The organism is Belnapia sp., assembly GCF_059504005.1.
Map to the genome: position 1 here is coordinate 1 of NZ_JCACHU010000140.1, position 91,900 is coordinate 91,900.

Annotated in this window: 96 protein-coding genes and 2 tRNA genes; 48 read left to right on the top strand and 50 right to left on the bottom strand. The window is 71.8% G+C overall.

All coding sequences use genetic code 11. The features are described from left to right. Positions 1-144: 144 nt before the first annotated feature. The 5 genes from AC5JJ1_RS19470 to AC5JJ1_RS19490 form a co-directional block, all read right to left on the bottom strand. A complete protein-coding gene (locus tag AC5JJ1_RS19470) occupies positions 145-543 on the bottom strand; it encodes a PRC-barrel domain-containing protein (protein ID WP_495786771.1) in 399 nt (132 codons plus the stop codon). A 177-nt stretch (positions 544-720) separates the two neighbouring features. Then, complete coding sequence (dnaJ, locus tag AC5JJ1_RS19475) at positions 721-1,869, bottom strand: molecular chaperone DnaJ (RefSeq protein WP_495786772.1); 1,149 nt, start codon at positions 1,867-1,869, stop codon at positions 721-723. 124 nt (positions 1,870-1,993) lie between these two features. Next, positions 1,994-3,922, bottom strand: coding sequence for a molecular chaperone DnaK (gene dnaK / locus AC5JJ1_RS19480; protein WP_495786773.1), 1,929 nt, complete (start codon positions 3,920-3,922; stop codon positions 1,994-1,996). Between the two features lie 193 nt (positions 3,923-4,115). Next, positions 4,116-4,721 carry a nucleotide exchange factor GrpE gene (locus AC5JJ1_RS19485; protein ID WP_495786774.1) on the bottom strand — a complete coding sequence of 202 codons (606 nt, stop codon included), beginning with the start codon at positions 4,719-4,721 and terminating at the stop codon, positions 4,116-4,118. 88 nt (positions 4,722-4,809) lie between these two features. Next, entirely contained in the window at positions 4,810-5,439 is a 630-nt protein-coding gene (locus tag AC5JJ1_RS19490) for a glutathione S-transferase family protein (protein WP_495786775.1), read from the bottom strand. Positions 5,440-5,720: 281 nt separating this feature from the next. Between AC5JJ1_RS19490 and AC5JJ1_RS19495 the strand changes: the two genes are divergently transcribed. Further along, positions 5,721-7,487: a nucleoside hydrolase-like domain-containing protein gene (locus AC5JJ1_RS19495; RefSeq protein ID WP_495786776.1), complete on the top strand. Its 1,767-nt coding sequence runs from the start codon at positions 5,721-5,723 to the stop codon at positions 7,485-7,487. A 33-nt stretch (positions 7,488-7,520) separates the two neighbouring features. On the opposite strand, the gene AC5JJ1_RS19500 is transcribed toward AC5JJ1_RS19495, so the two are convergent. Then, a complete protein-coding gene (locus AC5JJ1_RS19500; protein ID WP_495786777.1) occupies positions 7,521-8,474 on the bottom strand; it encodes a tripartite tricarboxylate transporter substrate binding protein in 954 nt (317 codons plus the stop codon). 75 nt (positions 8,475-8,549) lie between these two features. Beyond that, positions 8,550-9,218, bottom strand: coding sequence for an alpha/beta hydrolase (locus AC5JJ1_RS19505; RefSeq protein ID WP_495786778.1), 669 nt, complete (start codon positions 9,216-9,218; stop codon positions 8,550-8,552). A gap of 410 nt (positions 9,219-9,628) precedes the next feature. On the opposite strand from AC5JJ1_RS19505, the gene AC5JJ1_RS19510 reads away from it, so the two are divergent. From AC5JJ1_RS19510 to AC5JJ1_RS19540, 7 genes are read left to right on the top strand one after another with little or no spacing between them, the layout of a single operon-like run. Next, positions 9,629-10,111 (top strand): Rrf2 family transcriptional regulator, encoded by a 483-nt coding sequence (locus AC5JJ1_RS19510; protein WP_495786779.1) that lies wholly within the window; start codon positions 9,629-9,631, stop codon positions 10,109-10,111. Then, entirely contained in the window at positions 10,108-11,184 is a 1,077-nt protein-coding gene (locus AC5JJ1_RS19515) for a cysteine desulfurase family protein (protein WP_495786780.1), read from the top strand. The genes AC5JJ1_RS19510 and AC5JJ1_RS19515 overlap by 4 nt, the downstream gene beginning before the upstream one ends. A gap of 17 nt (positions 11,185-11,201) precedes the next feature. Further along, the gene (locus AC5JJ1_RS19520; RefSeq protein WP_495786781.1) at positions 11,202-12,377 is read left to right on the top strand and encodes a cysteine desulfurase family protein; all 1,176 of its coding nucleotides are present in this window, start codon (positions 11,202-11,204) and stop codon (positions 12,375-12,377) included. After that, a complete protein-coding gene (locus AC5JJ1_RS19525; protein ID WP_495786782.1) occupies positions 12,378-12,707 on the top strand; it encodes a ferredoxin family 2Fe-2S iron-sulfur cluster binding protein in 330 nt (109 codons plus the stop codon). Beyond that, complete coding sequence (locus AC5JJ1_RS19530) at positions 12,694-13,395, top strand: TenA family protein (protein WP_495786783.1); 702 nt, start codon at positions 12,694-12,696, stop codon at positions 13,393-13,395. The genes AC5JJ1_RS19525 and AC5JJ1_RS19530 overlap by 14 nt, the downstream gene beginning before the upstream one ends. Then, positions 13,395-14,474, top strand: coding sequence for a tRNA 2-thiouridine(34) synthase MnmA (mnmA, locus tag AC5JJ1_RS19535; RefSeq protein ID WP_495786784.1), 1,080 nt, complete (start codon positions 13,395-13,397; stop codon positions 14,472-14,474). Before AC5JJ1_RS19530 ends, mnmA begins: the two co-directional genes overlap by 1 nt. Continuing rightward, positions 14,471-14,824 (top strand): hypothetical protein, encoded by a 354-nt coding sequence (locus AC5JJ1_RS19540; protein WP_495786785.1) that lies wholly within the window; start codon positions 14,471-14,473, stop codon positions 14,822-14,824. The genes mnmA and AC5JJ1_RS19540 overlap by 4 nt, the downstream gene beginning before the upstream one ends. Before the next feature lie 76 nt (positions 14,825-14,900). On the opposite strand, the gene AC5JJ1_RS19545 is transcribed toward AC5JJ1_RS19540, so the two are convergent. Continuing rightward, positions 14,901-15,095, bottom strand: coding sequence for a DUF2934 domain-containing protein (locus tag AC5JJ1_RS19545; RefSeq protein ID WP_495786786.1), 195 nt, complete (start codon positions 15,093-15,095; stop codon positions 14,901-14,903). Between the two features lie 163 nt (positions 15,096-15,258). On the opposite strand from AC5JJ1_RS19545, the gene AC5JJ1_RS19550 reads away from it, so the two are divergent. From AC5JJ1_RS19550 to AC5JJ1_RS19570, 5 genes are read left to right on the top strand one after another with little or no spacing between them, the layout of a single operon-like run. Continuing rightward, the gene (locus tag AC5JJ1_RS19550; RefSeq protein ID WP_495786787.1) at positions 15,259-16,626 is read left to right on the top strand and encodes a radical SAM protein; all 1,368 of its coding nucleotides are present in this window, start codon (positions 15,259-15,261) and stop codon (positions 16,624-16,626) included. Then, entirely contained in the window at positions 16,623-17,393 is a 771-nt protein-coding gene (locus AC5JJ1_RS19555) for a DUF547 domain-containing protein (protein WP_495786788.1), read from the top strand. The genes AC5JJ1_RS19550 and AC5JJ1_RS19555 overlap by 4 nt, the downstream gene beginning before the upstream one ends. 2 nt (positions 17,394-17,395) lie before the next feature. After that, positions 17,396-17,788, top strand: coding sequence for a MauE/DoxX family redox-associated membrane protein (locus AC5JJ1_RS19560; protein WP_495786789.1), 393 nt, complete (start codon positions 17,396-17,398; stop codon positions 17,786-17,788). Then, complete coding sequence (locus tag AC5JJ1_RS19565) at positions 17,785-18,282, top strand: chalcone isomerase family protein (protein ID WP_495786790.1); 498 nt, start codon at positions 17,785-17,787, stop codon at positions 18,280-18,282. Before AC5JJ1_RS19560 ends, AC5JJ1_RS19565 begins: the two co-directional genes overlap by 4 nt. Next, complete coding sequence (locus tag AC5JJ1_RS19570; protein ID WP_495786791.1) at positions 18,279-18,557, top strand: hypothetical protein; 279 nt, start codon at positions 18,279-18,281, stop codon at positions 18,555-18,557. Before AC5JJ1_RS19565 ends, AC5JJ1_RS19570 begins: the two co-directional genes overlap by 4 nt. Before the next feature lie 51 nt (positions 18,558-18,608). Here AC5JJ1_RS19570 and AC5JJ1_RS19575 read toward each other — a convergent pair whose 3' ends face one another. Together AC5JJ1_RS19575 and AC5JJ1_RS19580 are read right to left on the bottom strand one after the other, a co-directional pair. Continuing rightward, the gene (locus AC5JJ1_RS19575) at positions 18,609-19,790 is read right to left on the bottom strand and encodes an acyl-CoA dehydrogenase family protein (protein ID WP_495786792.1); all 1,182 of its coding nucleotides are present in this window, start codon (positions 19,788-19,790) and stop codon (positions 18,609-18,611) included. A 72-nt stretch (positions 19,791-19,862) separates the two neighbouring features. Next, the gene (locus AC5JJ1_RS19580) at positions 19,863-20,756 is read right to left on the bottom strand and encodes a LysR substrate-binding domain-containing protein (protein ID WP_495786793.1); all 894 of its coding nucleotides are present in this window, start codon (positions 20,754-20,756) and stop codon (positions 19,863-19,865) included. 209 nt (positions 20,757-20,965) lie between these two features. Here AC5JJ1_RS19580 and katG point away from each other — a divergent pair, with 209 nt between their 5' ends. Beyond that, positions 20,966-23,200, top strand: a complete 2,235-nt coding sequence (katG, locus tag AC5JJ1_RS19585) for a catalase/peroxidase HPI (protein WP_495786794.1) — start codon at positions 20,966-20,968, stop codon at positions 23,198-23,200. Positions 23,201-23,243: 43 nt separating this feature from the next. Here katG and AC5JJ1_RS19590 read toward each other — a convergent pair whose 3' ends face one another. From AC5JJ1_RS19590 to AC5JJ1_RS19605, 4 genes are read right to left on the bottom strand one after another with little or no spacing between them, the layout of a single operon-like run. Beyond that, positions 23,244-24,170 (bottom strand): ABC transporter ATP-binding protein, encoded by a 927-nt coding sequence (locus AC5JJ1_RS19590; RefSeq protein ID WP_495786795.1) that lies wholly within the window; start codon positions 24,168-24,170, stop codon positions 23,244-23,246. Then, positions 24,167-24,793: an ABC transporter permease gene (locus tag AC5JJ1_RS19595; RefSeq protein ID WP_495786796.1), complete on the bottom strand. Its 627-nt coding sequence runs from the start codon at positions 24,791-24,793 to the stop codon at positions 24,167-24,169. Before AC5JJ1_RS19595 ends, AC5JJ1_RS19590 begins: the two co-directional genes overlap by 4 nt. Then, positions 24,793-25,410, bottom strand: a complete 618-nt coding sequence (locus AC5JJ1_RS19600; RefSeq protein ID WP_495786797.1) for an ABC transporter permease — start codon at positions 25,408-25,410, stop codon at positions 24,793-24,795. The genes AC5JJ1_RS19595 and AC5JJ1_RS19600 overlap by 1 nt, the downstream gene beginning before the upstream one ends. Next, positions 25,410-26,285: a glycine betaine ABC transporter substrate-binding protein gene (locus AC5JJ1_RS19605; protein ID WP_495786798.1), complete on the bottom strand. Its 876-nt coding sequence runs from the start codon at positions 26,283-26,285 to the stop codon at positions 25,410-25,412. The genes AC5JJ1_RS19600 and AC5JJ1_RS19605 overlap by 1 nt, the downstream gene beginning before the upstream one ends. 91 nt (positions 26,286-26,376) lie before the next feature. Here AC5JJ1_RS19605 and AC5JJ1_RS19610 point away from each other — a divergent pair, with 91 nt between their 5' ends. Genes AC5JJ1_RS19610 through AC5JJ1_RS19625 form a run of 4 tightly spaced genes read left to right on the top strand, consistent with a single transcriptional unit; the run spans position 26,377 to position 29,946 of the window. After that, a complete protein-coding gene (locus tag AC5JJ1_RS19610) occupies positions 26,377-27,162 on the top strand; it encodes a class II glutamine amidotransferase (protein WP_495786799.1) in 786 nt (261 codons plus the stop codon). Continuing rightward, positions 27,159-27,989 (top strand): uroporphyrinogen-III synthase, encoded by an 831-nt coding sequence (locus tag AC5JJ1_RS19615; protein WP_495786800.1) that lies wholly within the window; start codon positions 27,159-27,161, stop codon positions 27,987-27,989. The genes AC5JJ1_RS19610 and AC5JJ1_RS19615 overlap by 4 nt, the downstream gene beginning before the upstream one ends. A gap of 45 nt (positions 27,990-28,034) precedes the next feature. Beyond that, positions 28,035-28,943 carry an allantoinase PuuE gene (gene puuE, locus AC5JJ1_RS19620; protein WP_495786801.1) on the top strand — a complete coding sequence of 303 codons (909 nt, stop codon included), beginning with the start codon at positions 28,035-28,037 and terminating at the stop codon, positions 28,941-28,943. Between the two features lie 19 nt (positions 28,944-28,962). Beyond that, entirely contained in the window at positions 28,963-29,946 is a 984-nt protein-coding gene (locus AC5JJ1_RS19625) for a tripartite tricarboxylate transporter substrate-binding protein (protein ID WP_495786802.1), read from the top strand. On the opposite strand, the gene AC5JJ1_RS19630 is transcribed toward AC5JJ1_RS19625, so the two are convergent. Beyond that, complete coding sequence (locus AC5JJ1_RS19630) at positions 29,943-30,221, bottom strand: cupin domain-containing protein (RefSeq protein WP_495786803.1); 279 nt, start codon at positions 30,219-30,221, stop codon at positions 29,943-29,945. The two genes, AC5JJ1_RS19625 and AC5JJ1_RS19630, sit on opposite strands and share 4 nt — an antisense overlap. A gap of 10 nt (positions 30,222-30,231) precedes the next feature. After that, positions 30,232-31,200, bottom strand: coding sequence for a hydroxyacid dehydrogenase (locus tag AC5JJ1_RS19635; protein ID WP_495786804.1), 969 nt, complete (start codon positions 31,198-31,200; stop codon positions 30,232-30,234). Positions 31,201-31,481: 281 nt separating this feature from the next. Between AC5JJ1_RS19635 and AC5JJ1_RS19640 the strand changes: the two genes are divergently transcribed. Then, the gene (locus AC5JJ1_RS19640; protein ID WP_495786805.1) at positions 31,482-33,071 is read left to right on the top strand and encodes a 2-isopropylmalate synthase; all 1,590 of its coding nucleotides are present in this window, start codon (positions 31,482-31,484) and stop codon (positions 33,069-33,071) included. A gap of 77 nt (positions 33,072-33,148) precedes the next feature. Here the strand turns inward: AC5JJ1_RS19640 and AC5JJ1_RS19645 are convergent, their stop codons facing one another. The 3 genes from AC5JJ1_RS19645 to AC5JJ1_RS19655 form a co-directional block, all read right to left on the bottom strand. Next, positions 33,149-33,349 carry a NepR family anti-sigma factor gene (locus tag AC5JJ1_RS19645; RefSeq protein WP_495786862.1) on the bottom strand — a complete coding sequence of 67 codons (201 nt, stop codon included), beginning with the start codon at positions 33,347-33,349 and terminating at the stop codon, positions 33,149-33,151. A gap of 72 nt (positions 33,350-33,421) precedes the next feature. After that, on the bottom strand, positions 33,422-34,030 hold the full coding sequence (locus tag AC5JJ1_RS19650) for a sigma-70 family RNA polymerase sigma factor (protein ID WP_495786806.1): 609 nt from the start codon (positions 34,028-34,030) through the stop codon (positions 33,422-33,424). Positions 34,031-34,103: 73 nt separating this feature from the next. Then, entirely contained in the window at positions 34,104-34,619 is a 516-nt protein-coding gene (locus AC5JJ1_RS19655; protein ID WP_495786807.1) for a sigma-70 family RNA polymerase sigma factor, read from the bottom strand. Between the two features lie 69 nt (positions 34,620-34,688). Between AC5JJ1_RS19655 and AC5JJ1_RS19660 the strand changes: the two genes are divergently transcribed. The 4 genes from AC5JJ1_RS19660 (at position 34,689) to AC5JJ1_RS19675 (ending at position 38,186) form a co-directional block, all read left to right on the top strand. Then, positions 34,689-35,435, top strand: a complete 747-nt coding sequence (locus tag AC5JJ1_RS19660; protein WP_495786808.1) for a response regulator — start codon at positions 34,689-34,691, stop codon at positions 35,433-35,435. A 77-nt stretch (positions 35,436-35,512) separates the two neighbouring features. Further along, a complete protein-coding gene (locus AC5JJ1_RS19665; protein ID WP_495786809.1) occupies positions 35,513-35,677 on the top strand; it encodes a DUF1328 domain-containing protein in 165 nt (54 codons plus the stop codon). Beyond that, positions 35,674-36,345, top strand: a complete 672-nt coding sequence (locus AC5JJ1_RS19670; protein ID WP_495786810.1) for a hypothetical protein — start codon at positions 35,674-35,676, stop codon at positions 36,343-36,345. Before AC5JJ1_RS19665 ends, AC5JJ1_RS19670 begins: the two co-directional genes overlap by 4 nt. 2 nt (positions 36,346-36,347) lie before the next feature. Beyond that, positions 36,348-38,186, top strand: coding sequence for an ABC transporter ATP-binding protein/permease (locus AC5JJ1_RS19675; RefSeq protein WP_495786811.1), 1,839 nt, complete (start codon positions 36,348-36,350; stop codon positions 38,184-38,186). 192 nt (positions 38,187-38,378) lie between these two features. On the opposite strand, the gene AC5JJ1_RS19680 is transcribed toward AC5JJ1_RS19675, so the two are convergent. Then, positions 38,379-38,615 carry a YMGG-like glycine zipper-containing protein gene (locus tag AC5JJ1_RS19680; RefSeq protein WP_495786812.1) on the bottom strand — a complete coding sequence of 79 codons (237 nt, stop codon included), beginning with the start codon at positions 38,613-38,615 and terminating at the stop codon, positions 38,379-38,381. Between the two features lie 222 nt (positions 38,616-38,837). Here AC5JJ1_RS19680 and AC5JJ1_RS19685 point away from each other — a divergent pair, with 222 nt between their 5' ends. The 7 genes from AC5JJ1_RS19685 (at position 38,838) to AC5JJ1_RS19715 (ending at position 45,193) form a co-directional block, all read left to right on the top strand. Next, a complete protein-coding gene (locus AC5JJ1_RS19685) occupies positions 38,838-39,881 on the top strand; it encodes a rod shape-determining protein (RefSeq protein ID WP_495786813.1) in 1,044 nt (347 codons plus the stop codon). Between the two features lie 57 nt (positions 39,882-39,938). Beyond that, positions 39,939-40,802 carry a rod shape-determining protein MreC gene (gene mreC, locus AC5JJ1_RS19690; protein WP_495786814.1) on the top strand — a complete coding sequence of 288 codons (864 nt, stop codon included), beginning with the start codon at positions 39,939-39,941 and terminating at the stop codon, positions 40,800-40,802. Between the two features lie 6 nt (positions 40,803-40,808). Further along, complete coding sequence (mreD, locus tag AC5JJ1_RS19695) at positions 40,809-41,342, top strand: rod shape-determining protein MreD (protein ID WP_495786815.1); 534 nt, start codon at positions 40,809-40,811, stop codon at positions 41,340-41,342. Positions 41,343-41,433: 91 nt separating this feature from the next. After that, a complete protein-coding gene (gene mrdA / locus AC5JJ1_RS19700; RefSeq protein ID WP_495786863.1) occupies positions 41,434-43,284 on the top strand; it encodes a penicillin-binding protein 2 in 1,851 nt (616 codons plus the stop codon). Beyond that, positions 43,281-44,432, top strand: a complete 1,152-nt coding sequence (gene rodA, locus AC5JJ1_RS19705; protein ID WP_495786816.1) for a rod shape-determining protein RodA — start codon at positions 43,281-43,283, stop codon at positions 44,430-44,432. The genes mrdA and rodA overlap by 4 nt, the downstream gene beginning before the upstream one ends. A gap of 55 nt (positions 44,433-44,487) precedes the next feature. Continuing rightward, positions 44,488-44,563, top strand: a tRNA-Lys gene (locus AC5JJ1_RS19710). A gap of 453 nt (positions 44,564-45,016) precedes the next feature. After that, positions 45,017-45,193: a hypothetical protein gene (locus AC5JJ1_RS19715; RefSeq protein ID WP_495786817.1), complete on the top strand. Its 177-nt coding sequence runs from the start codon at positions 45,017-45,019 to the stop codon at positions 45,191-45,193. 237 nt (positions 45,194-45,430) lie between these two features. Here AC5JJ1_RS19715 and AC5JJ1_RS19720 read toward each other — a convergent pair whose 3' ends face one another. Beyond that, the gene (locus AC5JJ1_RS19720; protein ID WP_495786818.1) at positions 45,431-46,018 is read right to left on the bottom strand and encodes an alpha/beta fold hydrolase; all 588 of its coding nucleotides are present in this window, start codon (positions 46,016-46,018) and stop codon (positions 45,431-45,433) included. On the opposite strand from AC5JJ1_RS19720, the gene AC5JJ1_RS19725 reads away from it, so the two are divergent. Then, on the top strand, positions 45,950-46,486 hold the full coding sequence (locus AC5JJ1_RS19725; protein ID WP_495786819.1) for a LysR substrate-binding domain-containing protein: 537 nt from the start codon (positions 45,950-45,952) through the stop codon (positions 46,484-46,486). The two genes, AC5JJ1_RS19720 and AC5JJ1_RS19725, sit on opposite strands and share 69 nt — an antisense overlap. Positions 46,487-46,498: 12 nt before the next feature. Here AC5JJ1_RS19725 and AC5JJ1_RS19730 read toward each other — a convergent pair whose 3' ends face one another. The 4 genes from AC5JJ1_RS19730 to AC5JJ1_RS19745 are packed head-to-tail and all read right to left on the bottom strand — an operon-like array spanning position 46,499 to position 49,448. Next, positions 46,499-47,461 (bottom strand): Bug family tripartite tricarboxylate transporter substrate binding protein, encoded by a 963-nt coding sequence (locus AC5JJ1_RS19730; protein WP_495786820.1) that lies wholly within the window; start codon positions 47,459-47,461, stop codon positions 46,499-46,501. Continuing rightward, positions 47,458-48,825 carry an acetyl-CoA carboxylase biotin carboxylase subunit gene (locus tag AC5JJ1_RS19735; RefSeq protein WP_495786821.1) on the bottom strand — a complete coding sequence of 456 codons (1,368 nt, stop codon included), beginning with the start codon at positions 48,823-48,825 and terminating at the stop codon, positions 47,458-47,460. The genes AC5JJ1_RS19730 and AC5JJ1_RS19735 overlap by 4 nt, the downstream gene beginning before the upstream one ends. A 1-nt stretch (position 48,826) precedes the next feature. Beyond that, complete coding sequence (locus tag AC5JJ1_RS19740; RefSeq protein ID WP_495786822.1) at positions 48,827-49,048, bottom strand: biotin/lipoyl-binding carrier protein; 222 nt, start codon at positions 49,046-49,048, stop codon at positions 48,827-48,829. A 40-nt stretch (positions 49,049-49,088) separates the two neighbouring features. After that, a complete protein-coding gene (locus AC5JJ1_RS19745) occupies positions 49,089-49,448 on the bottom strand; it encodes a DUF427 domain-containing protein (RefSeq protein WP_495786823.1) in 360 nt (119 codons plus the stop codon). Positions 49,449-49,674: 226 nt separating this feature from the next. On the opposite strand from AC5JJ1_RS19745, the gene AC5JJ1_RS19750 reads away from it, so the two are divergent. Further along, entirely contained in the window at positions 49,675-50,286 is a 612-nt protein-coding gene (locus AC5JJ1_RS19750) for an isochorismatase family protein (protein WP_495786824.1), read from the top strand. Positions 50,287-50,317: 31 nt separating this feature from the next. On the opposite strand, the gene dut is transcribed toward AC5JJ1_RS19750, so the two are convergent. Then, positions 50,318-50,785: a dUTP diphosphatase gene (gene dut / locus AC5JJ1_RS19755; RefSeq protein ID WP_495786825.1), complete on the bottom strand. Its 468-nt coding sequence runs from the start codon at positions 50,783-50,785 to the stop codon at positions 50,318-50,320. A gap of 128 nt (positions 50,786-50,913) precedes the next feature. Between dut and AC5JJ1_RS19760 the strand changes: the two genes are divergently transcribed. Together AC5JJ1_RS19760 and AC5JJ1_RS19765 are read left to right on the top strand one after the other, a co-directional pair. Next, entirely contained in the window at positions 50,914-51,375 is a 462-nt protein-coding gene (locus tag AC5JJ1_RS19760; RefSeq protein ID WP_495786826.1) for an Hpt domain-containing protein, read from the top strand. Next, complete coding sequence (locus AC5JJ1_RS19765) at positions 51,372-52,796, top strand: sigma-54-dependent transcriptional regulator (RefSeq protein WP_495786827.1); 1,425 nt, start codon at positions 51,372-51,374, stop codon at positions 52,794-52,796. Before AC5JJ1_RS19760 ends, AC5JJ1_RS19765 begins: the two co-directional genes overlap by 4 nt. 2 nt (positions 52,797-52,798) lie before the next feature. Here AC5JJ1_RS19765 and AC5JJ1_RS19770 read toward each other — a convergent pair whose 3' ends face one another. Continuing rightward, entirely contained in the window at positions 52,799-53,671 is an 873-nt protein-coding gene (locus tag AC5JJ1_RS19770; RefSeq protein ID WP_495786828.1) for a LysR substrate-binding domain-containing protein, read from the bottom strand. Between the two features lie 107 nt (positions 53,672-53,778). On the opposite strand from AC5JJ1_RS19770, the gene AC5JJ1_RS19775 reads away from it, so the two are divergent. After that, positions 53,779-54,399, top strand: a complete 621-nt coding sequence (locus AC5JJ1_RS19775) for a pyridoxamine 5'-phosphate oxidase family protein (RefSeq protein ID WP_495786829.1) — start codon at positions 53,779-53,781, stop codon at positions 54,397-54,399. A gap of 4 nt (positions 54,400-54,403) precedes the next feature. Here the strand turns inward: AC5JJ1_RS19775 and AC5JJ1_RS19780 are convergent, their stop codons facing one another. From AC5JJ1_RS19780 to AC5JJ1_RS19790, 3 genes are all read right to left on the bottom strand, one after another. Beyond that, complete coding sequence (locus AC5JJ1_RS19780; protein WP_495786830.1) at positions 54,404-55,393, bottom strand: MORN repeat-containing protein; 990 nt, start codon at positions 55,391-55,393, stop codon at positions 54,404-54,406. Further along, complete coding sequence (locus AC5JJ1_RS19785; protein ID WP_495786831.1) at positions 55,390-57,189, bottom strand: serine/threonine-protein kinase; 1,800 nt, start codon at positions 57,187-57,189, stop codon at positions 55,390-55,392. The genes AC5JJ1_RS19780 and AC5JJ1_RS19785 overlap by 4 nt, the downstream gene beginning before the upstream one ends. A 193-nt stretch (positions 57,190-57,382) precedes the next feature. Further along, positions 57,383-57,568: a hypothetical protein gene (locus tag AC5JJ1_RS19790; protein ID WP_495786832.1), complete on the bottom strand. Its 186-nt coding sequence runs from the start codon at positions 57,566-57,568 to the stop codon at positions 57,383-57,385. On the opposite strand from AC5JJ1_RS19790, the gene AC5JJ1_RS19795 reads away from it, so the two are divergent. Then, positions 57,567-58,613: a glycosyltransferase gene (locus AC5JJ1_RS19795; RefSeq protein ID WP_495786833.1), complete on the top strand. Its 1,047-nt coding sequence runs from the start codon at positions 57,567-57,569 to the stop codon at positions 58,611-58,613. The two genes, AC5JJ1_RS19790 and AC5JJ1_RS19795, sit on opposite strands and share 2 nt — an antisense overlap. A 6-nt stretch (positions 58,614-58,619) precedes the next feature. On the opposite strand, the gene AC5JJ1_RS19800 is transcribed toward AC5JJ1_RS19795, so the two are convergent. The 12 genes from AC5JJ1_RS19800 to AC5JJ1_RS19855 all read right to left on the bottom strand — a co-directional run bounded on the left by AC5JJ1_RS19800 (position 58,620) and on the right by AC5JJ1_RS19855 (position 71,251). Next, positions 58,620-59,711 (bottom strand): glycosyltransferase family 2 protein, encoded by a 1,092-nt coding sequence (locus AC5JJ1_RS19800; RefSeq protein ID WP_495786834.1) that lies wholly within the window; start codon positions 59,709-59,711, stop codon positions 58,620-58,622. Further along, positions 59,698-60,402 carry a GNAT family N-acetyltransferase gene (locus tag AC5JJ1_RS19805; protein WP_495786835.1) on the bottom strand — a complete coding sequence of 235 codons (705 nt, stop codon included), beginning with the start codon at positions 60,400-60,402 and terminating at the stop codon, positions 59,698-59,700. The genes AC5JJ1_RS19800 and AC5JJ1_RS19805 overlap by 14 nt, the downstream gene beginning before the upstream one ends. Then, complete coding sequence (locus AC5JJ1_RS19810) at positions 60,402-61,571, bottom strand: acyltransferase family protein (RefSeq protein WP_495786836.1); 1,170 nt, start codon at positions 61,569-61,571, stop codon at positions 60,402-60,404. Before AC5JJ1_RS19810 ends, AC5JJ1_RS19805 begins: the two co-directional genes overlap by 1 nt. Before the next feature lie 24 nt (positions 61,572-61,595). Beyond that, complete coding sequence (locus tag AC5JJ1_RS19815; RefSeq protein WP_495786837.1) at positions 61,596-63,263, bottom strand: serine aminopeptidase domain-containing protein; 1,668 nt, start codon at positions 63,261-63,263, stop codon at positions 61,596-61,598. 23 nt (positions 63,264-63,286) lie between these two features. Then, on the bottom strand, positions 63,287-64,225 hold the full coding sequence (locus AC5JJ1_RS19820) for an amino acid--[acyl-carrier-protein] ligase (protein WP_495786838.1): 939 nt from the start codon (positions 64,223-64,225) through the stop codon (positions 63,287-63,289). Further along, a complete protein-coding gene (locus AC5JJ1_RS19825; RefSeq protein WP_495786839.1) occupies positions 64,222-64,530 on the bottom strand; it encodes an acyl carrier protein in 309 nt (102 codons plus the stop codon). Before AC5JJ1_RS19825 ends, AC5JJ1_RS19820 begins: the two co-directional genes overlap by 4 nt. A 196-nt stretch (positions 64,531-64,726) precedes the next feature. Next, positions 64,727-65,779: a hypothetical protein gene (locus AC5JJ1_RS19830; protein ID WP_495786840.1), complete on the bottom strand. Its 1,053-nt coding sequence runs from the start codon at positions 65,777-65,779 to the stop codon at positions 64,727-64,729. 4 nt (positions 65,780-65,783) lie between these two features. Further along, positions 65,784-66,032 (bottom strand): acyl carrier protein, encoded by a 249-nt coding sequence (locus AC5JJ1_RS19835; protein ID WP_495786841.1) that lies wholly within the window; start codon positions 66,030-66,032, stop codon positions 65,784-65,786. Further along, positions 66,002-67,942, bottom strand: a complete 1,941-nt coding sequence (locus tag AC5JJ1_RS19840; protein WP_495786842.1) for an HAD-IIIC family phosphatase — start codon at positions 67,940-67,942, stop codon at positions 66,002-66,004. Before AC5JJ1_RS19840 ends, AC5JJ1_RS19835 begins: the two co-directional genes overlap by 31 nt. A gap of 7 nt (positions 67,943-67,949) precedes the next feature. Next, positions 67,950-69,563 carry an MBOAT family O-acyltransferase gene (locus AC5JJ1_RS19845; RefSeq protein WP_495786843.1) on the bottom strand — a complete coding sequence of 538 codons (1,614 nt, stop codon included), beginning with the start codon at positions 69,561-69,563 and terminating at the stop codon, positions 67,950-67,952. Positions 69,564-69,722: 159 nt separating this feature from the next. Beyond that, positions 69,723-70,703: a hypothetical protein gene (locus AC5JJ1_RS19850; protein ID WP_495786844.1), complete on the bottom strand. Its 981-nt coding sequence runs from the start codon at positions 70,701-70,703 to the stop codon at positions 69,723-69,725. 32 nt (positions 70,704-70,735) lie between these two features. Beyond that, on the bottom strand, positions 70,736-71,251 hold the full coding sequence (locus tag AC5JJ1_RS19855) for an adenine phosphoribosyltransferase (RefSeq protein ID WP_495786864.1): 516 nt from the start codon (positions 71,249-71,251) through the stop codon (positions 70,736-70,738). Between the two features lie 154 nt (positions 71,252-71,405). On the opposite strand from AC5JJ1_RS19855, the gene AC5JJ1_RS19860 reads away from it, so the two are divergent. Beyond that, the gene (locus tag AC5JJ1_RS19860) at positions 71,406-71,594 is read left to right on the top strand and encodes a DUF2842 domain-containing protein (protein WP_495786845.1); all 189 of its coding nucleotides are present in this window, start codon (positions 71,406-71,408) and stop codon (positions 71,592-71,594) included. Positions 71,595-71,642: 48 nt separating this feature from the next. Here AC5JJ1_RS19860 and AC5JJ1_RS19865 read toward each other — a convergent pair. Next, positions 71,643-71,719: transfer RNA gene (locus tag AC5JJ1_RS19865), tRNA-Pro, on the bottom strand. 64 nt (positions 71,720-71,783) lie between these two features. Next, positions 71,784-72,368: an LOG family protein gene (locus AC5JJ1_RS19870; RefSeq protein ID WP_495786846.1), complete on the bottom strand. Its 585-nt coding sequence runs from the start codon at positions 72,366-72,368 to the stop codon at positions 71,784-71,786. 138 nt (positions 72,369-72,506) lie between these two features. Here AC5JJ1_RS19870 and AC5JJ1_RS19875 point away from each other — a divergent pair, with 138 nt between their 5' ends. From AC5JJ1_RS19875 to AC5JJ1_RS19910, 8 genes are all read left to right on the top strand, one after another. After that, positions 72,507-72,941 carry a cytochrome c gene (locus tag AC5JJ1_RS19875; RefSeq protein WP_495786847.1) on the top strand — a complete coding sequence of 145 codons (435 nt, stop codon included), beginning with the start codon at positions 72,507-72,509 and terminating at the stop codon, positions 72,939-72,941. Between the two features lie 133 nt (positions 72,942-73,074). Continuing rightward, positions 73,075-74,430, top strand: coding sequence for a diaminopimelate decarboxylase (lysA, locus tag AC5JJ1_RS19880; RefSeq protein WP_495786848.1), 1,356 nt, complete (start codon positions 73,075-73,077; stop codon positions 74,428-74,430). Positions 74,431-74,453: 23 nt separating this feature from the next. Further along, positions 74,454-77,003: a DUF4175 domain-containing protein gene (locus AC5JJ1_RS19885; RefSeq protein WP_495786865.1), complete on the top strand. Its 2,550-nt coding sequence runs from the start codon at positions 74,454-74,456 to the stop codon at positions 77,001-77,003. 4 nt (positions 77,004-77,007) lie between these two features. Next, the gene (locus tag AC5JJ1_RS19890) at positions 77,008-77,478 is read left to right on the top strand and encodes a nuclear transport factor 2 family protein (protein ID WP_495786849.1); all 471 of its coding nucleotides are present in this window, start codon (positions 77,008-77,010) and stop codon (positions 77,476-77,478) included. Between the two features lie 10 nt (positions 77,479-77,488). Further along, on the top strand, positions 77,489-78,445 hold the full coding sequence (locus AC5JJ1_RS19895) for a cation diffusion facilitator family transporter (RefSeq protein WP_495786850.1): 957 nt from the start codon (positions 77,489-77,491) through the stop codon (positions 78,443-78,445). A 176-nt stretch (positions 78,446-78,621) separates the two neighbouring features. After that, complete coding sequence (locus AC5JJ1_RS19900) at positions 78,622-79,791, top strand: zinc-dependent alcohol dehydrogenase (protein ID WP_495786851.1); 1,170 nt, start codon at positions 78,622-78,624, stop codon at positions 79,789-79,791. Next, positions 79,788-80,318 carry a hypothetical protein gene (locus AC5JJ1_RS19905; RefSeq protein WP_495786852.1) on the top strand — a complete coding sequence of 177 codons (531 nt, stop codon included), beginning with the start codon at positions 79,788-79,790 and terminating at the stop codon, positions 80,316-80,318. The genes AC5JJ1_RS19900 and AC5JJ1_RS19905 overlap by 4 nt, the downstream gene beginning before the upstream one ends. Positions 80,319-80,395: 77 nt before the next feature. Beyond that, positions 80,396-80,650: a hypothetical protein gene (locus tag AC5JJ1_RS19910; RefSeq protein ID WP_495786853.1), complete on the top strand. Its 255-nt coding sequence runs from the start codon at positions 80,396-80,398 to the stop codon at positions 80,648-80,650. 44 nt (positions 80,651-80,694) lie between these two features. Here AC5JJ1_RS19910 and AC5JJ1_RS19915 read toward each other — a convergent pair whose 3' ends face one another. From AC5JJ1_RS19915 to AC5JJ1_RS19930, 4 genes are all read right to left on the bottom strand, one after another. After that, positions 80,695-81,111, bottom strand: a complete 417-nt coding sequence (locus AC5JJ1_RS19915; RefSeq protein ID WP_495746706.1) for a tellurite resistance TerB family protein — start codon at positions 81,109-81,111, stop codon at positions 80,695-80,697. 61 nt (positions 81,112-81,172) lie between these two features. Next, a complete protein-coding gene (locus tag AC5JJ1_RS19920) occupies positions 81,173-83,965 on the bottom strand; it encodes an ATP-dependent DNA helicase (protein WP_495786854.1) in 2,793 nt (930 codons plus the stop codon). Between the two features lie 81 nt (positions 83,966-84,046). Continuing rightward, complete coding sequence (gene cuyA / locus AC5JJ1_RS19925) at positions 84,047-85,063, bottom strand: D-cysteate sulfo-lyase (RefSeq protein WP_495786855.1); 1,017 nt, start codon at positions 85,061-85,063, stop codon at positions 84,047-84,049. Between the two features lie 81 nt (positions 85,064-85,144). Next, a complete protein-coding gene (locus AC5JJ1_RS19930) occupies positions 85,145-86,287 on the bottom strand; it encodes an aspartate-semialdehyde dehydrogenase (RefSeq protein WP_495786856.1) in 1,143 nt (380 codons plus the stop codon). 9 nt (positions 86,288-86,296) lie between these two features. On the opposite strand from AC5JJ1_RS19930, the gene AC5JJ1_RS19935 reads away from it, so the two are divergent. Continuing rightward, a complete protein-coding gene (locus tag AC5JJ1_RS19935; protein ID WP_495786857.1) occupies positions 86,297-87,865 on the top strand; it encodes a lysine--tRNA ligase in 1,569 nt (522 codons plus the stop codon). 8 nt (positions 87,866-87,873) lie between these two features. Next, complete coding sequence (locus AC5JJ1_RS19940) at positions 87,874-89,790, top strand: lysylphosphatidylglycerol synthase domain-containing protein (protein WP_495786858.1); 1,917 nt, start codon at positions 87,874-87,876, stop codon at positions 89,788-89,790. 3 nt (positions 89,791-89,793) lie between these two features. On the opposite strand, the gene AC5JJ1_RS19945 is transcribed toward AC5JJ1_RS19940, so the two are convergent. Beyond that, on the bottom strand, positions 89,794-90,438 hold the full coding sequence (locus AC5JJ1_RS19945; RefSeq protein ID WP_495786859.1) for a S24 family peptidase: 645 nt from the start codon (positions 90,436-90,438) through the stop codon (positions 89,794-89,796). A gap of 183 nt (positions 90,439-90,621) precedes the next feature. On the opposite strand from AC5JJ1_RS19945, the gene AC5JJ1_RS19950 reads away from it, so the two are divergent. After that, positions 90,622-91,533, top strand: coding sequence for a hypothetical protein (locus AC5JJ1_RS19950; protein WP_495786860.1), 912 nt, complete (start codon positions 90,622-90,624; stop codon positions 91,531-91,533). Here AC5JJ1_RS19950 and AC5JJ1_RS19955 read toward each other — a convergent pair. After that, positions 91,501-91,900 (bottom strand): integrase core domain-containing protein (locus AC5JJ1_RS19955; protein ID WP_495786861.1); only part of this gene is annotated, 400 nt, incomplete at its 5' end. The genes AC5JJ1_RS19950 and AC5JJ1_RS19955 overlap by 33 nt on opposite strands.

Below are 91,900 nucleotides of genomic sequence, written 5' to 3' on the forward strand. Positions count from 1 at the left end.
GGCCGTCTCCGACGCAGACATGCAGCGCCTGCTCCTCACCAGGCATACCACCTGCTCACAATGGAACTACACACTGTCACCACGACCCCAAACCGAGACCACGGCGAATTAAATCCCTGCCGTGCCCTAGGTCAGTGGGCTAGGTCAGGGGACCTCGGACCAGTAGGGGCGGACGCCGTAATAGTCGGAGACGCGCTGGCCCCATTGGCGATCGGCCCAGTCGACCTCCTCGGTCGTGGCGTAGCTCGGCGCGCCCTCAAGCTGCTCGCGGTCGAGATCGACCACATAGCCGCCGAGATCGACGTCGTAACGCAGCATGGACCAGGGAAGGGGATGGTAGCGCTCGCCGATGCCGAGGAAGCCGCCAAAGGCCATCACCGCATAGGCGACCCGGCCGGACCGCTTGTCGAGCATCACGTCCTCGACGGTGCCGAGCCGCTCGCCGCGCCGGTTGAAGACCGGCGTGCCGCCGACCTTGCCGGCGGCGATGAGCTGGGCGGTTTCCTCGATGGCCACACCAGGGGCCACGGGGCTGGCGGCCATCAGGCAACTCCTGTGTCGGGAAAGGGGGGGCGGGCGGCGGTGCGTTGGGACCAATCGCGCACCGCCGCCTGCCTGGACCGCCGTTGGGGGGAAGTGCAGCGGTCGGGTTGTAGAACGTGGCGAATCGGGCCGGGTTCCCGCAGCCGAATCGTTCGCCAGGCGCCAATCACTGAGCCGTTATCTGGCCAATCCGTCCCAGAAATCCTTCACCTTGGCGAAGAATCCCTCGCTTTCGGGGCTGGTGCGGCCGCCCTTGGCGGCCTCGGCCTCGAATTCCTCGAGCAATTCGCGCTGGCGCTTGCTGAGATTCTGCGGCGTCTCGACCGAGACCTGGACATACATGTCGCCCCGCGCCGCGCTGCGCAGGACGGAGAAGCCCTTGCCGCGCAGGCGGAACTGGTCCCCCGCCTGGGTGCCGGCCGGGATGGTGACGCGCTGGCGCGAGCCATCCACCGCCGGCACCTCCACCGCGCCACCGAGCGCCGCCTGCGTCATCCGGAGCGGTACGCGGACGAAGATGTTGGCGCCGTCGCGCTGGAAAAGCGGGTGCTGGCGGATGCCGACATCGACATAGAGGTCGCCCGCCGGCGCGCCGCGCAGCCCGGCCTCGCCCTCGCCGCCGAGGCGGATGCGGGTGCCGTCCTCCACCCCGGCCGGAATGGAGACGTTGAGGGTGCGGTCGCGCTGCACCCGGCCCGCGCCCTGGCAGACCTTGCAGGGGTTCTTGATGATCCGGCCCTGGCCGCCGCAGGTGGGGCAGGTGCGCTCGATCAGGAAGAAGCCCTGCTGGGCGCGGACCTTGCCGGCGCCCTGGCAGGTCGGGCAGGTCTGGGCCGCGGTGGAGCCGGCCTCGGCGCCGGAGCCGTTGCAGGCCTCGCAGGAGACGCTGCTGGGCACCCGCACCGTCGACTTGGTGCCGGCGAAGGCCTCTTCCAGGCTGATCTCGACCGTGGTGCGGAGGTCGGCGCCGCGGCCGGAGGCCTGACGCTGCCGCCCGCGGCCGCCGCCGCCGAAGCGGCCGAACATCTCCTCGAAGATGTCCTCGAAGCCGGCGCCGAAGGGGTTGCCGCCTCCGCCGCCCCCGCCCGGGCCGCCGCCGCCCTCGAAGGCGGCATGGCCGAAGCGGTCATAGGCCGCCCGCTTCTCGGCGTCCTTCAGGACGTCATAGGCCTCGTTCAGCTCCTTGAACTTGGCCTCGGCCTCCTTGTCACCCTGGTTGCGGTCAGGGTGGTAGGCCATCGCCAGCTTGCGATAGGCCTTCTTGAGCTCGTCCTCGCTCGCCTCGCGCGAGACGCCGAGCACTTCGTAAAAATCCCGCTTCGCCATGGCCGGGGCGACATCCCCTGAGGAAGGTGCAGCGAAAAGGGCCCGGAGGAGCTAGTCCCCGGGCCCGAACTCCGACGAACCCGGCCCCCAGGGACGTCCCTTGGGGGCCGGGCGCTGTCCGGGCTTAGCCGGACTTCTTCTTGGTGGGGTCGACTTCCTCGAAATCGGCATCCACCACCTTGTCGGAGCCGCCGCCGGAGGCCCCGGCGCCAGGCTGGTCGCCGCCGCCCTGCTGCTGCTCGGAGGCCTGCTGCGCCTTGTAGAGCGCCTCGCCGACCTTCATCGTCGCCTGGGACAGCGCCTCGGAGGCGGAGCGGATGGCCTCCAGCTCGCCGCCCTCGAGGGCGGTGCGGGCCGTGGCGATCGCGCTCTCGACCTCGCCCTTCTCGGACGGGCCGACCTTGTCGCCATTCTCCTTCAGCGTCTTGTCGGCGCTGTGGATCAGGGCTTCCAGGTTGTTCCGGGCCTCAACGGTCTCGCGGCGCTTCTTGTCGGCCTCGGCATTCGCCTCGGCATCCTTCACCATCCGCTCGATGTCGTTGTCGGACAGGCCGGAGCGGGCCTGGATCTTGATCTGCTGCTCCTTGCCGGTGGCCTTGTCCTTCGCCGAGACGGAGACGATGCCGTTGGCGTCGATGTCGAAGGTCACCTCCACCTGCGGCACGCCGCGCGGCGCCGGCGGGATGCCCTGCAGGTCGAAATTGCCGAGCAGCTTGTTGTCGGCCGCCATCTCCCGCTCGCCCTGGAAGACCTTGATCGTCACCGCCGTCTGGTTGTCGTCGGCGGTCGAGAAGACCTGGGACTTCTTGGTCGGGATCGTCGTGTTGCGGTCGATCAGCCGGGTGAACACGCCGCCCAGCGTCTCGATGCCGAGGCTCAGCGGGGTCACGTCGAGCAGCAGGACGTCCTTCACCTCGCCCTTCAGCACGCCGCCCTGGATCGCGGCACCGATGGCGACGACCTCGTCCGGGTTGACGTTGCGGGCCGGCTCCTTGCCGAAGAACTGCTTCACCGCCTCGATGACCTTGGGCATGCGGGTCATGCCGCCGACCAGGATCACCTCGTCGATCTCGCCGGCGGAGAGGCCGGCATCCTTCAGCGCCTGCTTGCAGGGCTCCATGGTGCGGGCGATGAGGTCATCGACCAGCGCCTCGAGCTTCGAGCGGGTCAGCGTCATCACCAGGTGCTTCGGCCCGGAGGCGTCGGCGGTGATGAAGGGCAGGTTCACCTCGGTCTGCTTGGCGGAGGAGAGCTCGATCTTCGCCTTCTCGGCGGCCTCCTTCAGCCGCTGCAGGGCGAGCTTGTCGCCGCGCAGGTCGATGCCCTGCTCCTTGCGGAACTCATCGGCCAGGTAGTCGATGATGCGGGCATCGAAATCCTCGCCGCCGAGGAAGGTGTCGCCGTTGGTGGACTTCACCTCGAAGACGCCGTCGCCGATCTCGAGCACGGAGACGTCGAAGGTGCCGCCGCCGAGGTCGTAGACCGCGATGGTGCCGCCCTTCTTCTGGTCCATGCCGTAGGCGAGCGCGGCCGCCGTCGGCTCGTTAATGATGCGCAGCACCTCGAGGCCCGCGATGGCGCCAGCCTCCTTGGTGGCCTGCCGCTGGGCGTCGTTGAAGTAGGCGGGGACGGTGATGACGGCCTGCGTCACCTTCTCGCCGAGATAGGCCTCGGCCGTCTCCTTCATCTTGGTCAGCACATTGGCGCTGATCTGCTGCGGCGCGTACTTCTGGCCCTCGACCTCGACCCAGGCATCGCCGTTGTCGGCGCGGGCGATCTTGTAGGGGACGAGGTTGATGTCCTTGTTGACGATCGGGTCGTCGAAGCGGCGGCCGATGAGGCGCTTCACCGCATAGAGCGTGTTGTTCGGGTTGGTCACCGCCTGGCGCTTGGCGCTCTGACCCACCAGCCGCTCGCCGTTCTTGGCGAAGGCGACCATGGAGGGGGTGGTGCGCGCACCCTCGGCGTTCTCGATGACCCGCGTTTCCTTGCCTTCCATGATGGCGACGCAGGAATTCGTGGTCCCGAGATCGATGCCGATAACCTTGCTCATCCGTACTTCTCCTTTGCGGCGGGCGAGGGCGGCCCTGGCATGGCACCGCACCCGTCCCCATGAACTCGTCCTGCCCGAGCCGGGCCCAGGCGATCTTCGGATGGGAATATTGCCGGAATGCTGCCGGCAACGCTCCCGATGTATTGGCGCCCCAGGGGCAGAACAAGGCCCCCGGTCGCCCTGTGGCTAAATTTTAGGCGGCCGAGGCGTTGGCGGAGCCGCCTGCCGCAACCACGACCATGGCGGGCTTCAGCAGCCTTCCGTTCAGCGTCCAGGCCGGGGTCCAGGCCTGGATGACGGTGCCGGGGGCGACGCCCTCGGGCGCCGGCTGCTCGGCCATCGCCTGGTGCAGCGCCGGGTCGAAGGGCTGCCCCTGGGCCTCCTGCCGCTGGATGCCATGGCGCTCCAGCATGCCGACGAAGCTGCGCTCGACGCCCTCGAAGCCCTCGCGGAGCTTCGCCAGCAGCGGGTCCTCGTCGCCGCGCGGGGCGGGCAGGGCCTCGAGGCCGCGGCGGAGGTTCTGCGCGGCCTCCACCACGTCGCCGGCAAACTTCTGGATGGCGTAGTTGCGGGCATCCGCCACCTCGCGCTGGGTGCGGGCGCGGAGGTTCTGCGTCTCCGCCTCGGCGCGCAGCCAGCGGTCGCGGAACTGGGCGACCTCGGCCTCCAGCGCCGCGATGCGCTCGGCGAAGCTGTTCGGCGGGGACTGGTCGGGGCTCGCCTCGGCGTCGGTCGGTTGGGCCGCGGCTTGCGCATCCGCCGGCGCGGTGCCCGGCGGCAGGTCGGTTGGATCGCTCATGCCTGTCTTTACGAAAGGAGGAAAACCGTCGCGCGTCAGGTAGTCGCTGCGGGGGGCGAGGGCAACCGGGTCCGGACGGTTTGCCGCCTCAAGGGGCGTAGGCATAGGCGCCGCCGCGCTCCAGCGCCCGGCGATAGGCGGGGCGGGCCTGGAGCTGGCGGAGCAGGCCGAAGAGGGCGGGGCGGGCGGCATCCAGCCCGCCGCGGGCGGTCGCCACCTCGAGCGGGAAGCTCATCATCACGTCGGCGGCGGTGAAGCCGGGGCCGGCGAAATGCCCCTCCCTCGCCACCTCCGCCTCCAGGTAGTCGAGCATGGCGGCGAGATTGGCCTCGATGCGGGAGAGGACGGGGGCGGCCGCCTCGCCGACGCGCGTCAGGTAGAGCTTCACCAGCAGCGGCGTCATCGCCGAGCCCTCGGCGAAGTGCAGCCAGTAGCGGAAGCGGCGATGCGCCGGCGTGCCCGGCGCCGGGGCGAGGCGGCCGGCGCCATGGCGCTCCAGCACGTATTCGACGATGGCGCCGGTCTCGGCGACCACCTCGCCATCCTCGACCAGCACGGGCGACTTGCCGAGCGGGTGGACGGCGCGGAGCGCCGGCGGGGCGAGCATGGTCTGCGGGTCCCGCTCGTAGCGGACGACCTCATAGGGGAGGTCCAGCTCCTCCAGCAGCCAGAGCACGCGCTGGGAGCGGGAGTTGTTCAGGTGATGGACCTGGATCATCGGCGGGCCTCCGGTCGGAGGCGGCCAGTTTGGGCGAGGCCGGGCCGGATGGGCAGGGGCTTCCGGGGCCGATCGCGCCGCCGGGGCCGTGGCGGCGCCGCCATCTCAACCGAAAGTATATTATCTGCCGTTAAGATTCCCGTCATGCGAATGACAGACAGGACATGTGACTCACGCAATCGCGAAGTCGGACCTCCATGAGCCGCCCGGCGGCCTGCGCCCCGTCCCGGCGGGATGGCGGGCGGGACCGCCGGGACGGCAGGCAGAAGGCAGACAGATCCATGGCTCTCCCGAGGCTGTTCATCTCGACCGACATGCAGATGATCACCGGCATCAACACCATCGACGGCGACAAGGACGACGTGCAGTCGATGGTCCATGCCCTGATGTACCAGGACAAATTCGACCTGGTCGGCATCTCCTCCAGCGTCTCGCGCTGGCAGCCGGGCAAGAACGACGTGAAGTTCATCCACCATGTCATCGACAAGTATGCCGACAACCAGGACGAGCTCGCCCGGCACGGCAGCGGCTTCAAGACGGCGGCCGAGCTGCACGCGAACACCTACCAGGGCACCAAGGCGCTGGCGGGTTGGTCCGGCATCGTGGCGCAGACCGATGCCTCCCGCGCCATCGTCCGCGAGGCGCGCGAGGCCGCGGCGGCGGGGACCGACCTCTATGTCGTCACCTGGGGCGGGGTCGGCGACGTGGCGCGGGCGCTGCACGACGCGCCGGACATCGCGGCCAGCCTGCGCCTCATCTCGGTGGCCGGCCAGGTCCAGGAGCCGAATGCCTACAGCTACATCAAGTCGCAATTCGCTGGGAAGGGCGACCTCTGGTGGATCGACGAGTTCTCGACCGCCTTCGGGGTCTACGCCATGCCCGACAACCGGTACCCGACCGGCAATGGCTGGGCGGCGACCAATGCCAAGGGCCACGGCACGCTCGGGGACTTCTTCTACGAGAACACCTTCGACATCCGCGGCACTTACGGGGACATAAACCTGGTGAAGATGGGCGACTCCGGCAGCATCTTCTATCTCATCGACAATGCCGACAACAACGACCCGACGGCGGAGAGCTGGGGCGGCGAGTTCCGCAAGGTCGGCAACCAGTACTGGACGGACCGCACGGACCAGGACCTCGGCTTCGCCGGCAGCGGCGGCGCGCGGACGATCTACGAGGACCGCGCTGCCTGGCAGGGCGACTTCGCCGCGCGCTTCGACTGGCTGAAGTCCTCGGCGCCGGCGCCCGGGCAGCCGCCATTGCCGCTGCCGATGATCCCGCCGCCCATCACCATCGGCAGCGGCAGCGACGCGCTGGCGCTGAGGATCAGCCAGGATGCCTGGAACGGCAGCGCGCAGTACACCGTCAAGGTCGACGGCCAGCAGATCGGCGGGGTGCTGACGGCCAGCGCCTCGCATGACACGGGGCTGTCCGGACTGGTCACCCTGCGCGGCGACTGGGCTGCCGGTCCCCACAAGGTCACCGTCACCTTCCTCAACGATGCCTGGGGCGGCAGCGCCGGCACGGACCGCAACCTCCATGTCGACGGCGTCAGCTACAACGGCAAGGTGGTCGCCCAGGGGGCGGTCCTCCTCAACAGGAACGGCGCGGCGGACTTCGCCTTCACCGACACCGGCGGCGCGACGCCCGGCGGCGTGGTGAAGACCATCGGCAGCGGTGCGGACGCGCTGGTGCTGAAGATCAGCCAGAATGCCTGGAACGGCAGCGCGCAATACGCCGTCAAGGTCGACGGCAAGGCGATCGGCGGCACGCTGACGGCGGGCGCGCTGCACGGGACGGGCGCGGAGGACGCCATCACCCTGCGGGGCGACTGGGGCCTCGGCCAGCACAAGGTCACCGTCACCTTCCTCAACGATGCCTATGGCGGCAGCGCGGGCACCGACCGCAACCTGCATGTCGACGGCATCAGCTACAACGGCGCCGAGCTCGCCCGGGGCACGGCGCTGCTGAACCGGAACGGGGCGGTGGACTTCGCCTTCACCGATACCGGCAGCGCGCCGGCGGCGGACCTGCTCTTCGCCTGAGCGGAGGGGGAGGGGCGGCCAGCCCCTCTCCGGTCACTCCTTCCAGGGATGGGCGGACCAGAGGGCCTGGTACTTTCCGCGGAGCGCGGTGAGCTCGGCGAGATAGGCCTCCGGCCCGAGGAAGCGGAGCGGCAGGGCCTGCTGGATGGCGCTGGCCTGGAACTCCGGGTCCTGCACCACGCGGTCCACGGCCTGCGACAGGCGCTCCAGCACCGCGGGTGGCAGGCCGGCGGGGGCGGCGAGGCCCCGCATGGAGCCCTCGACCACGTCGAAGCCGGCCTCGCGGAAGGTCGGGATCTCGGGCGCCACCTCGGTGCGGCGGTCGCCCATCTGGGCCAGCAGGCGGAGCAGGCCCTGACGGCTCTCCTGCACCCCCTCGGCGACGTTCATCGAGGCGATGTCGATGGTCTTGCCGATCAGCGCCTGCTTCACCTGGGCGCTGCCGGCATAGGGGATGTGGAGCAGGCGGATGCCTGCCTGGCGCTCGAAGGCGAGGACGGCCAGGTGGTCGTCGGAGCCGATGCCGGTGCTGCCGTAGCTGATGCTCTCCGGCCGGGCGCGGGCAGCGGCGATGACATCGGCGAGGCTGCGGTAGGGGCTGTCGGTCAGGACGTAGAAGGCGCCCGGGTCGTCCACGATGTTGGCGATCAGGGTGAAGTCCTCCAGCCGGAAGCGGGCGCGGCGCTCGATCGGCAGGGTGACGATGTGCGGCGTGTTGATGAAGCCGATGGTGAGCCCGTCCGGCTTGGCGCGTGCCAGCTCGCCGAAGCCGATCTCGCCGCCGGCGCCGGGGCGGTTGTTGACGACGACGGGCTGGCCGAGGTCGCGCTCCAGGAAGCGGGCGATGGTGCGGGCCGCGAGGTCCGTGCCGCCGCCCGGGGCGAAGGCGACGATCATGGCGAGCGGCCGGTCGGGCCAGTCCGCGGCCCGGGCCGGGCGGGCGAGGAGCAGGGCGGGGGTGGCGAGCAGCGTGCGGCGCTTGGGCATCGGGAATCCCCGAATTGACGAAGGCCGGAGGAGTGTCCCCCCCGGCCTTCGGTCCTGCAACCTCCGATACCGCGATCAGTCGGCGGCGAGCGCCATCCGGCTGCGGTTCATGCGGCTGTTCACATGGTCTTCCGCCATGTCCACCACCCGCTCGGTCTCCTCGGGCGTGAAGACATGGCCGGCGCCCGGCATCACGCGGTAGTCGATGGTGATGCCGCGCTGGGTGTTCAGCTTGTCGACCAGCTTTTTCACCGAGCTCTCCGGCACCAGCTCATCCGCCGCGCCGTGCAGAATGAGGCCGTTGCACGGGCAGGGGGCGAGGAAGCCGAAGTCGTAGTGGCTGGCCGGCGCGCTGATGGAGACGAAGCCGCCCATCTCCGGCCGGCGCATCAGCAGCTGCATGCCGACATAGGCGCCGAAGGAATAGCCGGCGACCCAGAGGCTGTGCGAGTTCGGGTTCACCGCCTGCAGGAAGTCGAGCGCGGAGGCGGCGTCGGAGATCTCGCCGATCCCGCCGTCGTAGCGGCCCTGGCTGCGGCCGACCCCGCGGAAGTTGAAGCGCAGGGTCGAGAAGCCCATGGCCTGGAAGCGCTGGTAGAGCGCGTGGATCACCCGGTTGTTCATCGTCCCGCCATGCAGCGGGTGCGGGTGAAGCAGCAGCGCAACGGGCGCATTGGGCTGCTTCGAGTGGTGGTAGCGGCCTTCGAGCCGGCCGTCAGGGCCGGCGAACATGACCTCAGGCATCGTCCCGTGGGTCCAATTCCGGTTGTGCCCTGCGCGTCTGGGCTGCCGACGGAAGGTTGCCCCGCCCCGCCGACAGGCCAAGCGCGCACGGACGCTTGATGGGGAAGTCCTTGCCGGCTTGACGGAGCCGGCCCCGATCCACGCCCCGCCCGGCCTCATGGTTGACCGGGTTGGTCGGACAAAATAGCCTGATCGATGCGACGCTCCCGAAGGGGACGTGTTTCATCGCAGCAGCTATGTCTCCGGTTCATGGATCGGCAACCCCCCGGACAGTCTCCCGGATCCGGGGGTGGCGGGAATATAGGGATGCGGTTCCGCGATTCATAACGAAATCAAGGCGCGATCCCCATATTCCCGCGACGGCGCCGGGGGACGGGCCGAGCCGGTGCCCGCAAAAAGGGGATTGGGGCATGCGACTTTCCACTCGTGGTCGCTATGCGGTGATGGCAATGGTCGAGTTGGCGGCGCGGCAGGAGGGCTGCGAAGGCGCTGGAAGGCTTGGGAATCCGGCCTCGCGGCCGGTCTCGCTGGCGGACCTCGCCGGGGCGCAGCTGCTCTCGGTGGCCTATCTCGAACAGTTGTTCGGCCATCTGCGCCGGGCCGGGCTTGTCGCCTCGGCACGCGGGCCGGGGGGCGGGTATCGCCTGGCCCGGCCGGCGGAGGAGATCGCCGTCGCCGCCATCGTCGATGCGGTGGACGAGCCGTTGCGGGCGACCCGCTGCGAGGAGGGCTCGCCCGGTTGCCTCGCCGGGCAGAGATGCCTGACGCATGACCTGTGGCAGGAGCTCGGCGAGCAGATCCGGCTCTTCCTCGGGCATGTGACGCTGGCGGATGTGGTCGCCGGGCGGATCGCCGGGCGGGCCAATGTGCCGAGGGTACAGGCCGCCGAATGAGCCTCTACCTCGATGCGAATGCGACCGAGCCGTTGCGGCCGGCGGCGCGGGCGGCGGTGCTTGCCGCGCTGGATGCCGGGGGCAACCCGTCCGCCGTGCATGGCACCGGGCGGGCAGCCCGGCGGCGGCTGGAGGAGGCGCGGGAGGCCGTCGCGGCGCGGTTCGGCGCCAGGCCAGCGGATGTCGTCTTCACCGCGGGCGGGACGGAGGCGAATGCGCTCGCCATCCATGGGCTGGGGCGCGGGCGGCGGGTGCTGGCCGGGGCGACGGAGCACCCGGCGGTGCTGGCGGCGGCCGGACCCGGGGCGGAGGCCGTGCCGGTGCTCGGCAGCGGGCAGGCCGACCTCGCCGCGCTGGAGCGGATGCTGGCCGAGGGACCGCCGGCGCTGGTCTGCCTGATGGCGGCGAACAACGAGACGGGCGTCCTTCACCCCACCGCCGAGGCGGCAGCACTCTGCCGCGCGCATGGGGCGCTGCTGCACATGGATGCGGTGCAGGCGGCGGGGCGCATCGCCCTGCCCGAGGGGGCGGATAGCTGGGCGGTCTCCGGCCACAAGCTCGGCGGGCCGCCGGGGGCGGGGGCGCTGCTGCTGCGGCCGGGGCTCGAGCTGCCGGCGCTGATCGCGGGCGGCGGGCAGGAGCGCGGGCGGCGCGGCGGGACGGAGCCGCTGCCGGCCATCGCCGGGATGGCGGCGGCGGAGCCGGCGCCGGGCGAGGCCGGGCGGCTCGCCGCGCTCAGGGACCGGATCGAGGCGGGGGTGGTGGGCGAGGCCGTCATCGCCGGCGCCGGGGCGCCGCGGCTGTCGAACACCACCTGCATCATCCTGCCGGGCATCGCGGCGGAGACGCAGGTGATCGCGCTCGACCTCGCCGGGGTCCGCGTCTCGGCCGGCGCGGCCTGCTCCTCGGGCAAGGTGGCGCGGAGCCCGGTGCTCGCCGCGATGGGCTTCGGCGCGCTGGCCGGTTGCGGCATCCGCGTCTCGCTGCCCTGGAATGCGCCGGAGAATGCGGCGGAGCGCTTCCTCGAGGCGTGGTCTGCCATGCGCCGGCGCCTCTCCCAATCCGCCGCCTGAAGCCCCACCATGGGGTGATGCGCCCGAACCGCCCCGTCTATCTCGACAACCACGCCACCACCCCGCTCGACCCGCGGGTCCTGGCCGCCATGCGGCCCTGGTGGGAGGAGAATTTCGCCAACCCCCACAGCGTCGAGCACGCCATGGGGCGGGCGGCGGAGGAGGCTGTCGAGGCCGCGCGGGCCGAGATCGCCGGGTCGATCGGGGCTGAGGCGCGGGAGATCGTGCTGACCTCGGGGGCGACGGAGGCGAACAACCTCGCCATCAAGGGGGCGGCGCGCTTCGCCCGCAGCCAGGGGGACGAGCGGCGGCGGGTCGTGACCCTCGTCACCGAGCACAAATGCGTCCTCGAGAGCGTGCGGGACCTGGCGGAGGAGGGGTTCGAGCCGGTGCTGCTGCCGGTCGGGCCGGATGGGCTGGTCGACCTGGATGCCCTGCGCGAGGTGGTGGAGGGCGGGACGCTGCTCGTCTCCGTCATGGCGGTGAACAACGAGATCGGCGTGGTGCAGGACCTCGAGGCGATCAGCCGCATCGTGAAGGCGGCCGGCGCGCTCTTCCATACCGATGCGGCGCAGGCGGTAGGGCGCATCCCGCTCGATGTCGAGGAGATCGGGGCGGACCTGCTCTCCATCTCCGGGCACAAGATCTACGGGCCGAAGGGCGTCGGCGCGCTTTATGTAAGGCGGCGGCCACGCGTCCGCCTCGCCCCGCTCTTCTCCGGCGGCGGGCAGGAGCGGGGGCTGCGCTCGGGGACCCTGCCGGCGCCGCTGGTGGTCGGCCTCGGCGAGGCGGCCCGCGTCGCGGGGATCGAGGCGATGCTGGATGCCGGGCGGATCGCCGGGCAGCGGGACCGCTTCCTCGCGGCGCTCAGGGCCGAGGTGCCGGAGGTCCGGGTGAACGGGCACCCCGAGCGGCGGGTGGCGGGCAACCTCAACCTCACCTTCCCCGGCGGGGTCGATGCCCAGGCGCTGATGGCAGCGGCGCCGGAGCTCTGCGTCTCGACCGGCTCGGCCTGTTCCTCGGCGGCGGTGGAGCCATCTTACGTGCTCCGCGCCATCGGGATTCCGGAGGCGGAGGCACGCGCCACCTTGCGGATCGGGATCGGTCGCTTTACCTCGCCCGCGGATGTGGACCGGGCCGCAGCATCCCTCGCCGCGGGCTGGCGTGCGGCCGTTTCGGGAGCAAGCAGGTAGATGCCGAAGATGACCTTCGTCGAGCGGGACGGCACCAGGCGGGAGGTCGATGCCCCGCTCGGCCTCTCGGTGCTCGAGATCGCTCATAAGCATGGCGTCGACATCGAGGGCGCCTGCGAGGGCTCGCTCGCCTGCTCGACCTGCCATGTCATCGTCGACGGCTCCTGGTTCACGAAGCTCGCTGAGCCGACCGAGGACGAGGAGGACATGCTGGACCTCGCCTTCGACCTGCAGGAGACGAGCCGGCTCGGCTGCCAGCTCATCATGACCGAGGCGCTGGACGGGCTGGTGGTGACGCTGCCCTCCGGCACGCGGAATGCCGGTGGCTGATATCCCCTGGGATGGTTTCGGGGCCGAGGGCGGGCTGTTCCGGCGGTTGCGGGAGGCCTGCGCGGGCGACTGGGCATCCTATACCTGGCATCCCTTCGTCCAGGGGCTGTCGGACGGGACGCTGCCGCTGGCGGCCTTCCGCCGCTACCTGATCCAGGACTACCTCTTCCTCATCCATTTCGCGCGCGCCAAGGCGCTGGCGGTGTTCAAGGCCGAGAGCATCGAGGCGATGCGGGACAAGACGGCGGCGATCGCCGCCATCCTCGCCGAGACGCAGCTCCATCTCGGCTATTGCGCGGAATGGGGCCTCTCCGAGGCGGAGGTGCGCGGCACGGCCGAGAGCGCCGAGACGGTCAGCTACACCCGCTACGTCATCGACCGCGGGCTGGCGGGGGACATCCTCGACTTGGAGGTGGCGCTCGCCCCCTGCACGGTGGGGTATGGGGAGGTCGCGCTGCGCATCCTCGCCGATCCGCGCCGGCGGCGGGAGGGCAACCCCTACCAGAGCTGGATCGACGCCTATGCCGCGCCGGACTACCAGGCGATGGCGCGGGCGGCGGCCCTCAGGATCGACGCGCTGGGCGAGAGCCATGGCGGCCCGGCGCGCTTTCCCATCCTCTCGGCGACCTTCGCCGAGGCGGCGCGGCTGGAGGCGCGGTTCTGGCAGCAGGGGCTGGACGCGGCCTGATGCGCATCCTGGTCGCCATGTCGGGCGGGGTCGACAGCAGCGTCGTCGCCGGGCTGCTGAAGGCGGAGGGGCACGAGGTCATCGGCGCCACCCTCCAGCTCTACGACCATGGGGCGGCGACCTCCCGCAAGGGGGCGTGCTGCGCCGGCCAGGACATCCACGATGCCCGGCGCGTGGCGGACCGGCTCGACATCCCGCACTACGTGCTCGACCGGGAGAGCCGCTTCCGCGCGGCGGTGGTGCAGGACTTCGCCGACAGCTACGCCCGCGGCGAGACGCCCATCCCCTGCGTGCGCTGCAACCAGACGGTGAAGTTCGAGGACCTGGTCGGCCTCGCCCGCGACCTCGGCGCGGAGGCGCTGGCGACGGGGCATTACGCGCGGCGCGTCGAGGGCCCGGCGGGGGCGGAGCTGCACCGGGCGGCCGATCCGGCGCGGGACCAGAGCTACTTTCTCTTCGCCACCACCCGGGCGCAGCTGGAATTCTGCCGCTTCCCGCTCGGCGGGATGCCGGACAAGGCGGCCGTCCGGGCGGAGGCGGCGCGGCTCGGCCTGGCGGTGGCCGAGAAGCCGGACAGCCAGGACATCTGCTTCGTGCCGGAGGGCCGCTACTCGGATGTCGTCGCCCAATTCCGCCCCGATGCGGCGGAGGCGGGGGAGATCGTCCATCTCGACGGGCGCGTGCTCGGGCGGCATGCGGGCATCGCGCGCTACACGGTCGGCCAGGGGCGCGGGCTGGGGCAGGCCTCCCGCGACGGGGAGCAGCCGCTCTATGTCGCGGCGGTGGAGCCGGGGCGGCGGCGCGTCGTCGTCGGGCCGCGGGCCGCGCTGCCGCAGGCCGAGGTCACGGTGGCCGAGGTCAATTGGCTGAGCGCCCCGCCGGAGGGGCCCGTCGCCTGCCAGGTGAAGCTCCGCGCCCGGGAGGTGCCGCAGCCGGCCCTCGCGCGTTGGAATGCGGCGGCAGGCGTGCTGCGCGTCACCCCGGAGGTGCCGGCCATCGCCGCGCCGGGCCAGGCCTGCGTGCTCTATGACGGGGAGCGGGTGCTGGGCGGCGGCTTCATCCAGAGGGAGGCAGCATGACCCGTCCGCCGCGTCCGAGGAAGGCGCCCGTGAAGCCGAGGGGTGGCGCCAAGGGCCAGGGGCGTCAGGTAGCGCAGCTCGAGGCGGAGCTGGCCGAGCTCCGCGCCAGGCTCGCCAAGGCGGAAGCGAGCCTCCGGGAGTTCGACAAGGGCGGCGTCGAGGCCTATGCGGCGCGGCGCATCGCGGCGCTGGAGGAGGGCCAGCAGGTCGCGCGCGGCCAGGCCGTGGAGGCGGCCGTCGCCAAGGCGCGGGCCGAGGGCGAGCTCAGGACGCTCCGGGATGCCATCGGCAAGGTGCCGGGCGTCCATGGCTGGCTGCTGCGCAGGGCCGTGAGGAAGGCGGGGCTGTAGGCTGGCGCACAGGCCGGTCGGATGGATCAGCCGATCGGGGTCATGGGCGCGACCGACCGTCGGGCCGGAGCGCGTCCTAATCCCGCTCCGGCAGGGGCGCGGCCCCGGTCTCGCCGGCGAATTCCTGCGGGGCGCGGTCGGCGAGGGCCAGTTCCTCGCGGGCGCGATGCCAGAATTCCTCGGCGCGGCCCTCGGGGCGGCCGGCTTCCTCCCAAAGCGCATGGGCCCTGTGGCGGATCGCCTCCTCCGGGCTGGTGTCTTCCTCGGGCATGCCCACCTCCTGCACGATGCGGTTCCAGCGCCCGGCGGGTGGCGGGGTGGCAGCGGTGCCGCAAAAATGCGGGCAGGCTGCATCCGCGCCCCGGCCTCGGCCGTAACGCCGCTGTCGGTCGGCGGGGCGGGGGCGGATCATGGCGTGCAGCGGCATCATGAGCGTGGCTGAGATCGCGGCGGCGGCGCCCTATCCCCTGCCGCCGGCCGGAGCCAGCCCGATGCGCCTCGCCCGCGAGCGAATGGAGGCGACCGGCCAGTGGCATCCGCGCCAGTCCATGGGGCGGCGCTGGACCATCGGCTGCGTCGCGCTCGAGATCACCCAGCGCTGCAACCTCGATTGCAGCCTCTGCTACCTCTCCGACCATTCCGAGGCGGTGAAGGACATCCCCGTCGAGGCCGTCTTCGAGCGGATCGACACCATCCGGGCCCATTACGGGCCGGATACGGATGTGCAGGTCACCGGCGGCGACCCGACGCTCCGGCGGCGGGACGAGCTGGTGGCGATCGTCCGGCGCATCGCCGAGCGCGGGATGCGGCCGAGCCTCTTCACCAACGGCATCAAGGCGACGCGGGACCTGCTGGCGGAGCTCAGCGAGGCCGGGCTGGTCGACGTCGCCTTCCATGTCGACATGACGCAGGAGCGGCCGGGCTATGCCGACGAGGTGGCGCTCAACGCCGTCCGCGCCGAATACATCGGGCGGGCGCGGGGGCTGCCGCTCTCGGTCTTCTTCAACACCACGGTCTTCGACGGGAATTTCCACGAGATTCCGGCGGTGGTGGAGTTCTTCGTCCGGCATGCGGATGTGGTGCGGCTGGCGAGCTTCCAGCTCCAGGCGGATACCGGGCGCGGGACGCTGCGGCGCCGGCAGCAGCCGATCGACATCGGCACCGTCTCGGCGCAGATCCGGGCCGGGGCCGGGGCGGAAATCAATTTCGACACGCCGATCGCCGGTCATGCCGAGTGCAACCGCTATGCGATGACGCTGGTCGCCAATGGGCAGGTGCACGACCTCTACGGCGAGGGGCGGCCGCTGGCGACCATCCTCGAGGCGACGGCGGGCATCCAGTTCGACCGGAAGCACAAGGGCCGGGCGGTGGCGGCGCTGGCGCGGGGCTTCGCACGGCGGCCGGGGGCGGCGCTGGCGCTGCTGCCCTGGGCGGCGCGGCGGCTCTGGGGGATGCGGCGGGACCTCGTCGCGGCACGCGGGCGGGTCCACAAACTGTCCTTCTTCCTGCACAACTTCATGGATGCCGAGGCGCTGGACTGCGAGCGGATCGGCGCCTGCGTCTTCATGGTGGCGACCGGGGACGGGCCGATCTCCATGTGCCTGCACAACGCCAAGCGCGACGCCTTCATCCTCAAGCCCGTCCCGTTGCGGGACGGCGCCTTCTGGGACCCGCTGACCGGCGCGGCGCGCGAGGCGCCGGGCGAGGCGGCGGCGCCGGTGCTGACGCGGAAGAATGCCCGCGGCCGGCGGCGGCTGGAGATCGACCATCGCCGCGTGGCGAAGCAGGGGGCGATGCCGTGAGCGCCGTTCCGCGGCGGGCGCTGCTCGGCCTGGTGCTGGCGGCGCCGGCGGTCGCGCAGCCGCGGCTGGTCGGCTACCCGGCCTGGCTCGATCCCTGGGAGGCGGTGCTGCGCCGGCGGGTGGATGCCCAGGGGCGGGTGGATTTCGCCGGGATCGCGGCGGAGCCGGGGCCGCTGCGGGCCGTGGTGGCGGAAGTCGAGGCGGCGGGGCCGGGCAACCAGCCCTCCGCCTTCCCGACGCCGGCGGATGTGCTGGCCTGGCACCTCAATGCCTATAACGCGACGGCGATGCTCGGCATCGTCAAGCGGGGCGTGCCGGAGGAGCTTGGGCTCTTCGGGCGCTACCAGTTCTTCGCCAATACCGCCATCCGCATCGCCGGGGCGCCGACGACGCTGAAATCCTACGAGGACGACGTGATCCGAAGGCTCGGCGAGCCGCGGGTGCATTTCGCGCTGAACTGCATGGTGCGGGGCTGCCCGCGCCTGCCGCGCGAGGCCTTCCGCGCGGCGCGGCTGGAGGCGCAGCTGGCCGCCGCGGCGCGGGAGTTCTGCGAGAGCACCTACCAGGTCAGGCCGGAGCCGGCGCAGCGGCGGGTCTCGGTCTCGCAGATCTTCGACTTCTTCACCGGCGACTTCGTCCCCGGCCATGCGCCGAGCCTCATCGCCTACATCAATTCCTGGCGGCGGGAGCCGATCCCGGCGGACTGGTCGCTGCGCTTCTTTGACTACGACTGGCGGATCAACCGCCAGCCGGGCGGCACGGGATAGGCATGGCGCTGCTCGCCTGGCTGCTGGCCGCGCTGCATGCCGCGACGGGGGTCGGCAAGCTGCTCGACCTGCCGGGCTTCGTCGCGGTGCTGGGCGAGTACCGGCTGCTGCCGGCGGCGCTGCTCTGGCCGGCGGCGGTGGGGGTGACGGGGCTGGAGCTCGGCATCGCGCTCGGGCTGGCGCTGCGGCGCTGGCGCCGGCTGGCGGCGCTGGCGGCGGCGGGGCTCGCGGCCTTCAACGGGGCGGTGCTGGTGCTGACGCTGTGGCGGGGCATCGCGCTCGCCAATTGCGGCTGCTTCGGCGTCTTCCTGGCGCGGCCGCTGGGCTGGACCTCCCCGCTCGAGGACCTGGCGCTGGTGCTGCTCGCCCTGCTCGTCGCCCGGCGGCCGGCATGAGGCGGCGGGCGCTGCTGCTGGCGGCCTTCGCCGATGCCGAATTCCCGGCCTCGATCGAGGCGGGCGGGCGGCGGCTGGTGCTGAACGGCACCGGGCGGCGGCTCTATTCCTGGCTGCGCATCGAGGTCTACCGGGCGGCACTCTACCTGGAACGGCCGAGCGGGGAGGCGGAGGCGATCCTCGCCGCCGCCGGGCCGCGGCTGGTGGAGGTGCATTACCGGCGGGCGGTGCCGCTGGAGAGCGTCGTCGCGGCCTGGGAGGCGAGCCTCGGCGAGACCCTGCCGGGGGCGTTCCGGGCCTGGCTGCGGCCGGTCGCGGTGGGGGATGTGGAGCGGCAGCTCTTCCTCGCCGACGGCGTGGTGCTGGAGGGGCTGGGGCGGCCGGCGGCGCGGGTCGGCGGGGCAGGGTTCGCGCGGCGGCTGCTCGACTGCTGGATCGGCCAGGCGATGCCGGACGAGGCCTTGCGGCGCGGGCTGCTCGGGCTCGGCGGATGAGGCTGCGGCGGCTGGTGGCGGCCCTCGGCTTCCTGCTCGGCGCGGTCGGGGTGGCGGCGGCGGTCGGGGGCGAGGGGCCGGCACCGCCCTGGCTGCTTCGCCTCTTCGCCGGCTGGTGCGTGGGCACACCCTATTGGTGGTGGCTGGAATACCGGCTGCTGCGGCCGGAGGGGGAGGAGGCGCGGCGGCATTTCGCCACGGAGCAGGCGCTGTCGCGCTGGGTCTGGCTCGGCTTCACCCTGGCGATGGCGGTGCCGATGCTGCTGCGGCGGTGACGGGCCGGGCGCCGGGGGCGGCAGCCTGGCCCCCGGCCCGTCACCCGGGCCTCACCCCTTCAGCATGCGGCGGGCGATGGCCATGCGGTGGACCTCGCTCGGCCCCTCATAGATGCGCTGGACGCGGACCTGGCTGGCCATCAGCTGCAGCGGCAGCTCCTTCGTCATGCCCATGGCGCCGAAGGTCTGCATGGCGTTGTCCAGCACCTCCTGCGCCATCTCGGTGGCGTAGACCTTCAGCATCGAGGCCTCGGTGCGGACATCCTCGCCGGCGGACATCTTGGCGGCGGCGTCGCGGACCATGAGGCGGGTGATGTGGATTTTGGTCGCGGCGTCCGCGACCCACCACTGGATGGCCTGGCGGTCGGCGAGGCGGACGCCGAAGGTGGTGCGGTTGTTCGCCTGCTCGCAGAGCATCTCGAGGGCGCGGCGGGCCATGCCGGTGCAGCGGGCGCCCATCTGCAGGCGGCGGACATTGAGGCGGAGCTGCATGGGCGCATAGCCCTGGCCGAGCGCGCCGAGGATCTGGCGGGCGGGCACGCGGCAATCCTCGAAGACCAGCTCATAGGTCCGCCGGCCGCCGATCATCGGGATCTCGCGCTCGATGATGAAGCCGGGCGTGCCGCGCTCGACGATGAAGGCGGTGACGCCCTCCTGGCGCTTCCCCTCGCCGGTGCGGGCCATGACGATGACGAAGTCGGCGCGCGGCACGCCGCTCACCCAGATCTTGCGGCCGTTGATGACCCAGTCCTCGCCGTCCTGCACGGCGCGGGTGGTCATCCCCGCCGGGTCGCCGCCGGCGCCGGGCTCGGAGATGGCGATGGAGGAGCGCATCTCGCCGCGGGCATAGGGGTCGAGATACTTCGTCCGCTGCTCGGGGTTGGCGACGGCGAGCAGCATGTGGAGGTTCGGGCTGTCGGGCGGGAAGATGAAGGGGGTGACGGTGCGGCCCATCTCCTCCTCGACCGCCATCAGCGCGGAGATGGGCAGGTCGGCGCCGCCGAACTCCTCCGGCACGTCGAGGCCGTAGAGGCCGAGCTCCCGGGCCTTGGCGAGCAGCGGGCCCTCCTCCTCCGGCGTCAGGCCGTACCTGCCGCCTTCCGACTCGCGCTTGAGCACGGCGGGCTCGAGCGGCATCAGGTCGCGCTCGACGAAGCGGGCGACGAGGTCGCGCACCATGCGGTGCTCCTCGGCCAGCGCCGGGATGGCGAAGCCGTCGGTGGTGAGGGCCATGGGTTTCTCTCCCGCGGGATCGGTTTGCGGCGAAGGCTAGACCCGTGCAGCGGGGGTGCCCATCCCCTGCCGCTAGATGGGGCCTGCCGCGAAGCCGCGCAGGCGGTCGCCGATCACCCGGCCGACGGCCTCGGCCGCGGCGCGGCGCGGGAAGCTCGCGCGCCAGACGAGCCGCACGGTCCGCCCGGTGCGCTCCCGGAGCGGCCGGAGGACGATGCCCATGTCCTGCGCCGTGCCGGCGGCGAGGCCCGGGATCAGCGTCGTGCCGTAGCCGGCGGCGACCATGCTGAGCAGCGTCGAGAGGCTCGCCGCGCGCAGCGTGCCGCCGAGAGCGCCGCTTTGGCCGCAGGCGGCGAGCGCCTGGTCGCGCAGGCAATGCCCGTCGGCCAGCACCAAGACGTCCTGGGCGAGGTCGGTCTCGGCCACGACCTCCCGGGCGGCCAGCGGGTGCTCGGGCGGCAGGGCGGCGAGGAAGGGTTCGTCGAAGAGCGGCTGGCTCGCGAACTCCGTTCCGTCCACCTCGGTCGCCAGCAGCGCCGCATCCAGCTCATGGGCGCGCAGCCGGTCGAGCAAGGTCAGGGTCTGGTCCTCCCAGGGCTCCAGCAGGAGGGTGGGCAGCGCCTCGTGCAGCGGGGCGAAGATAAGGGGGAGCAGGTAGGGCGCGAGCGTCGGGATGATACCGAGGCGGAGCTTGCCCGCCAGCGGGTCGCAGAGGTCGCGGGCGGCGGCGAGGATGGCATCCACCTCCGCCACCGCGGCGCGGACATGGCCGATCAGCCGCTCGCAGGCGCTGGTCGGGACCACCGCCTTGCGGTCGCGCTCGAACAGGGCGACGCCGAGCTGCTCCTCGAGCTTGCGGAGCTGCACGGAGAGCGTCGGCTGGCTGACGCCGCAGGCCTGGGCGGCGCGGCCGAAATGCCCGTATTCGGCGACCGCCAGCAGGTAGCGGAAATCCCGGAGGTTCATGCGGGGATTATGGGTGGCACGATAGCCGTTGCCTATCAGGACAGTTGAAAATTTCCGCTTACCTCTATCCGCATAACACGGCTAGCGTGGGTCGAGGCCGACAGGCCGAGAGGGAGGGAGACGCCGGGTCAAGGCCCGATCACGCAAGCCTTGGCCTGGCCGCCGCGACGCGGCCCGCACCCGTCAACGAATTGGCAGCGGAGAGACACATGGACGGCAATCAGAGCCCCGGCGCCGGTCAGTGCCCGGTGGTGCATGGCAGCGCGCCGCGGCACACCTCCTTCGGCGGCCGGTCGAACCGCGACTGGTGGCCCAATGCGCTGAACGTCAGGATCCTGCACCAGCACTCCAACCTCGCCAATCCGCTTGGCGAGGCCTTCGACTATGCGAAGGAGTTCGAGACGCTCGACCTCGAGGCGCTGAAGCAGGACCTCTTCGCGCTGATGCGCACCTCGCAGGACTGGTGGCCGGCCGATTACGGGCATTACGGCCCGCTTTTCATCCGCATGGCCTGGCACAGCGCGGGCACCTACCGCACCGGCGATGGCCGCGGCGGCGCCGGCGGGGGCACGCTGCGCTTCGCCCCGCTCAACAGCTGGCCGGACAACGGCAACCTCGACAAGGCAGTGCGGCTGCTCTGGCCGATCAAGAAGAAGTACGGCCGCAAGATCTCCTGGGCCGACCTCATCGTCTTCGCCGGCAACTGCGCGATCGAGTCGATGGGGCTGAAGCCCTTCGGCTTCGCCGGCGGGCGCATCGACCTGTGGGAGCCGCCGGAGGACATCTACTGGGGCGCCGAGGATAGCTGGCTCGGCGACAAGCGCTACACCGGCGACCGCGAGCTGGAGGCGCCGCTGGCCGCGGTGCAGATGGGCCTCATCTACGTCAACCCGGAGGGGCCGAACGGCAAGCCGGACCCGGCGGCCTCGGCGCGCGACATCCGCGAGACCTTCGCGCGCATGGCGATGAATGACGAGGAGACGGTCGCGCTCATCGCCGGCGGCCATACCTTCGGCAAGTGCCATGGCGCGGGCAGCCCGCAGGAGCATGTCGGGCGCGAGCCGGAGGGGTCCGACATCGAGGAGATGGGCCTCGGCTGGAAGAGCAGGTTCGGCAAGGGCCATGGCGTCCATGCCATCACCAGCGGCCTCGAGGGCGCCTGGACCACCAACCCGATCCAGTGGGACAACGGCTACTTCGACAACCTCTTCAAGTACGAGTGGGAGCTGACGAAGAGCCCGGCCGGCGCCTGGCAGTGGACGCCGACGGACCCGGCGGCGAAGACCACCGTGCCGGACGCGCATGACCCGGAGAAGCGCCACGCGCCGATGATGGCGACGACCGACATCGCGCTGCGCACCGATCCCAAGTATCTCGAGATCTCGAAGCGCTTCCACGAGAACCCGGACCAGCTGGCGGATGCCTTCGCCCGCGCCTGGTTCAAGCTGACGCATCGCGACATGGGGCCGGTCTCCCGCTATCTCGGCCCGCTCGTGCCGCAGGAGGTGCTGCTCTGGCAGGACCCGGTCCCGCCCGTCGCGCATCCGCTGATCGAGGCGGAGGACATCAAGGCGCTGAAGGCCAAGCTGCTTGCCTCGGGCCTATCGATCTCCGATCTCGCCGGGACGGCCTGGGCCTCGGCCTCGACCTTCCGCGGCTCCGACAAGCGCGGCGGGGCGAATGGGGCGCGCATCCGCCTCGCGCCGCAGAAGGATTGGGAGGTCAACGAGCCGCAGCGCCTCGCCGGCGTGCTGGCGAAGCTTGAGGGTATCCAGAAGGAGTTCAATGCCTCGCAGGCCGGCGGCAAGCAGGTCTCGCTCGCCGACCTGATCGTCCTCGGCGGCTGCGCCGCGGTGGAGGAGGCGGCGCGGAAGGCCGGTGCCGAGGTGGAGGTTCCCTTCACGCCCGGCCGGACCGATGCCTCGGCCGAGCAGACGGATGCGGAGTCCTTCGAGGTGCTGGAGCCGGTGGCGGATGGGTTCCGCAACTACCTCAAGCGCGACTACAAGGCCTCGCCGGAGGAGCTGCTGATCGACCGGGCGCAGCAGCTGATGCTGACCGCGCCGGAGATGGCGGTGCTGCTGGGCGGGCTCCGCGCGCTCAACATCAACCATGAGGGAGCGAAGCACGGCGTCTTCACCGACCGGCCGGAGACGCTGACCAACGACTTCTTCGTCAACCTGCTCGACATGGGCACGGCCTGGCAGCCTTCGGCGGAGAACGGCGTCTATGAGGGGCGGGACCGGGCGACGGGCCAGCCGCGCTGGACGGCGACGCGGGTCGACCTGATCTTCGGGTCGAACACGCAGCTCCGCGCGGTGGCGGAGGCCTATGCCTGCGACGACTCGCAGCCGGCTTTCCTCAGGGACTTCGTGAAAACCTGGACCAAGGTGATGAACCTCGACCGGTTCGACCTGGTGCAGAAGGCGTTGCAGAACGCCTGAACCGAGTTCGTGCCGTGGCCCGCAACAGGCCGCGGCACGGTGCTCAGCCCTGGCCGGCGAAGGCCAGGAGGTCGGCGAGGGTGATGGAGCCGCCGCCAGGAAGCGGAGCGGCGGCAGCGCCCTCCGCGAGCATGCGGGCGAGGGCGTCACGGAGCGTGGCGCCCTCGGGCAGGGCGGGGCCGGGCGCCGGTTCCGCCCGCGCCGGCAGCGATGACAGCGGAAAGAGCGCAAGGCGCAGCAGCATGCGGTCGGCGCCGAGGAATTCGGCGGCGAAGTCATCGGACGGGTGCGCCAGCATCTCCGCGGCCGGCGCGTGCTGGACGAGGCGACCGTCGCGCAGCAAGGCCACGGCGTCGCCGAGGCGGACGGCCTCCGCCACGTCATGCGTCACCAGCAGCACGGTCTTGCGGAGCTGCTGGAGCAGGCGCAGCACCTCCTCCTGCAGCTTGCCGCGCTGGACGGGATCGACGGCGCCGAAGGGCTCGTCCATCAGCAGCACGGGCGGGTCGCCGGCGAGCGCCCGGGCGACGCCGACGCGCTGGCGCTCGCCGCCCGACAGCTCATGCGGGCGGCGGGCGGCGAAGCGGGCCGGGTCGAGGCCGACCATGGCGAGCACCTCCTCCACCCGGGCGCGGATGCGGGCGCGGTCCCAGCCAAGCAGCGTCGGCACGGTGGCGATGTTCGCCGCTACGTCCCAATGCGGGAAGAGTCCGACCTCCTGGATGACATAGCCGATGCGGCGGCGGAGCGTGACGGCGTCCATGGCGCGGGCATCCTCGCCGCCGATGCGGATGGTGCCGGCGCTCGGCTCCACCAGGCGGTTGACCATGCGCAGCAGCGTCGTCTTGCCGGAGCCGGAGGGGCCGATCAGGGCGCAGCTCGTGCCTTCGGGGACGGCAAGCGAGACATTCTCCACCGAGGCGCGGTCGGCGCCGGGCCAGCGCTTGCTGAGGCCCTCGATCTCGATCATGCGCCGCGGACCCGCGCGGCGAGGTGGCGTTCCAGCATGCCGAGCGCGGCCTCCGTGCCAAGGGCGAGCAGGGCGATGGCGATGGCGCCGACCAGCATCCGCCCGGTATCGAGCAGGGCGAGGCCCTGGGTGACGAGGTCGCCGAGCCCGCCGCCGCCGATGAAGGTGGCGAGCGCCGCGGCCGAGACCACCTGCACCGCGGCGACGCGCAGCCCCGAGAAGATCAGCGGCGCGGCGAGCGGCAGCTCTACGCGCATCGCCCGCTGCGGGCCGGTCATGCCGAGGCCGCGCGCGGCATCCAGCGCGGCGGGATCGGCGCCCCGGATGCCGATCACCGTGTTCACCAGGACGGGCGGCAGGGCGAGGAGGGCGAGGGCCACCACCGAGGGGGTGAAGCCGACGCCGAGCAGCGGCAGCAGCGCGGCGAGCACGGCGAGGCTCGGGATGGTGCGCAGCGCGCCGGCGAGCATGATGGCGCCTTCGGCGAGGCGCGGACGGTGGGCGACGGCGATGCCGAACGGCAAGGCCAGCGCCACGCCGATGGCGAGGCCGGTAAGCGAGAGGAGCAGGTGGTCGCCGACCGCGGCGAGGAAGAGGCCGGGATGGGTGCTGAGCCACTCCATCAGCGGCTCGCCGGTAGGCGGCGCTGCACGGCGCCGAGGCCAGCATCGATCAGCAGCGCCATGAGGGTGACGAGTCCGGCGCCGACCAGGATCTTCTCCGTATGGCCCTGGTCGAGGCCGCTGAGGATCAGCGTGCCGAGGCCGCCGGCGCTGATATAGGCGGCGACCGTCGCGGCCGAGACGAGGGTGACCGAGGCGACGCGGAGGCCGCCCAGCAAGGCCGGCAGGGCGAGAGGCAGCTCCACCCGGAACAGGCGCTGCCGGCGGCTGAGGCCCATGCCCTCCGCCGCGTCGAGTACGGCGGGCGGCACCGAGGCCAGGCCGGCGACGAGCGCGCGCAGCAGCACGGGCACCGCATAGGTGACGAGGGCGAGCAGCGCGGGCGCGAAGCCGAGGCCGAGCACCGGCACCAGCAGGGCGAAGAGGGCCAGCGTCGGCAGCGAGTAGAGCACCGAGGCGGTGCCGAGCAGGCCGGTGCGGAGGCCGGGGCGGCGGGCGACCAGCAGGCCGAGAGGGAGGGCGATCAGCAGCGCGAGGGCGAGGGAGGCGGCGACCAGCTCGGCGTGAGCCAGCAGGGCGGCGCCGATCGCATCGAGGTTGCGGCCCGTCCAGCGCATCAGGCGAGCCCGTGCTCGTGGAGGAAGCGGGCGGCGACCTCGCGCGGCTCCTCGCCGTCCTGGTCGACCTGGCGGTTCAGCTCCTGCATCACGCCATTGTCGAGCGTCGCGCCGATGGCCAGCAGCGGCCGGACGAGGCCGGGGACGTCCCGCAGCGCCTGCTGCCGGACCACGGCGGCGAGCTGGTAGGGCGGCCAGAGATGCCGGTCGTCGCGGAGGGTGGTGAAGCCGTAGGTGGCGATCTGCCAGTCCGTCGCATAGGCGTTCACCACATCGGCCTGGCCGTGGTTCAGCGCGGCATAGCGGAGGCCGAGGGCGGCGAATTGGCGGAAGCGGCGGAACTCCATGCCATAGACGCGGCGGAGGCCGGGAAGCCCGTCGGCGCGGTCGGCGAATTCATTGCCGGCAGCCAGCGTCAGGCGCGGGGCGGCGCGGGCGAGGTCGGAGAGGGTGGCGAGGCCGTAGCGCCGCGCCGTCTCCGGCAGGACCAGCAGGGCATTGCCGTTGTCGATGCCCGAGGGATCGAGCCAGTCGAGGCCGAGCGGTGCATAGCCGGCGCGGACCTTGGCCAGCACCTCGGCCGCATCGCCCTCTGGCGGCTGCTTGAGGACGACGCCCAGGCCGGTGCCGGTGTATTCCGGGTAGAGGTCGATCTCGCCCGCGAGCAGCGCCTGGTGGGCAATGGCCGTGCCGCCCAGGTTGACGCGGCGCTGCACCGTGGCGCCGGCGCGTTCCAGCCCCTGGGCGAAAAGCTCGGCGACGACCAGCTGCTCGGTGAAATTCTTCGACCCGACGCGCAACAGGGGCGCCGCCCGGGCGGGGGCGGGCGCGGCCAGGGGCGCGGCCAGGGCGGCGAGGAACGGGCGTCTCCGCATCCGGTGAGCCTAGACCGGCGGAACGAACGGGCCAAATGCCCGCTCAGGCAGCGTGGAGGGTCAGGCTGGCGAGATGTGTGAACTTCTTGGGATGAGCGCCAATGTCCCCACCGATATCTGCTTCAGCTTCGCCGGACTGATGCAGCGCGGCGGCAGGACCGGGCCGCATGCGGATGGCTGGGGGATCGCCTTCTACGAAGGCAAGGGCGCGCGGGCCTTCCATGACCCCCGGCCCTCGGCGGACTCGGAGGTGGCGCGCTTCGTCCGCGACCACCCGATCAAGAGCTGCACCGTCCTCTCGCATATCCGCCGGGCCAACCGGGGGCGGGTGGCGCTGGAGAACACCCACCCCTTCCAGCGGGAGCTCTGGGGGCGGCTCTGGACCTTCGCGCATAACGGGCAGCTCGCCGGGGTGAAGCGCTGGCCGCTCCGGCACTACCACCCGGTCGGGACGACCGACAGCGAGCACGCCTTCTGCTGGATGCTCGACCGGCTGCGGGAGACCTTTCCGGCCTCGCCGCCCGGGCATCGGCTGGCGGCGGCGATCGAGGCGCTGTCGGGGCGCCTGGCGGCGACGGGCGTCTTCAACATGCTGCTGAGCGACGGGCGCTGGCTCTACTGCTTCTGCGGCAAGCGCATGGCCTGGCTGACGCGGCGGGCGCCCTTCGGCCCGGCGACGCTGATCGACGAGGACCTCAGCGCCGACTTCGCCAAGGAGACCACGCCGCGCGACGTGGTGACGGTGGTGGCGACGCGGCCCTTGACCCGGGACGAGGCCTGGACGGTGATGGAGCCGGGGCAATACGTCGTCTTCCGCCGCGGCGAGCGGTGGATGCACCGGCGGGTATCGGTCCCGGAGCTGGAGCTGGCGGCATGAGCGAGACGGTGGGCGGGGCCATGGCCGGGCTCCGGGTGGTGGTGCCGGAGACGCGGGAGCTGGAGGTGCTGGCGCGGATGCTGGAGCGCCAGGGTGCGCAGGCGATCCGCTGCCCGCTGGTCGCCATCGTCGACGCGCCCGACCCGGCGCCGATCGAGGCCTGGCTGCGGCGCTTCATCGCCACGCCGCCGGACGACCTGATCCTGCTGACCGGGGAAGGGCTGGGGCGGCTGCTCGGCGTGGCGGAGCGGGCGGGGATCGAGGGCGAGTTCCGCGCGGCGCTGGCCGGTGCCAGGCGCATCTGCCGTGGGCCGAAGCCGAGCCAGAAGCTCAGGAGCATCGGCCTCGGGCCGGACCTGGCGCCGGAGCCGGCGACGACGGCGGGGATCATCGCGGGCCTGCGGGCGCTCGACCTGCACGGGCGGCGGGTGGCGGTGCAGCTCTATCCCGACAACCCGAATGCGCCGCTGCTCGACTTCCTCCGCGAGGCGGGGGCGGAGGCGGACCCCGTTCTCCCTTACGCCTATGCGACGCGGGCGGAGGACGAGCGGGTGCTGGAGGCGATGGGCGAGATGGCGGCCGGGCGGGTCGACCTCGTCGTCTTCACCAGCACGCCGCAGGTGCGGCGGCTGGTGAGCCTGGCCGAGGAGGCGGGGCGGCAGGCGGTGCTGGCCGAGGCGCTCCGGCGGACGCGGATCGCGGCCGTCGGGCCCGTGGTCGCCGAGGCGGTGAGGACAGCGGGCGGCGAGGTGGCGGTGATGCCCGAGGAAAATTTCCACATGAAGCCGATGGTGAATGCCATCCTGCAGGGGCTCGGCCGGGCCTAGCCGCGGGGATTGCGGGGCGGGGGCGGCGCGGGCCACACTCCCGGTATGATCCTCGCCGGCGACACCGAGCATCCCCGCGACTTCCACGGCTACGGGCCCAACCCGCCCGATCCGCTCTGGCCGGGCGGGGCGCGGCTCGCCCTCTCCTTCGTGCTGAATTACGAGGAGGGCGCCGAGAACAGCGTGCTCAACGGCGATGCGGGAAGCGAGCTCTACCTGCACGAGGTGCCGGGCGGCACGCCGCGGGCGGAGCGGGACCTCTCGACCGAGAGCCAGTTCGACTACGGCGCGCGGGCGGGGCTGTGGCGCATCCTGCGGCTGTTCGGGGAGCGCAAGCTGCCGCTGACGATCTATGCGGTCGGGCGCGCGCTGGAGCTGCACCCGGAGGCGGGCCAGGCCTTCGCCGAGGCGGGGCATGAGGTGGCGAGCCATGGCTGGCGCTGGATCGACTATCGCGGCGTGCCGGAACAGGTGGAGCGCGACCACATCACCCGCTGCGTCGAGGTGATCGAGCGGACCACGGGCAGCAGGCCGGTCGGCTGGTATACGGGGAGGATCAGCCCGCGGACGCGACGGCTGGTCGCGGAGCATGGCGGCTTCCTCTACGACAGCGACTCCTACGCGGACGACCTGCCCTACTACGTGCGGGCGGCGGGGAAGCCGCTTCTCGTCGTGCCCTATACGCTCGACAACAACGACATGAAATTCGCGGTGCCGCCGGGCTTCTCGGCGAATGACGGATTCACCCAGCACCTGACCGACAGCTTCGACCTGCTGCGGCGGGAGGGCGGGCGGATGATGTCGGTCGGGCTGCATTGCCGGCTGGCCGGGCGGCCGGCGCGCGCCGCGGCGCTCGAGCGCTTCCTCGACCATGTTGCGCGGCATCCCGATGTCTGGGTCTGCCGCCGTGCCGAGATCGCCCGGCACTGGCTGGCGCAGCACCCGCCCCAATAGGCCAACAAAGGAAACCTCCATGACGCTGCATCGCCGGTCTGCCCTCGGGCTGGGGTTCGCTGCCCTGGCCATGCCCGCCCTCGCCCAGCCGGCGCGGCCGATGGCGCGGATCGTCGTCGGCTTCCCGGCGGGCGGCAGCGCCGACACCACGGCGCGGCTGATCGCCGAGCGGCTGCGCGGGCCCTATGCGCAGAACGTCATCGTCGAGAACCGCGTCGGCGCCGCCGGGCGGCTGGCGGTCGAGGCGGTGAAGGCGGCGGAGCCGGATGGCAATACCATCCTGCTGACGGCGGCGAGCATGCTGGTCATCTTCCCGCATCTCTACCGCCCGGCAACGCTGCGCTACGACCCCTTCACCGACCTCATGCCGGTGACGCCGGCCGGGGAGTTCCCCTTCGGCATGGGCGTCGGGCCGATGGCGAACAGCGTCGGCACGCTGGCGGCCTTCAAGGACTGGGGCGCGGGCAAGACCGACATCCCCTATAGCAGTGCGGCGGCGGGCAGCATGCTGCACTTCCTCGGCGTGCAGGTGGCGAAGGCGACCGGGCTGTCCATGACGCATATTCCCTACCGGGGCAGCGCGCCGGCGATCCAGGACCTGCTCGGCGGGCGGCTGGCGGCGAGCTACCACCCGATGGTCGACCTGGCGCCGCATGCGGCGACGCCGGGCGGGCCGGTGCGGCTGGCCGGCGTCTCCTCCGAGCAGCGGCTGCCGCGCTTCCCGGATGTGCCGACCTTCGCCGAGCAGGGCTATCCGCAGCTCACCGGGAGCGAGTGGTTCGGGCTCTTCCTGCCGGCGAAGACGCCGGCGGCGGTGCAGGAGGCCTTGCACCGCACGGCCGTGGAGGCGATCGGCACGCCCGATTACCGCGAGGCCATCGCCAGGCTGGAGATGCGGCCCTATCCGCTCTCCATCGCCGACTTCACCCGGCGCTTCCGGGCCGACTACGAGAAATGGGGGCCGATCATCGCCGAGAGCGGGTTCCGGCCGGAGGAAACCTAGGCCGACTTGTGCCGGCGCCCGGCGATGAACCGGGCGCCCTCGGGCCCGGCCAGCTCGGCATGCCGGTGCCCGGCCGGGACGCTGAAGACATCGCCCGGGCCGTAGGTCGTCGCCTGGCCGTCGCGGGTGAGGGTGAAGGCGCCACCGGTGATCAGCAGCTTGGCGTCGAAGGGGTGGCTGTGCTCCGGCACGGCCTTGCCGGGCGGCAGGTCGCGGTCGAGGACTTCGTTGAAGCCCTCCATGCGCAGGATGTCGGCGAAGTCCCTGGCGTCCATCTGTCGGTTCCTACCGGGCGATCTCGCCATTCACCATGAAGGCGGGGTCGCGCTTGCCGTCCAGCACGTCGAGGATGTTGCGAGCCGCCTGGCGGCCCATGCGGGCCAGGCCCTCCTCCGTGCTCGCCGCATTATGCGGGCTGACGACGACATTGGGCAGCGCATAGAGCGGGTTGGTGGCGTTGGAGGGCTCCACCTCCAGCACGTCGAGCCCGGCGCCCTGCAGGCGGCCGGCCTCGAGCGCGGCGACCAGGGCAGCCTCCTCCACGATCGGGCCGCGGGCGGTGTTCACCAGGATGGCGCCCGGCTTCAGCGCGGCGAAGGCGGCCGCATTCATCAGGTGGTGGGTGGCCGGCGAGAGGGGACAGTGCAGCGTCACCACATCCGCCGCGGCGAGGCCGGCCTGGAGGTCGCGGATGGGGGTGAAGCCGTCGGCGGCGATGCGGGCCGGGTGGAAGCCAGGGTCCATCACCATCACCTTCATCTGGAAGGCGCGGCAATAGTTGGCGACGCGGCTGCCGATGCGGCCATAGCCGACGACGAGGACGGAGCGGCCGGCGAGGTCGACCATCCCCGGCCCGCCCTTCGCCCACCAGCCGCCGGCCTTGACGATCTGGTCGTTGTCGAGGGCGCGGCGGGCGACGGCCAGCATCAGCATCATCGCATGCTCGGCGACGCTGAGGTCGTTGGTGCCGTTCACCACCATCACCGGGATGTCCCGCTCGGTGCAGGCGGCGATGTCGACCGTGTCGAAGCCGACGCCGTAGCGGGAGACGACCTTCAGCCGTGGTGCGGCGGCCAGCGCCGCGCGGTCCACCCGCTCCAGCCAGCATAGCACGGCGTCGGCGGAGGAGAGGTGCTGGTGGAACTGCTCCACCGGCGGGTCCTGCAGGGTGACGATGTCGAGGTCGCTCCGCTCCGCCAGCACGGCCTGGCCGGCAGGGTGCAGGGCGCGGCAAAGCAGGATGCGGTGCGGCATGTGGTCGGTCCTCCCCCGGATTGTGGTGGGATGGTGAAACCATCGGCGCCCGGCGCCAAGGCCCCTTGCCGCCCGGGCGGCACGCGGCTAGGTTGCGGGCTGCATGACCCTGCACGCGCCCCTTTCCGGCCTGACGAGCGGCTCCGCCGCCGGCCGCGCGTGCCCGCTTCTCGGCCTCCTCCTTCGACTTACCCGCCCCTGGGCGTGACGCTCGGCTGACGGCCGGCTTCGCTCAGGGGGGACTGAGCGAGAGGCTGCGCGAGCACGAAGGAACCGAGTCCATGGCTATCACCCATCCCAGCTTCGGCACGCTGGACGACAACCGCATCATCTTCTTCGACACCACCCTGCGCGACGGCGAGCAGTCGCCCGGCTTCTCGATGAACCTCGAGGAGAAGCTGCGCATGGCGGAGGCGCTGGCCGAGCTCGGCGTCGATGTCATCGAGGCAGGCTTCGCCATCGCCTCGCCGGGCGATTTCGAGAGCGTGCAGTCGATCGCGCGGAGGTTCGCCAAGGACGGGCCGGTGGTCGCCAGCCTCGGCCGCGCCAACCCGGCCGACATCCTGCGCAGCGCCGAGGCGCTGAAGCCCGCCGCCCGCAAGCGCATCCACATCGTCCTGGCGACCTCCGAGCTGCATATGCGCGTCAAGCTGCGCATGTCGCCGGAGGAGGTGCTGGACCTGACCACCAGCAGCGTCAGCCTCGGCCGCCAGCACAGCGATGACGTCGAGTGGTCGGCGGAGGACGGCAGCCGCTCCGACCCGGACTTCCTCTGCCGCTGCGTCGAGGCGGCGATCAAGGCGGGGGCGACGACCATCAACATCCCCGACACCGTCGGCTACTCCATGCCGGAGGACATGGCGCAGATCTTCCGCGACCTGCGCAACCGGGTGCCCGGGATCGAGAAGGTCATCCTCTCCGCGCATAATCACAACGACCTCGGCATGGCCGTCGCCAACACCGTCGCCGCCATCCAGGCCGGCGTGCGGCAGATCGAGAGCACGATCAACGGCATCGGCGAGCGGGCCGGCAATGCCTCGCTCGAGGAGGTGGCGATGGCGCTGCGCACGCGGCGCGATGCGCTGCCCTACACCAACAACATCGTCACGCAGAAGCTGCTGCGCACCAGCAAGCTGCTGGCGACCATCACCGGCTTCGACGTGCAGCCGAACAAGGCGATCGTCGGCCGCAACGCCTTCGCGCATGAATCGGGCATCCATCAGGACGGCGTGCTGAAGGACGCCTCCACCTACGAGATCATGACGCCGGAGAGCGTGGGCTGGACCAAGAACAGCCTGGTGCTCGGCAAGCATTCCGGCCGGGCCGCCTTCCGCGACAAGCTGGCTGCACTCGGCTACACGGTCGGCGACAACCAGCTGAACGACGCCTTCCGCCGGTTCAAGGACCTCGCCGACCGCAAGAAGGTCGTCTACGACGAGGATGTCGTGGCGCTGGTCGATGACGAGGTGGTGCGCGGCAATGACCGGGTGAGGCTGCTGGCGCTGACCGTCGCCACCGGCCTCGGCACCAAGCCGATGGCGACCCTCGCCCTCGAGGTGGATGGCGAGCACCGCGACGGCATGGCAAGTGGCGACGGCGCGGTGGACGCGACCTTCAATGCCATCCGCCACGCCTTCCCGCATGAGGTGGCGCTGAAGCTCTACGCCGTGCAGAGCGTGACGGGGGGTACGGATGCGCAGGCGCGCGTGACCGTGCGGCTGGAGGAGGGCGGCAAGCTGGTCGATGGCCAGGGCGCCGACACCGACACCATCGTCGCCTCCGCCCGGGCCTATGTGCATGCGCTGAACAAGCTGCTGGTGAAGCGCGAGCGCACGGCGCCGGCCGAGATCACGCCGGCGCTCTCGGCCTGAGCGCATGAAAAAGGCCCCGGCCAGGCTGGCCGGGGCCCCCAAGGGCGCATGGCTTGGGGCGCGTCCGGTGGAGCGCGCTACTTCTCGTCGGAGGAGGACTGGTCCTCCTCGATCAGGCGCAGCAGCTCGTCCGGGATCGGCTCGCGCGCCACGGTATCGTAGAGCTGGTGCAGCCCACGCCGCAGCCAGACATCGAAGGCCTGGTCCACCTCCTTGCCCTCCTGCTCGATACCGGGCTTTGCCGGGGTGCTTGCGCGTTTCTTTTCGATCTTGCCCATCATCCCGGCCGCCAAGGACGGGCTGGCGGGGTGCCGCTCGAGCACCGCCGCCCCACTCCGTGTCATATTACACTATACCACAGAGCGGATTTCGCCAACGACCGTATCGGTCCGGTCGCGCTGTGCGCCGTTCCGGATCTCGGCGGCCGGCTGGTCCTCGCCCATCAGCCAGGCCTGGAGCTGGCGGCGGGCGCGGAAGACGCGGCTCTTCGCCGTGCCGACGGCGCAGCCGGTGGCCTGGGCGACTTCCTCGTAGGAAAGGCCCTGGAGAACCACCATGAACAGCGCCTCGCGCTGGTCGGAGGGCAGGCGGCCGAGGGCGCGGCTTAGCTCCTTGAGGACGAGGCGGTCCTCATGCGCGCCGCTGACGGCGAAGGCGGACATCGGCAGATCCTCGATGTCGGTCGTCTCGCGCTGCTTGCGGAGCGTGCTGATGAAGCGGTTGCGCAGGATGCGGTGCATCCAGGCGGCGAAGTTGGTGCCGGGGGTGAAGCTGTCCTTCGCCGCCAGGGCGTTGGCGACGGCATCCTGCACCAAATCCTCCGCAGCGGCCCGGTTGCGCGTCAGCGCCAGGGCCTGGACCCGCAGTTTCGGCAGCAGGGCGACGAGCTGGCCGTGGAATTCGGCAGCGCTGCTGACGGCGTGAGCGGGCTTCGCGGTGGTGTCGGTGTGTCCGTCCATAGTGGTCCGGTCCCTCTTTGCTTCGTCTGATAAGAAGTGATCGGCCAGGGCGAAGGGATGCATCACGCGCGCGTTAGGGCGTCACAGGATCGGGAGGCTGCTTTTCCAGCGCCTCGGCCAGCAACCGGCGTGCGCGGGAGACGCGGGCCTTCATGGTGCCGAGCGGGACGGCGCAGATGTCGGCCGCTTCCTGGTGCGAGAGGCCCTGCGCGCCGACCAAGATCACCGCCTCGCGCAGCAGCGGCGGCAGGTCGCGCAGCGCCCGCGTCAGGTCGCGCATGCGGCCGGGCACTTCCTGTTCGGCAGGCGCGCCCTGGTCCTCCGGCAGCGACTCGGCGAGCCGGCGTTCGCGGCGGCGCGAGCGAAGCTGCTCATGGAAGGTGTTGCGGATGACGGCGAGGCACCAGGCGCGGAGGTCGACACCCTCCGACTTGCCATCGAGCGAGCGCAAGGTTCGCAGCACCGCTTCCTGCACGAGATCGTCGGCTTCCGTACGGGAGCCCGAGAGGTACCGGGCAAAGGCCCGGAGTTCAGGCAACAATTGCGCGAGCGCCGTCCGCAGCGCGCGATCCATGGCTTGTTCGGTCACGACATGCTCAATATCACCACCTACGAGGTGCGATAAGGATATCCATCGCCTGTGCAGGATGAGAACGGCATGAGCGCCATCGACCGGGCGGGGATGATCAAGGCGCTGCCTTATGCGCGCCGCTATGCCCGCGCGCTGACCGGAACCCAGGCCCAGGGTGATGCCATGGTGGCGGATGCGCTGCGCCAGGTGATGGCGCAGCATTTCCCTGGGGATCCGACGCCCCGCGCCATCCTGTACCGCGCCGTGGGCGATGCCGTCCGCGCCGCCGATGCCGGGCCGCGGCATGATCCGGCCGGCCTGACCCTGCAGCAGCGCATGCTGCTGCTGCTGACCGCGCTGGAGGAGCAGCCGCTGACCGCGGCGGCGGCGGCCTGCCGCATCTCGCCGGCGGAAGCGGAGGCGGAGCTGCGCATCGCCCGCGACGGGCTGCGCACCGGCGTCACCGCGCGCGTGCTCATCATCGAGGACGAGCCGATCATCGCCCTCGACATCCAGGAGCTGGTGGAGCGCTGCGGCCACAGCGTCGTCGGCATCGCCGCGACGGAGACCGAGGCGGTGGAGATGGCCCGGGCGGAGCGGCCGGGGCTGGTGCTGGCCGACATCAATCTCGGCGCCGGCGGCGACGGGGCGAGTGCGGTCGCCCGCATCCTGCGCGACCTGACGGCGCCGGTCATCTTCGTCACCGCCTATCCGGAGCGGCTGCTGACCGGCGAGGCGGTGGAGCCGGCCTTCGTCATCACCAAGCCCTTCGATCCCACGACCCTGGCGGTGGCGACCTACCAGGCGGTGACGCGCGGCGTGCGGCCGGTTTGATGTAACACGGGTTCGTTAAGCATGGAGAACCGAATGGGGACGGCGGCGTTTTGCCGCCGTAGCCTGCGGAGGACGCCATGCTTTACTGGACGTTGATCTTCCTCGTCATCGCGCTGGTCGCCGGCGTGTTCGGCTTCGGCGGCATTGCCGTGGCCTCGGCCGGAATCGCCAAGATCCTCTTCACCGTCTTCATCGTTCTGTTCCTCCTCTCCCTGGTCTTCGGAGCCATTCGCAGGTCATGAGGCTCGGGCGGCGCGGTCTGCTTGCTGGCCTGGCCGTCGCCCTCCCCCTGGAGGGCGGCGTGCGGGCGCAGACTGCGGCCGGCCAGCGGAGCGAGCCGGACCTCTGGTTCGACCCAACGCAGCTCCCCTCCTTCACCGGCACCGTCGAGCGCTACCTGCCCAATCCGCGCGGCGAGGTGGATGGGCTGATCTTCCGGGAGGGCCCGCAGGTGGTCTTCCCGCCCGATGTGGCGGAGGCGGTGCGGCGCGATGCGCCGGCCGGCAAGTCCGTCATCGTCTGGGGCATCCGGGCGCGCCGGGCGCCGGTCATCACCATGCTCGCCTTCGCGCCCAATTCCGACGCGACGCCGGTGGTGGTGGACCGGTTCTACTGGCGGCTCGGCGGGCGGGTGGTGCAGGAGGGCGGAACCGCGCTGCGCCTTTCCGGCAAGGTCAAGCAGCCCTATTACACGCCGCAGGGCGAGGTGGCGGGAGCGATCCTCGAGGATGGCAGCGTCGTGCTGGTGCCGGCCGCCGCCGTCGAGGGCACGCAGGACCTGCTGAAGCCGGACCAGGCGCTGGCCGCGGCCGGGCCGGGGCGTGACGGGCCGGACGGGCGGGCGCTGCTCGCCGAGCGGCTCGGCCCCTCGCCCGATGCGATGCGGCCGGTGGCCGGCCCTCCGCGCTGACCATGGCCGAGGGCGCCAGCGCCGAGGAGGGCGGCAGGGCCGGCTTCATGGCCGGGTTCTGGCGGCTGACCAGGCAATACTACCGCGGCGAGGAGCGCAGGCGGGCCTGGTGGCTGACCGGCGGCGTGCTCGCGCTGACGCTGTTGCAGATCGGCGTGCAGGTGCGGTTCAATATCTGGAACCGCGACTTCTTCAACGCCCTCGAGTCGCGCGACCGCGACGCCTTCTTCGGGCAGCTCGGGCTGTTCATGGCGCTCACCGTCGGCAGCATGGTGACGGCGGTGTTCCAGCTCTACATGCGGCAGATGCTGCAGCTGCACTGGCGGGAATGGCTGGTGAGGCGGCTGCAGCATCGCTGGCTGGAGGGCGGGCGGCACTACCGCATCAACTTCCTGCCCGATGCGGCGGACAACCCGGACCAGCGGATCAGCGAGAACACGCGCTGGGCGACGGCGATCGCGGTCGACATGGCGGTCGGGCTGGTCAGCTCCGTGCTGATGCTGGTCTCCTTCGTCGGCATCCTCTGGACCCTGTCGGGGCCGCTGCATGTCTCGCTCGGCGGGAGCGAGCTCGAGATTCCGGGTTACATGGTCTTCGCGGCGCTGCTCTATGCGGGCATCGGCTCGGCGCTGACCTGGTTCATCGGGCGGCCGATGGTCGAGGCGAATATCCGGCGCAACGCGGCGGAGAGCGATCACCGCTTCGCGCTCGTGCGCCTGCGGGAGAGCAGCGAGGGCGTCGCGCTGATCCGCGGCGAGGCGGATGAGGAGCGCGGGCTGCACCGCGCCTTCGGCCAGGTGGCGAAGTCCATGCTCGACCTGATGCGGAGCGAGCGGCGGCTGATGTGGCTGACCTCGGCCTACGGGATGCTGCTGACGGTCTTCCCGGTGCTGGTGGCGAGCCCAAGGTATTTCGCGGGCGCTATCACGCTCGGCGTGCTGATGCAGATCTCCTCGGCCTTCGGGCAGGTGACGACCAGCCTCAACTGGTTCGTCGACAATTTCCCGCGCCTGGCCGACTGGCGCAGCCATGTGGCGCGCGTCGTCGAGCTGGAGGACACGCTGGACGGGGCGGATGTGGAGGAGGCGGACACCGTCATCGCCATCGAGGAGGGGCCGGGCGAGGATGGGCAGGAGGTGCTGGCCTTCCGCGACCTACAGATCGCCCAGGCCGATGGCACGCTGGTGATCGAGGAGGCGAATGCGGAGATCGCGCCCGGCGAGAAGGTGCTGATCCTCGGCGAGAGCGGGAGCGGGAAGTCGACGCTGTTCCGGGCGATCGCCGGGCTCTGGCCCTGGGGGGCGGGGCGCATCCGCATCCCCCGCCGGGCGGCGATGATGTTCATGCCGCAGCGGCCCTACCTGCCGCTCGGCACGCTGCATGCGGCGCTGACCTACCCGGCGTCGGCCGAGGAATTCCCGGCCCAGGCCGTGGAGGCGGCGCTCAGGCGCTGCGGGCTGGAGGGGCTGGTGTCGCGGCTGGAGGAGGAGGACCGGTGGGACCGCATCCTCTCCCTCGGCGAGCAGCAGCGGCTGGCCTTCGCGCGGCTGCTGCTGCACCGGCCGGGCTGGGTCTTCATGGATGAGGCGACGGCGGCGCTCGACGAGGCCAACCAGGACAGCATGATGCGGATGTTCGGGGAGGAGTTGGCCGGGAGCGCGCTGGTCTCGATCGGGCATCGCCCGGGGCTCGACGCCTATCACGACCGGACGCTGAAGCTGATTCCGGGGGCGGAGGGGGCCCGGCTTCGCCGCCGCCTGCCGCGGCGGGAGAAGAGCAAGCGCGGCTCGCTCCGTCGCTTCCTCCGCCGCAAGGTCCTGCCGGCCGGGGTGGCCGACTAGGGCGGTTTCCGTTCGCACTGGCTCACGGAAGCCGCTCTCATCCATTGTTCGGCCGAGCAAATAGCTCCGATCAGGTGTTTCCACCTGATCGGGGTTCGCTTGGCCAGGCAGCAGGCGGGTATGCGTTCCCTGAGGCAGGTCAGACTGAACGCGCCCCAGCGGATGGGCCCTGGGGCAGAGCCCGGTGGTCCCTCAGCGCCAGGCCGGCCGGCCGATATTGACGTCGCGGCCGCTGGTCAGCGCCCCGCCCGCGGCGCCGACGCCGCCGCCGATCAGCGCACCCGTGCCGATGCTGCCGCCGGTGAGCGCCGAGACGCCCGCGCCGGCGCCCGCGCCGAGCAGGCCGCCGGAGATGGCCCGGTCGCTCGTGCGGTAGCCGCAGGCGCCCAGGGCCAGGGTCGCGAGGAGGATGATCGTTGCCTTGCGCATGGTCTGGGTCTCCCGTGTTTCTCCTGCCACAACGTTCTATGTTCCGCTTAGGTTGCTATCCGGCGGTGTCGCAGGCTCGGGAGGGCCTTGAGTGGCGCGCGCCGGGCGGGTAAGGGCACGGCCTTCGCTACACCTCGCGGGCTGGTGATCTCTGCCTCGTCTTCAACCTTCGGGTTTGGCTGACGGGGCGGCCGGTGGCGCGACCAGGAAGGTTGGCTCCGCATGTTCTCTCGCCTGTTCGGCTTCCTCTCCGCCGACATGGCCATCGACCTCGGGACGGCGAATACGCTGGTCTATGTGAAGGGTCGGGGCATCGTGCTGAACGAGCCGAGTGTCGTCGCCATCGCCGATCTCCGCGGCCGCAAGCAGGTGCTGGCGGTGGGTGAGGAGGCGAAGATGATGCTGGGCCGCACCCCCGGCAACATCGCCGCCATCCGGCCGCTGCGGGACGGCGTGATCGCCGATTTCGAGGTGGCGGAGGAGATGATCAAGCACTTCATCCGCAAGGTGCACAACCGGCGGAGCTTCGCTTCGCCCATGATCATCGTCTGCGTGCCCTCGGGCAGCACGGCGGTGGAGCGGCGGGCGATTCAGGAAAGCGCCGAGAGCGCGGGCGCCCGCCGCGTGCTGCTGATCGAGGAGCCGATGGCCGCCGCCATCGGCGCCGGGCTGCCGGTGACGGAGCCCTCCGGCTCCATGGTCGTCGACATCGGCGGCGGGACAACGGAGGTCGCCGTGATCTCGCTCGGCGGGATCGTCTATGCGCGGAGCGTGCGCGTCGGCGGCGACAAGATGGACGAGGCGATCATTTCCTACACCCGCCGGCAGTTCAACCTGCTGATCGGCGAGAGCAGCTCCGAGCGGATCAAGATGGAGATCGGCGCCGCGGCGATGCCGGACCATGGCGAGGACGGACCGGTCACCGAGGTGAAGGGCCGCGACCTGATGCACGGCGTGCCGCGGGAGGTCTATGTCTCGCAGCGGCAGATCGCCGAGAGCCTGGCGGAGCCGGTGACGGCCATCGTCGAGGCGGTGAAGGTGGCGCTCGAGAACACGCCGCCGGAGCTCGCCGCCGACATCGTCGACAAGGGCATCATGCTGACCGGCGGCGGGGCGCTGCTGCACCGGCTGGACGAGGTGCTGCGCGCCTCGACGGGCCTGCCCGTGGTGGTGGCCGAGCAGCCGCTCTCCTGCGTCGCGCTCGGCACCGGGCGGGCGCTGGAGGAGATCAAGAGACTCCGCCAGGTGTTGAGTTCGATGTGTTGAGCCCCAGATAGGTTCTCGCGATAGCGTCAATTTCAACCCAGGGGTCGAGGTGGCGGCGTGATCCGGCTCAGCATTCCGCTCCGGCAGGCCCTGTCCCGCCTGTCCTTGCCCGTGCTGATCGCACTCGCCTTCGGCACCATGCTGCTCGGCAAGGCGGATGCGCTGCTGGCGGAGCGGGCGCGGATGGCCCTGGCCGACCTGCTGGCGCCGATCTGGGCGACCTTGCAGCAGCCGGTGGCCTTGGTGCGCGGGGCGGTGCGGGAGGCGGAATTCCTGCTCAATCTCAGGGCCGAGAATGCCCGGCTGCGCGAGGAGAATGAGCGGCTGCGGCGCTGGCAGGCGACAGCCCTCGCCCTCGAGGCGGAGAATGCGATGCTGCAGCGGCAGCTCCATGTCGTGCCGGAAGCGGCGCCGGCCTTCCTGACCGTGCGCGTCGTCGCCGATGGCGGCGGGATCTATGCGCGGGCGGTGCTGCTCGGCCTCGGGCCGAGCCATGGCGTGCGGAAGGGGCAGATCGCCCTCGACGAGCGCGGGCTGGTCGGGCGGGTGACGGAGGTGGGGCTGCGCTCCGCCCGGGTGCTGCTGGCGACCGACATGAACAGCCGCATCCCGGTGGTGCTGGAGGGCAGCCGGGCGCGGGCGATGATGGTCGGCACCAATGGCGCCCGCCCGCGGCTGCAGCATTGGCCGGAGGGCTCGGCGCCCGAGGATGGGGAGCGCATCGTCACCAGCGCGGAGGCGGGTGCCTTTCCGGCCGGGCTGCCGGTCGGCATCGTCCGCCGCAGCGAGGGCGGCGCGCCGGAGGTGGAGCTCTTCGCCCGGCTGGACCGGCTGGATGTGGTGCGCCTCTTCGATTACGGGCTGGGCGGCATTCTGCCGCCGGAAGCCGTGGCGCGGCCCGAGCCGTGGCCCAGGCGGTAGCGCGCCATGAAAGGGCGGCCCGCCCTCGCCATGGGGTTGCTGCGCCAGCTCGACGCGGTGGCCCGGGCCGCCTTCCCCACCGGCCTGACCGCCTTGCTGATGGTGCTGGCCGCGGTGCCGGTGGGCCCGCCCGGGCTGGTGCCGGCGGCGGCCCTGCCCTGCATCGTCTTCTGGTCGGTGTTTCGGCCCGCCGCCCTGCCGCCGCTGGCGGTGTTCGGGCTGGGGCTGCTCGGGGACCTGCTGAGCTTCGCCCCAATCGGCTCCGGCATGCTGACCTTGCTGGTCGTCGCCGGGCTGGTGACGCGGTGGCGGCGCGTCCTGGTGAAGCGGTCCTTCCTCACCGTCTGGCTCGCCTATTGCGGCGTGGCGCTGGGGGCGGCGGCGCTCGAGTGGCTGCTGCAGGTGGTGCTCGGGTGGCGGCTGGTGCCGGTGGCGCCGGGGCTCTACCAGGTGATGATGAGCGCGGGGCTCTATCCAGGCCTCGCCTGGGTGATGAGCCGGCTGCATGAGGCGATGAGTCGCGCGGAGAGCACGCCATGAGCCTACATGCGGAGAGCGCGGCATGAGGCTCTGGCGCAGGGCGGAGCGGGGGCTCGGCAGCGGCAAGCCGGGCGGGTCCGGCTTCAGGGGCATGCGCCGCGAGGAGGAGCGCCGGCGCGGCGTCTTCACCCGCCGGGCGCTGCTGCTCGGCGCCGGGCAGCTTGGGCTGTTCGGCTTCCTCGGCAGCCGGCTCTACCGGCTGCAAGCGGAGGAGGGCGACCGCTACGCGACCCTCGCCGAGGAGAACCGCGTCTCCGCCCGGCTGATCCCGCCGCCGCGCGGGCGCATCCTCGACCGCAACGGGCAGGTGGTGGCAGGCAACCAGCTGAACTGGCGGGCCCTGCTGGTCGCCGAGCAGACCCAGGATGTCGGGGCGACGCTCGACACTTTCTCCCGCATCGTGCCGCTGACCGAGCAGGAGCGGGCGCGGATCGAGCGCGAGCTGCGGCGGCGGCGGCGCTTCGTGCCCGTCGCGGTGCGCGAATTCCTCAGTTGGGAGGACATGGCGCGGATCGAGGTCAATGCCCCGGACCTGCCGGGTATCCTGATCGATGTCGGCACCACGCGGCTCTACCCGGAGGGGGAGCATCTCTCCCATCTCGTCGGCTATGTGGCGCCGCCGGCCGAGCGGGACATGGATGGCGACCCGCTGCTGGAGCTGCCCGGCATCCGCGTCGGCCGGGCGGGGATCGAGCGGCACCACGACCTGCTGCTGCGCGGCCGGGCGGGGGCGGTGCAGCTCGAGGTCAATGCCGTCGGGCGGGTGATCCGCGAGCTCGACCGGCGCGAGGGCGTGCCGGGGCAGGACGTCCAGATCTCGGTCGATGCCGGGCTGCAGAAGGCGCTGCGCGGCCGGATCGAGGAAGGCACCAGCATCGTCGTCATGGATACGCGGAACGGGGAGGTGCTGGCCATGGCCTCGCAGCCCTCCTTCGATCCGAATGTGTTCAATGCCGGCGTCTCCGCCGCGCAGTGGCGGCAATGGACGGCCAACCGGGCGACGCCGCTGATCAACAAGGCGACCAACGGGCTCTACGCGCCGGGCTCCACCTTCAAGATGATCGTGGGGTTGGCCGGGCTGGAGGCGCGGGTGGTGAAGCCGGGCGACCGGGTCTTCTGCCCCGGTCACATGGATCTGGGCGATACGCGCTTCCATTGCTGGCAGCGGCACGGGCATGGCTCGCTCGACATGCGGGGCGCCATCAAGCTCTCCTGCGACGTCTATTTCTACGAGGTGGCGAAGCGCGTCGGCATCGACCGGATCGCGGCCATGGCCAGCCGCTTCGGCCTTGGGGTCGATCTCGACATCGAGCTGCCGGGGACGAAGCGGGGGCTGGTGCCGACGCGGGCCTGGCGGCAGGCGCAGGGCAAGCCCTGGAACCTGGGCGACACCATCGTCCATGGCATCGGCCAGGGCTTCTACCAGCTGACGCCCCTGCAGCTCGCCACCATGGCGGCGCGGCTGGCGACGGGGCGGGCGGTGCAGCCGCACCTGACGCGGACGGTCGGCGGCAAGCCTGGCCGCGGCGGCAAGCCGGAGGACTGGCCCAGCCTCGGCATCCCGGAGCGGGATTTGCGCCTCATGCGCGAGGGAATGTGGGCGGTGGTCAACGAGCCTGGGGGCACGGCGCTCGGCGCGCGGCTGCCGGCAGGGCTCGGCGTGATGGCAGGCAAGACCGGCTCCGTCCAGGTCCGCCGCGTCAGCCGGGAGCAGCGGGAGCGCGGCTTCAAGGCGGAGAGCCAGCCGCGGGAATGGCGGCCGCATGCGCTCTTCGTCGCCTTCGCGCCCTATGACAACCCGCTCTATGCCGTGAGCGTCGTCGTGGAGCACGGCATGAGCGGCGCCGGGGCCGCGGCGCCGCTGGCCCGCGACGCCATGGTGGAGGCGTTCAACCGGCTGCGCCCGGCGCCGGGCCAGCGCATCGCCGAGGTCGGGCAATGAGCGTCACTTATGAGCGCCGGCTGCTGACGCGGGACCGCGGCTTCGGCCTGCTGCAGAAGCTCTGGCTGGTTCCCTGGAGCTTCGTGCTGCTGCTCTGCGCGGTCGCGGCCGTCGGCTATGTCGCGCTCTACTCCGCCGGAGGTGGATCGGCGGAGCCCTATGCGGCGAAGCATGCGCTGCGCTTCGGCTTCGGCCTGGTGCTGATGCTCTCGATCGCCATGATCGACATCCGCTTCATCGCGCGGCTGGCCTGGCTGGGCTACGCGGCGGGAATTGCGCTGCTGGTGCTGGTGCTGCTGCATGGCAATGTCGGCAAGGGGGCGCAACGCTGGATCGATATCGGCCCGCTGCAGCTGCAGCCCTCGGAGCTGATGAAGATCATGCTGGTGCTCGGCCTCGCCGCCTGGTTCCAGCGGGCGAGCTGGGAGCGCATGGGCAACCTGCTCTTCCTCCTGCCCCCGGCGCTCGCGGTGCTGCTGCCGGTCGGGCTGATCCTGAAGCAGCCCAATCTCGGCACGGCGCTCATCACTGGGATGGTCGGGGCGGCGGTGTTCTTCGCGGCCGGGGCGCGGTGGTGGAAATTCGCCCTCGCCGCGGGCGGCGTCGCGGTGGCGGCGCCGATTGCCTATGACCACCTGCATGACTACCAGCGGGCGCGGATCACCACCTTCCTCGACCCGGAGAGCGACCCGCTGGGGGCGGGGTACAACATCATCCAGTCGAAGATCGCGCTGGGCTCGGGCGGTTTGTGGGGCAAGGGCTTCCTGCAGGGAACGCAGGGGCACCTCAACTTCCTGCCTGAGAAGCAGACCGACTTCATCTTCACCATGATCGCCGAGGAATTCGGCCTGGTCGGGGCGCTGACGGTGCTCGGCCTGCTCTCGCTGGTGCTGGCCTTCTGCTTCGGCGTGGCGCTGCGCTGCCGGCACCAGTTCGGGCGGCTGATCGCGGTGGGGCTCGGGACCAACTTCTTCCTCTATGTCTTCGTGAACGTGGCGATGGTCACTGGCTCCATCCCCGTCGGCGGGGTACCGCTGCCGCTGATCTCCCATGGCGGCTCGGCCATGCTGACGACCATGCTGGGCTTCGGGCTGCTGCTTTCGGTCCATGTCCACCGGGATGCGGAATTCGGTCCGGCACGCGATTGAGCGCGGATAGGGGCTGGACAAAGCCGCGGCGAGCGTTAGAAACCGCCTCCCGGTGGGGCGCCTAGCTCAGTTGGTAGAGCAGCTGACTCTTAATCAGCGGGTCATAGGTTCGAATCCTATGGCGCCCACCATTCCCATTCTGCTTGGCAGCCCGAGATCCGGCGTCATTCGCCGGGTCGATAACGGCTATTGCTCCTCCGTCTTGGACCGAGGACGAGCCTCGCCTCATCCTATGCACATCGGGGCCCGCTGCGTCGGGCCGGAGCGGCAGAGGAGGTTGAGCTGTGAGGCATGGCGGCATCATCTGCACATTGCTCGCGGCTGGCGTGGCGGTGTTGTCCTCGAGCCTGGTCCCGGAACCCGCCAACCGCGATGAGGCGGCCCGGCTCGGCCAGTTCGAGCAGAGCCTTGCCGCGTCCGCTGACGGGGGCGACGCCATCCTGCAGGGTGCCGAGGCTTGGCTCCAAGCCGTAGGGCGAGGGCTAAGGCGCTAGGCTGATCTCTTTTAAGTCAATAAGATGTGCCAAATTCTTCTGGATGAATGAGATCATCGGGCGCTATTATGCTGCATTGCAGCAAAGCGGATGATGATGACGAGCGAAACCGTCTTTCCCGGTACGCAAATCGCGCCGACCGACATGCGGGAGCGCAAGCGTGCTCCGGCCGATGATGCCATTCGGGCTGAGCGGGTCTTCCTGGTGACGGTCGGCCTCGTCGCCGGCCTTGAGGTCGGCCTGGCTGCCCTCTGGCTGATCCGGTGACGGCTGTCCGGCTGCGGCGGCGGACCGGATGGGCGAAGCCATGGTGACCGCCTCCGCCATGCCATGTGCCGAGTTCCGGTGAAGGTTGCCTACCCGGCTTCGCGGCCATGAGTTGGCGGGGCCTGGGGCCCCGGCCGGGATGGTGGCGCCGGTCCGCGACCGGCTCCGCCGCTTCAGCCTAAGGTCAGCGCCGCTCGAGGTCGCTGATCCTGCCCGCTTCGTCCGGACCGAGCCCCGCTACCCGGCAAGGTTGCGCGCCAGGAAGTCGCGCATCAGCCGGGCGATCTCGGCGCCGTGCGTCTCCAGCGCGAAATGCCCGGTGTCGAGCATGTGGATCTCCGCCTTGGGCAGGTCGCGCCGGTAGGGCTCGGCGCCGGCGGCGACGAAGATCGCGTCGTTCTGGCCCCAGACCACCAGGGTCGGCGGCTGGTAGCGGCGGAAATAGGCCTGCCATTCCGGGCAGAGCGGCAGGTTGGTGCGGTAGTCGTAGAACAGGTCGAGCTGGATCTCCTGGTTGCCCGGGCGGTCGAGCAGCGCCTGGTCGACGAGCGCCGCATCGGGGTCGACCAGCGACAGGTCCGGCACGCCGTTGCTGTACTGCCATTGCGTCGCCTTGGGCGAGGTCAGCCAGCGGATCGCCTCGCGCTCCGGGGCCGCGCCGGTGGCCCAGTAGGCCTTGATCGGGTCCCAGAACTCGGCGATCCCCTCCTCATAGGCATTGCCGTTCTGGACGATCAGCGCCGTCACCCGCTCCGGATGCGCGGTCGCCAGACGGAAGCCGACCGGCGCGCCGTAATCATCGACCTCGCGCTGCGCATCGGCCATCTGGAGGATAGCGGGCTGATCGCCATCAGGCCCGGCCAGGTCCACCGGGTGATCTGCGCCAGCCCGGCCTATCTCGCCCAGCGCGGCTGGCCGGCGGCGCCGGGGGAGCTGCCCGGGCATGACGGCATCAGCTTCCGCAATTTCCCGACCTCGCCGGAATGGCGCTACCGGGCCGACAACCCGGCGCTCGAGGTCGAGCCCCGGTCGCGGCTGGCAGTGAACACGACGGAGGCGGCGATCGACGCGGCGCTGGACGGGCTCGGGCTGGTGCGGCTGCTCTCCTACCAGGTGGCGGAGGAACTGCGGGAGGGCAGGCTGGTGGCGGTGCTCGAGGAGTTCGCCCCGGCCCCGATCCCGGTGCAGCTCGTCCATGCCGGGCATCGGCTGGCGCCGGCCAAGCTCCGGGCCTTCCTCAACTGGGCGACGCCGCGGCTGCGGGCGCGGCTCGCCGCGATCGAGGGCGGCTGACGCGGCCTGCCGCTACTCGGCGCGGATGCCGCTCGCGCGGATGGTCTCGCCCCAGGCCTGCCGGTCACGGGCGATGGTGCGGGCGAAGGCCTCCGGCCCCTCGAAGCCGGGGGCGATGCCGTTGTCGAGCAGGCGCCGGCGCAAGGCCGGATCCTCAAGGCCGGTGCGGATGGCCTCCGCCCAGCGCCCCACCGCCTCGGGCGGCATGCCGCGCGGGCCGCAGATGCCGAACCAGCCGATCACCTCGAGCCCGGGGACGATGCGGGGCAGGCGCGGCGCATCCGGGAAGTCCGGCCAGCCCGCCTCGTCGGCCAGCGCCAGCAGGCGAAGCTCGCCGCCCTGCACCTGGCGGATGACGTCGCCGAGATTGGTGATGAGCAGGTCGATCCGTCCGGTGATGAGGTCAAGTGCCGCCGGCGCCGCGCCGCGATAGGAGACATGGACGATGTCCACCCCGGCCATGCCTTTCAGCCGCTCGGCCGAGAGGTGCTGCGCCGTGCCGGTGCCGGCGCTGCCATAGCTGAGCGCGCCGGGCCGGGCGCGGGCGGCCTCCAGCAGCGCCTCGAGGCTGCGATGGGGGCCCCGGGCCCCTGTCACCACGGCGTAGCTCGAGCGGGCGACATTCGCCACCGGCACCAGATCCTGCGCGACATCGATCGGGATGTGCAGGCCCGGCACTTCCGGACTGATCGTCATGTTGCCCATCGGGCATTGCAGCACGGTGGAGCCGTCGGCCGGGCCGCGGGCCACGGCCTCGGCGGCGATGAAGCCGTTGGCGCCGGTGCGGTTCTCCACCACCGGGCGCTGGCCGAGCGGGCCGGCGACCGCCTCGGCGGTGACGCGGGCGACGATGTCGGAGGTGCCGCCGGGGGCGTAGCCGGCGATGATGCGCAAGGGTCGGTCGGCCGGCTGCGCCAGGGCCGGGGCCGCCAGCAGCGCGGCGGCGAGCAGCAGGGGCCGGAAGCCTCTCGTCATGCCTGTGATCCTTCCTGGCGGCGGAAGCCCTCGAGGAAATGCGTGTCGACCGCGCCGGCCTGCATCGCCTCGCTGCGCAGGGCGCGGGCGAGGAAGGCGGCATTGGTGCGGATGCCCTCCGCCCGGACGGCATCGAGGGCGGTCGCGAGGCGGGCCAGCGCCTCGGCGCGGCTCGGCGCATGGGCGATGAGCTTGGCGATCAGCGGGTCGTAGTGGGGCGTCAGCACGTCGCCGCTGCGGAAGCCGGCATCGATGCGGAGGCCGGGCGCGGGCTCCGGCAGGTCGAGCCGCGTGATGGTGCCGGGCGAGGGGAGGAAGTTGCGTGCCGGGTCCTCGGCGCAGAGCCGCGCCTCGACGGCATGGCCGGCAAGGGGCGGCGCGGCGGCGGGCAGGCGCTCTCCGGCGGCGATGCGGAGCTGCCATTCGACGAGGTCGAGGCCGGTGACCATCTCCGTCACCGGGTGCTCGACTTGGAGGCGGGTGTTCATCTCGATGAACCAGATGCGCTCGGCCGCGAGCGGGCCTTCGGCATCGGCGACGAATTCGACGGTGCCGGCGCCGACATAGCCGACGGCGCGGGCGAGGGCGATGGCGCGGCGGCCGAGCTCCTCCCGCAGCGCCGGGGTGACGCCGGGGGCTGGGCATTCCTCGATCAGCTTCTGGTTGCGGCGCTGCAGGGAGCAGTCCCGCTCGCCGAGATGCAGCACGGTGCCGTGCGCATCGGCGAAGACCTGCACCTCGATGTGGCGGGCGCGGGCGACGAACTTCTCGACCAGGACCCGGTCGTCGCCGAAGGCGGCCGCCTCGCGCCGGGCGGCGGCCAATGCGGTGGGGAAGGCTTCCGCGCTGTCGGCCCGGCGCATGCCGCGGCCGCCGCCGCCGGCGACCGCCTTGATCATCACCGGAAAGCCGATGCGCGCCGCTTCCGTGGCAAGGCGCCCGGGCGACTGGTCGGCGCCGTCATCGCCGGGGATGGCGGGAACGCCCGCCTGGCGCGCCACCGCCTTGGCCGCGGCCTTGCCGCCCATGGCGCGGATCGCCGCCTCCGGCGGGCCGATGAAGGTGAGGCCGGCCTCGGCGCAGGCGCGGGCGAAGCCGGCATTCTCGCTGAGGAAGCCATAGCCCGGATGCACCATGCGCGCGCCGCTGCGCCGTGCGGCGTCGATGATCGCCGGGATGGAGAGGTAGCTGTCGCGCGGCGGCGCGGGGCCGATGCGCTCGGCGGCATCGGCGGCGGCGACATGCATCGCGCCGGCATCCGCGTCGGAGTAGACGGCGATGCTGCGCAGGCCGAGGCGGCGGCAGGTGGCGGCGATGCGGCAGGCGATCTCGCCCCGGTTGGCGATCAGGACCGGGCCCTGCACCTCAGGCGTCGAGCAGCAGGACGACCTGGCCCTCCTGCACCTGGTCGCCCTCGGCGACGAGGATCGACGTCACCGTGCCGGCGCGCGGGGACTCGACCGGGATTTCCATCTTCATCGATTCGAGGATCATCAGCACGTCGCCCTCCGCGACCTGCTGGCCGGGCGTTGCCTCGATCTTCCAGACGGCGGCGGTGAGTTCGACGGGCACGCCGAGTTCGGCCATGGATGTCCTCCCGAAGTCGCTTTGGGGAGGGGAGCATAGCCTAGCCGATCTCGATCGCGTCCACCCGGTCCGGGTAGAAGGCAAGGTGATCCTTGATCGCGGCCGTGGCCGGGTAGGGGTCCTCGTAGCTCCAGACCGCGTTCTCGGCCTGCCGGCCGCCGGCGGCGATGCTGTAGTAGCTGGCATCGCCCTTGTACGGACAATGGGTGCTGCGCGGCGTGCGGGCGAGCAGCGCCATCGCCGCATCCTCGCGCGGGATGTACTGCACGGCGGGGTAGCTGGCTTCCCGGAGGGTCAGCGCCCGCGTCGTCTCCGCCACCACCTGGCCGTTGAAGAGGACGCGCACGCGCTGCGGCGTCGGCGTGATGGTGATGGGATGGTCCGGTCCTGGCAGCTTCACGGCAGTGCTCCTCGGCGGCGGCAGGGATATCGACGGCATGGGAGCGGATTCCAAGCCCCGGTCGAGGGGCCGTGCCCGGCGGACCGGTCCCGGCGGAGCGAGGAGCCGCTCCGTTGGAAGCCGCTTGCCGGCACGAGGCTGACGGCGGCGCGCTGGCTGGCGGCGACGGCATTCCCCCAGGGTATTCTTCCATGCTGCAATTGGCATGGGACGGGGAGCAGGCCGCATGAGCGGGGAGCTGGAGATCTTCAGGCGGCAGGGCTTCGCCAACCCGCTCGGGCTCGGCCAGGCGCCGGCGCTGGTGATCGTCGATTTCGTGCTCGGCTTCACCGACCCGGCACAATTCGGCGGCGGCACTATAGGGCCCGCCGTCGCGCGGACGGTGCCGCTGCTGGCGCATGCCCGCAGGCGCGGCTGGCCGGTGGCGCATACCCGGGTCGTCTATGCCGAGGACGGCTCCGACGCCGGCATGCTGGCGACCAAGGTGCCGAGCCTGCGCCGCCTCACCGAGCAGGCACCCGCCGGGCAGATCGTGCCGGAGCTGGCGCCGGCGGCGGGTGAGCTCCTTGTCCGCAAGCGGCAGGCCTCGGCCTTCTTCGGCACCGAGCTGGCGGGGTGGCTGGCGATGCGGCGGGTGGATACGGTGCTGGTCGCGGGCTGCACCACCTCGGGCTGCGTGCGGGCGACGGTGGTGGACGCGTGCAGCCACAATTTCCGCACGGTCGTCGTCACCGATTGCGTCGGCGACCGCGCCGTGGCGCCGCACGAGGCGAGCCTCTTCGACATGGGCCAGAAATATGCCGACCTGATGCCGGCGGAGGCGCTGCTGGCGGTGTAGCGCGCCGGCCGCGGGCGGGGACGCCCGGGCCTCAGCCGGTCGAGCCGAAGCCGCCGGCGCCGCGGGCGGATTCCGCTGAGAACTCCTCCACCACCGCGAAGTCCGGGCGGAGGATCGGGACGAAGACCATCTGCGCGAAGCGCTCGCCCGGGGCGATGGTGATGGCCTCGCTGCCCGGCGGGTTGCGGTTCCAGGCGCTGACCAGGATCGGGCCTGTGTAGTCGGCATCGATCAGCCCGACGAGGTTGCCGAGCACCAGCCCCTTCCTGTGCCCGAGGCCGGAGCGGGGCAGCACCAGCGCCGCCATGCCGCTATCGGCCATGTGCAGGGCGATGCCGCTGGAGATCAGCGCCGGCGGGGCGCCCGGCGGCAGCTCCAGCGGCGCGTCGAGGCAGGCATGGAGGTCGACCGCGGCGGCCTGGCCGGTCTGGTAGCGGGGCAGGCCCCATTGGCGCAGCCGCTCGTCCAGCAGCTTCAGCTCGATCACCGCCGTGCCCATGCCCGCCTTCCCCCGCCGAGACCCGGGGTGATAAGGCAAAGCCCTGGCCGGCGGAATGCCCGGGAGCGACGAGGCGGGCGGCCCGCCCCGCGGCTTGCGGGGACCAAACCAGCCGGCGTCGCTGTGGGATGGGCTTCCGGTCCCGCGCCATCTCCTTTTCGGGACGCGGCGCCGGGAAACAGAGTGCTGCAGGCGTGTTCATTCTTCCATTGACACAAAATCCGCGAAATGTGACACGCGCGGTCGTGAGTGCGATCGATCCCCTGATCGCCGAGCAGTTGGCCCTGGATCTTCCCCCGGCCGATTTCCGGCGCATCATCGAGACCTTCGAGGATGACCTGGGCCGGCTGGCGCGGCAGCTGGAAGCGGCTGCCATCGCCGGGAATTGGGATGGCTACCAGCGCGCCGCCCACAGCCTGGCAGGGGCGGCGGCGGCGGTCGGTGCGGTCCTGCTGGAGCAGGCCGCGCGCGTCGCCATGGACCCGCGCTCGCCGCATCCGCCGGCCGTGGTGGTGCCTGTGATCCGGGACCGGGCGCAGGCGGCCCTGCGGGAGCTGTCGGCCCTCGTGGCGCGCGCCGGCATCCGATGAGCGGCGCCGGGCGCGTGCTTCTGGTCGAGGACACGCCCACCCAGGCGGAGGTCGCGAGGTCCCACCTCAGGGATCTCGGCCATGAGATCCGCACCGTCGAGACCGCGGCCGAGGCGCTGGCCCAGGCCCGCGCCTGGGACCCGGATGCGATCCTGCTCGACCTCGAGCTGCCGGACTTCTCCGGCCTCGAGGTGCTGAGGACGCTGCGGGCCGAGGGGTTCGAGGCCGCCGTCATCGTCATCACCGCCAATGCCTCGATGAACACCGCGGTCGAGGTGATGCGGGCCGGTGCCACGGACTTCCTGCCGAAGCCCTACCCGAAAGCGAAGCTCGTCTTCACGCTGCAGAACGCGATGGAAAAGCGCGCCCTCGTCATCGAGAAGCGGGCGCTGGAGAGCGAGCTGCAGGCGGCCCGGGCGCTCGCGGCGCGGCAGGGCTTCATGGGCTTCATCGGCGCCTCGCCGGCGATGCAGGCGGTCTACCGCACCATCGAGAGCGTTGCCTCCAGCCGGGCGAACATCTTCATCACCGGCGAGAGCGGCACGGGCAAGGAGCTGGCGGCGGAGGCGGTGCACAGGGCCTCGCCCCGCGCCGGGCGGCCCTTCGTCGCGCTGAACTGCGGCGCCATCCCGCGCGACCTGCTGGAGAGCGAGATCTTCGGCCATGTGAAGGGTGCCTTCACCGGGGCGACGGAGAGCCGCGCCGGCGCCGCCAAGCAGGCCGATGGCGGCACGCTCTTCCTCGACGAGATCGGGGAGATGCCGCTCGAGATGCAGGTCAAGCTGCTGCGCTTCGTCCAGACCGGCAGCTTCCAGCCGGTCGGCGGCTCCCGCGCGGAGAAGGTGGATGTGCGCTTCGTCTGCGCCACCAACCGCGACCCGCTGGCCGAGGTGGAGGCGGGGCGGTTCCGCGAGGACCTCTACTACCGGCTCTATGTCGTGCCGATCGAGCTGCCGCCGCTGCGCAGCCGCGGGGCGGATGCGCTGCTGATCGCCCGCGCCTTCCTCGCCCAGTTCCGGCGGGAGGAGCGCAAGCGCTTCCGCCGCTTCTCGCCCGAGGCGGAGGCGGCGATCCTCGGCTATCCCTGGCCGGGCAATGTGCGGCAGCTGCAGAATGTCGTCCGCAACGTCGTCGTGCTGCATGAGGGCGAGCAGGTGGAGGCGGCGATGCTACCGGCGCCCCTGCTGCGCGCGGCGCCGCGGGGGGCGGAGCCTGTTCCCGTGGCGGAGACGGCACCAGCCGCCGCGCCGCCTGCGGTCGAGGTCATGCCGCTGGCCGAGATGGAGCGGCGGCTGATCCTCGCCGCGCTGGAGCAGACCGGGCAGGACGTGCCGCGCGCCGCCTTGCTGCTGGAGATCAACCCCTCGACCATCTACCGCAAGCTCCAGGCCTGGCGGGGGCCGAAGCGGGCGGCGGGCTGAGCTCAGCCCAGCGTCCCGCGCAGCCAGTCGAGGAAGGCGCGGGCGGGAGGCGAGCCGGCGCGGGGCGAGGTCGGCAGGGCGGCCAGGCCTTCGGGGAAGGGGACGAAGCCGCAGGGGGCGCGCAGGCGGCCGGAGGCCAGCTCCTCCCGCACCAGGCGCTGCTCGACCAGGGCGAGGCCGATCCCGGCCAGCCCCGCCTCGATGCAGAGATGGGTGTGCGGGAAGCGCAGCTCATCCGGGCAGTCCAGGATGCGGCCGGCGCGCTCCGCCCAGGCCGGCCAGGCGCGGTCGATATGCTCATGGGCGATGCGGGTGGCGGCGGCGAGGCGGCCCGCGCTGGCCTCCACCGGATAGTCCGGCGCACAGACCGGGCCGAAGGCGATGGGCCCGAGCGGGATGGCGCGGGCCTGCTCGGCGGGCGGGTAATGACCGCGGTTCCAGGCGATCACCAGGTCGGCCCCCTCGTGGCGAAGAGCGCGGGCGGTGGTCATCGACAGGCGGAGGCGCAGCGCCGGCTGCGCGCGGTAGAAGCCCGGCAGGCGCGGCACCAGCCAGCGCATGGCGAAGCTGGCGCTGCAGGCGACATGCAGGGAGGGGCCGCCGGCCGCCTCGCGCAGCGCCGCCCAGCCGGCTTCCAGCCCGTCCAGCGCGGCGGCGACGCTGCGGTGCAGCGCCTCGCCCTCGGCATTGAGGCGGAGGCCGGTGCCGGCCTTCTCGAACAGCGGCAGGCCCGCCGCCTCCTGCAAGGCCTGGATCTGCCGGCTGACGGCCCCATGGGTACGGCCCAGCTCCTCCGCGGCGCGGGTGACGGAGCCGAGCCGCGCCGTCGCCTCGAAGGCGCGGAGGGCGGCAAGCGGCGGGAGGCGGCGCGGCATGGGGCATCCCTCCGTGAGTTTCGCTCACCGATCCGGCAGCCGAAATCGATAGCCGCGCGCCGGGCGCGTCGTCTAGCCATGCGCCTGCATCAGGCAGGGAGGCGGGCATGGCGGCCATCACCAGCATCGCGGAGTTGGAGGCGATCTATGGCTCGTTGGACTCGATCGGCGAGGCCTCGACGGCCAAGGTGGCGGACCATGTGACGCCGGCCTATGCCCGCGTCATCGCGGCGGCGCCCTTCCTCGCCCTGGCGACGGTGGGGTCGGAGGGGCTCGACTGCTCGCCGCGCGGGGACCGGCCGGGCTTCGTCCGCATCGCCGATCCGCGGACGCTCCTGCTGCCCGACCGGCGGGGCAACAACCGCATCGACAGCCTGCGCAACGTGGTGCGGGACCCGAGGGTGGGGCTGATGTTCCTCATCCCCGGCAGCGGCAATGCGCTGCGGATCAACGGCACGGCGGAGGTCGAGACGGACCCGGCGCTGCTGGAGAGCTTCGCGGTGGAGGGCAGGGCGCCGCGCTCGGTGCTCGTGATCCGGGTGGGGGAGGTCTATTTCCAATGCGCCCGGGCGATCATCCGCGCCGGGCTGTGGCGGCCGGAGAGCCAGGTCGATCCGCGGAGCCTGCCGACGCCGGGCGCCATCCTCGCCGAGATGAGCGAGGGGCGGGTCGGCGGCGAGGCCTATGACGCGGCCTGGCCGGCGCGGGCGCGCGCGAGCATGTGGTAGGGCCTCAGCAGGAGCCCGGGCCGGCGAGGACGCGGTAGACGCCGCGCTCCGTCGCCAGGCAGCCGCCGGTGATGCGGCCCTCGAAGCGCGTGCCGTCGGGGGCGATGAGGACGCCGGGGCCGCTCGGCAGGTCGTCGACGAACTGGCCGACGAAGCGGGTGCCGTTGGCGTAGGTCTCGGTGCCCTGGCCGTTGCGGCGGTCGCCCCGCCACTCGCCCTCGTAGACGCCGCCGGACCAGGTCATCATGCCACGGCCTTCGCGCTTGTCGTTGCGCCACTCGCCCTGGTAGCGGTCGCCGCTCGGGTAGATCTGCAGGCCGCGGCCGTTGCGGCGGTCGTCGCGCCACTGGCCGGAATAGACGCCGTAGCCGTCCTGCTGTCGGCCCTCGCCGCTGCGGACGCCGTTCACCCACTGGCCGTCATAGTCCGGCCCGCGCGGCCAGGTGCGGACGCCGCGGCCATTCGGCAGGGCGTTGCGGATCTCGCCGCGATAGGTGCTGGCATCGCCGAAGCGGATGAGGCCGGTCTTGGCCTCGCCGGCGGTGAACTCCGCCTCGACCTGGGTGCCGCCGGCCAGGGCGATGGTCGCGGGACCTTCCAGCTTGCCGTCCTTGAACTGGCCCTGGGTGAGGCTGACCACCGCCTCGCCCTTCCGCCGCAGCACCTCGCCCGTGCCGCTGGCGGCGCCGTTGCGGCAGGAGCCGGACCATTCGAGGCTCTCGCCCGGCTGGAGGTCGGGCGCCCAGATGCCGCAGCGGCCGCGGGCATCGGCCACCAGGCCGCGCGGCGCCTCGGCCGGGGCCGCGGGCGGCACGGGGATGACGGCGTCCTCACGCGGCGGCGCCGGCCGCGGGCGGGCGGGCGGGCGCGGAGCGGGCGCGACGGGGCGGGCGCTGGCGGGCGGCGGCGGGGCCGGCGCATCGTCCTCGAAGGTGACGGCGGCCCAGGCGGGCCAGGCGAGCAGCAGCAGGGCCGGCAGGAGGAGGGGCTTCATGGGCCGGGCACCGTCCGCAGCAGCACCACCCGCACTGCGACGCGGCCGGCCTCCTGGGCGTCGCGCAGGGCGCCGGCCAGGGCGATGTTGAAGTCCCCGAGCGGCTCGGGGCGCCGGCGCTGCTGGAAGAGCGGCGCCTCGGAGGCGACGACGACCAGCATGTCGATCCCGAAGGGCGCTCGCGCCGCGAAGCGGACGCCGTCGCCGAAGTTGATGCTGCTGCCCGGCGGCTGGGCCGTGCCGCCGGGCATGACGTGCCCGACCTCGCCTGCCTCGCTCACATAGGCCACATGCATCCGTGCCGGCCAGGTCGGGGTGGTGAGGCTGAAGCGCAGCCCCTGGCCCTCGCGCAGCGGGTTGTTGGCGAAGGCGAGGCTCGGCGCCTCCTCGCCCAGGGCCGCGAAGGGGCGGACGATGTCGAGCGTCTCGCAATAGGGCCCGTCGAAGCCGTCGAGCGTGACCCGCGTGGCGCCGGGCGGCAGGTTGGCCGCGGCAAGGTTGCGGCGCATCGCCTCGGCGACGGCGGTGCTGGCGAGGCCGGTGACGGAGAGGCCCTGGCTGCCGGACTGGGTGACCTGGACCAGGCTGCACGGCATGGCCCGGAGCGAGGCGGCGACGCTCGCGGCGTCCGGCGCCGGCGGCGGGACCGGGCGTGGCGCCGCCGGCACGGGCGGCGGGGCGGGGGCGGGGACGGCGGTGGGCTGCACCGGCGGCTGCGCCGGGGACGGCGGCGCGGCGGCGCTCTGCTGCGGCGGATTGGCGGAGCGGGTGCCGCCCAGCATGAGGCTGCCCGTCACGAGCAGCGCGACCACCACCGCGCCGCCAGCGATGGCCGGCAGCAGCAGGCGCCGGCTCCGCGGCGGCTCCCGCAGCAGGGGCCGGGGCGGCGGGCGAACGACCGTGCCGTCATCCAACGGCTCCAGCGGCCGGCGGAAGGGCGAGGCCGCGGCGGAGCCGGGCGCCCCCATGGCGGCCGCCACCTCCTGCAGCGCCGCGGCGAATTCGGCGGCGGAGGCGAAGCGGTCCTCCGGCGCCTTCGCCATGGCGCGGGCGACGACGGCATCGAGCGCCGGCGTGCCGGTCGGCGGCACGCCGATGCGCGATGGCGGCACCGGGTCGGTGTTCAGCACCTTCTGCATGATGGAGGTGATGCCGCCGGCGAAGGGCTTCTCGCCCGAGAGCAGCTGGTACAGCACCACCCCGGCGGCCCAGAGGTCGGCGCGCTGGTCGACGGTCTCGCCGCGCAGCTGCTCGGGCGCCATGTAGGCCGGCGTACCCATCATCGTGCCGACATGGGTCATCGAGGAGTTCTCGAGCCGGGCGATGCCGAAATCGGCGATCTTCAGCAGGCCCGAGGGCGTCAGCATCAGGTTGGCCGGCTTGATGTCGCGGTGGACGACGCCCCTCGCATGGGAATAGCCGAGGCCATCGAGGAGCTGTGTCATCAGCTGGACGATGCGCGGCAGCGGCAGCCGCCCGCCGGTGTCGAGCAGCGACTTCAGCGAGCCGCCCTCGACCAGCTCCATGATGATCCAGGCCTGCTCGGCGTTCTCGCCGTAGTCGAAGACGGCGACGATGTTCGGATGGTTCAGGCCGCCCGCAGCGCGGGCGCCGCGGCGGAAGCGGGCGATGGCGTCGGCGGTCTCCGCATCCTCGATCGGCGGCAGGTTCACCACCTTCACCGCGACGCGGCGCTCGATCAGCCGGTCGAAGGCGTCGTGGACGACGGTGCCGGCCCCGGTGCCGAGGACGCCGCGCAACTCGTAGCGACCGGCAATGTCGGTCTGCACGTTCATGACGCGACGACGCTGCCGCCGGCCCGAGGGGCGGATCCTGCCATCAGCGCGGCATTACCCAGCATTGCCAGTCACCAGAAGCGGAGAGGCGCGAGCTTGCAGGGAGGACCGAATCCGGGCAAGCGCCCGCCCCGGGCCGGGAGCGATATTGGCCAAGTTGTTACTCATTTCATCCCTCAAATCACCCTCTGGCTTAAATTTCCCGATCCAGTTCGCCCTCGGCGCGCGCGATTTCGTGCTCTCCGCGCAACGTGACATGGGTGTCGTCCGTGTTGGCGAAAAGCAACGGAATCTCACAGCCTCGTCGATTGCGACGGTGGAACAGGCGACGGACATTCCACCTCCGATCAACATCGACGACGAGCGGCAGGCACGCCATGATCCCCCCGGAAAGCCAGTCGGATGCGGTGCTGCAAGGGAACAGCGTGCCCGTCACGGCCTGCATCTGCACCCACAACCGCACCCGTTACCTCCGACCTTGCCTCGAAAGCCTCCGGCACCAGACCGTCGGACTGGATGCCTTCGAGATCGTCGTGGTCGACAGCAACTCCTCGCCCGCCGCGGCGGCGGAGATGCGGCACATCGTCGCCGGGCTGCCGAATGCGCGGCTGGTCCGCCTGGAGGAAACCGGCATCAGCCTGGCCCGCAATTCCGGCGCGCTCGCGGCGCGGGGCGAGTATGTCGCCTATATCGACGACGACGCGCTGGCGGCGCCGGACTGGATCGAGCAGATCATGGCCGTGGTGCAGGAGCAGCCGGTGCGGCCGGCCGTGCTCAGCGGCCGTGCCCTGCCGATCTGGGAGGCGCCGCTGCCCGGCTGGTGGCCGGAGAGCCTGCGCGGCATCCTCACCATCACCGAATGGGAGGGACGCGGCGAGTACCGGACCTCGGAGGTGCCGGCGGGGCTTGGTCCCTACGGCGCCAACCTCATCGTCGAGCGTGCGGCGCTGCTGGCCGCCTCCGGCTTCGCCGAGGATCTCGGCCGGCGCGGCGGCCTGCTGCTCTCCGACGAGGATGTGCATCTCGCCTGGAAGCTGCAGGACAGCGGGCGGTCGGCGCGGCATGACTCGCGCATCACCGTGCATCACTGCATCCAGGCGCAGCGGCTGACGCCGGCCTGGCTGCTGCAACGCCTCTACTGGCAGGGCGCCTCCTCGGTGCTCACGCGGCTGATGCTCGGCCATCCGCGATTGGTCTGGGGCGAGCTGCCGCGGCGGTTGGCGCTGGTGCTGGTGCTGGCGCCGCTGGTCCTGATGCCGGAGGGCAGCAGCACGCTGATCGGCCTGCGCTGGCGCCTTGCCTATGCGCAGGGCTTCGTCCGCATGGCGCTCGGCGAGCTGCTGCTGCGGGCGAACAGGGCCGGGCTCCGGGTCAGGTCCCACGCAATGCCGAAGAATGCGACCGCGCGCGGCGCGATGGGCTGAGGCCGTTCAGCCCGCCGCCGGGGCGAGGGACCTCGCATCGGCACGGGCCTCGGCCCAGGCGGGCGTGTCACGCAGCAGGCCGAGCGCCTGGAGCTGCCCCGGCCCCGCATAACGCAGGCTGCGCGCGCTGTGCAGCGTGAAATCCGGATCACGCTTCAACGCGGCAAGGTAGCGGCGGTACTCGGCCGAACCGTCGTAGTGCACGTTGCGCGCCACCGCATCCAGCACCCGCGCGTGGAAGTCCTGCAGGAATTTGAAATGCAGCAGTACGCCGCTCGGCTGTTCGGCGGCGAGGGTGAGCGGCGCGGTCGTATGGGGCGAACGGAATGCCATCCCCTTGCGCCAGCGCAGCAGGGGCAGCTTGCTGAGGTTGGGCGACCGGCGTGGCGCAAGCCGGGCATACCAGCCGGCGCGGCGCAGCGGCGGCAGGCGCCAGCCGAGATTGAAGAGCTTCTGGTGGAGGAAGCGGGCCGGGCGGGTCGGGATCGCCTCGGGGAAGAAAAGCCGCTCGCGGATGCCGCCATAGGTGGCGATGTAGGGGCAGTCCGGTGCGGGCTCCTGGCGCAGCTGCGGCGGCTCGAACCAAGGGGCGGCATCCAGCAGGTCCTGCTCCGGCCGGTACTGCGTCGCATGCAGCGGCTCGCGCGGGAAAAGGTCGAGCATGACCGTCACCAAGCCTTCGGAGCCGAGCCCGTCGAGATGCGTGCACAGGCGTGGCAGGGCACCGGGCGCCTCGCTGCCGGGGAAGACCAGCATCTCATCGGAGTCGAAGAGCAGCACCCAATGGCCGCCCGCATGGCGGTCCAGCACCGCATTCACCCAGTCGATGCCGAAATTGGCCTCGGCAAAGCCGCCCGGCGCCTCGACGACATGCAGGCGCGAATGCCGGAGCGCGACCTCGCGCGTCGAGTCGGTCGACTGGTTGTCGAAGAGGATGATCGGCCCGACGCCGAGATGCCGCGCGTGCCGGATCGCCGCCCCGAGGCGAAGCGCCTCGTCGCGGGCGATCACGACGCCGATGACCTCGCCCGGACGGGGCGCCGGCGCAGGGCCGATCAGCCTCAGGCCGAAGGGCAGGGCATCGTCAGGCGGTGTCATGCTGGTCCTTCGGGCGCTGCAGCCCCTCGACCGCCTGGCCGGAGGCATCGAAATTGGCATCGCGCAGCCAGTGGGTGATCGCGGCCCGCCGCTCCGGCCACTCATCCTCGAGCAGCGAGTAGTAGGCCGTGTCGCGGCGATGGGCGCGGACGACCATATGCGCGCGCAGCACGCCCTCGAAGCGAAAGCCCAACCGCCCCGCGGCGCGGCGCGAGGCCGTGTTCAGCGTGTTGCACTTCCACGAGACGCGCCGGTAGCCGAGGCGGAAGACGAGGTCGAGTAGAAGGAACATGGCCTCGGTCGCCGCGCGCGTCCGGGCGAGGCCGGGCGGGAACCAGATGTTGCCGAGTTCGATCGCCGCATCCGCCGGGCGGATGTCGAGCAAGGCCAGCCAGCCGGCTGCGGCGGCTGGCCTGCCATCGGCATCGTGCGGCCGCACCGCCCAGACCAGCTCGCCCTTGCTGGCCGCCATGAAGCGCAGATAGCCGGCGAAGGCGGCGCGTTCGGCAAAGGGGCCGAAGGGCAGCCAGCGCCAGCTCTCCGCCGCATCCCGCGCCAGAGGCCAGAGCGCCTCCGCATGCGCCGCGGCCAGGGGCTCCAGCGTGACCGTGGCGCCGGCGATGGGGGCGTGTTCCGGCCGCGAGCGCGGCGCCGGGTCCACCGGCTGGCCGAGCGGATCCGTCTTCTCCATCAGACGAAGCGCCGGCCGCCGGCGAGGAAGGCGTAGAGGGCGGGCGAGAGCCGGAAGACCACCGCTGCGCCGAGCGCCGCGATCGATACCGTGGCGGCGACGCTGGCGGCGTAATGCACGAGCATCCAGGCATCCGTCTCGGCCGGCACCAGGCGCCAGAGCAGGTACTTCACGAAGATGATGATCGGGAAGTGCGCCGCATGCAGGAAGAAGGCGAAGCCGCCGTACCGCGCGAAGAAGCCGCCGAGCCGCGTCGCCGTCAGGCGCAGGCAGAGGCCCCAGCAGGCGGCGACGCCGAGCGGGCGGGCGAGGCGCGTGGCCAGGTCGAGAATGTCCTCGTGCGGCGGCCTGGTCGGGTCGAGCCAGAGCGGCGCCAGCGCCCGCGCGGCCATCAGCAGCGCATAGGCGAGCAGCAGCATCTTCGCATTGCGCCAGGGGATGTCGAGCGGCACTTGGCGCATGCGGGCGAAGCCGCCGAGGAAGAAGAAGAACAGCACGTCGGTGCGGATGAAGATGCCGAAAGTGAGGTCCAGCACCCAGGACGCCCCAAGCACCGCGACGCCCGCCAGCGGCGCATGGCGCAGCACGAGCCAGAGCAGCGGGCTCAGCATGGCCGACAGGAACAGGTCGCGCACGAACCAGAACTGGAAGGCGATCGGCAGGCCCGTGAGGCCGAAGACCGCATCGAGCACGCCGAAGAGGCTGGGCTCCGCGAAGTCGAAGCGGAAATCCCCGAGCAGGCCGGTGGTCGGCGCAATGGCGTAGAGGAGGAATCCGATGGCGATGGTGCCGAGATTCCAGACGATGAGGGGCAGCAGCAGCGAACTGGCGCGGCCGCGCATCCGGCGCCCGATGGTCCGCAGCGGATGGTCGGCGAGGCTGAAGAAGAGCCAGCCCGAGATGGTGCTCAGCAGCGGCACCGCGCTGAAGAAGAACAGCAGGACGAAGCTGTTCACGAAGGTGGCGAAGGGGTGGTGGTCCGGATCGAAGCCGGTGAAGGGCGAGACCCGGCTGTTCGGGAAGGAGAAGTAGTGCAGGAAGACGAGCCCGATGACGAGCACCACCCGCGCGACCTCGATCGTCGTCGGCAGGCTCGCGGGCAGGCTGCGCGCGGCATCGGCCTGCGCAATGGGTCTTCCGGAAGACAGGGCGGACTGGAAGAAAGCCATGGCGTTCGTCCCGGGCTGTTATTGTTATGCCGTATGGATCGGAGAGGCGAAGGCTGGGCGTTGCGGCGAGGCCGCGAGGCGGGGCTGGTTGTGGTGGTCGAGCAGCTCCCGCTCGATCGCGGTGATGAGGGCGTCCTGCATCCTCCGCGGGTTGATGGCGTGGTCGGTGCCGCCGAGGAGGAGGGTGCGGATCGGGGCGCGCTGCGGCAGATGCCGGCCGCCGCGGCCGAAATGCGCGCGCAGCTCGCGCAGTGAGCGGTCGCGGTCGCTATAGGCGAGGAGGAGCGTCGTCCCGCGGGCCTGCAGCTGCCGCAGCCAGCGGGCGGCACGATCGAGGCCCGTGTCGAGGCCAAGGCGCTCGGCCAGGAAGCGGTCGGCTTCGGCGCGGCAACGGCGCAGCGCCATGCGAGGCTTGCGCAGCAGGGGATGCTCGCCGGGCGGAGGCCCACCATCGAGATCCGGCGCGCCGCCGGCCGCGCGGTCGAAGGCCGGCAGGTTGGCCAGGGCGAGGCCAGCGACGCGCGCATCCCGCAGCGCGGCCTGGAACCCGTGATGGGCGCCCGAACAGACGCCGACCACGAGGCAGCGGCGGAAGCCTTGCCGCTCCAGCGCATCGAGGCCGGCGAGCGCGCCCTGCGTCGGGTCGTCGCCGAACAAGAGTCCGGCACGCTCCCCATCGCCGATGTCGCCGCTTTCGCCGATGCCGTTGGAATCCATGCGCAGCGAGGCGAAGCCGCGTTCCGCCACGCGGCGCGCCAGGCGCACGGCCACGCGGCCATTGCCGATATGGTGGTTGGCGCCGGTGTTGAGGATCAGGACCGCGGTCGGCTGCGGCGCCGCCGGGGAGCACAGGATGCCGGCCAGTTCCTCCTCGGCGCCGAAGCGCAGGACGCGCTCCTCGATGCCGGGGGCGACAGGCAGGCGGTCGGTCACCACCGCCTCCGCCGTCGACGGCGGCGCCGCCTTGGCCAACCAGTGGGCGACGCTGCCGAACAAGGCCCTCGGCGGGATGCTCAGCTGCGCATGCCGCAGGAAGGCGGCATGGCCCTCGAAGGGCAATGCCGTCACTGCTGCGCCCAGTTCTGGGAGCGGCGGCGCTGCCGGCCCCGGCGGCTCGGCGACCAGGATGCGGGCCGGGCGGGCCTGGCGCAGCAAGGGCGCGAGGTCGAGGCCGCGCAGGCCGGCGATGTCGCTGTCATGCAGGCGGAAGCCGGCAGCTTCGAGCCAACCCGGCTCGGGCGTGGCGTCGCCGGCGGCGCGGGCGCCGAGCAGCAGCTCCCGCCCATGGGCGCGGCCCGACCAGACGGGTGCGAGAAGGACCATATCGGCGACGCTGCCGGGACGGCGCGCAGCGCTGGCGGCAGCGAGGAGCGCGCCGAGCCGCAACCCGCCGAGGCTGACCGCGTCCAGGCCGAGCGTCGCACGCATCCAGTCGCAGGCGGCATCGATGCCGGCGAGCCAGTCCGCAAGGCGATGCGGCGCCTCCTCGCCCAGCGAGTCGCCGGTGCCGGGATAATCGAAGCGCAGCACCGGAGTGCCCGCTGCCGCCACCTGCTCGGCCAGGACGCGCAGCCCGGCCTGGGTGCAGATCAGCTCGTAGCCGAAGGGTGGGCAGAGCACGAGGCCATGCGCCGCCGACCCATGCGCCGGATGCAGCCAGCCGCGGCAGCCATGGAAGGCGACCGGGATCATCGGCGGCTGCCTCCCCGCCCCGTTCAGGCCTGCGGCCAGAGCGTGGCGCGCACCGTCTCGGGCCAGGCTTCGACATCGAAGCCGTGCTGCCGGAGCAGGGCGAGGGCCACGCGCTCGAGCCCGAAGCCGGCGCAGCCCGTATGCGCCGGCTCGCCATCGGCGCCGCGGATGCCGTAGGCCTCGGCGAAATGGTCGACATGGTAGTTGAAGCTGCCGCAGGCGCTCAGCCGATCGGGATCGGAGACCGGCACCAGGATCTCGAATTTCAGCCGCTGGCTGCGCTGGCCGTTCGCCATCAGCAGGCCGGGGCGGCCGAAGAAGGGGTCGTTGGCAAGGTCCGTCGTGGCCGACAGGCCCATCTGGCGGAACATCTCCAGCGCGCGGGTCATCCAGTGCGACTGGAAGGCGCGGATACGCTCCGGCGTGCCGAAGCAGACCTGCTCGCGCTGGCGGAACATCTGCATGCGCGCGGGATCGACCGAGGGCTCGCGGCGGAAGCAGTAGGAGGAGGAATCGACGAGCCAGCCCTCGGCCGGAAGCCGGCCGCGCGCGGCGATGATCGGATAGACCGGGTAGCAGGAAGCAGGCGTCAGCACCACGTCGGAGGATTGCTGTGCCGCGGTCCAGCCGCCCTCCTCGGCGGTGCAGGCCAGCACGCGCTTGTGCTCGCGGTCGTCGCCGCAGAAGCAATGCACGGTGCCGACGAGCTGCGGCATGTTCTTGAAGTAGCCGCTCGCCTCGAAGCCGCTGCGGGTCATGATCGGCGGGAAGCGCATGATCTCCGCCTCGTCCGAGGCGGACAGCCGGCCGATGAGCCGGTCGACGGCGTCGACCAGCGCTTCGAAGGCGGCGCTGCGGCCATGGAGGCCGTCGACGCCGGTCGGGAAGAGCAGGCGGCGCGCGAACAGCGTCTCCCGGAACTCTGCGGCGCTGAGGCGCGGGGCAAGCTCGGTGGCGCTCACCGCACGGCATCCGCGGCGACGGGCCAGCCATTGGCATCGACGGAGCCGCCGGCGGCAGGGGCAGCGCCGGCCCGCAAACCCTCCAGCACGCGGACGATGGCGTTGATGGAGGAGAAGGTGTCGCGCGTCAGCGCCGTCTCGGGAAACTCGACGCCCAGCGCGTTCTCGAGCCCGATCATCACCTCCACCGTGCCGTAGGAGGAAAGGCCGGCCTCGAAGAGATCGGCGTCGTTGGCGAGCGCGTCGGCCGAGGCGGCGAGGTCGCCGACCCCCTTCAGGACATTACGAACGGCTTCATGCAACACGGCACGACCTCCAGCGAACAGCAATCTTAATTTGAAGGAACCCGCAAACCGATCAACTCAAGATAGCTTTAGCGGTTTGTAGGGAGCGGATCGGCGGCGGATCGTCACGCCGCCGATGCATAGGGAATTACGCTCCGCTGCATCGCGCTTCGCATCACATGACGGTGGGAAACGGCATGATGCCGTCACCCTGATCTCAATCGCTGGCCTTCACGCCCGCGGCAGGCGGGTTGAGTGCGAGGTGAGACTGCGTGGTCGGCGACGCCGCGGCCTCGGCGAGACCAAAGGCCTCGATCAGCGCGGCGGTGAAGCGCGGCACGGTGGACCAGCGAAGGTGGATGGCGTCGAAGAAATCCTCGTCGGATGCGAGGAACTGCCTGCCGTCCCAGTACTGCGCGCCGCTCTCGCCGAGCGCCTCGCGGATGCCGTTGGAGAAGCGGCTCAGCATGGCGCCGTCCGGGTCGTAGAGCTTCCGCCATTGCGGGTGCAGCGGCGTCATGGCGACCAGCAGCCGCCTGCCCTCGCCGTGCACCCGCTGGGCGAGCTGCGACAGCGCCGAGAGGCAGGCCGGGCCCGGCTTGTCGACCGCGCCGTACAGCAGCTGCCCGCGCCATCCCTCCGCCGCGAGCGGCCCGCTGCCGAACCGGTCGAAGACCAGCGGGTCGGTGCGGTTCGCGCCGGAGCGCTTGCCGGCGACGGTGGCGGCGTTGCGCGCCAGCGAGACAAGCGAGAAGTAGCGCGTGTAGTAGAACCAGGGCGTCGCCTGGCCGAAGACGTAGTCGTCGACGTCGTCCCGATCGAAGAAGGCCGTCGGCTTGCTGGTGCAGTCCTGGAAGTCCTGCGGCGAGGCGATCATCACCACCTCGCGCACGTCGCGGTAGTGGTCGAGCAGCCAGTCCGTCGCGAAGGCGGTCTGGTTGGCGCGCAGGCCGCAGAAGGCGCCGTTCAGCGGCTTCAGGCCCGGGGCTTCCCGCAGCAGGGTGCTGCCGTCGAAATGGCGCCAGGCGACGGAGGATCCGACGACCAGCAGGGTCGGCGAGCTGGGCTGCTCCTGCCGCAGGAAGTGCAGCTTCTCGTCGACGCACAGCGAGTTGCTGAAGGCCGGCGGCGGCAGGTGGCCGGTCGCCGAGAGCGTCAGCAGCGCGGTGTAATAGAGGGCGAACATCCCCAGCAGCGAGCCGAGGAAGGCCAGCAGGTAGCCTGGCCGCACCGGCTTCGGCGAGGCCTGGGCGATCGGCGCTCCGGACATGGCGTCATGCGCCTTTCCGCTTGGCGGCGATCAGCTGGACGAAATCGCCGACATTGTGCAGCGACTCCAGCTCCGCCGTGCGGAAGCGGATGCCGAACCGCGTCTCGGCCGCGACCACGAGGTTGACATGCGCCTGGCTGTCCCAGCCAGGGATGTCCTCGGCGGTGGTTCCGGCAGAGATGGCGATGTCGTCGTCGTCGAAAACATCGCGGAAGACTTGCGTCAGGGCCGCGTAGATCTCCTGCTCGTCCATGTGGTGTCCAGGGCAATGGGGTGGGCGAACGGCCTTGGGCCGCGAGTCTCGATGCGCCAGACCAGCGTCCCGTCGGGGCGATCCGGCAGTGGCGCCATCGGCGTGAAGCCGAGGCGCGGATAATGCTCCGCCACCATGCCGTTGCGGGCGGTGGGGCGGTATTCGCCGATGAGCGCGGCGATGCCCTGATGCGCGGCGCGCTCCAGCAGCACCTGCAGCGTCGCCTCCTCGACCTTGCGGCCGAGGACGCGGCAGCTCATCAGCCAGGTGTCGATCAGCCACTCGTCCGGGCGCAGCGCCGCATCCGGGCGCGCGAGCACCACGCTGATGAGGCCGTTGTCGCCGAAGCGATCGGTCAGGCGGATGGCCAGGGCAAGGGCGTTCGGGTCGTCCGCCAAGGCCTGCATCTCGGCTTCGGTATAGCGGCGCGTGGTGAGGTTGAACTGGTTGGTCTTGTTGACGAGCTGCGTCGCGCGCGGCAGCTCGGCCGGGCCGATCTCGCGGGCGGTCAGCACCATCTCGAGGCTGCGGAGGTAGCCCTCGAGATCCGTCGCCTGCTCGAGCACGGCCTGGCGCGAGGCATTCGCCGCATAGCTGCGGCCGCGCGCGGCGTCGTCGGCGGTGAAGCCGACCGTCTCGAAATAGCCCGCGGCGCCGAGCCAGGTGGGGTAGAGCGCCACATCCTCCGGCAGTTCCGGCACGGCGACATCGGGCAGCTCGCGCCGGACGATGTCGCGCTCGGCCGGGTTGTCGTCGACGAAGACGAGGGCGTCGAGGCCGATATTGAGCTGCTTGGCGATCTGGCGGAGGTTGCCGGCCTTGTCGTTCCAATTGGCGAGGAAGGCGGCAATGTCGCCGCGCTGCAGCGCCATCTCCGGGTGGTTGGCGAAGGCCGCCTCGGCGACGGCCGCGTCGTTCTTGCTGCAGACGGCGAGGATGATGCCGCGCCGGCCGAGCTGCGCCGCATGGCGCTGCATGGCGAGGAAGGCCTCGCCGGTCGGGTTGCCCTGGCCGAGCTTGATGCCCTCGATGCCGTCATCGCCGATGACGCCGCCCCAGATCGTGTTGTCGAGGTCGAGGACGAGGCATTTCCGCGTCCGCCCTAGCACCGCGCCGGCGATGCGGGCGACGAGGTCGCCGTGCAGCGGCGCCATCACCGGGCTGACGAGCTGCTTCGCCTGGTGCCAGCGGACCGGGTCGCCCAGGCCATCGGCCGGGCCCTGGCCGGCCATCTGCGCGGCAAGGTCGAGCAGCAGCACGCCATCCTCGCGCGCCGCGGCGCGGATCGCGGCATTCAGCCGGTCGAGGATGCTGCGCGGCGCGGCGGGCACCATCGCCTCGTAGCTGCCGAACAGCAGCGGCGTGGCGGGGATCAGCAGCTGCTGCACCACCTGCGCGTTGAACCGCTCCCGCGCCCGCCGCCAGAGACCGCGCAGCTCGGCGATGCGGGCGGCGACGGCCTCCTGCACCGCGCTCTCCGGCGAGTCGAGCGGCAGGTCGATCGGCGAGTCCTGCGCGTCGAGCGCAAGCAGGATCAGCTGCGGGGCGAAGGCGGCCAGCGCCGGATCCTCGCCGAGCAGCGACTGGCGGTAATTGCCGTAGGGCGCGACATGCACCGAGAGTGCCAAGCCGCGATGCAGCCCGGCGACGCGGATGCCGGGCACGAGGTGGTCGACCGTATGCGAGGCGAGGATGGCGAGCCGCAGCGGCACCAGGCCGTGCGGCGCCGGCAGCGCGGCGAGGCCCTCCTCCGCCAGGCGATCGAGCCGGCCGGTCGCGGTGAAGTCGCGGCGGAAGCCGGCGAGGTGCATGGCCCGCGCCAGCCTCTCGCCCGGATCGGCGATGCGCCGGGCGGCGGAGAGCGCCGCGCCGAGATCCTCATGCACCGGAAGCCAGGCAAGCTGTTCCATGGCGGCCTCAGAACTGGAAGTAGAGGAATTCGGTGGGCGCCGAGGAGAAGGTCTGCATCAGCACGAAGAAGCTGAGCACGCCGAGGACGACGCCGTAGATCGGCGCCGGCCGCCAGGTCATCGCCGGCAGGATCGCCTGCAGCCAGGCCGGGCGGCCGCGCCAGCCGAGCGCGGTGCGGACCTGCAGCATGAACTGCTGGGTGTTCGGCATGAACCAGACGAAGGCCAGCAGGACGAGGATTCTCGCCCAGTCCTCGATCTGGAAGAACCGCCCGGCGCCGACCTCGAGCCCATGGCTGGCGACGACACCGGCGATGAGCGGCAGCTGGGCGAAGCTCGCCGGCACGATGACGCCGTGCAGCCCGACCATGCCGGCGAGCAGGTTCAGCGCCGCCGGCACGCTCTCGGCCCGGAAGAAGACGAGGGCGACGACGACACAGAGGAAGGTCAGCAGCACCGAGGCGGCATGCGGCAGCAGGCGGTCGTCGTCCAGCTTCCAGCCCCAGCTGGCCTTCAGCGCGCGCCAGCCATGCGCGATGACGAGGTAGACGCCGTGCAGCAGGCCGAAGACGACGAACTGCCAGCCGGCTCCGTGCCAAACGCCGGAGATGAACATGGTGAGCACGGTCGGCCAGGCGACCAGGGCAAGGAAGGTGCCGGGCGACATCTTGCCGCGGCGCGGCAGCGGCTTGCCGGCCGCGGTGCGGGCGCGCGTCGCCCGCAGCACGATCGGGTTGTAGATATAGGCCGTCAGGAAGCGCGTCAGCGTCATGTGCCAGCGCGACCAGAATTCGATGACGTTGCGGGCCTTGAAGGGGCTGTCGAAATTCGGCGGCAGGCTGATGCCGAAGAGCAGGCCGAGCCCGATCGCCATGTCGGTATAGCCGGAGAAGTCGAAGTAGATCTGCAGCGCATAGGCCAGCGCGCCGCCCCAGGCATCGAGCAGCGGCAGGCCCTCGCCGGCGGCGGCCGCGGCGAAGGTGGGGGTTGCCAGGGCGCCGAGCGGATCCGCGAGGACGACCTTCTTCGCCAGTCCAAGGCCGAAGAGGGTGAGGCCGATCGAGATGTTGTCGAAGCGCGGCCGGAAATTATCCGAGTTGCCGAACTGGCTCAGCATCTCCCGGTGATGGGTGATGGGGCCGGCGATCAGGTGGGGGAAGAAGGTGATGAACAGGCAGTAGTTGAGAAAGTCGTGCTCCACCACCGCCCCATCATGCGCATCGCTGAGATAGGCGATCTGCTGGAAGGTGAAGAAGGAGATGGCGAGCGGCAGGACGATCTCGCGGATCTGCCAGTCGAGGCCGAAGGCGGCGTCGATATTGGTCAGCAGGAAGGTGGTATACTTGAAGTAGAGAAGCGGCAGCAGGTTGCCGATGATGCCGAGCACCAGTACCGTTCGCGAGGGCTTGCGCAGAAGATAGCCGCCCAGCAGGTAATTCGCCAGCATGCTGGCCACCAGCATCGGCACGCACCAAGGATTCCACCAGCCGTAGAAAACGAGCGATGACAGCGTCAACCACGCGGAGGCCAGCCGTTGCTGGCCAAGACCGGCGATGAACAGGAAGCCGAGGAGGACGAGGGGCAGGAACCCAATGATGAAGGTGGCGGAACTGAAAACCATGGCCTCGTTCTTTTCCGTACAGGCTCCCGCCTCGGTGACCTCGCACCGCAATATATGCCTTTCCAAAAAGACGCTGCTTCACAAACAGAAAAGCTTCCGGCCGATCACCGCATAAGTGATGACGCTATTGTTCGGCCAGGCCTGCGACGGTCCCTGGGCTCAATCCGGCTTCCAACGCAGCCGCCGGAACAGCCAGTCGCGGTAGGCGAGCACGGCCTCGGGCGGCACCGCCAGAGAGCTGGTGGCGGGGGCGGGATCGGCCCCGGCGCTGAGCCGGATCCCGGGGACCGGCGCATTCCGCTCCTCCTCCAGCCAGCGCTGCGCCGCCGCGCGCCAGAGGGCGACGAGGTCGCCGGGCGTCAGCGCCGGCAGCAGCAAGGCGCCGAGCAGGCGCGCATTGGCCGCGGCCGCGAACAGGCCGGCACGCAGGGCGGCATCGCCGCCGGTGGCGAGCTCGGCAACGGCCGGCACCTCCGGCAGGGCGGGGTCGCGCGCCTCGTCCAGCACGAACCAGGGCTGGGCGCCGAGCGTGGCGAGGCGGGGCAGGCAGTTGCTGCCCTGCATCACCACCGCCTCGACCGCGCCTTGGGCCAGCGCCGCCTCGGCCCGCGGGCCGGCGAGGCCGAGGACCGGGGTGGCGGCATGGCCGGCCAGGTCGAGGCCGAGCAGGGCCGCGGCGCCGGCTCGGTCGGCGGCGGCCAGGCCGAGGCGGAGCGGCGAGCTGGACGCCGGAAGCCAGCCGCGCCCGGCCAGCACCGCCAGCCCCTGGGCGGCGCAGACCGGCACCCATCCGGTGCCGTCGAAGCGGGCGCGCTGGTCGCCCACCAGGCGGGCCTGGGCGGCGGCGCCCGGCAGCACCAGCAGCGTGCGGCCATCCGGCGCGGCGGCGGTGGCGAAGCGGTTGGCGGCGGTCACGCCATCCGGCCCGCCGAGCACGCTCCGCTCCAGCGTCAGGGCGGTGGTGCTGCCGCGGGCCAGCGCCGCGGCCAGGCGGCTCGACCAGTCGGCGAGCGCCCCGTCCTCGGGCCCGGGGACCAGCAGCGTCGCGGTGGCCGGCAGCAGGGCCAGGGCCGGCGCGGGCAGGGCGGCGAGGGCGGCGGCCAGCAGCCCCCGGCGGGTCGGTCGCGGGCCCTGCGCCATGCTGTGCCTCCCTCGCCTCCGAATGCGTCCGCCTAGTCGTCGTAGCGCAGCAGGGTCTCGCAGGGGAGGTCAAGCCGGGTGCGGCCGTTGAGGAAGGTGAGCTCGATCAGCGCGGCGACGGCCGGCACCTCGGCGCCCGCCTGGCGCAGCAGGCCGATGCCGGCCGCCATGGTGCCGCCGGTCGCCAGCAGGTCGTCGAGCAGCACCACGCGCTGGCCGGGCTTCACCGCATCGGCCTGCATCTCGATCCGGTCGGTGCCGTATTCCAGCGCGTAGTCGAGGCCGACCGTCTCGCCCGGCAGCTTGCGCGGCTTGCGCAGCATGACGAAGCCCAGGCCCAGCTCCAGCGCCAGCGGGGCGGCGACGAGGAAGCCGCGGCTCTCGATGCCGGCCAGCACGTCGGGCCTGTAGGGGCGGATCCTGTCCGCCAGCCGCTCCATCGCCGCGCGCCAGGCGGGGCCGTGCCGCAGCAGCGTCGAGATGTCGTAGAAGAGGATGCCGGGCTTCGGGAAATTCGGGATGCCGCGGATATGCTCGCGCAGGTCGATCTCGGGGTGGGTCTCGGGCATGGCCGGTCCTTCGGGTGGGCGCGCCCCCGGGGACCGGCGGCGGCGCCAATAAGCACCGGGCGACGCTGCGGTGCAACGGGCCGCGGATCGATCAGGTCTTGGCGATGGTGCCCGGCTGGGCCATGTGCAGGCCATGTCGCGCACCTCCATCGCCACGCTGGTCGGCCTTGCCGGCTTCCTCGCCTATGTCGTCGGCGTGGTGACGCTGGCCGACCACGTGCTGCACATGCATTGGGCCGTTCAGGCGGTCTTCTTTCTCGTCGCCGGCACGGTCTGGACGCTGCCCGCCACCAAGCTGATCGTCTGGGCCGCCCGCGGGTAAGGAAAAGCCCCGCCAGCGGGGCTGGCGGGGCTTCCGGCAAGGCCGACTTGGTCGGAGCGAGAGGATTCGAACCTCCGGCCCCTGCGTCCCGAACACAGTGCTCTACCAGGCTGAGCTACGCTCCGCTGGTCGGCCGTCGCCGCGGGAGGCGGCCATATACAAGCCGGGCCAGGGCGCGGCAAGGGGGGATCAGAGGCGGCGCGACGGCGCGCCCTCGCCGGCCGGGCTCGCCCGCAGCAGCGCCATGGCGGCCGGCACGTCGGGTGCCAGCGTGAAGAGCTGCCGCCCGTCCTCGCCGACGAAGCCCTGCCGGACCAGGTGCTCGAACAGGGCGAAGAGGGGCTGCGCCCAGCCGCCGATGTCGAGCAGGATGATCGGCTTGTCGTGCAGGCCGAGCTGGCGCCAGGTCAGCACCTCCATCAGCTCGTCCATGGTGCCGAGGCCGCCGGAAAGGGCGATGAAGGCATCCGACAGCTCGTACATGCGGGTCTTGCGGCTGTGCATGCCGTCGGTGACCTCGAGCTCGGTGACATCCGGGTAGGCCCGCTCCATCCGGGTCAGGAATTCGGGGATGACGCCATGCACCCGCCCGCCGGCGGTGATGGCGGCCTCCGCCACCTTGCCCATGAGCCCGATGCCGCCGCCGCCATAGACCAGGGTGAGGCCCGCTTGGGCCAGGGCGCGGCCGAGCGCCTCGGCCGCCGCGGCATGGGCCGGGTCGGCGCCGGGGCGGCTGCCGCAGAAGACGGCGACGGATCGAATGGGCTCTGGCATCGGGTAACCTCCGGCTGCGTCCGGCTGCAACGCGGCAGCACCGTCTTGTATCTGGTGCCGCTTCGTCACAGTCCGAGGCTTGTCAACGGGCGGGGCAATCATGCCATGATCGCAATCATGGGTTCGGGAGATTCACGGATGAGGCTGCGAATGGTGGCGTCGGTGCTGGCGCTGCTGGCTTTGGCGGGGACGGCGCTGGCCCAGGGCGATGCCATCGCCGAGCGCCGGGCCGGGCTGAAGCGCATGGGCGGGCATATGGATGCGATCAAGCCCGTGGCGGAGGCGCGGGGCGAGGTGAAGGCGCTGGAGCCGCGGATCGACGACATGATCGCCTGGTTCCGCACCATGCCGACGCGCTTCCCGCCCGGCTCGGACCGGGGCGACACCAAGGCCTTGCCGGCGGCCTGGTCCGACCGCGCCGGCTTCGAGGCGGCGAATACCCGCCTGCTCGGGCAGCTCGACGTGCTGAAGGCGGCTGCCGCCTCGGGCGATGCGGCGGCCTTCGCCACCGCCTTCCAGGCGACCGGGCCGCAATATTGCGGCGGCTGCCACCGCAACTTCCGGGCGCGGTGACGCCCCGCCGCCGCGGCCCGGTGCCGCAGCGGCCTCGTCCCAATCAATGTTCCGCTTTGGGCTGGGCGCGTTGCTTGCGGCGCAGGCATAGCGGGCGCTTGTCGCCAGGCACCCCCGCGCCGCACAATGGGGGATGGCCTCCCCCCTTCCCCTCGCCGCGGCCGATGCCGAGCCGAGCTTCGCCGAGATGCTGGCCGCCCGGCCGCACCTCTCCCTCAACGCCCTCGACGGGCTGACGGTGGAGGAGGTGCCGCTCGCCCGCATCGCCGCGGCCGTCGGCACGCCGAGCTGGGTCTACTCCGCGGGCGCGCTCAGGCGCCGGGCGTGGGCGCTGAAGGCGGCGCTGGCGGGGGCGGGGCTGCGCGCCTCCATCCATTATGCGGTGAAGGCCAATGGCAACCTCGCCGTGCTGCGGGTCCTGGCCGCCGAGGGGCTCGGCGCCGACGTGGTCAGCGAGGGGGAGCTTCGGCTCGCCCGCGCCGCCGGCATCCCCGGCGCCGCCATCGTCTTCTCCGGCGTTGGCAAGACGGAGCGCGAGCTGCGCCTCGCCCTCGAGGAGGACATCGCTCAGGTCAACATCGAGAGCGCGGAGGAGGCGGCGATGCTCTCGGCGCTCGCGGCCGCCTCCGGGCGGGTGGCGCGGGTCGGGCTGCGGGTCAATCCGGACGTCGATGCCCGGACCCATGCCAAGATCACCACCGGCAAGTCGGAGAACAAATTCGGCGTCGCCTTCGATGACGCGCCGGCGCTCTATGCCCGGCTCGCCGGGCTGCCGGGGCTGCGGCCGATGGGCATCGCCATGCATATCGGCAGCCAGATCACCAGCGGCATGGCGGCCTATCGCGCCGCCTATGCGCGAATGGCGGAACTTGCCACGGCGCTGATGGCGCGCGGCCTGCCGGTCGAGCACCTCGATTGCGGCGGCGGCCTCGGCATCCCCTACCGGGACGAGGCGGCGCCGGGGCCGGAGGCCCTGGCGGGGGCGATCGCCGCGACGCTCGGCCCGCTCGGCCTGCCGGTGATGCTGGAGCCGGGGCGCTGGATCGCCGGTCCCCCGGGCCTGCTGCTGAGCTCCGTCGTGCTGCAGAAGCTGGGGGCGGGGCGGCGCTTCCTCGTCCTCGATGCCGGGATGAACGACCTGGTGCGGCCGGCCATGTACGAGGCCTGGCATGGCATCCTCCCCGTCTCCGCCCGGGATTGCGCGGCGGCCCTCAGCCCGGCCGACGTGGTCGGGCCGGTCTGCGAGACGGGCGACACCTTTGCGCGCGGTCGCGCGTTGCCATCTCTGCAACCGGGGGCGCTGGTCGCCTTCCTCGATGCGGGAGCCTATGGGGCGGTGATGAGCGGCACCTACAATGCGCGTCCCCTGGCGGCGGAGGTGCTGGTCGACGGCGCCCGCTTCGCCGTGGTGCGGGAGCGGCAGGGCTTCGACGCGATGCTGGCCGGGCAGCGGATGCCCGACTGGCTGGCCGGGGGGCAGGTCCCCTGAGCCCGGAGCGCCTCGCCGCGGCACTGGCCCGCCGGCGCCACCTGGCGCGGCTGGCCCTGTTGTGGGAGGGGCTATGGCCCCGGCTCTGGCCGGTGCTCGCGGTGCTCGGCCTGTTCCTCGTCCTGGCCCTGCTGGACCTGCCGCGGCAGTTGCCGGTGGGGCTGCATATCCTGCTGCTGATCGGCGTCCTCGCGGCGCTCGGCCTCGCCGGGCGGCGGGCCTTCCGCGGCTTCGCCCCGCCCGGCGAGGCGGCGGCGGAGCGGCGGCTGGAGCGGGAATCGGGCCTAAGCCACCGGCCGCTGGCGGCGCTGGCGGACCGGCCGGCGGGCGATGATCCGGCGGCGCTGGCGCTCTGGCAGGTGCACCAGCAGCGGGCAGCGGCGCAGATCGGCCGGCTGCGGATCGGCGCGCCGCGGCCCGGCCTGCCGGCGCGGGATCCGCGGGCGCTGCGTGCGGCGCTGGTGGTCGGGCTGGTCGCGGCCTTCGTCATCGCCGGGGGCGAGACGGGGGAGCGGCTGCGGCGGGCGGTGACCCCGGCCTTTGCCGGCCCGCTCGCCGGGCCGGGGCTGCGGCTCGAGGCCTGGGTGACGCCGCCGGCCTATACCGGCGCGCCGCCGATCTTCCTTGACCCGGCCGGGGGCAGCGCGACGGTGCCGGCGGGCAGCCGGCTGCAGGTCTCGCTCTCGGGCGGCGGGGGCGGGGTGCCCGAATTGTTGGCCGACGGGGCGGCGACGCCCTTCCAGGCGCTCGATGCCGCCAGCTTCGCCGCCGAGATGCCGCTGGAGCATGGGCTGCGCCTCGCCATCCGCCGCGGCGGGACGGAGCTGGCGCGATGGGCGCTCAGCGTGCAGGCCGATGCGCCGCCCTCGGTCGCCTTCGCCGAGCCGCCGGGCCGCGCCCAGCGCGGCCTTGCCACGCGCATGCCTTGGCGGGCGGAGGATGACTGGGGCCTCGCCGGGTTGCGGGCCGAGATGCGGCTGGCGGCACGGCCCGAGGCGCCGCCGCTGGTGCTCGACCTGCCGTTGCCCGGCAGCAACCCGAAGGCGGCGCGCGGCACGGCGCAGCCCGACCTCTCCGCCCACCCCTGGGCCGGGCTGGAGGTGTCGGCGCGGCTGTTCGCCCGCGACGGCGCCGGGCAGGAGGGCGCGTCCGAGGCGGCGACACTCACCCTGCCGGAGCGGAGCTTCAACCACCCCGTCGCACGGCGGCTGATCGCCATCCGCCGCGAGCTGTCGGTGGAGCCGGAGCGCCGTGCCCCCGCTCGCCGGGCGCTGGAGGAGGTGGCGGAGGCGCCGGAGGCCTTCGAGCACGACACGGCGACCTATCTGGCGCTGCGCGTCGCCCGCGGCCGGCTGGTGAACGACCGCCGCCCCGAGGCGGTGCGGGAGGTGCAGGACATCCTCTGGGAGGCCGCCCTGGCGCTGGAGGAGGGCCGCGACGGCCGCACCGCCCGCGCCCTGCAGCAGGCGCGCGAGGCGCTGCGCGAGGCGCTCGACCAGGCCGAGCGGCAGCAGCAGGAGGCTCGCGAGAACCCCGAGCGGGCGCCGGAGCAGGCGGAGCAGCGCGCCGAGCTGCAGCGCCGCATCCAGGAGCTGCGGGACGCCATCCGCCAGCATCTCGAGGCGCTGACCGAGCGGCTGCAGCGCGAGAATGCCGAGGCCATGCCGGAGGGCAGCCAGAACCGGATGACGGACCAGCGGGAGATGGACCGCCGCACCCGCCGCATGGAGGAAGCCGCCCGCGAGGGCCGCACCGAGGATGCCAAGAAGGAGCTCGCCGAGCTCGAGGAGATGCTGAAGGCGCTCGAGGAGGGCCGCGCCCAGCGGGCGGAGAGCCCCGAGCGGCAGCAGCGCCGCGAGCGTGGCCAGCAGCAGATGGGCGTGGTCCAGGACATGGTGAAGCGGCAGAGCGACATGCTCGACCGCAGCCACCAGCGGGCCGACCAGGGCGAGCGCGACCGCAGCCAGAACCAGCGCGGCCGGCAGCAGCAGCAGCGCCAGCAGCAGGGCGCCGAGGCAAAGCAGCAGCCCGAGGCCGGGCAGGATGGCCGCCGCCAGCGCGCCCTGCGCCGGGCGCTCGGCGAGCTGATGCAGCAATTCGGCGACCTCACCGGCGAGATCCCCGACGGCCTCGGCCGCGCCGACCAGGCGATGCGCGAGGCGCAGGAGGCGCTCGGCCAGGGCGGCGACCCGCGCGACGCCCAGCAGCGCGCGCTCCGCGCCCTGCAGGAGGGCGGCCGGCAGATGGCGCAGTCCATGCAGCGGCAGTTCGGCAACCCGCAGCCCGGCGAGGGCGAGGAGGAGGGCGAGCCGGGCGACATGGCCGGCGAGAACCAGCCCGGCGGCCAGGGCCAGGACCAGGCGCAGGGCCAGGGCGAGGGGCGCGACCCGCTCGGCCGGCGCTCGCGCGACGTGAACGGCAATGCCGACAACGGCGCCGATACCCGCGTGCCGGAGGAGGCGGAGATGCTCCGCACCCGCAAGCTCCAGGACGAGCTGCGCCGCCGCGGCGCCGAGCGGGAGCGTCCGCCGGAGGAGCTCGACTACATCGACCGGCTGCTGAAGAGGTTCTGACCCTATGGCGCCCCGCCCGCCCCTGCCGCCCTTCACCGCCGAGAGCGCCGCGCAGAAGACCCGCGCCGCGGAGGATGCCTGGAACAGCCGCGACCCCGGGCGGGTGTCGCTGGCCTATACCGAGGGGAGCCGCTGGCGGAACCGCGTGGAGTTCCTGACCGGGCGGCCTGCCATCGTCGACTTCCTCACCCGGAAATGGGCGCGGGAGCTGGACTACCGGCTGATCAAGGAGGTCTGGTCCTGGGGCGGCAGCCGCATCGCGGTGCGCTTCGTCTATGAGTGGCGCGACGACAGCGGCCAGTGGTTCCGCAGCCATGGCAATGAGAACTGGGAGTTCGATGCCGAGGGGCTGATGGCGGAGCGGCATGCCAGCACCAACGACCGGCCGATCGCCGAGGCGGAGCGGCTGTTCCGCTGGCCGGCGCCCGGGCCGCGGCCGGCGGACCATCCGGGGCTGAGCGAACTCGGCCTGTAGGGGAGGCTTCATGCCCCACGACCACCATCATGGCCATGCCCACGGGCATGACCATGGGCACGACCACGGCCCCGGCCACTCTCATGGCCCGGCGCCGGGCGAGCGGGGCTTCGCCCTCGGCGTCTCGCTCAATCTCGGCTTCGTCGCGCTGGAGGTGGTGGCGGGGCTCGTCGCCGCCTCGATGGCGCTGCTGGCGGATGCAGGGCACAACCTCTCCGACGTGCTCGGCCTGGTGCTGGCCTGGGTGGCGGTGCGGCTGGCGCGGCGGCTGCCGGGCGGGCGGCGGACCTATGGCTGGCATCGCGGCACCATCCTCGCCGCGCTCGGCAATGCGATGCTGCTGCTGGTGGCCGTCGGCGCCATCGCGCTCGAATCCGTGCAGCGGCTGATGGCGCCGGCACCGGTCGCCACCGGCTTCATGATGGGCGTCGCGGCAGCCGGCATCCTCGTCAATGGCGGGACGGCGCTGCTCTTCGCCAAGGGGCGCGAGGCCGACATCAACCGGCGGGGCGCCTACCTCCACATGGTGGCGGATGCCGCCGTCTCGGCGGGCGTGGTGGCTGGCGGGCTGCTGATCCGGCTGACGGGGTGGCACTGGGTCGACCCGGTGGTCGGGCTGGTCATTGCCGGCGTCATCCTGGTCGGCACCTGGGGGCTGCTGCGCGAGTCGATCGACCTCGCCATGGATGTGGTGCCGCGCGGCATCGAGCCGGAGGCGGTGCGCGCCTGGCTGGCGGCGCGGCCCGGCGTCGCCGAGGTGCACGACCTGCATATCTGGGCGCTCTCCACGACCGAGACGGCGCTCACCGCGCATCTGGTGCGGCCGGGCGAGGCCGTGGATGACGGCTTCCTTCGCGGCGTGCAGCAGGGGCTGCGCGAGCGCTTCGGCATCGGCCATGCGACCCTGCAGGTCGAGCAGGGCGACCCGGCGCATCCCTGCGCGCTGGCGCCGGCGGAGGCGCTGTAGAGCCTGATCGCCGAAGGCTGGCACGGCCGGAGGCGCGAATCACGCGACCGGACAACAAGCTGGAGGATGATCCGCGGTCCGGTGATCACGGATCATGCTCCATCCCGTTCCGCGCGCGGCCCGACAACCCGGAGCGGTAGCATCGCGTTCCCCTCCCTGACTGGGAGAGACATCCGATGCGCGCACTCCGTTGGCACGGCAAGCAGGACATCCGCTGCGACAACGTGCCCGACCCGAAGATCGAACATCCGCGCGACGCGATCATCAAGGTGACGTCCTGCGCGATCTGCGGTTCCGACCTGCATCTCTATGACGGCTTCATGCCGGGCATGGAGAATGGCGACATCATGGGCCACGAGACCATGGGCATCGTCGAGGAGGTCGGCTCCGAGGTCTCCAACCTGAAGAAGGGTGACCGCGTCGTCATCCCCTTCACCATCTTCTGCGGCGAGTGCGACCAGTGCCGGCGCGGCAATTTCTCCGTCTGCGAGCGGAGCAACCGCAACAAGTCGCTGGCCGACAAGGTCTTCGGCCACACCACCGCGGGGCTGTTCGGCTACACGCATCTCACCGGCGGCTATCCGGGCGGGCAGGCGGAGTATCTGCGCGTGCCCTTCGCCGACCGAACGCATATCAAGGTGCCACTCGGCGTGCCGGACGAGACGCTGCTCTTCCTCAGCGACATCTTCCCGACGGGCTGGCAGGCCGCGGTGCAGTGCGACATCCAGCCCGACGACACCGTCGCCATCTGGGGCTGCGGGCCGGTCGGGCAATTCGCCATCCGCTCCGCGCTGCTGCTGGGCGCGAAGCATGTCATCGCCATCGACCGCGTGCCGGAGCGGCTGGCCATGGCGGAGGCGGGCGGCGCCACCGTCATCGACTTCTCGAAGGAGAGCGTGGTCGAGCGGCTGAACGAGCTGACCCGCGGCAAGGGCCCCGAGAAGTGCATCGACTGCGTCGGGCTCGAGGCGCATGCGACGGCGACCATTGACAGCATGTACGACCGTGCCAAGCAGGCGGTGATGCTGGAGACCGACCGGCCGCATGTGCTGCGGGAGATGATGTATGTCTGCCGCCCCGCCGGCGTGCTCTCCATCCCCGGCGTCTATGGTGGGCTGCTCGACAAGATCCCCTTCGGGATGGCGATGAACAAGGGCCTCACCTTCCGCATGGGGCAGACGCATGTGAACCGCTGGACGGACGACCTGCTGCGGCGGATCGAGCAGGGGCAGATCGACCCGTCCTTCGTCATCACCCACAAGGTCGGGCTAGAGGAGGGGCCGAACATGTACAAGACCTTCCGCGACAAGCTGGATGGCTGCATCAAGGTGGTGCTGACGCCATGAGCGGACGCGGGATCGCGCCCCGCCAGGCGCAGGCGCTGGCGCAGGGCCTCGGCTGGTTCAGCATCGGCCTCGGGCTGGCCGAGCTGCTGGCGCCGCATCGCGTCGCGCGGGCGACGGGGCTTGAGGGGCATGAGCGGCTCGTCGCCAGCTACGGCGCGCGAGAGATCGCTACGGGCATCGGGCTGTTGACCTCGCGTGATCCGGCGCCCTGGCTCTGGGGCCGGGTGGGTGGCGATGCGCTCGATCTCGGGACGCTGGCGGCCGGGCTGCGGCCGGCCAACCGGGGGCGCGAGCGGTCCGGCATCGCGCTGCTGGCGGTGCTCGGCGTCGCGGCGCTCGACCTGGCCTGCGTGCTGTCGCTGCGCCCGGCTCGGTCGCGGCTGCCGATGCCGCTGGCCGAGTACCGGCGCCGCAGCGGCCTGCCGCGGCCGCCGGGCGCGATGCGTGGCGCGGCCAGCGACTTCGTCGTGCCGGCGGACTACCGGATTCCGGAGCTGCTCAGGCCCTGGGGCAGCAAGGCGGCCTGACCCGGATCAAACTTGTCGGTGGTGGGGCCGTTCTCCCGGGGCGCCTGCAGGCAGGACGAGAGATAGGAACGGTCACCATGAGCAAGCCCCGCACCACCGACAAGAACGACGACAACCATGGCGGCGGCCCCGGGAGCAGCCACCAGGGCGGCTCGCACGGCCACGCCACGCGCTCCCAGGACAAGGCGAACAGCGACACGACGCGGGAGCCGGGCACGCCGACCAACCCGGACCGCTCGCGCGTCTCGGGCGGTGGCGGGGAGCGCGACGTCGCGCATACGCATGACACTGCCTACAAGAGCTCGAAGCACAGCAGCTCGAAGAACGACTGAGGCTTCGGCCTGCTCCGGCGTGCCGTGGCATGCCGGAGCTGCCCTCAGATCACCTGGTAGCGGGCTCGCGCGGCCCGCTCGATGGCGCCGGCGATGAGCCGGTCGATATCCATGGCGATGCGGAAGTCCTGCAGGAATTGCAGCTCCTCCTGCGTCAGGTCACCATCGGCGGCCGCCACCTCGCAGGCGAGCAGATAGGCCGTCTCGCGCAGCCGGGCCGGCAGCGCCTCGCGGATCAGGGTGCAGGCGCGGTCCAGCCCGTCCGCCTTGTCGAGCAGGGTGAGGCAGGTCTCGGTCACGCTCGAGATGCCGTTCGGGTGGAAGTCGCTGAAGGCCGGCAGGGTCTGCACCAGCCGGGACATCATGGCGAGCTCGGCATCCGACATCATGCGGTCGGAGGCCGCCATCAGCACCATGGCGCAGACCAGTGCCTCCTGCGGATTGAAACGGGTATTGGGCATGGGGCCTCGCTTTCCCCGGGGTGGTCGCCCGGCCGGCGGGCGGCGTCAACCTCCCGGCCTGTCACCCTTCTGCCAGGAAGCCGCGGGTCTCCGCCACCGCCTCGGCGAGGCCGCATCGACGCAGCGGCACGCCCTCCGGCAGGCCGGCCAGCAAACGGCTCGGGCAGGAGCGGTCGAGCAGGACGAAGACGCCGCGGTCATCCGCCCGGCGGATGAGGCGGCCGAAGGCCTGGCGCAGCCGGTGGCGGGCCAGCGCGTCGTCATAGCCCTTGGGGTCGCCGCCGGAGAGGTGGATGCGCCGCTCCCGGTGCAGGATGGAGGGACGCGGCCAGGGCACCCGGTCGAAGACCAGCAGGCGGAGCGAGCGGCCGGGGACGTCGACGCCGTCGCGCATGGCATCCGTCCCGAGCAGGCAGGCATCCTCCTCGGCGCGGAAGACATCGACCAGGGTGGCGTTGTCCATCGCGTCCATGTGCTGGGCATAGAGCGGGATGCCCGCCGCCTCGAGCTTAGGGGCCATGTGGCGGAAGCCATCGCGCAGCCGGCGGATGGCGGTGAATAGGCCTAAGCCCCCGCCGCCCGCCGCCAGGAACAGCGCCCCCATCGCCGCCGAGACCTGGGAGGGGCGGGTCTTGTCCACATCCGTCACCACGAAGGCGCGGGTGCGGGCGGCGTAGTCGAAGGGCGAGGGGAAGGCGGCGCGGATGGCCGGCGTCGCCAGGTGGCTGGCGCCGGTGCGGGCCTCGGCGGCGATCCAGTCGGCCTCCTGGTCGCCCGCCTGGCCGGCGTCGCGGAGCGTGGCCGAGGTGACCAGCATCCCATGCGCCGGGGCGGCGACGGTGAGGGCGAAGGGCGTCGTCGGGTCGAGCCAGTGGCGGTGCAGGCCGGCATCCACGTCCCGCCCCTCGCGGCGGGTCAGCGCCAGCCAGTCGACGAAGGCGCGGCGCTCGCCGAGGGAGGGCGGCGACTCGCGCAGCGCCCGGAGCATGCCCTGCCAGGCGGCGAGCGGCATCAGGGCGCGGCGCTCGATCCCCTTGGCGGCGGTCTCGTAGCGGATGCGGTCGGCGGTCTCCAGCTCCTCCACCTCGTCCTCGAGCCGGGCCATCAGCTTCTCGCGCAGCCGGGCCAGCGGCTCCTCGATGCGCTTCAGGGCGCGCTCCAGCGCCTCGCCGGCCTCGGGCAGGTCGGTGCCGAGTGGGTGCAGGTCGCACTCGACGTCATAGAGCCCGTCCTCCTCCCGTGCGCGGGCGAGCACCTGGCGGCGGACGGCGCGGAGGAAGGTCTCGGTCGGGTTGGATTGCCGTTCGGCGGCGGCCTCGGAGGCGGGCTCCCGCGGCTCCTCGGAGAGGCGGGTTACCCAGCCGAGGCCGGGCAGGGCACGGGCGGCGTGGAGGGCGGCCTCCATCGGCGGCAGCAGGTCGGGCAGGTCGCCGGCCAGCTCCTCGATCCGCCGCCGGAGGCCACGGGCGCGGCTGCGGCCGCCCTCGGCGCCGAGCAGCCAGCGGCGCAGCTCCGCCGTCTCGCCGCCGCAGAGCGCCGCGGAGAAGGCGGCGTCGGCGGCATCGAACAGGTGGTGTCCCTCATCGAAGACGTAGCGGAGGGGCTTGGCATCCTCCGCCCCGCCCTGCGCCGCCTGGACCATCACCAGCGCATGGTTGGCGATGACGAGCGTTGCCGTGCGGGCGCGGCGGATGGAGTGCTCGACATAGCACTGCTTGTAGCGCGGGCAGGCGGACCGGATGCACTCGCCCCGGCGGTCAGCCAGCGGCCAGATGCTGGCGGGGCCGTGCAGCTCCGCCACCCAGCCCGGGAAGTCGCCGGCCATCAGGTCACCGTCGCGCGTCGCCAGCGCCCAGCGGGCGACGAGCGCCAGCGGCACGGCCATGTCGGGATGGGTCGCCTGGCCCAGCATCTCATCGAGGTTCAGCAGGCAGAGGTAGTTCTCGCGGCCCTTGCGGACGACGACGCGGCGGCGGCGCTCCTCCGGCTCCGGGTAGAGGCGGCCGAGCTCCTGGTCGATCTGGCGCTGGAGGTTGCGGGTGAAGGTGGAAATCCAGACCGGCGCGCCGTTCCGCTCCGCCCAGAGGCTGGCCGGGGCAATGTAGCCGAGGGTCTTGCCCGTGCCGGTGCCCGCCTCGGCGAGGACGACATGCGGGGTGCCGCGATCCTCGCGCGGGGCGAAGGCACCGCTGGCGGCGGAGGCGTAGTCGGCCTGCTGCGGCCGCTGCTCGGAGCTCTCGCCGAGGATCTGGGCGAGGCGGGTGCGCGCCTCGCCGGGCAAGACCTCGAAGCTGCCGGGGGGCTGGGCGGGGCCAGGGTCTTCCCAGTCGGGCAGGCGGCGCCAGACCTTGTAGGGGTCGAGCGAGGGCTTCTCCTGGTCGGCACCGAGCGCGGCGAGGACCGAATCGGCCCAGCTCCAGCCGGCGATCTTCTTCATCTGGGCGGCAAGGATGGCGGCGTCGCGGTTCAGCGGCAGGTGGCGGCCGGCGGCGAGGTGGCGCAGCAGGATGGTCGCCATCTCCGGCAGCTGGGCGGCAGCGGCCGCGTCATCCGCCGGCAGGGCGAGGTCGAGCGCCATGGCGAGGCCGCGCGGCGTCGGCGCCGCCGGGCGGGCCGGCATGCAGAAGGCGAAGAGCTCCAGCAGGTCGAAGGTCGCGTCGAAGCGCGGCAGGTCGAGTCGGCGGGCCGCGGCGGGCGCATGGACCAGCAGCGGCGCGGCGCCGCCCAGCGCCTCGGCAAGGCCGGAGGCAGGCACCGTCAGCAACTCGCCATCCGGGGTGAGGAGCGTGGCGCGGCCGAGCCCGGCGATGAGGGCCGGGGCATCGGGCAGGAGAAGGCGCGGGGGCTGGGGCATATGTTCGCGCTTTACCCCAGAACCCGCGCCGGGTCTTCAGGACTCCCCACAAAACCGCTGCGCGGCCTTGCGGAGGATGGTTCAGGCGGCGACGTCGCCGGGCACGCCGAAGGCCTTCGGGTAGCCGAAAAGCCCTACCTGGCCGCCGGTGTGGAGGAAGACGACGTTCTGGTCCTTGGTGAAGTGCCCCTTGCCGATCAGGTCGATCAGCCCGGCCATGCCCTTCCCCGAATAGACCGGGTCGAGGAGGATGCCCTCCTTCTGCGCCACCAGCTTCACCGCCTCGACCATGCCCTCGGTCGGGATGCCGTAGCCCTGACCGACATAGTCGCAATTGGCGACGACATGCTCGGGCTTGATGATCCCTGGCAGGCCGAGATGGGCGGCGGTGCGCTCAGCCAATGCCAGGACGTTCGCCTCCTGCTTCGGCTTCGGTGCGCGGACACCGATGCCGAGCACGGGGATGCCGCTGTTCAGCGCGACGAGGCCGGCGACCAGCCCCGCCTGGGTGCCGGCCGAGCCGGTGGCGTGGACGAGGTGGTCGATGCGCAGCCCCATCTCCGCCGCCTGGGCCACCAGCTCCAGCGCCGCGTTGACATAGCCGAGCGCCCCGACCGGGTTGGAGCCGCCGCCCGGGATGACATAGGGCCGCCGCCCCTTGGCGCGGAGGTCGGCGGCGACGGCTTCCATCTCCGCCTGCATGTCGGCGCCGCCGGGGCGGCGGGCGACCTGGGCGCCGTGGAGCTTGTCCATCAGCACGTTGCCGGACTGGGTATAGGCCGGGTCGGTGGAGCCGGTGCGGTCCTCGAGCAGGATCAGGCAGTCGAGGCCGAGCTTGGCCGCCGCGGCGGCGGTCTGGCGGGCATGGTTCGACTGGGTGGCACCCTGGGTGATGAGGATGTCGGCGTTCTGTGCCTGAGCCTCGGCGCAGAGATATTCCAGCTTCCGCGTCTTGTTGCCGCCGGTGGAGAGGCCGGTGCAGTCGTCCCGCTTGATCCAGAGCCGCGGGCCGCCGAGGTGGCGGGAGAGCGCCTCCATCGGCTCCAGCGGCGTCGGCAGGTGGCCGAGACGGATGCGCGGGAAGCGGGCGAGGTTCATGCGGGACGAGTCCTTGCTTGGCCGTGTCCCGCCGAGGCTAGAGCGGTCCACCCGTGGCGTACACGGGTGAACCGCACCGGGTCAGGCCCGAAGGCGGAGCCGCTCCGCAATCTGCACCGCGTTCAGCGCCGCGCCCTTCAGCAGCTGGTCGCCGCAGAGGAAGAGGTCGAGGCCGTGATCGCCGAAGACCGGGTTGGCCCGGATGCGGCCGGCCTCGACATCGTCCTGGCCCGTCGCGGTGATCGGCATCGGGTAGAGCTGGGCGGCGGGGTCATCCACCACCTTCACCCCCGGCGCTTGGGCGAGCACGGCGCGGGCGGCCTCCGGCGTCACCGGCCGCTCGGTCTCGATCGTCACCGCCTCGGCATGGACGCGGAAGGTCGGGATGCGGACGGCGGTGCAGGAGATCAGCAGGTCCGGCAGGCCCATGATCTTCCGGCTCTCCCAGGCGACCTTCATCTCCTCGCGCGTGTAGGCGTTGGGCTGGAAGCTGTCGATCTGGGGGATGACGTTGAAGGCGAGGGGATGGGCGAAGACCTCATGCCCGGCCGGGCCGCCCTCCAGCAGCACCCGGCGCGTCTCCCGCTCCAGCTCCGCCATGCCCTCGGCGCCGGCGCCGCTGGCCGCTTGATAGGTGGAGACGATGACGCGCCTAAGGCCGAAGGCCCGGCGCAGCGGCTCCAGCGCCACCACCAGGATGGCGGTGGTGCAGTTGGGGTTGGCGACCAGCCGGTGGTTGCCGATGGCCGCGGCATTCACCTCCGGCACCACCAGCGGCACGTCCTGCTCCAGCCGAAGGGCGGACGAATTGTCCACCACCGCGACCCCGGCCTCGGCCAGAGCCCGGGCATGGGCCTTGGCGAAGTCGCCGGAGACGGCGAGCAGGGCGAGGTCCAGGCTGCGGGCGGCCTCCAGGCTGTAGGTCTCGATCGTGACCTCGCCGAAGGGGGTTTTCTGTTTGGTGCCGGCGCTGCGAGTGGAGGCGAAGAGGCGCAGCTCCGTCACGGGGAAGCGCCGCTTGGCCAGCACCTCCACCAATTCCTTGCCGACCGCGCCCGTGGCTCCGATCACGCCAACCCGCATGGCACCTTTCACTCCTGTGCAACCTTGCCCGCTTAGCGCAGGGGAGTTGCCAATTCTACAAGGACTTGGCCCCGCCGGGTGCCGGTCTGCCATGCATGGGGAGCAGTGTCCTGCGTTGACCGCATCGCCGCCCCCTGCCATCTGCCCTGCATGAGCGCCGATCCATCCCTCCGCACCGTCAAGGCCTGGCCCTTCGAGGAAGCCGCCAAGGTCGCCGACCGGCTGGCCGCGGCGCCGAAACCGGCGGGCGCCCTCTTCGAAACGGGCTACGGACCCTCCGGCCTGCCGCATATCGGCACCTTCGGCGAGGTGGCGCGGACCACCTGGGTGCGGCGCGCCTTCGAGCAGATGACCGGCCTGCCGGCGCGGCTGCTGGCCTTCTCGGACGACATGGATGCGCTCAGGAAGGTGCCGGACAACGTGCCGAACAAGGAGATGCTCGCCGGGCATCTCGGCCGGCCGCTGACCGCCATCCCGGACCCCTTCGGCACGCATGCGAGCTTCGGGGCGCACAACAATGCCCGGTTGCAGGCCTTCCTCGACACATTCGGCTTCGACTACGAATTCGCCTCCTCCACCGACTATTACCGCGGCGGGCGCTTCGATGCCGCCCTGCTGCGCATGGCGGAGCGGCATGAGGAGGTGAGGGGTGTGATCCTGCCGACCCTCGGCCCGGACCGGCGCGCCACCTATTCGCCCTTCCTGCCCATCCATCCCGAGACCGGCATGGTCATGCAGGTGCCGATGGAGGAGGTCCGCCCCGCCGAGGACCTACTGGTCTGGATCGACCCGGCCACCAGCAAGCGGCACGGCACCCGCATCACCGGCGGGCATTGCAAGGCGCAGTGGAAGGCCGACTGGGCGCTGCGCTGGTACGCGCTCGGCGTCGATTACGAGATGTCGGGCAAGGACCTGATCGACAGCGTCCGCCTTTCCGGCCAGATCTGCCGCATCCTCGGCGGGCAGCCCCCGGCCGGCTTCACCTATGAGCTCTTCCTCGACGAGAATGGCGGGAAGATCAGCAAGTCGAAGGGCAACGGCCTGACCATCGACGAATGGCTGCGCTATGCCCCGCCGGAGAGCCTGGCGCAGTTCATGTACGGGCAGCCGCAGCGGGCGAAGCGGCTCTATTTCGACGTCATCCCCCGCGCGGTGGACGACTACCTCGCCAACCTGGAGAAGCTGAAGGCGGCGCCGGAAGGTACGAACCCGGCCTGGCACATCCACAACGGCAGCAGCAACGATCCCGGCTCGCCGATCTCCTTCGCCATGCTGCTGAACCTCGCCAGCGTGGTGAATGCGGAGGGGCCGGAAATCCTCTGGGGCTTCATCGGCAAGTATGCGCCAGGGGTGACGGCCGAAAGCCACCCGATGCTGGCGCGGCTGGCCGAGCATGCCGTCGCCTATTACCGGGACTTCGTCGCGCCGCAGAAGCGCCACCGGGCGCCGAGCGCGGTGGAGCGTGGCGCGCTCGAGGACCTGCTCGGCGCGCTCCGCGCCCTGCCGGCCGGGAGCGATGCAGAGGCGATCCAGGCGCTGCTCTACGAGGTCGGCAAGCGGCACGCATTCGCCAGCCTGCGCGACTGGTTCTCCTGCCTCTACCAGGTGCTGCTCGGGCAGCAGGAGGGGCCGCGCTTCGGCGGCTTCGTCGCCCTCTACGGCATCCCGGGCACGATCGGGTTGATCGAGTCGGCGCTGGCGAGGGAGGCTGCGGCCTAGTGTCACCGATGCTGGCCTGGTTGCGCCGGCATGGGGCGACGGTGTTCGGCCTCGTGCTGCTCGTCGGCGCGCTCTATGTCGTGCAGAAGGAGTTCCGTGGCCTCTCGGTCGCGGAAATCCGCGAGGCGATGGGCAAGCTCACCACGGGCGCGCTTTGGATGGCGGGCGGGCTCACCGTCGTCGCCTATCTGGTGCTGGCGGCCTATGACAAGCTCGGCTCCGCCTATGCAGGGCGGCCGGTGTCCTGGCCGAAATCCCTGCTCGCTTCCTTCTGCGGCTATTCCCTGGCGCACAACCTTGGCTTCGCCGCGGTGTCGGGGGCGGCGGTGCGCTACCGGCTCTACTCCGCCTGGGGGCTGAGCCCGCTCGAGATCGCCAAGGTGGTGGGCTTCACCAGCCTCACCTTCGGCCTCGGCGGCATGGCGCTCGGCGGCCTCGTGCTGATGTTCGAGCCGGAGGTGGTGCCCTTCTTCGGCAGCACGCTGCCGCGCTGGGCGCTGCAGGCGCTGGCGCTGCCGCTCTGGGGCATCGTCGCCACCTATGTGGTGCTGAGCCGCTTCCGGCGGCATGTGCGCATCCTCAAATACGAGATCGACCTGCCGAGCCCGCGCATGGCGCTCATGCAGACCGCGCTTGCCACCGTCGACGTGGCGATGACGGCGGCGATCTTCTACACGCTGCTGCCGCCAGCGGAGGGGCTGACCTTCCTCCGCTTCGTCGGCATCTACCTCGCCTCCTACGCGGTCGGCATCGCGGCCAGCGTGCCGGGGGGGCTCGGCGTCTTCGACGGCGCCATCCTGCTCGGGCTGCAGCCCTACATGCCGGCGCCGGAGGTGGTGGGGGCGCTGCTGGTCTTCCGGCTCTACTACTACATCATCCCCCTCTTCATCGCCGGCGGGCTCTTCGTCTCCTTCGAGCTTGGCCAGCGGCGCGGGGTGCTGCAGCGGCTCTCCGCCTTCGGGCGGGGGACGGATGCGATGGAGGTGCCGGCCATCGCCTCGCTCGTCGCGCTGGCGGGGGCGCTGCTGGTCTTCCTCGGGGCGCTGCCGACCAAGGGTACGATCCTCGAGGAATGGGCGGGGCACGTGGCCGCGCTGGCCTCGCACTTCGCCTGTTCCGTGGTAGGGTCGCTGCTGCTGGTGATGGCCTATGGGCTGCTGCGGCGGCTGACCATCGCCTGGGGCTTCACCCTCTTCCTGCTGGCGAATGGCGCCGGGATTGCCTGGCTCAGGGGCGAGGCCTGGTGGCTCTGGGGCGCCTTCCTGCTGCTCGGCGTGCTGGTGGCGGCGCTGCGCCCGGCCTTCTACCGCGACAGCCGGCTGGCGCGGGAGCCGCTCTCGCCCCAGGCGCTGGTGCCGCTGCTGGCCGTCGCGGCCTCCGGCCTCACCCTCGCGCTCATCGCCTATGGCGGGAGGGTGGCCGACGAGAGCTGGTGGACGGTGGCGATGTCGCCCCTTGCGCCGGACAGCCTGCGCTTCACCGTGGGGCTGACGGGCGTGCTGCTGCTGTTCGCCATGGTGCGGCTGCTGCGGCCGGCGCGCTTCCGGCCGCTGGACTGGGAGCCGGGGGTGCGGTCGCGGCTGGCCTCGCTCGGCGCCCTGGCGCCGGCCGAGGCGGATGGCGCCGTCTTCGGCGAGGCGGAGCGGGCGGGCTTCGCCTTCCTCAAGCGGGAGGGCGTTTGGCTCGCGCTCGGCGACCCGGCGGGGGACCGGCGGGATGCGATCTCCGCCATCTGGCGCTTCCGCGACCTGTGCGAGCGCGCGGGGGTCGACCCCGCCTTCTGGCGCGTCGGGTCCGATCTGCTGCGGGTCTATGGCGACATCGGCCTGGTTGCCGTCCCGCTCGGCGAGGGGCCGCGCTACCTGGCGCTGCGGGCGGAGCGGGACCTGGCGGCGCTCAAGGAGCTGCTGCCGCGCGAGGCGTGAGCCCTACTGGCTGCTCCAGACGATCCGGTGCATCCAGTTCAGCTCGGCGAGGTCGAAGGTGTAGTCCGGGTGCGCCGGGTTGAGGCTGCGCAGGTCGACGCGCCGGGCGGATTGGCGCTTCAGCTCCTTCGCCATGACCTCGCCCTTCTGGGTGCGGACCACCACGCGGTCGCCGCGGCGGATCGGGGCGCCGGGGGAGACGATGACCATGTCCCCGTCGCGGAAGACCGGCTCCATGCTCTCGCCGGAGATCTCCAGCGCATAGGCATGCGGGTCGCCGATATCAGGCAGGCCGATCTCGTCCCAGCCGCCGCCGACGGGGAAGCCGCCATCGTCGAAATAGCCCTCGCCGCCGGCCTGGGCGAGGCCGATCAGCGGGATGCGCCGGCCGAGCACGCCGCGGGCACGGGGCAGGGCGGCCATGCCGGTGACGAGGGCGGCGAACTCCGCCATGCCGGTGCCGGTGGCGGCGAGGACCTTGGCCAGGCTTTCGGTGGAGGGCCAGCGGGCGCGCCCATCGGCGCCGATGCGCTTCGACGGGTTGAAGGCGGTGGCGTCGAGCCCAGCCTTGCGGGCGAGGCCGGAGGCGGAGAGCCCGTTCTCGGCGGCCAGCGCATCGAGCGCGCGCCAGATCTCCTCATGCGTCACGGCACGGCCTCGGCCCAGGCGCCGGGTATGGCGCGCCAGATATGGGGTTCCTCATGGGCATAACATCCTAGGTCTTGGGACTAAGATCAATAGGCGAATTTTCCTTTCTTTCCCTTGCGATCCGGCCGGGGCTAGCTTTATGTTCTCGAAATGTTCCAGCAGGGACAGAGAGGAAAATCCCCGATGCCGAGCCCCCAGCCCAGCCGCGCCCCTAGCCGCCTCGCCGAGACGCGCGACCAGCCCTTCCACAGCGTGGAGGAGGCCTGGTTCTGGACAATGGCCGCGCTGATCGCCCGCCGCGACGGCGCCCGCATCGTCTCCGGTGCCGGCCTCGTCGCTCGGCCCTGCGAGCCGGACGACGTGATCCGCTGCCTCGACCGGCTCTACCGCCAGCGCAGGATCGACCTCCAGCATGCCCGCATCATGCGCCTCTGGGGCGAGCGGGGCGAGGCGCCCGACCCGCGCTCGCCGCGCGAGGCGGGCGACTGGCGGCTCTGGAGCGAAGCGATGCGCCGGCTCGACTGGCCGCTCAGGGTGAAGGGCATCGTCACCGGGCCGCTGCCGTTGGCGAAACCGGCGGATATCCTCGGCTTTCCGGGGCCAGGGCGCGTGATGCGCGCGGCGCATCGGCGCGGGGCGGCGCAGCAGGTCTTCATCGTCTTCGGCGACGGGGCGGACCAGCCCTGGCTGCGCCTGCTGCGGCCGGGCTTCCGCCACTGCTTCGCCGCGATCGCCGATGAGGCGGGCTGGACCGTGCTCGACCCGCTGACCGGGCGGCTGGTGGTCTCGCGGCTCGGCGTGCCGCTCGGCTTCGACCTGCCGGGCTTCTACCGGCGGGCCGGGCTGCTGGTGCTCGGTCCCTTCCTGCCGGGCGAGCCGCGGGCGCGGCGCCTGCCGCCGCTCGAGCCCGTCTCCTGCGTGGCATTGTGCTGGGCGGTGCTGGGGGATGCGGCGCCCTTCGCGGTGACGCCGTTCGGCTTGTTTCTATTAATTAACAAAATGTACGTTATTAGGAAAAATGTCTTGACTGACCAGCCCCCATTGAGTGATCCGGGTGGAATTTTAGTGGGCCATCGCAGCCACGCCTGCTCCTGAGCCGATCTGCGACCTGGCCAGTGGCACCGTCCCCGGGGCAGGCGGACGATAGCCGAGCGATGAGTGGGGCCGGATTTGGTTGTAGTGCTGGCGCCAGCCCTCGATGAGCACCTGCGCCTCCAGAAGCGTGTTGAACACCTCGCCGTTCAGCAGTTCGTCCCGCAGCTTGCCGTTGAAGGATTCGACATACCCGTTCTCCCAAGGGCTCGCCTTCTCGATGTAGGCGGTCCTGGCGCCCACGCTCTCAATCCAGCCCTTTACTGCCTCGGCCACGAACTCCGGCCCCTGGTCCGAGCGGATATGCGCTGGCGCTGTCAAGCGACACCCAGCTTTACGAGGTAAGGCGACACCCAGGTTTACGAGGCCG

Excerpts from the sequence above, each read along its gene's own strand:
- AC5JJ1_RS19560 (WP_495786789.1), top strand. The coding sequence starts at position 17,396 with ATGGCGCTGCTCGCCTGGCTGCTGGCCGCGCTGCATGCCGCGACGGGG.
- AC5JJ1_RS19930 (WP_495786856.1), bottom strand. The coding sequence starts at position 86,287 with ATGGCAGGGGGCGGCGATGCGGTCAACGCAGGACACTGCTCCCCATGC.
- AC5JJ1_RS19750 (WP_495786824.1), top strand. The coding sequence starts at position 49,675 with ATGAGCGGGGAGCTGGAGATCTTCAGGCGGCAGGGCTTCGCCAACCCG.
- AC5JJ1_RS19520 (WP_495786781.1), top strand. The coding sequence starts at position 11,202 with ATGCGCCCGAACCGCCCCGTCTATCTCGACAACCACGCCACCACCCCG.
- AC5JJ1_RS19730 (WP_495786820.1), bottom strand. The coding sequence starts at position 47,461 with ATGACGAGAGGCTTCCGGCCCCTGCTGCTCGCCGCCGCGCTGCTGGCG.
- AC5JJ1_RS19950 (WP_495786860.1), top strand. The coding sequence starts at position 90,622 with ATGCCGAGCCCCCAGCCCAGCCGCGCCCCTAGCCGCCTCGCCGAGACG.
- dnaJ (WP_495786772.1), bottom strand. The coding sequence starts at position 1,869 with ATGGCGAAGCGGGATTTTTACGAAGTGCTCGGCGTCTCGCGCGAGGCG.
- mrdA (WP_495786863.1), top strand. The coding sequence starts at position 41,434 with ATGCGCCGCGAGGAGGAGCGCCGGCGCGGCGTCTTCACCCGCCGGGCG.
- dut (WP_495786825.1), bottom strand. The coding sequence starts at position 50,785 with ATGGGCACGGCGGTGATCGAGCTGAAGCTGCTGGACGAGCGGCTGCGC.
- AC5JJ1_RS19685 (WP_495786813.1), top strand. The coding sequence starts at position 38,838 with ATGTTCTCTCGCCTGTTCGGCTTCCTCTCCGCCGACATGGCCATCGAC.
- AC5JJ1_RS19795 (WP_495786833.1), top strand. The coding sequence starts at position 57,567 with ATGATCCCCCCGGAAAGCCAGTCGGATGCGGTGCTGCAAGGGAACAGC.
- AC5JJ1_RS19670 (WP_495786810.1), top strand. The coding sequence starts at position 35,674 with ATGAGGCTCGGGCGGCGCGGTCTGCTTGCTGGCCTGGCCGTCGCCCTC.
- AC5JJ1_RS19900 (WP_495786851.1), top strand. The coding sequence starts at position 78,622 with ATGCGCGCACTCCGTTGGCACGGCAAGCAGGACATCCGCTGCGACAAC.
- AC5JJ1_RS19910 (WP_495786853.1), top strand. The coding sequence starts at position 80,396 with ATGAGCAAGCCCCGCACCACCGACAAGAACGACGACAACCATGGCGGC.
- dnaK (WP_495786773.1), bottom strand. The coding sequence starts at position 3,922 with ATGAGCAAGGTTATCGGCATCGATCTCGGGACCACGAATTCCTGCGTC.
- AC5JJ1_RS19920 (WP_495786854.1), bottom strand. The coding sequence starts at position 83,965 with ATGCCCCAGCCCCCGCGCCTTCTCCTGCCCGATGCCCCGGCCCTCATC.
- AC5JJ1_RS19485 (WP_495786774.1), bottom strand. The coding sequence starts at position 4,721 with ATGAGCGATCCAACCGACCTGCCGCCGGGCACCGCGCCGGCGGATGCG.
- AC5JJ1_RS19810 (WP_495786836.1), bottom strand. The coding sequence starts at position 61,571 with ATGGCTTTCTTCCAGTCCGCCCTGTCTTCCGGAAGACCCATTGCGCAG.
- AC5JJ1_RS19715 (WP_495786817.1), top strand. The coding sequence starts at position 45,017 with ATGATGATGACGAGCGAAACCGTCTTTCCCGGTACGCAAATCGCGCCG.
- AC5JJ1_RS19510 (WP_495786779.1), top strand. The coding sequence starts at position 9,629 with ATGCGACTTTCCACTCGTGGTCGCTATGCGGTGATGGCAATGGTCGAG.
- AC5JJ1_RS19875 (WP_495786847.1), top strand. The coding sequence starts at position 72,507 with ATGAGGCTGCGAATGGTGGCGTCGGTGCTGGCGCTGCTGGCTTTGGCG.
- AC5JJ1_RS19835 (WP_495786841.1), bottom strand. The coding sequence starts at position 66,032 with ATGGACGAGCAGGAGATCTACGCGGCCCTGACGCAAGTCTTCCGCGAT.
- AC5JJ1_RS19725 (WP_495786819.1), top strand. The coding sequence starts at position 45,950 with ATGCGCGGTCGCCAGACGGAAGCCGACCGGCGCGCCGTAATCATCGAC.
- mreD (WP_495786815.1), top strand. The coding sequence starts at position 40,809 with ATGAAAGGGCGGCCCGCCCTCGCCATGGGGTTGCTGCGCCAGCTCGAC.
- AC5JJ1_RS19675 (WP_495786811.1), top strand. The coding sequence starts at position 36,348 with ATGGCCGAGGGCGCCAGCGCCGAGGAGGGCGGCAGGGCCGGCTTCATG.
- AC5JJ1_RS19600 (WP_495786797.1), bottom strand. The coding sequence starts at position 25,410 with ATGCGCTGGACGGGCCGCAACCTCGATGCGATCGGCGCCGCCCTGCTG.
- puuE (WP_495786801.1), top strand. The coding sequence starts at position 28,035 with ATGATCCTCGCCGGCGACACCGAGCATCCCCGCGACTTCCACGGCTAC.
- cuyA (WP_495786855.1), bottom strand. The coding sequence starts at position 85,063 with ATGAACCTCGCCCGCTTCCCGCGCATCCGTCTCGGCCACCTGCCGACG.
- AC5JJ1_RS19665 (WP_495786809.1), top strand. The coding sequence starts at position 35,513 with ATGCTTTACTGGACGTTGATCTTCCTCGTCATCGCGCTGGTCGCCGGC.
- AC5JJ1_RS19680 (WP_495786812.1), bottom strand. The coding sequence starts at position 38,615 with ATGCGCAAGGCAACGATCATCCTCCTCGCGACCCTGGCCCTGGGCGCC.
- AC5JJ1_RS19905 (WP_495786852.1), top strand. The coding sequence starts at position 79,788 with ATGAGCGGACGCGGGATCGCGCCCCGCCAGGCGCAGGCGCTGGCGCAG.
- AC5JJ1_RS19490 (WP_495786775.1), bottom strand. The coding sequence starts at position 5,439 with ATGATCCAGGTCCATCACCTGAACAACTCCCGCTCCCAGCGCGTGCTC.
- AC5JJ1_RS19720 (WP_495786818.1), bottom strand. The coding sequence starts at position 46,018 with ATGGCCGATGCGCAGCGCGAGGTCGATGATTACGGCGCGCCGGTCGGC.
- AC5JJ1_RS19545 (WP_495786786.1), bottom strand. The coding sequence starts at position 15,095 with ATGCCCGAGGAAGACACCAGCCCGGAGGAGGCGATCCGCCACAGGGCC.
- AC5JJ1_RS19775 (WP_495786829.1), top strand. The coding sequence starts at position 53,779 with ATGGCGGCCATCACCAGCATCGCGGAGTTGGAGGCGATCTATGGCTCG.
- katG (WP_495786794.1), top strand. The coding sequence starts at position 20,966 with ATGGACGGCAATCAGAGCCCCGGCGCCGGTCAGTGCCCGGTGGTGCAT.
- AC5JJ1_RS19565 (WP_495786790.1), top strand. The coding sequence starts at position 17,785 with ATGAGGCGGCGGGCGCTGCTGCTGGCGGCCTTCGCCGATGCCGAATTC.
- AC5JJ1_RS19765 (WP_495786827.1), top strand. The coding sequence starts at position 51,372 with ATGAGCGGCGCCGGGCGCGTGCTTCTGGTCGAGGACACGCCCACCCAG.
- AC5JJ1_RS19845 (WP_495786843.1), bottom strand. The coding sequence starts at position 69,563 with ATGGTTTTCAGTTCCGCCACCTTCATCATTGGGTTCCTGCCCCTCGTC.
- AC5JJ1_RS19530 (WP_495786783.1), top strand. The coding sequence starts at position 12,694 with ATGCCGGTGGCTGATATCCCCTGGGATGGTTTCGGGGCCGAGGGCGGG.
- AC5JJ1_RS19625 (WP_495786802.1), top strand. The coding sequence starts at position 28,963 with ATGACGCTGCATCGCCGGTCTGCCCTCGGGCTGGGGTTCGCTGCCCTG.
- AC5JJ1_RS19505 (WP_495786778.1), bottom strand. The coding sequence starts at position 9,218 with ATGCCTGAGGTCATGTTCGCCGGCCCTGACGGCCGGCTCGAAGGCCGC.
- AC5JJ1_RS19570 (WP_495786791.1), top strand. The coding sequence starts at position 18,279 with ATGAGGCTGCGGCGGCTGGTGGCGGCCCTCGGCTTCCTGCTCGGCGCG.
- AC5JJ1_RS19780 (WP_495786830.1), bottom strand. The coding sequence starts at position 55,393 with ATGAAGCCCCTCCTCCTGCCGGCCCTGCTGCTGCTCGCCTGGCCCGCC.
- AC5JJ1_RS19575 (WP_495786792.1), bottom strand. The coding sequence starts at position 19,790 with ATGGCCCTCACCACCGACGGCTTCGCCATCCCGGCGCTGGCCGAGGAG.
- AC5JJ1_RS19830 (WP_495786840.1), bottom strand. The coding sequence starts at position 65,779 with ATGTCCGGAGCGCCGATCGCCCAGGCCTCGCCGAAGCCGGTGCGGCCA.
- AC5JJ1_RS19940 (WP_495786858.1), top strand. The coding sequence starts at position 87,874 with ATGCTGGCCTGGTTGCGCCGGCATGGGGCGACGGTGTTCGGCCTCGTG.
- AC5JJ1_RS19630 (WP_495786803.1), bottom strand. The coding sequence starts at position 30,221 with ATGGACGCCAGGGACTTCGCCGACATCCTGCGCATGGAGGGCTTCAAC.
- AC5JJ1_RS19815 (WP_495786837.1), bottom strand. The coding sequence starts at position 63,263 with ATGATCCCGGTCGCCTTCCATGGCTGCCGCGGCTGGCTGCATCCGGCG.
- AC5JJ1_RS19590 (WP_495786795.1), bottom strand. The coding sequence starts at position 24,170 with ATGATCGAGATCGAGGGCCTCAGCAAGCGCTGGCCCGGCGCCGACCGC.
- AC5JJ1_RS19470 (WP_495786771.1), bottom strand. The coding sequence starts at position 543 with ATGGCCGCCAGCCCCGTGGCCCCTGGTGTGGCCATCGAGGAAACCGCC.
- AC5JJ1_RS19895 (WP_495786850.1), top strand. The coding sequence starts at position 77,489 with ATGCCCCACGACCACCATCATGGCCATGCCCACGGGCATGACCATGGG.
- AC5JJ1_RS19915 (WP_495746706.1), bottom strand. The coding sequence starts at position 81,111 with ATGCCCAATACCCGTTTCAATCCGCAGGAGGCACTGGTCTGCGCCATG.
- AC5JJ1_RS19615 (WP_495786800.1), top strand. The coding sequence starts at position 27,159 with ATGAGCGAGACGGTGGGCGGGGCCATGGCCGGGCTCCGGGTGGTGGTG.
- AC5JJ1_RS19740 (WP_495786822.1), bottom strand. The coding sequence starts at position 49,048 with ATGGCCGAACTCGGCGTGCCCGTCGAACTCACCGCCGCCGTCTGGAAG.
- AC5JJ1_RS19790 (WP_495786832.1), bottom strand. The coding sequence starts at position 57,568 with ATGGCGTGCCTGCCGCTCGTCGTCGATGTTGATCGGAGGTGGAATGTC.
- AC5JJ1_RS19935 (WP_495786857.1), top strand. The coding sequence starts at position 86,297 with ATGAGCGCCGATCCATCCCTCCGCACCGTCAAGGCCTGGCCCTTCGAG.
- AC5JJ1_RS19580 (WP_495786793.1), bottom strand. The coding sequence starts at position 20,756 with ATGAACCTCCGGGATTTCCGCTACCTGCTGGCGGTCGCCGAATACGGG.
- AC5JJ1_RS19870 (WP_495786846.1), bottom strand. The coding sequence starts at position 72,368 with ATGCCAGAGCCCATTCGATCCGTCGCCGTCTTCTGCGGCAGCCGCCCC.
- rodA (WP_495786816.1), top strand. The coding sequence starts at position 43,281 with ATGAGCGTCACTTATGAGCGCCGGCTGCTGACGCGGGACCGCGGCTTC.
- AC5JJ1_RS19595 (WP_495786796.1), bottom strand. The coding sequence starts at position 24,793 with ATGGAGTGGCTCAGCACCCATCCCGGCCTCTTCCTCGCCGCGGTCGGC.
- AC5JJ1_RS19540 (WP_495786785.1), top strand. The coding sequence starts at position 14,471 with ATGACCCGTCCGCCGCGTCCGAGGAAGGCGCCCGTGAAGCCGAGGGGT.
- AC5JJ1_RS19645 (WP_495786862.1), bottom strand. The coding sequence starts at position 33,349 with ATGGGCAAGATCGAAAAGAAACGCGCAAGCACCCCGGCAAAGCCCGGT.
- AC5JJ1_RS19635 (WP_495786804.1), bottom strand. The coding sequence starts at position 31,200 with ATGCCGCACCGCATCCTGCTTTGCCGCGCCCTGCACCCTGCCGGCCAG.
- AC5JJ1_RS19890 (WP_495786849.1), top strand. The coding sequence starts at position 77,008 with ATGGCGCCCCGCCCGCCCCTGCCGCCCTTCACCGCCGAGAGCGCCGCG.
- AC5JJ1_RS19495 (WP_495786776.1), top strand. The coding sequence starts at position 5,721 with ATGGCTCTCCCGAGGCTGTTCATCTCGACCGACATGCAGATGATCACC.
- mnmA (WP_495786784.1), top strand. The coding sequence starts at position 13,395 with ATGCGCATCCTGGTCGCCATGTCGGGCGGGGTCGACAGCAGCGTCGTC.
- AC5JJ1_RS19840 (WP_495786842.1), bottom strand. The coding sequence starts at position 67,942 with ATGGAACAGCTTGCCTGGCTTCCGGTGCATGAGGATCTCGGCGCGGCG.
- AC5JJ1_RS19805 (WP_495786835.1), bottom strand. The coding sequence starts at position 60,402 with ATGGAGAAGACGGATCCGCTCGGCCAGCCGGTGGACCCGGCGCCGCGC.
- AC5JJ1_RS19525 (WP_495786782.1), top strand. The coding sequence starts at position 12,378 with ATGCCGAAGATGACCTTCGTCGAGCGGGACGGCACCAGGCGGGAGGTC.
- AC5JJ1_RS19640 (WP_495786805.1), top strand. The coding sequence starts at position 31,482 with ATGGCTATCACCCATCCCAGCTTCGGCACGCTGGACGACAACCGCATC.
- AC5JJ1_RS19500 (WP_495786777.1), bottom strand. The coding sequence starts at position 8,474 with ATGCCCAAGCGCCGCACGCTGCTCGCCACCCCCGCCCTGCTCCTCGCC.
- lysA (WP_495786848.1), top strand. The coding sequence starts at position 73,075 with ATGGCCTCCCCCCTTCCCCTCGCCGCGGCCGATGCCGAGCCGAGCTTC.
- AC5JJ1_RS19800 (WP_495786834.1), bottom strand. The coding sequence starts at position 59,711 with ATGACACCGCCTGACGATGCCCTGCCCTTCGGCCTGAGGCTGATCGGC.
- AC5JJ1_RS19860 (WP_495786845.1), top strand. The coding sequence starts at position 71,406 with ATGTCGCGCACCTCCATCGCCACGCTGGTCGGCCTTGCCGGCTTCCTC.
- AC5JJ1_RS19770 (WP_495786828.1), bottom strand. The coding sequence starts at position 53,671 with ATGCCGCGCCGCCTCCCGCCGCTTGCCGCCCTCCGCGCCTTCGAGGCG.
- AC5JJ1_RS19760 (WP_495786826.1), top strand. The coding sequence starts at position 50,914 with ATGGGCTTCCGGTCCCGCGCCATCTCCTTTTCGGGACGCGGCGCCGGG.
- AC5JJ1_RS19605 (WP_495786798.1), bottom strand. The coding sequence starts at position 26,285 with ATGCGGAGACGCCCGTTCCTCGCCGCCCTGGCCGCGCCCCTGGCCGCG.
- AC5JJ1_RS19785 (WP_495786831.1), bottom strand. The coding sequence starts at position 57,189 with ATGAACGTGCAGACCGACATTGCCGGTCGCTACGAGTTGCGCGGCGTC.
- AC5JJ1_RS19660 (WP_495786808.1), top strand. The coding sequence starts at position 34,689 with ATGAGCGCCATCGACCGGGCGGGGATGATCAAGGCGCTGCCTTATGCG.
- AC5JJ1_RS19610 (WP_495786799.1), top strand. The coding sequence starts at position 26,377 with ATGAGCGCCAATGTCCCCACCGATATCTGCTTCAGCTTCGCCGGACTG.
- AC5JJ1_RS19650 (WP_495786806.1), bottom strand. The coding sequence starts at position 34,030 with ATGGACGGACACACCGACACCACCGCGAAGCCCGCTCACGCCGTCAGC.
- AC5JJ1_RS19850 (WP_495786844.1), bottom strand. The coding sequence starts at position 70,703 with ATGGCGCAGGGCCCGCGACCGACCCGCCGGGGGCTGCTGGCCGCCGCC.
- AC5JJ1_RS19515 (WP_495786780.1), top strand. The coding sequence starts at position 10,108 with ATGAGCCTCTACCTCGATGCGAATGCGACCGAGCCGTTGCGGCCGGCG.